A 115343-nucleotide genomic window follows, 5' to 3' on the forward strand; every position below is an offset into this window, starting at 1 on the left:
CGCACCGAAGACGGCAAGATCTATCAGCGCCCGTTCGGCGGCATGACCATGGATTACGGCAAGGGCCAGGCCCAGCGCACCTGCGCGGCCGCCGACCGGACCGGTCACGCCATGCTGCACACGATGTACGGCCAGGCCCTGCGCCACTCGGCCGAGTTCTTCATCGAATACTTCGCCATCGATCTGATCATGGACGATCAGAACGTCTGCCGCGGCGTCATTGCGCTCAAGCTCGACGACGGCACGCTGCATCGCTTCAAGGCGCAGACCGTCATTCTCGCCACCGGCGGCTATGGCCGCGCTTACGCCTCCTGCACTTCGGCGCATACCTGCACCGGTGACGGCGGCGGTATGGCGCTGCGGGCTGGTTTGCCGCTGCAGGACATGGAATTCGTTCAGTTCCATCCGACCGGCATTTACGGTTCGGGCTGTCTCGTCACCGAAGGCGCGCGCGGCGAAGGCGGTTATCTCGTCAATGCCGAAGGCGAGCGCTTCATGGAGCGCTACGCACCGTCGGCCAAGGACCTTGCTTCGCGCGACGTCGTTTCGCGCGCGATGACCATCGAAATCCGCGAAGGCCGCGGCGTCGGCAAGAAGAAGGATCACATCTTCCTTCATCTCGACCATCTCGATCCTAAGGTGTTGGCCGAACGTCTGCCAGGCATCTCCGACTCGGCACGCATTTTCGCCGGCGTCGATGTCACCAAGGAGCCGATCCCGATCGTCCCGACGGTGCACTACAATATGGGCGGCATCCCGACCAACTATCACGGCGAAGTCGTCACCAAGAAAGACGGCGACGACAATGCGGTGGTGCAGGGTCTGATGGCCGTGGGCGAAGCTGCCTGCGTGTCGGTGCACGGCGCCAACCGTCTCGGCTCCAACTCGCTGATCGATCTCGTGGTGTTCGGCCGTGCGGCCGCGCTGCGCTGCGCTGAGAAGCTGACGCCGAATGCCAAGCAGCCCGACCTGCCGAAGGACTCGGCCGACCGCGCGCTTGGTCGTCTCGATCACTACCGCTATGCGAAGGGTGGCACTTCGACCGCGAAGATCCGCGAGAACATGCAGCATGTGATGCAGACCAACTGCGCCGTGTTCCGCACTGGTGAAGTGCTGAACGAAGGCAAGGAGTTGATCCACAAGGTGTATGGCGGTATCGGCGATATCGCCGTGTCTGACCGGTCGCTGGTGTGGAATTCGGATCTCATCGAGACCCTCGAATTCGACAACCTGATCACTCAGGCCATCGTCACCATGGACTCGGCTGCGAACCGCACCGAGAGCCGCGGCGCGCATGCGCGCGAGGACTTCTCGGATCGCGACGACAAGAACTGGATGAAGCACACGCTGGCGTGGATCGATGGGGGCGGCAAGACCACCATCGATTATCGCCCGGTGCACGACTACACGATGACCAACGACGTTCAGTACATCGTGCCCAAAGCGCGCGTGTACTAATGATGACAGCGAAGGCTTGAGAGAATGGCTGAGTTCGCACTTCCGAAGAATTCCAAGATCACCGGCGGCAAGGAATGGCCGAAGCCGGCCGGCGCCACGCAGACGCGCGAATTCCGCGTCTATCGTTGGAATCCGGATGACGGCAAGAACCCGTCGGTCGACACCTATCACATCGACACCAACGACTGCGGTCCGATGGTTCTCGATGGTCTGATCTGGATCAAGAACAACATCGATCCGACGCTGACCTTCCGCCGCTCTTGCCGCGAAGGCGTCTGTGGCTCCTGCGCCATGAACATCGATGGCCAGAACACCTTGGCCTGCACCCGTGCGATGGACGAAGTCGACGACGGCGCCATCAAGGTCAATCCGCTGCCGCATCAGCCCGTCGTGAAGGACCTGGTGCCGGATCTCACCAACTTCTACGCCCAGTATGCGTCGATCGAGCCGTGGCTGAAGACCACCACGCCGACCCCGCAGAAGGAATGGAAGCAGAGCCATTCGGACCGCGAGAAGCTCGACGGCCTCTACGAATGCATCCTGTGCGCCTGCTGCTCGACCTCGTGCCCAAGCTATTGGTGGAACAGCGACCGCTTCCTCGGTCCGGCTGCCCTCCTTCAGGCCACCCGCTGGGTCAAGGATTCGCGCGACGAAGCCACCGGCGAGCGCCTCGACAATCTCGAAGATCCGTTCCGGCTCTATCGCTGCCACACCATCATGAACTGCGCCAAGGCGTGCCCGAAGGGTCTCAACCCCTCTGAAGCCATCGCCGAGCTGAAGATGAAGATGGTCGAGCGTCAGGTCTGACGTTTTAAAGGATCCGGGTTTGCCGATCAGGACACCGGTCTGCGCAAGCAGGCCGGTGTTCTTTTTGCTCACGATTTAAGCATACTGCCTCTTCGAACCCGATCCCTCGGAGCCGCGGCGCTATTTCTCGTTGAAAAGGGGACTCGCCAAGGTTGGCACGGGCTGTGCTAGCCTGTGCCTGATAATTGATCAGGGGGAGTTTTTCATGTTTCGTCAGCTGGGTTTGAGCGTCATGGCGGGTGCAGCGCTGTTGGCGTCTGCGCTATCCGCGAGCGCCGACACCGATGTCAAATTCGCGCTCGACTGGAAATTCGAAGGTCCGTCCGCGCCGTATTTCGTTGCGCTCGACAAAGGCTACTACAAGGCCGAAGGCCTCAACGTGACCATCGACTCCGGTCCAGGCTCGGTCGCCGGCATCGCGCGGGTTGCGGCGGGCACCTATCCGATCGGTTTCTTCGACATCAATTCGCTGGCGCGCTTCCGCGACCAGAATCCGGACAAGGACGTCAAGGGCGTCCTCATGGTCTACGACAAACCGCCCTTCTCCATTGTCAGTATTGCGAAGTCGGGCATCAATTCGCCCAAGGATCTCGAAGGCAAGATCCTCGGCGCGCCGGCGCCGGACGGTGCATTCGCGCAGTGGAAGGCCTTCGTCAAAGAGAACAAGATCGACGACAGCAAGGTGAAGATCGAGAATGTCGGCTTCCCGGTACGCGAGCCGATGCTCGCCGACGGCAAGGTCGATGCGATCACCGGCTTCTCGTTCTCGTCCTACTTCAACCTGATGTCCAAGGGCATCGCCGAGAAGGACATCAAGGTGATGCTGATGTCGGACTACGGCATCGTGCTTTATGGCAACGCCATCATGGTGAACCCCGAATTCGCAAAGGCCAATCCGAAACTCGTCGCTGGCTTCGTGCGCGCAACTGTCAAAGGCATCATCGACACCATCAAGGACCCCGACACGGCCATCAAGTCGGTGATGAAGCGTAACGAAACCGCCGACGAGAAGATCGAACTCGCCCGTCTCAAGATGTCGCTGAAGGACAACTTCGTGACACCGTGGGTGAAGGCCAATGGCGTCGGCGGCATCGACGAGAAGCGCATGACGGACGCTATCGATCAGATCGCCGTGACCTACGAGTTCAAGAATCCGAAACCGAAGGCGGGGGATCTGTTCACGTCGGAATATCTGCCCCCGGCCGACGCACGCAAGTTCTAAGCGCCACGACAGAAGGTCAGGTCGCCGCGCATGGAAGCGTTCGTAGATATCGACGGCGTCACGCTCAAATACCGTGGCGCCTCGGGTGACATTGTCGCGCTTCAGGATGCGACGCTCAAAGTCCAGCGCGGCGAATTCGCCGCGGTGGTCGGCCCCTCCGGCTGCGGCAAGTCCACCTTGATGCGGCTCGTCACGGGCCTGCACAAGCCAACGGCCGGCACTATCGCCATCGACGGCAAACAGGTGACGGGACCGGTCAAGATGGCCGGCATGGCGTTTCAAAACGCCAATATGCTGCCGTGGCGTAAGGTGATCGACAACGTCCTGCTGCCGCTCGAAATCGTTGAGCCGCATCGCTCGCAGTTTCGTTCCAAGAAAGTGGAGTTCCGCGCCAAGGCCGAGCAGCTTCTGGCTACTGTCGGTCTCGCCGGCTTCGGCGACCGCTATCCCTGGGAATTGTCCGGCGGCATGCAGCAGCGCGTGTCGCTGTGCCGCTCGCTGATCCACGAGCCGGCGCTGCTGATGCTCGACGAGCCCTTCGCCGCCCTCGACGCGTTCACGCGCGAGGAGCTGTGGTGCGTGCTGCGCGATCTCTGGCAGCGACTGGGCTTCACGGTGATTCTGGTGACGCACGATCTGCGCGAGGCGGCGTTCCTCGCCGACAATATCTACGTCATGAGCGCGCGCCCCGGTCACATCGTCCAGATCAAACCGGTGGATTTCCCGCGCCCGCGCGATCTGCAGGTGACCTATGAAAAGGATTTCGGCGACATTGTGATGGAGCTGCGCATGAAGATCGCACAGGTGCGCCAGTCATGAACCCGCGGACTCTTGAAAAGCTTTCGCCCTGGCTCTTCACCATTGCCATCTTCCTGGTCTGGGAGCTGGCCTGCATCGTCTTCAAGGTTAACACGTCGGTGCTGCAGCCGCCATCGGCCGCCTTTGCGGCGATGTTCAAACTCTGGCGTGTGTTTCTCTATCATTCCTGGGTCACGCTCTGGGTGACCATGGTCGGATTTGCCCTGGCTGTGGGCTTCGGCATCATTCTCGGTCTCGTCGTGGGGTGGTCGCGGGCGATCTATCGCGGGCTCTATCCGGTGATGATCGGCTTCAACACGATCCCGAAGGTCGCCATTGTCCCGCTGCTGATCCTGTGGTTCGGCATCGGCGAAGTGCCGGCAATCGTCACCGCCTTCCTGATTTCGTTCTTTCCGATCGTGGTCAATATCGCCACGGGTCTGGCGACAACCGAGCCGGAACTCGAGGACGTGTTGCGGGCCCTCGGCGCTGGCAAGCTCGACATTATGCTCAAGGTCGGCATTCCGCGTGCGCTGCCATATTTCTTTGGCTCGCTGAAGATTGCTATCACCCTGGCATTCGTCGGTACCGTCGTGTCGGAGACGCTCGGCGCCAATGCCGGGCTCGGCTACCTGATCGCGCTGGAGGGCGCCAGCTTCCGTATGGCGAATGTCTACGCCGCCTTGCTGCTGCTCGCCTTTGAAGGCGTGCTCATGTACGCGGTCTTCGCGGGGATCGAGCAGCATTTCACCAAATGGGCCTTCCGGTCGCAAATGAGCGCGGCCGGCTAACGCCACAGGACCTCCTCCCGGCTACGGCGGGTTCCCGCCCGCGGAGCGGTTGGTGAGACACCGCCCTTGCGCTAGACTGCAGGGAGTCGGGCAGGTGCTGTGAAGACCGAACACCAAAATTCGTTGAGAACGCTGCAATGGATGATGGCTGCATCGCTGGCCCTTCCGCTTGCACTGTTTCTGTTCGCGGCGGCGACGTCGTGGGTGTCGACGCGCGAGATCGCCGACCGCGAGATCGAGCGCGCGCTCGATGTGGCGCACGAACACGCTTTAAAGGTGTTCGAGACGATCGACCGCAGCCTGTCGGAAATGAACGAGATCGTACGCGGTAAATCCGACGACGAGCTGCGTGCGCAATCGGACCGGATGGCGGGCCGGCTGAAGCAGCTCACCGATGCGCTGCCGCAGTTGAAGTCGGTCTGGGTGTTCGACAATAAAGGCCGGGCGCTGGTCAACAGTCTGGATCTGACGCTGCCGGATCTCGATTTCTCTGATCGCGATTACTACAGGGTCCATATCGCAGGTGATGCCGGCACGTTTATCGGTCAATCATTGTTGCCGCGCCCGCCCTATCAGGGCGCGGCGTTCTTTGGTGTGAGCCGCAGGCGGGTCTCGGCCGATGGCAGCTTCACTGGTGTGGTGCAGGCCTCTGTCTTTCCGGAATATTTCGATCGTTTCTATGCGCGCATCGGCCACGATGCCGGGAGCTTCTTTGCGCTTGGTCTCACCGATGGTTCGATACTGGCACGATATCCGCAGCTCGATCGTGAGGTGCGTCTCGATCCCAAGGGGCCGGTGGGGCGCACCCTGTCGGCCCATCCTGCTGGAGGACTGGTCACGCTTGTCTCGCCCGGCGACAATGTCGAGCGCCGTATCGGCTATCAGCAGCTCGCCGGCTATCCGGTCTATGTCGCGGCAGGTCTTGAGACGTCAGCGATCCGTGCGCGCTGGCTGCGCACCATCAGCTATCATCTGATCTTCGGCGTTCCTGCGACGGCATTGCTGTTCCTGTTGCTGGCATTCGCGATCCGTCGCACCCGCCGGCTTAATTTCGAAGCGATGAAACGGCGTGAGGCCGAAGAAGCGCTGAAACATGGCCAGCGGCTCGAAGCACTCGGCCAGTTGACTGGCGGCGTCGCGCATGACTTCAACAATTTGCTGACCGTGATCCGCTCGTCAGTCGACTTGCTGCAACGGCCCGATCTCTCGCCGGATCGTCGTGCCCGCTACATTGCAGCGATCTCCGAAACAGTGAATCGCGCCGCCAAGCTGACAGCGCAATTGCTGGCCTTTGCGCGGCGCCAGACGCTGAAACCTGAAGTATTCGACGTCGGCCAATGCGTGCATTCGGTGAGCGAGATTATCGGCACGCTGACGGGGGCGCCCATCGAAATTAGGACGCATGTGCCCGATGAGGCGTTGTTTGTGGATGCCGATATCGGCCAGTTCGAAACCGCGTTGATCAACATCGCGGTTAACGCGCGCGATGCCATGGCGGGCGAGGGGCGGCTGACGATCGCCGTCAGCGCGGCAGAGCAAGTCCCTGTTGCGCTTGCCCTGAGGTCTGACGGCTATGTGGCGATCTCAGTATCCGACACTGGCAGCGGTATTCCTGCCGATCAGTTCGAGCACATCTTCGAGCCATTCTATACGACCAAGGAAGTCGGGCAGGGCACAGGCCTCGGACTTTCGCAGGTGTTCGGCTTTGCCAAACAATCCGGCGGTGAGGTCGTGGTCGCCAGCGAAGTCGGCAAGGGCAGCACTTTCACGCTTTATCTGCCGCGCGTCTCCGGCGACAGCATCGCGCCGGCGCTGTCGGCGAGCGAAGCACCCGTCGTCGATGGCCACGGCATGTCGGTGCTGGTGGTGGAGGACAATCGCGACGTCGGGACTTTTGCGACCGATGCGCTGAGCGAGCTTGGCTACACCACGGTGTTGCGGCCGAACGCTCAGGAAGCGCTCGTCGAACTCGCCCGTCATGCCACGCACTATGACGTCGTGTTCTCCGATGTCGTGATGCCTGGAATGACCGGCATCGAACTGGCGCAGGAGATTCGAAAACTCTATCCGGATCTGCCGGTGGTGCTGACCTCCGGCTACAGTCACGTGCTTGCGCAGAACGGTACCTTCGGGTTCGAGCTGCTGCATAAGCCCTATTCGATCGAGCAATTGTCGCGGGTGCTCACGAAGGCCGGCACCTGGCGCAAGGCTCAGCGCGAAGCCGTCTGAGTCGCCGGGAACCCTCGGGAACCTTTTGATTTCCTTGGCGTTATCGCGCCATGAGCAAACATTCCGTTAACGAAGTCAAACCCGCACCCGCATCCGACGCGAAGGGGCCGATTGTCGGGGTCGTCGATGAGGCCGGTAAGCATATCGAGCCGCCGCCGCCTGAAGTGGTCGAACCCGATCCGGACCTTACGCCGGAAGAGGCCGAGCAGGTGCGCAAGGATTATCTACTGACGCGGTTCTGGATCAGCGCGAGCGGCTTCTGGGGCAAGTCGGGCGACAGACTCGCTTGGATGTTCTCGGTCGGGCTGCTGCTGCTCATCGTCGCCAATGTGGCGTTTCAATACGGCATCAATGTCTGGAACCGCGCGATCTTCGACGCCATCGAGAAACGCGATGCGGCCAGCGTGTTTCATCTCACTGGCGTGTTCTTTCCGCTCGCCATCGGCAGCGTGTTGCTGGGTGTCGCGCAGGTCTATGGCCGCATGGGTATCCAGCGTCGCTGGCGCGCATGGCTGACCAATTCTGTGGTGTCGCGCTGGCTCACCAGCGGCCGCTATTATCAGCTCAATCTTGTCGGCGGCGATCACCAGAATCCCGAATATCGGATCGCCGAGGATCTGCGCATCGCGACCGATTCGCCCGTCGACTTCGTCTCTGGCGTCATCGCGGCATTTCTCTCCGCCACCACCTTCATCGTCGTGCTGTGGACCATCGGCGGCGCGCTGACGCTGACTGTGGGCGGCAGTCTCATCACCATTCCCGGCTTCCTTGTCATTGCCGCGATCATCTATGCGGCCATTGCGTCCGGCTCGATCATGGTGATCGGCCGGCGTTTCGTGCAGATCTCCGAAGACAAGAACCAAGCCGAGGCCGAGTATCGCTATGCGCTGACGCGCGTGCGCGAGAACGGCGAGAGCATCGCGCTGCTCGGCGGCGAGGAAGAAGAGCGCGACGGCATCGACAAGACCTTCGGCAATGTCCTCAGGCAATGGGCACGTCTCGCCGGACAGCATATGCGTACCACGTTGGTGTCGCAGGGCTCGAGCCTGATCGCGCCCGTCGTACCGCTGTTGCTGTGCGCGCCGAAGTTTCTCGACGGCAGCATGTCACTCGGTCAGGTGATGCAGGCGGCGTCTGCCTTCACCATCGTGCAAAGCGCATTCGGCTGGCTGGTCGACAACTATCCGCGCCTTGCCGACTGGAACGCCTGCGCGCGCCGCATCGCCTCGCTGATGATGTCGCTGGACGGCCTCGAACGCGCTGAACTCGGCGACGGTATCGGTCGTATCAAGCGCGGCGAAACGACGGATGAGACGATGCTGAGCCTGCATGATCTCTCCGTGACGCTCGACGACGGCACTGCCGTCGTCGGCGATACCGAAGTGAAGATCGAGCCTGGCGAACGTCTGCTTGTCGCGGGCGAGTCCGGCACCGGCAAAAGCACGCTGGTGCGTGCCATTGCGGGCCTGTGGCCATGGGGCGGCGGTAGCGTCAATTTCCATCCGGACCGGAGGCTCTTCATGTTGCCACAGAAGCCCTATGTGCCGTCAGGCACCTTGCGCCGCGCAGCCGCCTATCCCGCGGCGTCGGAAGACTGGACCGTCGAGCAGATCGGCGAGGCCCTCGACAAGGTCGGGCTCGGCCATCTCAAGGAGAAGATCGAGGAGGATGCGCCGTGGGACCAGACACTGTCCGGCGGCGAGAAGCAACGTCTCGCTTTCGCACGGCTCTTTTTGCACCGCCCTGATATCATTGTGCTGGACGAAGCGACCTCGGCGCTGGACGCGAAGAGCCAGGACAAGATGATGGAGCTGCTCACCAAGGAGCTGCCCAACGCCACGGTGGTATCTGTCGCGCATCGCGTCGAGCTTGAAGCCTTCCACAGCCGCAAGATCGTGCTGGAGCGCCGCAAGGGCGGCGCCAAGCTGGTCAGCGACATCGATCTCATCCCGCGCAAGGGTAAGCGCCGTCTGCTCGGCCGCTTCCTGCGCCAGCGCAAGCCGGCCAGGAGCGCGGCATGACACCAGGCGCTATGAGGTGCTTGCTGCGTGTTTCGACTTAGAAGAAGTTGATCTTCAGCGCCGGCGACAGGAAGATCGCAATATTGGCGAAGAGCCCGCCGGCATAGGCGGCTGAGCGCAGCGACGATTTATCCGCGATGTACAGCAGCGCGTGCGCAATCCGAAACGCGAGATAGAGCACGGCCAACACGCTCACGGTCGTCGCCGATGCGCCAAAGTTCAGCGCGGCGATGACCGAGACAGCGTAGAACGGAAAGCTCTCGAAGGCATTCTGGTGCGCAGCATAGGCGCGGCGTTTGGCACCTGAGAGGTTCTCGGCGCTGTCGCGCGGCGCGCTGTTATCGCGCGATCCCGCTTTGGCATAACCAATAATGATCAGCGGCAGCAGTGCAGCAATCAGAATGCTCCAATAGGCGAACGGCATCGAAATCCCCCAGGTCAAATAGTATGGCCAAACTGCGTCTTGATGGGCGGTTCCTGTTCCGCTGTCAAACCCGCCTTCATCCGGCCCGTTGTCGCGGAACATCGCATCGATCGCGCCGTTGTTAGTTCAACCCCAAGGGAGACAGATGATGGCCAATGACAATACCCGTGATATCGAACGTGCCTGGGAATTGATGAAGAAGATCGGCTTCGCCATGCTGGTGACGCATGATGGCGACAAGCTGCGAGCGCGCCCGATGGCTGCCTATGTGGATCGCGAAGCCGATGCGGTCTACTTCCTCAGCGATGCGCGTAGACACAAGGATGATGAGATCAAGCGCAATCCGAACGTGAATCTCTCTTTCGCAGATGCGAGCGATCAGAAATATGTCTCGGTGAGCGGCACTGCTGCCGTCTCGAACGATCGCGCCAAGATCAAGGAGCTGTTCACCACCTCCGCAAAAGCGTGGTGGGACAGCGCGGAAGATCCGAATATTAGTGTGCTGAAGTTCACGCCTGACGACGCCGAGTTCTGGGACTCGCCGGGCACTGTGATCAGCTATGTGAAGATGGCCGCTGCGGCTGTGACTGGTACGCGTCCGGACATCGGCACCAACCGTAAGGTCGCAATCTAGATGCCTAAAGACGATTCACCCGGCATCGATCCCGTCGAGGATCCGCCGATCAAGCCCGGTCAACCCTCCGAACCGCCGCAGGAGAGCCCGCCAGGCAATCCGCGGCCCGAGGTACCGCCGCCGGTGCGCGATCCCGGTGAGCCGTCGCGACCCGAAGAGTTACCTGGAGATGTGCCTGATGAGATGCCGGTGCCAAATCCTGATATCAATCCGGGTCAGCAGCCGCCTGCAGTGATGTAGTGAACTACAGATCGATGGCCTGAACGCGCAATGAACAAAGCGCGTTTGGGCCATTGTCGTGTCGAAAATAAAAACGAATTTGCATTTGCCTGTCGCCACATTCCGGCCCAATGCATATCAGTTGATCAATGTGCCGATTTGTTCGGCCGACAAAAAATCAGTTTGTTGAAGATCCTTATCCGGGGGCCCAAGGTCTATCATGACAAAACTTCGTCTCGTATTGCTGGCCACGACGACGCTCGGCGTTGCGCATATCGCAGCGACCGCTGCTTATGCGTCGAGTGTCGATGCGCCGATCGTGCTCGCGCAGGCCGCACCTGCTGCGCCTGAAGGTGAGCCCAAGGCTCCCCCGAAGGCACCACCCAAGGCTCCGCCAGCTGCTGCGCCTCCCGCCGCTGCGCCGCCAGCCGCACGCCCTGCGCCGCCGCCACCACCGCCGGCTCCTCCTGCTGCGCGTCCCGCGCCTCCGGCACCCCCTGCTGCGCCGCCGCCTGCGGCCGCACCTCCGCGCCCGACACCGCCGCCACCCCCACCACCTGCGGCCGCTCCGCCGCCGCGCCCAGCTCCGCCGCCGGCTCCCGTCGCGCCTCCGGCCCCGCGCGCCGCACCTCCAGCGCCCACCGCTGCGCCTGTAGCTCCGTCAGCGCCAACGCCGCCCGCTGCGCGTCCCGAACGTCGCGAGCCCGGCGAAGGACGTCCTGAGCGCCGTGAACCCGGTGCAACGCCGCCGGCCGGCGCACGTCCCGCGCCTGCAACGCCACCAGCCGCGGCGCCGGCAACACCGCCTGCCGCGCGTCCGGCACCTGCTGCTGCGCCGACACCGGCTCCAACACCGGCGACGCCGCCAGCGACTGCGACTCCCCCTGCGGCAACGCCTCCTGCAGCAGCACCGGCGCCGTCGGCAGCTCCGGCTGCGCCGGGCACACCGCCTGCTGCGGGTGCGCCTCCGTCTGGTCGCCCCGGTGGCCCTGATGGCCGTGGTCCTGACGGACGAGGTTCGGATGGCCGCCGTGGTCCTCCTGGTGGTCCGGGCGCAGGCGCGCCCGGTGCACCCGGTACGCCGCCCAACGCTGCTGCGCCCGGTGTCACGCCGAACGCTACGGCGCCCGCCGCTGCGCCGCCCGCGAGCACTGCTGCACCTCTCGTGGTCGCCCCCGGTGGCGGCAATATCAAGGTCGTGCAGCCGCCCGCACCGACCGTGACGGCACCGATCCCTCAAGCGCCGCCGCCCGCAGTAGCGCTGACGCCGATCGCACCGGGCGCTGCCCCCCAGGGGCCGCGCAACATGGGCGATTTCCGCGGCCAGCGCAGCGAGCGCCAGGAAGGCGGTCGCACGATCATCACCGAGCCTGGACGCATCATCGTGCAGGATCCGAGCGGTCAGTCGTTCATCCGCCACAACGAGGTCGATCGCTTCCGCTACGGCGCGCGTGACATCCGTACGGACCGGGTCGGCGGTGAGGACCGGACCATCGTGATTCGTCCCGACGGTTCGCAGATCATCACGGTGGTCGGCCGCGACGGTCAGCTGCTGCGACGTATCCGCAGGGACCGTGAGGGACGCGAGATCATCATCATCGATAACTCGTTCCGCGGTCCGCGTGGCCCCGGCGGTCCGGGTGGTCTCGGCTTCTATGTCGATCTGCCGCCGCCGATGATCCGGATTCCGCAGAACCGTTACATCGTCGACTACGATCAGGCCTCGCCCGATCTTGTCTACGATACGCTGATCGCGCCTCCGGTGGATCGCATCGAGCGCCGCTATACGCTCGATGAAATCCGCTACAGCCCGATGGTGCGCCAGCGCATGCCGTCGATCGATCTGGACTCGATCAACTTCGAGCTAGGCTCGTGGGATATCCCGCCGGATCAGGCCTCGAAGCTGCAAGTGATTGCAGATGGTCTCAACCGGGCGATCTCGCGCAATCCACGAGCGGTGTTCCTGATCGAGGGTCACACCGATGCGGTCGGCTCCGACGTCGACAATCTGTCGCTTTCGGATCGCCGCGCCCAGTCGGCGGCTGAATTGCTCACCCAGCAATTCCAGGTGCCGGCGGAAAACCTGACGTCGCAGGGTTATGGCGAGCAGTATCTGAAGATCCAGACCGACGGTCCGGAGCGCCAGAACCGCCGCGTCACGATCCGCAACATCACGCCGCTGTTGAACGGCGGTCAGGCGTCGCTACCCCCGCCGCCTCCAGGTACCGCGCCGCCGCGTCGCTGAGCGGTTTGATATGAAAGAAAATGGCCGGGAGCGATTCCGGCCATTTTTGTTTTTATAGTACGCTGCTGCCAATGGCTTCCCTCCCTCAAGCGGCATAGCCGCGCAGTGGGGAGGGGCGGCCGATAGGCCGGGATGGGGTGTCTCCGCAATTGAGAGCGCCGTGTGCTGCGCCAACCCACCCGTCACGATACTCGCTGGACGCTCGCATCGCGCCACCCTCCCCATTGCGCGGCTGAGCCGCTTGAGGGAGGGAAAGACGCTACTACTTCGCCGCCAATCCCAACGCATCCGCCATCACGCGAAACACTTCCGTATTGTCCATCGAACCCTTCACACGGTCGCTGCCGGGGCCGGTGGCGGTGAGGATTACGTCCTCGCCGGAATGCACGCTGGCGCCCATCATTGCCGGCAGGTTGCCGAGCCGCAGCATACTGCCCGGCGCATTCTTGTATTTCTCGTTGGCCTTGAAGGTACCGGGCTCGTCGCCCTTCTCGGTCGGATCGTTGGGGTTGTCGAGCTTCGGCCGCAGCGTCTCATAGTGGTCGGGCAGGCTGGCCGACATGATCGCGAGCCGCCGGCTGACATCGATGCGCGATGGATAGCCTTCGGCATCCGGTGCGGGATAGTTCGGGAAGCCGGCCTTCTCATAGACGCCAAGCCGTTCGCGCAGCGGCAGGTTTGACTCCTTGCTCATGTCGTCATTGACGGTGCCGACCAGGCTGTTGGGATGGCTGTGGTCGGAGACGACGAGGATGAGCGTGTCGTCGCCACGCTTGGCTGCCCAGTCGCGGGCGAGCTGCACGGCATTGTCGAGCATGATGACGTCATAGACGGCGCGGTCCATGTCGAGCAGGTGGGCGTATTTGTCGATCAAGCCGGACTCGACCATCAGGAAGAAGCCGTTGTCGTTACGCGACAGGATCTTGAGCGCGCCATGCACCTGCTCGGTCAAATCAGGCTGCTGCGGAAATTTCTTCACGCCGCCGCCGCCGAGAAACTTGCGGTCCAGCACGCCGTCCATATTGCCAGGCGTAAAAAGTCCAAGCAGCTTGCGCGTCTCCGACTTCTTGGCGAGGCCGTTCAGTTCGGGCGCCGTGGTCGCCACCGAATAACCGGCATCGCGGAAGCGTGCGACATAGTCGACGTCATCCTTGCGCTTCGATGTCGCGGCCGCCTGCGGCAGGAAATTCGCTGCGCCGCCGCCCATCAATACGTCCGGCCTGGCCGCAAGGAACTGCGCAACGATCTCGTCATAGGCCGCGCGGCGGCGGGTATGCGCGATCATCGCGGCGGGTGTCGCGTCCTCGACCTCGGTATTGGTGACAATGCCGATCGCCAGATCGAGCTTGCGCTTCGCGAGGCTGGTGATGGTTTCGACCTGCGGATCGTCGAACACATTCGCGGTGCGATCCGCATAGACGCCCATCGCATTGGTTGCGGTCTTGTGGCCGGTGGCATAAGCGCTGGCCGAATTGGCGGAGTCGGTGATGATGGAGTCGGAGCCCGCCGTTGCTACCATCGCCATATGCGGCATGTCGTCCATCGCGAGCTTGCCGCGGCTCTTGCCTTCGGTGATGCCCTTCGAAAGAATTCTGGCGCCGACGCGGTGCGCCAGCGACATACCGTCACCGATAAACAGGATCACGTTCTTCGCCTTGCGCGGGCCGGTGTCGTAGACGTTCCACATCACCGCGCGGCTGCGCACGCCGTCGCTGACTTCGATCTTGTAAGTCCCGGCTTTGTCGAGCGTTACGTCGCGCAGCAGCAGCGCGGACTGATCCTTGCCGTCTTCCTTCGCGATGTAGTCCGCGGTCTTGCCGAACGCCGCAGTCTGGTCGGCGCCGTTGATCGTCACCTTGATGTCGGCGGCCTGAATAAGTTCGGGAAACTCGACCTTGAAGTCGAATTTCGCGCCCGCAAGGATATCAGCGCGGTCGAGCGGATAGATCGTCTGCGCGCAGATTGGCGCGCTCATGAAAAAAGCCGCAAACGCGGCCAGCAACGACGTGTTTCTCATGGTGGACGTCCCGAGCGAGAGCCTGCGTGAGGCGATGTCCTTCCAATATAACGGCCGGATGACGTGACGACGACATCCGGCCGTTTGATCTTATAGTTCGAGCGTCTCCGCCGCGCCCTCAGTTCTTATCGTTGTCGAGCTTTGGAATGTTCGAGCCTTCGCCGGTGCTCAACAGGCCCGTCTTCGAATAGAGATCCAGCTTGGCGCGGGTATCGGTGATGTCGAGGTTGCGCATGGTGAGCTGGCCAATCCGGTCTGCGGGGGTAAACGGCGCATCCTCGACCTTCTCCATGCTCAGCCGCTCCGGCGCGTAGGTCAGGTTGGGGCTCTGGGTGTTCAGGATCGAGTAGTCATTGCCGCGGCGCAGTTCGAGCGTCACTTCGCCGGTGATCGCACGCGCGACCCAGCGCTGCGCCGTCTCGCGCAGCATCAAGGCCTGGGAATCGAACCAGCGTCCCTGATAAAGCAGCCGCCCGAGCCGCATGCCGCTGATGCGGTATTGCTCGATGGTGTCTTCGTTGTGGATACCGGTCACGAGGCGCTCATAGGCGATGTGGAGCAGCGCCATGCCGGGTGCTTCATAGATGCCGCGGCTCTTCGCCTCGATGATGCGGTTCTCGATCTGGTCACTCATGCCGAGGCCATGGCGGCCGCCGATGACATTGGCCTCGAGGAACAGCGCGACAGGATCGGTGAAGATCTGGCCGTTCAGCGCAACGGGCTGGCCATCCACAAACCGCACCACGACCTTCTCGGCCTTGACGGCGCAATCGTCGCGCCAGAACGGCACGCCCATGATCGGGTTGACGATCTTGATGCCGCTGTCGAGCTGTTCGAGATCCTTGGCCTCATGGGTGGCGCCGAGCAGATTGCTGTCGGTCGAATAGGCCTTTTCGGCTGACATCTTGTAGGCGAAGCCGTGGGCGGTCATGAAGGCCGACATTTCGGCGCGGCCGCCCAGTTCGTCGATGAATTGATCGTCGAGCCAGGGCTTGTAGATCTTCAGGTCCGGATTGGTCAGCAGGCCGTAGCGGTAGAACCGCTCGATATCGTTGCCCTTATAGGTCGAGCCATCGCCCCAGATATTGACGCCGTCTTCCTTCATGGCCGAGACCAGCATCGTGCCGGTGACGGCGCGCCCGAGCGGCGTGGTGTTGAAATAGGCGATGCCGCCGGTCGAGACATGGAAGGCACCGGCTTGAATCGCGGCTATGCCTTCATGGACGAGCTGGGCGCGGCAATCGACGAGGCGCGCCTTCTCGGCGCCGAACTCCATCGCCTTGCGCGGAATCTCGTCGTAGTCGGCTTCGTCAGGCTGGCCGAGATTGGCGGTGTAGGCGAAGACCTTGGCGCCCTTCTGCTTCATCCAGAGCAGCGCCGCTGACGTGTCGAGGCCGCCGGAGAAAGCTATGCCGACGTTTTTGCCCTTGGGCAGGCTCTTCAAGATCGTGGTCATGGAACGTCCAATCGGGGCAATTTCTGCGGCCAGCGATAGCCCGGCCGGGCAAAGCGCGTCAACGCGGCATCCGCTTGAGGCCGCTCAATCGTGGTGCTGCTCGGTGATCCGGTTGACGAAAGACGGCTTTGGCTGCCGCCCGATCATGCGCAGCCGCCAGCGATAGCCGGGCCAGGCGATCCTGGTCAGCCAGCGATCGATGTCCTCATCCGTCATCCGGGTCGAGGGCCAGCGGTAAATCCATCCGTGAATCAACCAGATAACCAAGAACGACACGAGGCCGGCGATGGTCACGTCGGTAAAGAAATGGCCGCCGAAAGCCATCCGCCAGCCCGAGGTGGCGATTCCGAACACCGTCGCTGCCACATAGGCGTAGGGCCGCACCGAGGGCGGCGCGAGCGCGGCCGGAGCATAGGTCCAGAACGCCGTGGCGCCCTCACCCGAGAAGAACGAGCAGTTGCGGCCGCATTGGCCGGTCGGATCCCACCACGCCTTGAACTGCCAGGGCCCGTTGAATTCCGTCACCATCACCGGCCGCGGCCGGCCCCAGAAGGTCTTGAAGGTCAGATTGGTCAGGACCCCGGCCGACATCAGCATGGTGAGGATCAGGAAGGCCATGGTGCGGCCCTTCACCAGCAGTGGCCGGTTCGGCCAGATCAGCTTCACGATCAGCGCGAGGATCGAGGGCGCGACAAAGGCCCATGCGATCCACATCGCCGCATCGCGGGCGAGCTGCGCATAGGGCAGCGACGTTGTCGGGAAACGCCTCGTCTCGGGGTCGTAGAACAGTGCCGCGAGCTTGAGGTCGAGTTCGGGCCAGACTCCGAAGATAATGGCAATGGCGGCAAACAGCCCAAGCGCGATGAGGAGTCCGGTCCGGTTCATGGCGGGCGGTTTAACCGAGGCAGGAGTTGAAGGAAAGGCAGTGCACTAGGGGCCGGCCGCGACATCGGGCTGCGGTGGCGTGCGCCGTGGCTGCCGCCATGCGCCGGCGTTGCGGCCGGCGATCACCCAGTAGATCAGCCCCGCGATGATGCCCGCGCCGGTCATGACTTCGAGATGGCGGCGGACGATGCCGTCGAAACTCATCGTGGCAGGGTCGTAGGGGATCAGGCCGAGATAGCAGGCGAGCCCGACCGCCGCGCCGCCGAGCGCATAGATGATGACGCTGCGAATATAGAAAGCCTCGGTAATAAGGACGACGAGCATCGCCGGAAGCAGCGCGAAGCCGCTGATGAAGATGAAGCCGAAGCCCAGCAGGACGTTGATCGTGTTAGGATCGATGACGCCGGTATCGAGCGCGGAGAGCTCCGGAAACAGGATCGAGAACACCACGATCGCGCCGCCGACGAGACAGGCGGCGCAGAAGCCGAGAAAGATGACGAACAGGCGGCCGATCAGCGCCATCGTCAGTCCGTCATCGCCATCGCGCGCAAAGCCTGACGCTCACGCGCCGACAGTTTCTCGGTCTCCGACTTCAACTGGCCGCAGGCAGCGAGAATGTCGCGGCCGCGCGGCGTGCGTACCGGCGAGGAATAGCCGGCATTGAAGATATATTCGGAGAACTTCTCGATCTGGTCCCAGTCGGAACATTCGTAGCGCGTGCCGGGCCACGGATTGAACGGGATCAGATTGATCTTGGCATGGATGCCCTTGAGCATCTTGACCAGCAGCTTGGCGTCCTCGAGCGAGTCGTTGACGCCTTTCAGCATCACATATTCGAAAGTGATGCGCCGTGCGTTGGACGCGCCGGGATAATCGCGGCAGGCCTGCATCAGCTGTTCGAGGGGATATTTCTTGTTGAGCGGCACCAGCTCGTTGCGCAGCTCATCGCGTACTGCATGCAGCGAGATCGCCAGCATGACGCCGATCTCGTCGCCGGTGCGCTTGATGTTCGGCACCACGCCGGAGGTCGACAAAGTGATACGCCGTCGCGAAATGCCGATACCTTCATTGTCCGACACGATCAGCAGCGCGTCGCGCACCGCATCGAAATTGTAGAGCGGCTCGCCCATGCCCATCATCACGATATTGGTGACGCGGCGGTTGCCGTCTGGCGTTTCCCTGTCGGCCCAGTCGTTGAGGCGGTCGCGGGCAACCATGATCTGGCCGACGATTTCGCCGGCCGTCAGGTTGCGCACCAGCCGCTGGGTACCGGTGTGGCAGAACGAGCAGTTCAGGGTGCAGCCGACCTGCGACGAGACGCAGAGCGTGCCGCGGTCGGTTTCGGGGATATAGACGCACTCGACCTCGTGGGCCTTCTCGCCGGCGGTACCTGAAGGCAGCCGCAGCAGCCATTTCCGGGTGCCGTCATTGGAGATCTGCTCGACCACGACCTCGGGCCGTGCCACCGTGAAATGCTTCTCGAGGTCTTCGCGCATGCCTTTGGAAATACTGGACATTTCGGCGAAGGTCTGGACGCCCCGGACATACATCCAGTGCCAGATCTGTTGCGTCCGCATCTTGCGCTGGGCCGGCGCCACGCCGATGGAACCGAGCTTTTCCGCGATTTCCGTGCGCGACAGGCCGATCAGGGACGGCTTGGCCAGCGGCACATAGGTCTCGGTGGCGATCTTCTCCAGCGGCATCTCGCCCGCGGGCAATGCGCGGGAAGCGTCGATGGCGGAGCCGGCCTCGGCTGAAACGGGGGTCATGGCGTTCGATCTATGATGTCGCGGGAAATCAGGCCTTAAACAGGCCGACCTCAAATAAGCTTTTCGCGCCCGAATGAAAAGGCGCGAAATGCGGCAATATTAACGGCGACAAGGATTTAGCCGGTGTTTGGCGGCAATTACCGCCGGCAATCCTGCGCCAGCCGGTCCAGCGCCTGGGCCAGGCCCTTCAGCGAAAACGTGTCGGTGGTCTCGGTGCCCTTGGCGGAGACGCCCTTCACGGTCACGTCGGCCGCCTTGCGCAGGGCTTCCACCATGCGCTCTTCTTCGGCGGCATTCTTGATCCAGAGCCCGTCGCCCTGCGTATACATCGCATAGCGCGCTCCGCCGACTTCCAGCGTGGACTCGGAGCCCGGCTTCAACTGATAGCCGATCATGATCGAGACTTCGTTGGTCACCTTCTCGGCCGGGCGGGTCGAGACGAAGGCGTAAGCGGGATCGCGCGGGCGGTTCGCCGGATTGGTCTTTGACGACGCCGGCTTGGCCAGAGCAAAGCAGACTTTCTTGCCGTTCGGTGTCGCGGTGTAGGCGCCCCACGAGCCGAACTGTCCGACCAGCGTGGGCTCGGCGCCACCCGCTGCAGCAGGCGCCGCGGCTGCTGGCTTTGCCGGTGTGGGCGCTGCCTTCGGTGCGGCGGCCTTGCCCTTCGATGCAGCGCTCTGCGCCTGCGCAAGATCGGAGATACCGACCATCGCTACACTCATCGACACAACTGTCAGGAATCGCCGCACGGACATCAAGTCTCGATCCTCTATCATTGTGACTGGAAGATGGCTCGCAACAAGACGGCTTTACCAAGACGATCTGGAATCGCTGACGTCACGATGTCTGCCATATCCGCAAATCGCTTTCTTGAAAAGGCAGACGCGACTCCCGCAAGGATAGCAGTCCTTGCCTTGCTGCGCGCTGACGGCGCAGGAGTCATCCTCAGTTTTCTGCTCAGTTTTTTGCACGCGCCGCACGCTGCGCTGCCCACTGCGCATCGCTCCACTGCAGCAGATCCTCTGCGCCAGATGCGCGCAGGTGTGCGCCCCCATCCTGCACCACCATCTCGCCATTGATATAGCCGGCCTGATCGGAAATCAGGAAGCTTGCGAGATTTGCGAGCTCGCTGTGTTCGCCGACGCGGCCGAGCGGGTTCTGCGCCGCAGGGCCGCTGTCGCGTCCCTCGGGCCGCAGCTGCCCGGTCGCGCCGGTGGTGGGGAACGGGCCGGGCGCGATCGCGACGGTGCGGATGCCTCTGGGTCCCCACTCCACCGCGAGCGACTTCGTCATTGCAAGGATTCCAGATTTGGCCATCGCCGATGGCACCGTGAAGGCGCGCCCGGTGATCGTGGATGTCGAGAGGATGCTCAGCACGACGCCCTTGTGGTGTCCTGTGATCCAGCGCCGTCCGGCTTCAAGGGTGCAATACATGGCGCCGTGCAGCGTCGGTGCGAGGATCGCATCGGCGGCGCGGGCAGAGAGGTGCTCGCTCTGTGCGATGAAGGTGGCCGCGGCATTGTTGACGAGGACGTCGAGTGGCCCGTCGCGCCAGATTGTCTCCATCATCGCCTCGACCGCCGCTGCGTCACGAATGTCGCAGGTGAAGGTGCTGACCTTGGCGCTGAGATCGGTACGCAGTTGTGCTGCAGTTTGTTCGAGCTGTTCAAGTCGGCGACCGCAGATGATGAGCTCGGCACCCAGCTCCGCAAAGCGGCGACTCATGGACGCACCGAGGCCGGAACCGCCGCCGGTGATCAGAATGCGCTTGTTGGCGAGCAGCGTTGTTTCGAACATGGGACGGTTCCTCGGTTGGCCGCGTGGCGGAATTACCTTTTCTCGAATCAGATTGTAGCGCGCCGTCAAATCCGGCATGACTCCCTTCAACTGTCTCAAGCCGAAGGTCAGATGATCAGATGAAAGCCATTCTCTGCTCGCAATTTTGCGAACCCGATGATCTCGTTCTCGCCGATATCGATGATCCCGTTGCCGGTGACGGTCAGGTCGTTATCGCCATCAAGGCGGCGGCGCTGAATTTCTTCGACATCCTGATGATCCAGGGCAAATACCAGATCAAGCCGCCGTTCCCGTTCTCGCCGGCTGCGGAAGTCGCTGGTGTGATCGAGAGCATCGGCAGCGGCGTGACCGGCCTCAAGGTTGGTGACCGTGTGGTCGCATCTGTGGGCCACAATGGCGCCCGTGAAAAGATCGCGGTGCCTGCGGCATCCGCCGTGAAGATTCCCGACAATCTCGATTTCGATCGCGCTGCCGGCGTGATCATCACTTACGGCACGGCGCTGCATGCGCTGGAAGACCGCGCCAGCCCGAAGCCCGGCGAGACGCTGGCCGTGCTCGGCGCCGCGGGCGGCACTGGGCTCGCGGCCTGCGAACTCGGCAAGCTGCTCGGCCTCAAGGTCATCGCCTGCGCGTCGTCGGACGAGAAGCTGGAATTCGCCAAGAAGCACGGCGCGGATATCGGCCTGAACTACGCGACCGAAGATTTGAAGGAAGGTCTGAAGAAGCTGACGGACGGCAAGGGTGTCGACATCATCTTCGATCCGGTGGGCGGCAAATATGCCGAAGCATCGCTGCGTGCCATCGCCTGGGAGGGCCGCTTCCTGGTGATCGGCTTCGCTGCCGGCGACATTCCGAAAATGCCGCTCAATCTCGCGCTGCTGAAAGGCTGCGACATCCGCGGCGTGTTCTGGGGTGCATGGGTACGGCAGAATCCGGAGAAGAACCGCGCCAATCTGGAAAAGCTGGTGAAGTGGACCGCCGAAGGGAAGATCTCATCCCATGTCGACAGGACTTTCCCGTTGGCCAAGACAGCCGATGCGTTGAAGGTACTGGCAGGCCGTCAGGCCATGGGCAAAGTGATCCTTCATCCATAAACTGAATGAGGCGGACGCGGATTACGCGTCCGTTTCACCCTTCGCCAATCCACGTGCGATGGCCGCTCTGGCGGCTTCGCGGTGGTCCGCGTTGATGTGGCTCGCCACCATGCGCAAGGCGGTGGCCAGCACCGCGGCATCATCAGTGAATCCCAGAACGGGCAGCATGTCCGGCACGAAATCGAAGGGCAGCACGAAATAGGCGATGGCGCCGAGCAGCGCCGCCTGGACATGGCGCGGTGTCTGCCGGTCGAAGGCGCAGTAGTAAGCCGCCAGCAAGTCTTCGGCGAAAGGCAGCTTGACCGCCAGTCGCTTGAGCTTGCGCCAGAACTGCTTGCGTACGCTTTCGCGGTCTTTGGCCAGTTCATCGGCTGGCTCGAAGCCCACGCTGTGGTCGGTTGCCATCGGCAATGTCCTCACCGCTGCAGTTTGCAGCCTTTCCGGTAAATGGTGATCCGGCTCCGGCGTCGCAACATTCAGCAGCGCTCAGGAGTGACCGAGTTGCCCGGCGATGGTATTCATGGCCCTGGCCAGATCGACGTCGCGCTTGGTGACGCCATCGGCGTCGTGGGTGGACAGTACTACCTCCACTGTCTTGTAAACATTGCGCCATTCCGGATGGTGGTCGCTCTTCTCGGCGACCAGAGCGACCCGCGCCATGAAACCGAAGGCCTCGTTGAAATCCTTGAACGTAAAGGTCCGCGCGATGGCATCGCGCCCGGAAACCTCGCTCCAGCCCGAGAGCTCCTTGAGCGCCGCCTTGCGGGCCTCGGCCGAGAGTCGTTCCACCATGCCAACCTCCTGCTTCACTTGAACTTTACTCTAACGCCCGGTGACACAGTTGGGATCCATGCCACAATAAGGCAGCAAATGCCGCGCATGCAGGAAAGTAACCAAGCCCGTCGGTAACCATGCTGCCGGTGGAACGGCGCGTCGACCCGAAACTTTGCTACATTGTCGCTCGAACCCATTTGGCGCAGATGAATTTGAAGCGATTGTTTTCCAGATCCATGGCAGACGGTCCCGATGTTATCGGGCCGATAGGGCCGCCGTCGCCGCGGTCGATCCGGCGCAAGATGACGCTGATCACGCTGGCCGGGACGTTGGCGATCGTCGCAGCCGTGGCAGGCGCTTACTACTTCGCCATGAAGCCGGTGCCGCTGCGGATCGCCGTCGGTCCGCCGAACAGCGATGACGTGAAGGTTGTGCAGGCGCTGGTGCAGTCGTTCTCGCGCGATCACTATACAGTTCGTTTGCGACCGATCCTCACCGAAGGTGCCACTGCCAGCGCCAAGGCGCTTGCTGATGGCAAGGCCGATCTCGCGATCATCCGCGGCGATCTGGAAGTGCCGAAGAATGCGCGCGCGGTCGCCACGCTGCGCAAGAACGTCGCTGTGATCTGGGTGCCGCCGGCCGCCAAGGGCAAGAAGTCCGGGCCGAAGATCACCAAATTCTCGCAGCTCGCCGGCCGCCGCGTCGGTGTGATCGGCAAGACGCAGGCCAACGTCAACCTGCTGAACATCATCCTGCGGCAATACGGCGTCGATCCTGCCAAGGTCACCATCGTGCAGTTCTCGACCACCGAGGTGGCCGAGGCGGTGAAGGACCAGAAGGTCGATGCGTTCATTGCGGCCGGTCCCGTGAACAGCAAGATCACCAATGATGCGATCCAGGCTTCGAGCCGCGATGGCACGCCGACTTTCCTCGCGATCGATTCCGCCGAAGCCATCGCGCAGAATTTCCCGATGTATGAATCATCGGAAATTCCTGCAGGCGCATTCGGCGGCGCGCCCGCGCGGCCGGACGATGATGTCAAGACCATCAGCTTCTCGCATCACATCGTGGCACGGCAGAGCCTGTCGGATGTGACCATCGCCGCCTTCACGCGGCAGCTGTTTGCGATCCGTCAGCAGATCATCAACGACTTCCCGCTGGCGGCGAAGATCGAGACGCCGGATACCGATAAGGATGCGGTGATCCCCGTGCATCCCGGCGCGGCCGCCTATGTGGATGGCGAAGAAAAGACCTTCCTCGATCGCTACAGCGACTACATCTGGTGGAGCCTGATGGGGCTCTCGGCGATGGGCTCGATCGGCGCCTGGTTCGCGAGCTATCTCAAGAAGGACGAGCGCAACGTGAATGTGTCGGAGCGCGATCGTCTGCTCGACATGATTGCCGCCGCGCGCAAGAGCGAGTCCCTCGAAGAGCTCGATACGATGCAGGCGGAGGCCGACGACATTCTGCGTCATACGCTGAATTGCTACGAGCACGGCGCCATCGAGGAAGGCACGCTGACAGCCTTCAACATTGCGCTCGAACAATTCCACAACGCCGTCGCCGACCGCAAGGCGCTGATCGGCATGATCCCGCCGGAGCCGATGAATCCGCCGGAGCAATTGCGTCAGTCGCCGCGGCCGCTGGCGGTCTAGAGTCTTTCGTTTTGACGCGTTTTCTTCACGCGAACCGGGACCACTTCGCTCGAAAACGCTTTAGCGCTTGAGATAGCGCCAGCCGATCACGATGCCGCTCGCCGAGACGATGGTGCCGAGAATCGACAGCAGCCACACCACGATGTCCCAGGCCGGGCGATACATCAGCAGCAACTGAAAATCGAAACTGTGCAGCGCGTTGAACAGCCAGCGATAGGTGCGCCGGCTTGAGTCGACGCGGCCGAGGATGTCGCCGGTGACCGGGCTGATGTGAAACCAGGTTTGCGCGTCGTCGTCGAATATCGCGCGGAGCACAGGCAATTCGCGGTCATTGTGATGCGCGTACCAATAAGCGTCGTATTCTCTGAGGCTTGGCCGGTTTTCGATCCGCGAATCCGGAAGCAGCTTTGCCGCGGCATTCCAGAGCCGGTCTTGCGGCAATCTTGCAATTTCGCCGCTTGTCGGATCGATCACCGTCCTTGTGCCGTCGCGCTTCGCGACGATCATCAGCGGCATGCCGTCGATCCATACGAAGCGCGCTTCGACCGCGGCCTTGTCCGCCGGTGCGCGAATGGCCGCAGCGATATCAGGCGCGTCGTGACCGGCATAGCGCTGCAATACCTCACGTGGCGTATTGCGGTCGGCAAAAACGCGGCCGGGATCGAGCGATAGCCAGCCCGAGAACATCCAGGTCAGCACGAACAGCCCGGCGATCAGTCCGGTGACGTGATGCCACGCCATCCAGCCGCGATAGGGCGTGATATTACCGCTCGCATAACGCCGCTTAAGGCGCACGCGCAGAATGCCGATCCAGATTCCGGTGACGCCAACGATCAGGCAGATGCCGGAGATCCACAATACGACGAGCCGCCACAGCGGACCGTCCTTGCGCAGCAAGGTCGGATAGATCCAGTGCGGGATCGAGCCGAGCCAGTTCCAGACGCGTTCGGTGCGGTTGGTATCGAGCGCGATCTCGCCGGAGCGCGAGGAGACGTAGAGTTTTGTGCCGGCGTCGTCGCCGAGGGTGATCAGATAAAATGGGCGTAGCGGATCGTAGCGTGCGGTGACACTCCATTGATCGCGATCGACGATCTCGTCGAGCTGAGGCGACTTGCTGGCGGGATGATGCCCGGCAACGGCAAGTGCCTGCTGTTCGTTGACCTCGGTGATGGTACGGCCATCGACGGCGGAGATCGCCTGTCGTTTGCCGTCCCAGCCGGTCAACCGATACACCGGCTCGTCGGCAACCATGTTCAATCGCAATTCGCGCGGATAGCGCGTGGCACCGGCAGCCTTCATCGCCTCGTCGGGAGAGAGCGCCACTTTCTCCCAGACGATGTCGGGCAATGCTGCCAGTCGCTCCTTGTCGGAGAGGCCGGGAAACGCGACATACATCATCACCACGCCCGAGATGAACCACATCGCGAAGAAGAGACAGGTGACGATACCGATCCAGCGGTGGCCGATATACAGCCACCGCCGGAGTGTGCGTGTCAGCTTGCGCGACAAGCTCAGAACTTCACATTGACGGCGAGCTGAGCCGTGCGCGGCATGCCGAGCATCCACTGATTGTCGCTGTAGCTCGACGTCGCATAGATCTTGTCGAACAGGTTGTAGACGCGCAGTGACACCGTGGTGTTGACGTCCGGCTTCCACTGCAGGCCCGCATTGACCAGTGTGTAGCTCGGCATCTCCAGCGTGTTTGCATTGTCTGCATACGTTTTGCCGACGATCTGGAAGCCGGCATTGGCCGACCAGTTCGCCGCAAAGGCCCAGGTTGCCCAGACGTTGGTGACGTTCTGCGGCACGTTGAACGGCACATTGCCGGCGTAGTTCACAGCGATGCCACCCACGTTCTGGATGAAATCGTCATATTTCGCGCGCACGAACGCGGTGTTGGCGTCGACGCGCCAGCCATAATCGAGCGAGACGCCGATCGAGGCTTCGATGCCACGCGAAGACTGCTGGCCCACCTGCACGACCCGTGTCAGTGTCGGGTCGGTTCGGTCCGGCGTCAGCAGGTTGTTCTTGACGATCTGATAGCCCGCCAGCGTCCACTCGCCACGGCCGCCCCAGAACGACTGCTTGACGCCGATCTCCACCTGTTTGCCGGTGGCCAGATCGAATTTGGCGTTGGCGTTGCTCGCCGTGATTAGGCCGCCCACAGGATCGGCTGCGACCGAATACTGGCCGTAAAAGGCCAGATCCTTGATCGGTGTGTAGACCACACCGGCGCGCCAACTGGTCGAAGAATAGTCCCGGCTGTAGCTGTTGGCGGCATTGCGAACGTCGGTCCGCTCGACGGTCGGTTGGTCCTGGCGAACGCCGGCGATCAAGGACAGTTGCTCGGTGACCGACAACCGGTTCTCGGCGAACACCGCGTACTGGTTGGTCACGCTGGAGAAGTCCGACGTAAGCGGATCGGGACTGAAGTACAGGCCAGGATTGAAATTGATGGCGTCGACCGACGACGATCCACCATAGGGCGAGTTGGTCGAGCGCTTGAAGTCGATGCGGTTGACGTCGAAGCCAGCGACGAATTCGTTGGCCATCCCGAGTACATGGCCCTTGAACGTGGCGTCGAAGCGGTCGCCGATCTGTTGCTGGTCGTGGAAGATTTCCAGATAGGTGCTGCGATCGATCAGGCCGGTGGCCGGATTGAACGCATAATTTTCGAGCTCTTTCCAGTGCCGCTTGCTGTACAGATAGTACAACGTGTTGCGGATCGAGATGCCGTCGGCCACTTGCCACTCGGTCTTCACCTGATTCCAGCTATCCTGCCAGCGGATGGTGCTGTCGCCTACATTGTAGTTCTTGAAGCGCAGCGCCGGATCGAACTGGCCGTTGATCAACGGCGTGCCGAAATAGCGCATCGGCTGGCGATCGCCGTAGTCGGTCGAGATCGTCCAGACCACGTCTTCGGTCTGCTTGACCTGCACGGCAGCATGCAGCGCTATGTTCGAGCTGTTGCCGCGGTCGACCCAGCCGTCCGACATGTTGCCGGTGGCGGTGATGCGATAGGCGACGTCCTTGTTGATCGGGCCGCCGCTGTCCACGGCGATGCGGCGTTCCATGTTGCTGTCGAGCGATATCTCGGCCTGATTGCGCGGAATCCATGATGGCATCTTCGAGATGATGTTGATCGCGCCGCCGACCGCGCCTTCGCCGAACATCACGGAGGCCGGACCGCGCAGCACCTCGATACGCTCGGTGGACCAGGTGTCGAACGGAAAGTTCACGGTGCCCGCGCCGACATAGAGCCGCGTGCCATCGAGCAGTATCTTCACCGAATCCGTGCCGGAGAAGCCGCGGGTGCTGTAGGCGACGCCGCCATTGCCGGGATCTCCGATGGCGGTGATGCCGGTGGCATTCTGCGTGACGGCATCGACGACGTTCTGTTGGCCGCGCTCGGCCATGGTTTCCGCCGAGATGACCTCGACGCTGGCCGGCGTCTGCAGGCGCGTGAGGCCGAGGCGGCTGCCGGTGGATGTAGTGCCTGTGAGGTTGAGCGTCGGCGCTGCGAAGACAGCGCCTGTCGGCGTGGCGACCGGTGCGCCGGTATTGGCGGCGACATTGCGCTGCTGCCGCGAGCGCGCAGCGCGCGATGCATTGCCGTTCGTGGCGCGGCGTGCGCGCTGAGGCGTCGCTGACGGCTGAACAACAACAGGATCGAGCGTCTGGCTCGACTGTGAGGTTTGCGACCAGCTTTCGCTCGGACACAAAAAGCAGGAGAGAGCAACAGAATAAAGAAAGGGAGTATGTCGCTTCAATGCGACGGGAGAAACGGAGGTCATGAACAGGACTCGCGGTTACGTGGCACGTCACCGCAAACCAAGTCGCCCCGCCGCTTTCAAACAGGCAGTGTGACTTCCACCAGGACACCCCGCCCAATGTGCTCGCGTGTGACCACGACTGGCGGCAGGTCTCCTGGCTCGCGGGTCAGTGCCTGTCGCCGCCTTCCCAGGTGAACACCCAGTGGCTCTTGGCGCAGGCTCGCCGCTTACAGTTGCGGGGGCAGCCGCGGAATCGGGGGATCCCCCTCACCGCATTCCCTTTTGATCCCCGAAGGGAACCGTCGCGTTCACGTTAAGGTGAAATTTCCAAATGTGTCAATCAAGCTGCCAGTCATTCGCAGCTTGCTTTGGCGGGTGTTGATATTGCGCATCACTTGTCATCGCAGCGTCAAGCGATCTGCCTAGAGCCACTGGTGCCAGAGCCAGGATCAGGAGTTCGCCATGGCGCTACATATTTCCCGTCGTCGCTTCCTCGCGCACTCAGCCGCAGCAGGCGCAAGCTTCCTGGCGATGCCTTACCTCAGCCGTGCGGCGGATCGTCCGCTCGTGTCGCATGGCGTGCAGTCCGGCGATGTCGGGACGAGCAGCGGCATGATCTGGTCGCGCGCGGATCGGCCGGCGCAGATGATGGTGGAGGTCGCCACTACCGAATCCTTCAGCAATGCGCGCATGTTGCCGGTTATCACGGCGCTGCCCGAGAGCGATTTCACGGCGAAGTTGCTGCTCGATAACCTGCCAGCCGGGCAGGACATCTTCTACCGTGTCAAATTCCGCGATCTCTCGCATACCGACATCGTCGGCGAGCCCGTGATCGGCCGCTTCCGCACCGCGCCGGCGGATCGCCGCGATGTGTCCTTTGTCTGGGGCGGCGATGTCGCAGGCCAAGGCTGGGGCATCAATGCCGAGGATGGCGGCATGGTCACCTATGCCACCATGCGCAAGCACAATCCGGATTTCCTGATCCATTCCGGCGACACGATCTATGCCGACGGCCCGATCCTGCCTGAAACGAAATTGCCGGATGGCACGATCTGGAAGAACACCATCACGGTGCCGGAGAAGGCGAAGGTCGCCGAGACGCTTGATGAATTCCGCGCCGCGCACAAATACAATCTGCTGGACGACAATGTCCGCGCCTTCAATGCGCAGGTGCCGATCTTCGGCCAGTGGGACGATCACGAGGTCACCAACAACTGGTCTTCATCGAAACAGTTACCGGCATCCTACAAGGAGCGCGACATCACGCTGCTGGCGGCGCGCGGTGCGCGTGCCTTTCACGAGATGTATCCGATCTCGGTCAATCCGAACGAGCCTGGCCGCGTCTATCGCACGCTCAATTACGGCCCGCATCTCGATGTCTTCATGCTGGACGAGCGCAGCTATCGCGGGCCCAACGGCCCGAACCTGCAGGAGAGCTATGGTCCCGATGCGTATTTCATCGGTCCGGAGCAGATGGCCTGGCTGAAGCACGCATTGATGGCCTCGAAGGCGACCTGGAAGGTCATCGCCTCGGATATGCCGATCGGCCTCGTCGTCTATGACAACGCTGCCGACAAAACCGGGTCTGAGGCCATCGCACAGGGCGACGGGCCAGTGCGGGGCCGCGAGCTGGAAATCGCCGACATCCTGCGCTTCATCAAATCGGCCGCTATCCGCAACACGGTCTGGCTGACCGCCGACGTGCATTACACGGCGGCGCATTACTACAATCCGGAAAAGGCGCAGTTTCAGGATTTCGAGCCGTTCTGGGAGTTCGTCTCCGGGCCGTTCCACGCCGGAACCTTCGGCCCGGCGGCGCTCGACAATACCTTCGGTCCCGAGGTCCGTTTCGTGAAGGCGCCGGGGCCCGATAAGCAGAATTTGCCCCCGTCGGCCGGCATGCAGTTCTTCGGTCACGTCAAAATCGACGGCCAAAGCGGCCAAATGACCGTTACCTTGCGGGATCGGGCCGATATGGCCCTTTGGGCCACGGTTCTGGACCCGAAATTGGGCTAACCATTTGGCAGATTCGCATTGTTTTTCGGCGATTTCCCCCTATATTGCGCCGCAACGCGTCCGAGTACCCGGCCCCTTCTGGCCGGGTTTGCTTTTGGAGGGATTGCCCCAGCGCGTTTTCAGACGAGGCAGTTATCGAACGCGCTCGAGCGCAAGGCATAAGCCTTTTGTTGTCGAGCATGTCTTGTTGAACCCGCTCAAGGGCACCCAGACCGTAACCAGAAGAAGACCTATGAACCTTCGCAACATTGCTATCATCGCCCACGTTGACCACGGCAAAACCACTCTCGTGGACAAGCTGCTGCAGCAGTCGGGCACGTATCGCGACAATCAGCGCGTCCAGGAACGCGCGATGGATTCGAACGACATCGAAAAAGAGCGCGGCATCACCATTCTCGCCAAGTGCACCTCGGTGCTGTGGGATGAAGTCCAGATCAACATCGTCGACACCCCGGGCCACGCCGACTTCGGCGGCGAAGTCGAACGCATCCTGTCGATGGTCGATGGCGTGATCGTGCTCGTCGACGCCGCTGAAGGCCCGATGCCGCAGACCAAGTTCGTGGTCGGCAAGGCGCTGAAGCTCGGCCTCAAGCCGATCGTCGCGATCAACAAGGTCGACCGTCAGGACGCCCGCATCACCGAAGTCGTCAACGAAGTGTTCGACCTGTTCGCAGCGCTCGACGCCACCGACGACCAGCTCGATTTCCCGATTCTGTACGGATCGGGCCGCAACGGCTGGATGGCCGACAGCCCGGACGCGTCGCATGATGTCGGCATGAAGCCGCTGTTCGATCTCGTCATCAAGCATGTCGCGCCGCCGGTGGTTGAAGAAGGTGCGTTCCGCATGCTCGGAACCATCCTGGAAGCCAACCCCTATCTCGGTCGCATCATCACCGGTCGCATCTCGGCCGGTTCGGTGAAGCCGAACCAGGCCGTCAAGGTGCTGTCGCGTGACGGCAAGGTCGTCGAAACCGGCCGTATCACCAAGATCCTGGCCTTCCGCGGTCTCGAGCGCCAGCCGGTGGAACTCGCCGAAGCTGGCGACATCGTTGCCATCGCCGGCCTGCCGAAGGGCACTGTCGCCGATACCTTCTGCGATCCGTCGGTTGAAATTCCGATCCAGGCGCAGCCGATCGATCCGCCGACCGTGTCGATGTCCTTCATCGTCAACAACTCGCCGCTCGCCGGCACCGAAGGCGACAAGGTCACCAGCCGCCTGATCCGCGACCGCCTGTTGCGCGAAGCCGAAGGCAATGTCGCGCTAAAGGTCGTCGAATCCGCCGATCGTGACGCGATGGAAGTGTCGGGCCGCGGCGAATTGCAGCTCGCGATCCTGATCGAGAACATGCGCCGCGAAGGCTTCGAACTGTCGGTGTCGCGTCCACGCGTGGTTCTTACCAAGGACGAAAACGGCAACACGCTGGAGCCGGTCGAGGAAGTCGTCATCGACGTCGATGAGGAATTCTCCGGCGTGGTCGTTCAGAAGATGAGCGAACGCAAGGCCGAGATGATCGAGATGCGTCCGTCGGGCGGCAACCGCCTGCGTCTGGTGTTCTACGCGCCGACCCGCGGCCTGATCGGCTATCAGGGCGAACTCATGACCGATACCAAGGGTACCGCGATCATGAACCGCCTGTTCCACGACTACCTGCCCTATAAGGGCGAGATCGCCGGCCGCCGTAATGGCGTGCTGATCTCCAACGACCAGGGTGAAGCGGTGGCCTATGCCATGTTCAAGCTGGAAGATCGCGGCCCGATGATGATCGAGCCGGGCTGGAAGGTCTACAAGGGCATGATCATCGGCGAGCACACCCGTGAGAACGATCTCGAACTCAACGTTCTCAAGGGCAAGCAGCTCTCCAACATCCGCACTACCTCGAAGGATGAAGCGGTGCGTTTGACGCCGCCGATCCGCATGACCCTCGAAAAGGCGCTGGCCTATATCGAGAGCGACGAGCTGGTCGAGATCACCCCGAAGTCAATCCGCCTGCGCAAGAAGCATCTCGATGCCAACGACCGCAAGCGCGCCGAAAAGACCAAGGAAGTGATCGCGTAAGCGAGAGCATTCTTTGACTGGTTACGAAATGCCCGGCGAAAGCCGGGCATTTTTGTTTGGTGCGATGCCTTCACTCCGCCCCTCATGGTGAGGAGGCGCGCAGCGCCGTCTCGAACCATGAGTTGGTGTCGCGCCGACGCTTGTGGCCATCCTTCGAGACGCCGCTGCGCGGCTCCTCAGGATGAGGGCAGAGTCAATTTGCCGGCGCTCCCACCTGCTTCAACGGATCCGCCTTCGCAAACGCCTCCATCGCCTCGCAGGTGGCGATGATGCGATTGATGGTTGGAATACCTGCAATATCGATCTTCAGCACCTTCATGGTTGCGGTGATGCTGAGCAGGCAGATGTCGGCGATGGTCACCTCGTCGCCATGACAGAAGCGGCCGGTGGCGGGCTCGCTGGCGAGGCGCTTTTCCACGGCGGCGAGGCCCGTGGTGAACCAGTGCACCAGCCAAGCGCGAACTGCGGCATCGTCGAAGCCGGCGGTGATGGCGAGATATTTGCGCACACGCGGCGTAATGAGCGGGTGGGTGTCGGCGGCCAGCATCGCGGCGATCGAGCGCACCCGTGCGCGGCCGTGTGGATCGCTCGGCAGCAGCGGCGGGGTCGGATGGATCTCGTCGAGGAATTCCAGGATCGCCAGCGACTGCGTCAGCGGCAGGTGGCCGGGCTCGATCAGGGCCGGAATCGCGCCGAGCGGATTGATCTTGAGGAACGCGTCGCCGCGCTGCTCGCCCTTGTCGAGGTCGATCACGCGCTCGTGCGCTTCCAATCCCTTCAGGTTGAGCGCCACGCGGACGCGATAGGTCGCGGACGTCCGCCAGAAGCCGTAGAGTTCGAAATCGTGTGGGGCTGTCATGCATCTTCTCCGAGGGCAGCGGTGGCTTGAATAATTCAAGCAAGCCTTTATCCCGTTGTCACCCGTTTCCCATCCGCTGTGAATACCGACGCGATGACCAGACTGCCTTCCGAAGTAGATGTCGCCATCATCGGAGCCGGCGCTGCCGGCCTCGGCGCCGCGCGTATGCTGGAAGGTTCCGGGCTCTCCGTGATCGTGCTGGAAGCGCGCGACCGGATCGGCGGCCGTGCCCATACGATCATGGCGGCCCCCGGCATTCCGTTCGATCTGGGCTGTGAATGGCTGCACTCCGCCGACAAGAATGACTTCGTCGACATCGCGAAAGAGCTCGGCTTCGCCGTCGACAAGTCGCGCCCGCCGTGGCGCGATCAGGCTTATGACGTCGCCTTCTCAAAGGCGAAGCGCGATGAGTTCTTCGCCGCGATCGACGCGTTCTATGAGCGCGCCGAGGAGGCCGCAGAAAACGAGATCGATGCGCCGGCGGCGACATGCCTCGAGCCCGGCAATCCATGGAATCCGATGATCGATGCGGTCTCGACCTATATCAACGGTTTCGAGCTCAAACACGTCTCGCTGCACGACATGGATGCCTATGAGGACACTGACATCAACTGGCGCCTGCCCGATGGCTATGGCGCGCTGATTGCGGCCTATGGCGCGCCGTGTCCGGTGGCGCTGAACACCGAAGTCACTGTTATCGATCATTCCAGTGCGCGCATCCGCATCGAGACGTCGCGCGGCACGCTCAGCGCGGCGAAAGTCATCGTCTGCGTGCCGACCAATCTCATCGCCAATGAAAATATCCGCTTCACGCCGCCGTTGCCCAGCAAGGTCGAGGCCGCCGTGGGCCTGCCGCTCGGCGCCGACAACAAGGTAATGCTGGCGCTCTCCGACGCGGAGAAGTGGCCGTCCGATATCGGGTTGCGCGGCGCCGCCCTGCGCACCGGTGTCGGCAGCTTTCATCTGCGCCCGTCCGGCCGCCCCTGCATCGCCGGCTTCTTCGGGGGCAGGTTCGCACGCGACCTGGAAGACGCCGGCCAGGGTGCACTCGCCGCGCAAAGCATCGACGAGATCGTGGCGCTGCTCGGCTCAGACATCCGCAGCAAGCTCACGCCGCTCGCGGAATCCCGCTGGGGACATGATCGCTTCGCGCAAGGCGCCTATTCGGCGGCAAAGCCCGGCCATGCCGATGCGCGCGCAGCGCTGGCTGCACCGGTGGATGGCAGACTGTTCTTTGCCGGCGAAGCGACGTCGCCGAATTTCTTCTCGACAGCGCATGGGGCAAGGGAGAGCGGGGAGCGGGCGGCGAGGGAAGTGATGGCCACAGGCAACCAGAGCAAAGCGTAGAAGCTCGCTTACTCCATCACCCTCGCCCTCATCGCCGCATCCGGCACGATACACGCCTCGGTCTTTCCGAAGATGCGATAGCGGTTCGTTGCGATCAGGCTGTAGACCGGATTGCGCAGCGCCTTCGGCACCGCGAACAGCACGCGCACCCATTGCCAGCCGGGCAGGGTCGACAGCACCGTCAGCGCCGCATCGGATCTGACATAAGCCACGCCGCCATGGATCACCGCATTGGTGTCGGGATCGGCGGGATCGATGCCGAAATGGCGGGCGAGGCGGCTGCCATAGTCGGACTGGATCGGGGTGAAGTGGAAGCGATGATCAGTGTCGCGTTTGGCGACGAACTGGATCCAGCGCGAGCAGAAGATACAGACGCCGTCATAGAGGATGACGTCGTCGTCGGGCCAGGGCTCGGTCACTGCGGTGTCCATTCCGGTTGCGCAGGTTTTCGCGTCATCGCTTCCTGGCCGTAATTGCCTTCAGCGCCTTGTCCAGCGCGGCACCATAGATGTCGTCACCGCCGTCGCTTTCCGCAAGCCAGTGGCCTTCGCTCCGGAAGTCCGGCAGCTCGTGGACATCGACCCTGGCGCCACCCTTGCGAAACGCATCCGCCAGCTGGCGTGACAAGTCCGGCGAAAAATAGCTGTCATTGCGCGCGACGAGCCAGATCACAGGCACGTGCGCTGTCTTGCCGAAGGTTGTGGCAGCGGCGATCAGGCGCTGCGGCGCGCAGACGTCATTCGGCCGGTCATTGGCATGGCCGCCGCGTCCGGGGGCAAAGGCAATGATCGCTCTGACGCCTTGCGGATTGGCGCCGGCCATGGCCAGTGCGCCCCAGCCGCCCGCGGAATGGCCGACGACGATCGTGCCGTCGCTGCGAATGAAGGGTTGTTTGCGAATGTCAGTCATCGCTGCGGCGATACTATCCGCCGTGGCGCGGCCGGCGCCGACATAGTCGGCATTGTCGCAGCCGCCCTGGTCTTCGAGATAACGCCCGCCGGTTAAGCCATGGCCGGGGCGCTCGGGCACCAGCACGGCGTAGCCACGCCCAACGAACCAGGAGGCCAGTGCGCGATATTCCGGTTGCGGCATCTGCGCGCGGCGCAGCGCATTCTGCGTGGTGGCATGCGCAATGACAGCGAGCGGGAACGGGCCATTGCCGGGTGGGCGGAATAGCACCGCGCGGGAACTGGTATTTGGATCGGGCGACGCTACCGACCAGACCTGCCGGCGATGCGGCGCTTCTTCCGGGGCCTGCGCGCCTGATGTCTGGGCTGCGGCAGTAGCGGCGCTTCCGAGCAATGCAGCCAGCAGGCAAAGCGCTTGGACGTGTTTCATGAGCGCTCAGGGACTTTCGTGCGGACGCAATGCCTGTCGAACTCTACACGCCGCGAATCACATCGGTGCAGTTGTGCACATCGATACGCGTGTGCAACTGCGACACGACTCGCGCGATACGTGCCAGCAGTGGAAAACATGGCGTTCGGCGCGCATTGGATGCAGCTCTGTCCTTTTTCGATACAACTCTTTCGGTAAACTGATGCTGAAAATCCACACGTTAACCGATAATTAACGATGGACCTTGAAGAGCGCCCGCCGACTTGCTTTGATCCCCTCCATGAGCACAACCCTGATCGAGGTTCGGCCGGCCAAAGCTGCGGATGCAGCCGCGGTGGCGTCCACCCATGACGAAGCCTGGCGCGCGGCCTATCAAGGTCTCATCCCGGGCCCCGAATTGGAAAAGCTGATCAACCGCCGCGGTCCCGGCTGGTGGGATTCCGCGATCCGCAAGGGCAGCCGCGTCAGCGTTTTGTGCTTCGGTGACAAGGTCGCTGGCTACGCCAATTACGGTCGCAACCGCGCCCGCAGCCTGCAGTTCGAAGGCGAGATCTACGAACTTTACCTGCGTCCGGAATTCCAGGGCCTCGGCTTCGGCCGCCGGCTGTTCGCCTCCGCCAAGCGCGACCTCGTGCAGAGCGGGCTGAAGAGCATGGTGATCTGGGCGCTGTCGGACAATGAGGGCGCCACGGAGTTCTACCGCGCTCTGGGTGGCCGCATGGTGGCCCGCTCCTCGGAGCGTTTCGGCGCAAAATCGCTCGATAAAGTGGCATTCGCCTGGACGAATTAAGCCATTAAGCCGGTTCATGATTTTCTGGTCTCGCAGGCGTTGAATCCGGGCTCCCGCTCGGCTACGCCTGTCGCAACCTGTCCTATGAAATCTGGAGTGTTTGATGCGTCTTGACGCAATCCCGCTCGGCGCCAAGGCGCCGCATGAAGTGAACGTCGTCATCGAGGTCCAGGTGGGCGGCGAGCCCATCAAATATGAGATGGACAAGGAATCCGGCGCCCTGTTCGTCGATCGCTTCCTCTACACCCCGATGCGTTACCCGGGCAATTACGGCTTCATCCCCCACACTCTGTCCGGCGACGGCGATCCCTGCGACGTGCTGATCGCCAACACCCGCGCCATCGTGCCGGGCGCCGTGATGAGCGTGCGTCCCGTCGGCGTGCTGTTGATGGAAGACGAAGGCGGCCTCGATGAGAAGATCATCGCCGTGCCGACCTCGAAGCTGACCCAGCGCTACGACAAGGTGAAGAACTACAGCGACCTGCCCGAAATCACGCTGCAGCAGATCCAGCACTTCTTCGAGCACTACAAGGATCTCGAGCCCGGCAAGTGGGTGAAGGTGGTGCGCTGGGGCGACGCCGCCGATGCGCAGCGCTTGATCCTCGAAGGGATCGAGCGCGCCAAATCTGCAAAAAAGTCGGCCGCCAAGACCAAGTAACAGAGACCGGCGTAGCAGAAGGGGACTTCCGATGCGCCGATGGATCCAACTGCTCCGAACGGCCGCGCTGATCGTCATCGCGGCCGTTTTGCTGCTCGCGGGCATCGTGCTCGTCAAGACATTCAGTGGAGGATCGCGGCAGCTTCAGGTGACCGCGGCGGCGAAAGCGCCGGTCAATGAGCAGGCGGCGGCAGAGCGACTTGCGGAAGCAATACGCTTCCCGACCATCTCCAATTTCCTCAATCCCGATCAGGCCGCCGAACCGCTGCGCGCGATGCAGGCGCATCTGGTGGCGAGCTTTCCGGCCTTCCATGCCGTGGCGAAGCGCGAACTCGTCGGCAACTACAGTCTGCTCTACACATGGGAAGGCAGCGATCCTGCCTTGAAGCCGATTGCGCTGCTGGCGCATCAGGATGTCGTGCCCGTCGCACCGGGCACCGAGAAAGACTGGCAGCAACCGCCGTTCAAGGGCGTCGTCGCCGATGGCTTCATCTGGGGCCGTGGCTCCTGGGACGACAAGGGTAATCTGTATTCAATCCTCGAGGCCGCCGAGGTGATGGCGAAGCAGGGTTTCCGCCCCAAGCGCACCATCTATTTCGCCTTCGGCCATGACGAGGAAGTCTCCGGCACCCGCGGCGCAAGGGCGATCGCGGCGCTGCTGACGTCGCGTGGCGTCAAGCTCGACTTCGTGCTCGATGAAGGCCTTTTGATCACCGAGGGCATTCTCAAGGGGCTCGACAAGCCGATGGCGCTGATCGGCGTCGCCGAGAAAGGCTATGCGACGCTGGTGCTGACCGCGCATGGCACGCCCGGTCACTCGTCGATGCCGCCGCGCGAGACTGCCATCGGCATGATGAGCGCGGCGCTGACGCAGCTCGAAAACAAGCGCCTGCCGATGCAGATCCGTGGCACCGTCGGCGAGATGTTCGACACCATCGCGCCGGAAATGAGCGGCTTCAACCGCGTGGTACTGTCCAATCTGTGGCTGTTCAAGCCGCTGTTGCTGCGCGAATTCGAGAAGAGCGGTCCGACCGAGGCAACGGTGCGCACGACCACGGCGCTGACGATCTTCAAGGCCGGCGAGCAGGACAATGTGCTGCCGGGCAATGCCGAGGCGACGGTGAATTTCCGGCTGTTGCCTGGCGACACCCAGGCTAGCGTCACCGAACATGTGCGCAGCGCGGTCAGCAACGACAGGATTTCGATTGCGCCATTCCCCGGCAATACCGATCCGCCCCCGGTGACCGGCACCGCGAGCTCGTCTTATCGCGCGCTCAATCAGACCATTCGCGAGATCTTCCCCGATGCGCTGGTGGCGCCTGGTCTGATGGTGGCGGCGACGGACTCCCGGCACTACACGGACGTCACCGACAACATCTTCCGCTTCTCGCCGGTGCGCGCGACGTCGGAAGACCTCAAGCGTTTTCACGGCACCAACGAACGGCTGAGCGTCGCGAATTACGCCGACATGATCCGGTTCTATCGACGGTTGATCGAGAATACGGCGAAGTAAGAGTTCTGCGTCGACCCCTCAGCCGTCATTGCGAGCACAGCGAAACAATCCAGAAAGCCAAGAACTGGATTGCTTCGTCGCAAGGCTCCTCGCGATGACGTGGATGGGCCGGAGCGAGCGCTTTAAACCGCCGGCGCTACGAGCTTGTGAATCGCACAGGCCGCGCGCAACGTATTCACCAGCAGACATGCCACGGTCATCTGGCCGACGCCGCCGGGGACCGGCGTGATCGCGCCGGCGGTCTTCAGCGCTTCCTGATAGGCCACGTCGCCGACGAGGCGCGTCTTGCCTTCAGCACCGGGCAGCCGATTGATGCCCACATCGATCACGGTCGCGCCGGGCTTGATCCAGTCGCCGCGCACCATTTCAGGGCGGCCCACTGCCGCATAGACCAGATCGGCCTGCGCGCAGAGCTTGGCGAGGTCGCGCGACTTCGAATGCGCGATGGTCACGGTGGCGTTTTCATTGAGCAGCAGTTGCACCAAGGGACGGCCGACCAGATTGGAGCGGCCGATCACGATGGCATTCATGCCTTCCAGAGATTTGTGCACGTTCTTGGTCAGGATGATGCAGCCGAGCGGCGTGCAGGGCGAGAGCGCGGGCATGCCACTGGCGAGACGGCCGGCATTGGTCGGGTGGAGGCCATCGACGTCCTTGGCGGGATCGATGGCATTGACGACGGCGTCGGTATCGAGACCCTTGGGCAGCGGCAGTTGCACGAGGATGCCGTGCACGGTCGGATCGGCATTCAGCTTCTGCACCAGCGCGATCAGATCGGCCTGTGCGACGTCAGCGGGCAGCTTGTGTTCGAAGGAGGCCATGCCGGCTTCCTGGGTCTGCTTGTGCTTGCTGCGCACATAGACCTCGCTGGCAGGATCGCTGCCGACCAGCACCACGGCGAGGCCGGGCGTCACGCCATGTTCGCTCTTCACGCGCGCCACTTCGGCAGCGACGCGGCCGCGCAATTCGGCGGCAATGATCTTTCCATCGATGATGCTGGCGGTCATGTGTCGGTCCTGTCGTCAGTGTCGTCGGGCGTTGCTGCAGTGATCTTGCGCAGCATCGCGCCCAGTTGCGTCGGGTCGCCGTCGACCGCGATCTGTTTCACGCGCGACGTGGTGCCGGACAGCACGCGCACATCGCGCTTGGGCACGCCGAGCTGCTTGGCAAGCAGTTCGGTCACGGCACGGTTCGCCTCGCCGCCCTCGGCGATGGCGCGAACCCGCACCTTCACTACCGAACGGCCATTGGCCATGGTCTCGATCCCGTCGATATCGTCCCGGCCACCCCGCGGCGTCACGCGAACGGCGAGGCTGACACCGTCAGTCGCGTAGCGCCAGGGATCTGCCACGAACCCGGCGGCCGATCAGAAGACGCTGGGATAGATGTAGTAGGTGATCACCCGCTGCAGGAACATGATGATCAGGATCAGGATGATCGGCGAGATATCGAGACCGCCGAGGCTCGGCAGCATCCTGCGGATCGGCGCCAGCACGGGCTCGGTGATCCGGAACAGGAATTCGGCGATCGCGGAGACGAACTGGTTGCGGGTGTTGACGACGTTGAAGGCGATCAGCCAGGACAGGATCGCCGAGGCGATCAGCAGCCAGACATAGAGATCGAGAATGATCAGCACGATATCGAGAACGGCGCGCATGGCGGGGATGGCTCGCGGGTTAGGTCGCGGATTCGACTGTCCGCTAAATATCGGTTCAGCCCCCCTCAAACAAGGGAAGTTCCGGGCGAAAAGTGCTGGAAAACCGCGCTTTTGCGACGTTCTTGACTTGCCGTTAACGGGGATTGTAAATGGCGCCGATTGCTGACCGGATCGCATGGGCGACCCGGTTCGTATCGGGGCCATAGCTCAGCTGGGAGAGCGCGTCGTTCGCAATGACGAGGTCGGCGGTTCGATCCCGCCTGGCTCCACCATCCTTCGCTTGCTTCGCAAGCTCCGGCTCGGCAAGCCACCCTCCCGACCATAAAAAGCGAAGCAAACGAAGGATGTCTCGCCGAAGCCCGTAGGGCGTAGGCAGACCGGCTTCATACCCGTCTCAACTGCAACCTTGCCACCGCCCCCGCGATGAAGCCGCGCGGAAAAAGCCGCAGCAGCAGCGGCACGATCTTGATGCCGAGGCCGGGGAAAACTGTGCGCTTGTTGGCCATCAAGCCCTGATAGCCCAGCAGGGCGACGTCAGCCGCCGAGACATTGAGGATCGCCGAATCGAGGCCCGGCGTGAATCCGGCGCGCGCCTGGAATTCCGACGGCACCGGCCCGGGGCACAATGCAGTCACGCGCACACCCTTGGAGCCGAGCTCCTGACGCAGTGCTTCGGTGAAGGACAGCACATAGGCCTTGCTGGCGTAGTACACGGCCATTCCGGGACCCGGCAAAAAACCCGCGATCGAGCTGAGATTGAGAATGCCGCCCTTGTTGCGGATCAGGCTCTCGGAAAAGCGCAGCGACAGATCCGTCAGTGCGCGCACATTGACCTCAAGCATGCCGAGTTGCCGATCGCGGTCCATGTCGATCGCGCGACCGAACATGCCGAAGCCGGCATTGTTCACGACGTACTCCACCTCGACATCGGCAGCAGCGAGGGCAGCCGCGATCTGGGCGCAGGCGTCGCGCTGTTCGAGATCGCAGGGAATGATGATGGGCGCAGCACCACCGGCAGCAGTGATTTCAGCTGCCAGTGCATTCAGACGCTCGGCACGGCGTGCCACCAGAGCGACGCGATGCTTGTTCGCAGCGAAGATGCGCGCGAACTCGGCGCCAATTCCGGCCGAGGCTCCGGTTATTAACGTCACGCGCTCAGTCACAATAAGGTACTCTTAAAATACGTGAGGACGATTTGCATGCATCTACAGGCGTAATAGGGATACCCGTGATGTGCAAGTCGGAATGACCACCGGAATACCGCAGGCCTTCAGTTCCCGAATGCGTAGCAGTGGCATGAATTATCGGGGACCGCGCATTAAACTTTGGTTATGCGTCGTAGTGCTGTCATTTTCCGGTCAGGCTGCGCCTGCTCAGACAGTCGTATCCGTTGTGGCTGTACCGCCCGCCACGCGTCGCTTGAGCTCCATCCGGTCACGTGATGAAACTGCGAGCAGGTCGGCTGCGCGCCAGACCACATTTTCCTCGAACTCACTGACGCGGCCGTCAGCATAGACCAGCTGCCACATCATCTCGACGAGACGGACACGACCGGGCTCGTCGACCACGCGCATAATGACGCTCGTAAAGTGATAGAGATCGACGGCCTCGCCTTCGACGAGGGTGGCAGCCGAGATGAGCCTGTCAGCCGTGCCGGGATCGAGCTCGAAACGCGACTCGATCAGGCTGTGCAACTTGGCTCTCTCGATAGCTGAGGGCTCACCGTCCAGCGAGATGACGTGAAGCATCAGCGCCGTGGCGGCAAGACGGAAGCCGGTATCGTCGAATGCCTGATTTTCGTGCGCATCGGGAGACACCACGTCGGCAATGAATTGGCGCAGTTTTTCCAGCATTATTCTTTGAACCAGATGATCGCGAGGCCCGCCATGCGGCGAAAGCGCTCGTGCTTTGTGGCGCGAAAATGGAACGCATGCAATGCGGCCGGGTTCCCGAAGCGCTGATGACAGTTAAGTAACAATTGAGACGATCGGCAGTTTACGGGATCTCGTGTCATGGAATCTCATAGACCACGATCTTGTCGGCGATGCCGCGCAAGGCTGCGTGCTTCTGGATCGGTGTGATTTCGGCCTTCCTCAGAATGGCTTCCACGGCCAGCGCCGATATCACCGGGCTGGTGACGTGGATCGCCTGCGAGGTTGACAGGCCCTGCACCCTGGCAGCGATATTGACGGTCTGGCCAAAGTAATCCTGCCGCTCGTTCAGCATCACAGCGAGGCAGGGTCCCTCATGGATACCGATCTTGACCACGAGGTCTTTGGTGCCGCGCTCCTCGTTCAGTCGCTCCATCGCGGCGCGCATGCGCAGACCCGCGGCCAGCGCCTGTTCGGGCCGCGTAAAGGTCGCCATGACGGCATCCCCGATGGTCTTCACGACGGCACCGGCTTCCGATGCAATGATCTCCAGCAGTGCGTGGAAATGCGCACGTACCAGATCGAAGGCTGCGAGATCGCCGACGCGCTCGTACAAGGCGGTCGAGCCCTTGAGGTCGGTGAACAGGAAAGTCAGCGAGGTAATCTTCAGTCGCTGATCGATATTAAGGTTGTCGGCCTTGTAGACATCGCGAAAGGTCTGGTTGGTGAGTATCCGCTTGGCCGTGAGGAACGGCTTGCGCTTGCCGATCAGGTGATGGAGGCCCTCGGCCGCGACAAATACCGATGGCAGCACGCGCACCTCGGTCTGGTTCTCGAGGGACAATCGCAACGGTCCGGGTTGCAGCGTTATGGTGCCGGTCGGTGTATGCTGCCGGTTGTAGATCAGCGACAAATGCTGTCGTTCCTTGGTCGGCTCGCCCTGCACGTCAATGAACTGCGCGGCATGGGTTACCGGCTCGAACACGATGACGAATTCCGACGGCAGGTGCAGCGACATCACCGCTTTTTCATGCGCCGGCAATTCCATTGCGTCCAGTGTCACTTCATCGGTGAGCGACGCGAACGATTCCTGATTGAGATCGACGCCTGAGCTCCAGAACACCTGCTTGAAGTATTCCCAGAGCGGCAGCGTATTGGGGTCGTGTGCAGCGATGTGCCTGACGCGCGGTGCGACCGTGAACGCCACCTCGACCTGCTCGTCAACCGACGCTTCATAGCCGCAGGCGCAGAGCCCGCAATGGTAGTCGTCATGGCGCAGCGATTTCAGCGTGCTGTGGGCGTCGAGGACGCCGCTGCAGCCCGGGCACAACACATTCCAGGTCAGGTCGAACAGGCCGAGGCGGGAGGCATGCAGGAAGCCGGAAATGACGCGCTCTTCGTTCAGGCCGCGGCGTGCCGCAAAATCCAGCACGTTGATACGATTGAGTTCGTGGTCCGCGCCGTCGCGGATCAGTTGTGCAATGGCATCGGCTACGGCCGGATCGGTCGCCTGGTTCAATGTCGCGAATAGTGCCTGAACATCACTCATGGCATCAGTTTAGGCCAAATAGTCGCTACGTCCAAGACAGGGCTTTGCCGCAGCGCTTCAACTTGTCGTTCCGCCTAAGTGCCATGAGCGCGCGCGGGGGCGGGGAAGACGTGAGGAGAGGGCGTGCTGAAATAACGTCAACGCCGCTCAATGCGGAACATTGGCGAGCGATCCGGTTGTGTCGTCACCACGCCGATAGGCATGACGGGTGCTTTATCCGGTAGCTCGACGCGGATTGCGCCGATGATTTTCGCCAGCGCTAATGTGGCCTCGACAAGCGCGAAATGCGCGCCGATGCAGACCCGGGCACCGACGCCGAAAGGCAGATAGGCGAAGCGGTCCGGCGGTGTCGCGCCGGGCATGAAACGGGACGGCATGAAGGCGTTGGGCTCGTGCCACAATTTCTCGTGCCGATGCAGTAGCCAGGGCGCGATCAGGATCACGTCCTTGCTGGCGACGGACTGGCCAGCCAGACGATCAGGGCCCGCGGCGGCGCGTGCGATCAGGAAGGCGGGCGGATAGAGCCGCATGGTCTCATCGATCACCGCGCGGGTGAACTTCAGATGCTCGATGTCGAATGTGCCGCTCGCGCTGGCGGCACGGGCTTCGGCCGCGACCTGCTCCTGGGTCGCCGGATCGAGCGTCAGCATATACAGCGCCCAGAACAGCGCCGTTGCCGTCGTCTCATGGCCGGCGAGGATCATCGTCGCCACCTGATCGCCGAGCTGCCCATCGGTGAAGGATGCGCCGGTTTCCGGATCGCGCGCGGCCACCATCAGGTCGAACAGATCGCGCGGCGCGTCGTCGTTCTTGCCGGCGGCGCGACGTGCGGTCATCAGCTCGCCGACGAATCTCGTCCAGCGTCTGCGGAAGAAGGCGCGCGAGATATCCTGCGGCGTCGGCCAGCCCAGCGGCAGCAGCAGATCGAGGAAATGCGGCCGTGCCAGGTTCATGCCGTATTCCATCACGAAGTCGCGCAGCTTCGCGCCATGCTCGGCCATGCCGAAGGAGAACATGGTGCGGCCTGCGATCTCCAGCGTCATCCGCTGCATGATCGCGCGCAGATCGACCGGCTTGCCCACGGCGCGATGCAGGTCGGCCAGCGTGTCATCGACCGCCGAGATCATGTGCGGCACCAAAGTCGTCACCGCGCGCGGCGTGAAAGCGGGCGCCAGGGTGCGGCGCTGGTGTTTCCAGGTGCGGCCTTCGGCGAGCAGCAGGCCCTCGCCGAGCATCGGCCGCAGCACGCGGAATGCAGCGGGCGTGCGGGTATAGTTCTCATAATTGTCCACCAGAACATGGCGGATCGCATCGGGGTCGTTGAGGATGAAGCTGGCATGGCCGAAGAAACGGCCGTTGATGATGTCATCTTCATAGGCGCGCTGGCCCCAGGTCTCGATAGCGCTGCGGCGCATCGCCGACATACGCCCCAGCGCACCCATGTTCTCGGGCGCACGTGGCGGGCTCGGCGGCACCAGGGGCGCTCGCGCAGCGGAGAAATCGTAGACCTCGGCAATGCTCACGATGGGCCTCGCAATTGATCCAGGGACCGGAGCGTCTCGTCATTATAGCAGGCGTCCATCCGCGCGCCATGGAGGCGTCGATGGAAAGCGCGGCCGCAACGCACGCATCGACCAATATTGCGGTCCAGCGGGCGCATCCCTCGGAACGATACTCACGCATGCACATTAGGGAGGCAGTGGCTCCATATCGGACCGGCCTGAGGATTTAAAATGATCGATACCGTTGTCGTCCAACCCAATGTAAGCGTCGACGAACCGCAAACCTCCGGCGTATCGTGGGCTGCGGTTGCAGCCGGTGCCGTGGTTTCGCTCGCACTGACGCTCGTCCTGATTGCCTTTGGCACAGGTCTCGGTCTGTCTGTCGTGTCTCCGTGGGCAAGTGCCGGCGCCTCCGCGACCACGTTCAAGATCACGACCGGTATCTACCTGATCGTCATCGCGATGATCTCGTCATCGCTCGGTGGTTATATTGCCGGCCGTCTGCGGTCGCGCTGGATCGGCGTGCATTCGGACGAAGTCTACTTTCGCGACACCGCGCATGGATTCCTGGCCTGGTCGTTCGCGACGGTTTTGGGAGCGATCCTGCTGGCATCTCCAGCAACCTCTTTGCTGAGCGGAGCCGCGTCGGGTGTTGCTGCCGGTGCAACCGCTGCTGCAGCCCAGTCAGGTCCGAGCGATGGCTACCTGGATTCGCTGCTGCGTCCGACGACGCCGTCGGCCGATGGCACCAGTGCGGAAGCGCGTGGTGAACTGTCACGTGTGATGGCTGCCAGTTTCCGTGGTGGAGAGCTCAAGCCTGCCGACCGCAGCTACGTCAACAAGGTTGTCGCCAGCCGCACCGGTCTGAGCGAGGCAGATGCCGACAAGCGCGTCACTGAAGTCATCAACGATGCGAAGACCGCGGTGGATGCCGCACGCAAGGCCGCGATGCAGCTCGCATTCTGGCTCACGGCGTCGCTGCTGATCGGCGCCTTCTCCGCCAGCCTTGCCGCGACGGAAGGTGGCGGGCTTCGTGACGGGACCTGGAAGAAGCGTCGTTAACCCCGATCAAAGGAGACAACCATGCCCATTCTTCTGTGGCTACTCGGAATCCCGCTTCCCCTCATCATCCTGGTACTGTTGCTGCGATAACAGAATAACGAAGGAGCCCCGCACATGGCGGGGCTCTTTACGATTTCGAACAATGCCTCATGCGATCTGACCGGAGACGCGCAGGGAAGTCAGCAAAGCGGTTATATAGAAAGCCAGACCGCTGAGGCGCGCGAGTTGACGTGATCTACTCGGTGAATTCCGCCACCGTGATCCGGTTTTCCGACGCCGGCCAGGCGCGCGCCACGATCCGCTCCTGATTGAACAGCGCTGCCACCGGACGTCCGATGTCCGTGGCCGGAAGGCGGATAGTCGAGAGCGAATCCGTGGGCACGCCGGCTTTCACGTCGGTCGGCTCCTTGCCGTCGAGCAGCACGACATCGCGCGGCAGTCCGAAATAGCCGCGGACGCGCGACATCGAGATCACGGCGCCGACAGTGGCGTCGGCGGGACCCAGTGTGCGACCGGGACGCAGATGCACGACGTCGGACGAGCGGGGGAATGGCGAGCGATAGGAATGCGTGATCGGCGCGCCGGCCGATGTCAGCACAATCTCAACAGGCCAGGTAGGGTCGACCTGAACCGGACCCCAGCAGCCATCGGCGGATGTGCGGGCCGAATGGAGCGCCGCCCCGATCCGTTCGCCGTTGTCAGGCGCGACGCGATACACCTCGACCAAGGCATCCGCGACTGGACGATTGGTGGGTACACCGCCGGGCGTGCCGGTGACAAGACCGCTGATTTTCACGTCAGCTTCCTGCACAATATCGATCCGCGCGGGTTCGCGGCCCGCGATGAATTTGTAGATCTCGCGGAAGGCGCGGGGGTGAAAGCCGGTTTCACGATGATCGATGGCGCCGAGGACGAGATTGGTGGCGCCGCGCAGCGCCGGACCATCGGCGGTGACGCCGGTGGCCACGCCCGGCTTGCCGAGCAGGCGACCGTCGGCCTGCGCATATTTGTCGATGCCATCGCTGCGGAGGGTGAGGAAGGCGGTACCTTCAGTCACCTCAGGGCCTTCGTCGGGATTGAGGCTCTTGAGGAACGGGCTGCGGCCATTGAATTCGCTGCCGGGACTATCGGTCCCGTCGAACACGCCGTGATTGGGGGTGCCGCATAGGACGGCGTGGCTGACATCGGCGCTGCCGCCATTCTTGATGTAATTGCGCACCGCATTGCCGCCGCGCGAATTGGCGACCAGCGCCACTTTCGCAGCACCAGTGCGCTTTTTCAGTTCCGCGATGGCTTCGCCAAGTTCGCGGCGCTGGTCTTCGGTGGAGGAGCGGCCCTGCTGCGCCACAGCATCGTCGGAACGCGCCAGCGGATCGGTGAAATTGAGCGCCATCAGCCGGTTGCGCGGGATGCCATTGGTTTCCATGCGCCAGATCTGCGTCATCCAGAGCGCCGCGTGGTCACCATTGCCGTGGACGAACAGGATCGGGGGAATGTCGGAACCTGCAGTCGTGCCGGGGCCAGTCTGTGCTGCGGCCTCGAAACGGAGCGCATGGGCAGCCAGCGGCAGCATCGCTGCGCCCGTGAGTATGGTCCGTCGCGACAGCGCCATGGCTGGTCTCCCTCTATCTGCGCACATCCGACGCCTGCCACTGTGATAGCGGAGCAGGCACTGGACAGACAACGCGTTTCGCAGGCATCACCTTGATACACCATGCGGGGAATCAGGCCCCGCATGGCTCTGCAGTCGCTATCTGCAGCAGACGACGGGACGATGATGGCCGAAGCAGCGAAACCAGTGGTTCTTCCCTCCGACGGCATTGCCGCCCCGCTGCGGTTTGCGGTGTTCCGGCGGATCTGGCTCGCCAGCCTGCTGTCCAATCTGGGCCTGATGATCCAGAGCGTGGGCGCTGCCTGGGCCATGACGCAGATGACCGCGTCGGCCGACAAGGTGGCGCTGGTGCAGACCGCCTTGATGCTGCCGATCATGCTGATCTCGATGCCGGCGGGCGCCGTGGCCGACATGTATGACCGCCGTGTCGTGTCGCTGGCTTCGCTGGTGCTGTCGCTGGTCGGCGCCTGCGTACTGACCATGCTGGACTGGACCGGTCACATCACGCCGAACATCCTGCTCGCCTTCTGCTTCATCATCGGCAGCGGCATGGCGCTGTTCGGACCGGCCTGGCAATCCTCGGTCGGCGAGCAGGTGCCGCCGGAGGTACTGCCATCCGCCGTGGCGCTGAACGGCATCAGTTACAATATCGCGCGCAGTTTCGGCCCGGCGATCGGCGGCATCGTGGTCGCCACCGCCGGTGCCGTCGCAGCCTTCGCGGCCAATGCGGTGCTCTACATCCCGTTGCTGGTGGTGCTGTTCCTGTGGCGTCGCAAGGTCGATGTGTCGCGGCTGCCGCGTGAGCGGCTGAGCCGGGCCATCGTGTCCGGCGTGCGTTACATTGCTAATTCGCCGTCGATCAAGATCGTGCTGACGCGCACGCTGATCACCGGCATCTGCGGTGGTTCGGTCTCGGCGCTGATGCCGCTGGTTGCGCGCGACCTGCTGCATGGCGGCGCGCAGACCTACGGAATCATGCTCGGCGCCTTCGGTATGGGTGCGGTGATCGGCGCAATGAATATTGGGCATGTCCGCAAGCATCTGAGCGGCGAAAGTTCGATCCGGGCCTGTGCGCTGATCATGGGCGTCGCGATTGCCGTCGTCGCGGTCAGCAGCGAGCCGGCAATCACGGCGGCGGCGCTGGTGGTGGCCGGCTCGGTCTGGATGCTGGCGGTCGCGCTGTTCAATATCGGCGTACAGCTCTCGGCGCCGCGCTGGGTTGCCGGACGTTCGCTCGCCGCCTTTCAGGCTGCGATTGCCGGCGGCATTGCCATTGGCAGTTGGGGCTGGGGTCATCTCACAGACATGGTCGGCGTCGAAGCGGCATTGCTGGTGTCCGGCGGAGCGATGTTTCTCTCGCCGCTGTTTGGCCTGTTCCTACGGATGCCGCCGACCGGCGCGCGCGACGAGGATGCCGAGACGCTGGCCGATCCTGAAGTGCAACTCCAATTGACGGCGCGCAGTGGCCCGCTGGTGGTGGAGATCGAATATCGCGTGGATCAAGAGAATGCGCGCGCATTCCACGGCGTGATGCAGGACGTGCAGCTCTCGCGCCAGCGCAACGGCGCCTATGGGTGGTCCATCGCGCGCGATATCGCTGATCCCGAATTGTGGACCGAACGCTACCACTGCCCGACCTGGCTCGATTTCCTGCGCCAGCGTAATCGTTCGACGCAGTCCGAGCGCGCTTTGTATCAGCGCGCGGCGGACTATCATCTGGGGCCGGATCCGGTTCGCGTGCGTCGCATGCTGGAGCGGCCGTTCGGTTCGGTGCGCTGGAAGGACGATACGCCCGATCGCGCAGCGACCGAGGTGCTTCCTGTCGCGACGCCGGCCGGCAGCAGCGGTTAGAGCTTCTTAATCTTGACGCGTTTTCCTGACGCGAACCGGTGCTCACTTCGCTCGAAAACGCTAGTCGCGCTATTGATTATTCTCGGCGAGAACTTTCGCGCAGGCCTTGCTGAGCTTCGAACGGTTTTCCTTGAGGCAGCTGAGCACGACCATGTCACCATCGTTCATCTTGGCGCGGCAGAAGCGCGAGACGTCGCGTGAGCAGGCCGACTGATTGGCTGATGTGTTACCGCCCTGCGCGAAAGCGGACGTTGCGATCAGCAGGAACGGGATGATCAAAAGTCGGGTCATGAAATGGGCCTCCCTAAAAATTGGCTATCTGATTCTATGGCGCGCAACGAAGTACGCGGGAATGGCGCAATGATGGCGAGCGTCCGGGGCCAAGTTTACGGATTGCGCGTTATGTCATTCAGGCGAGCGTCGCTGCTTAACTTCGTGATCCCGAAATCACGAGATCGTCGCGATGGATCATTTCGGCGCGGCCGCTGATCCCAAGAATAATCATCACGTCCGGAGATGAGCGGCCTTTGATCTTCTCAGCATTGTCTGCGTCATAAGCCACGAGGCCGCGGCCGATTTCGTGCGTGTCCGGTCCGCGCACGATAACGGCGTCGCCGCGTGCGAAGTCACCTTCCACCTTGATGACGCCGGCAGGCAGCAGACTCTTGCCGGCACGGAGTGCGGCGACAGCACCTGCATCAATAGTCAGCGTGCCTTTCGGTTCCAGCGATCCCGCAATCCAGCGTTTGCGCGCAGTGACGGGATTTGCAGGAGTCAGGAACCAGGTACACAGGCCGCCATCGGCGATCTTCTGCAGTGGATGCTCGACCTTGCCGGACGCGATGATCATATGCGTGCCCGCGGTGGTCGCGATCTTGGCAGCTTCGATCTTGGTGTACATGCCGCCGCGCGACAATTCGCTCTCGGCAGCGCCCGCCATGCCTTCGATCTCGGCAGTGACGCTGTCGACGATGGGAATCAGCTTCGCATCGGGATTGGCGCCGGGTGGTGCAGTGTAGAGCCCGTCGATATCCGACAGCAGCACCAGCAGATCGGCGGATGCCATGGTCGCGACGCGCGCCGCGAGGCGATCATTGTCGCCATAGCGGATCTCGTTGGTCGCCACAGTGTCGTTCTCGTTGATGACCGGCACCGCGCGCCATTCCAGCAGTTTGCCGATGGTCGAGCGCGCATTGAGGTAACGACGACGTTCCTCGGTGTCCTGCAGCGTCACGAGAATCTGTCCGGCACCGATGCCGTGATGGCCCAGTACTTCCGACCAGATGCGCGCCAGCGCGATCTGCCCGACGGCAGCGGCGGCCTGGCTCTCTTCCAGTTTCAGCGGACCGCGCGGAAGCTTGAGGCGGCTGCGGCCGAGCGCGATCGAGCCTGATGAGACCACGAGGACGTCGCGACCGTCCGCATGCAGCTTGGCGATATCGGCGGCCAACGCCGCAAGCCATTTGGCCCTGACTTCGCCGGCCGCGGAATCGATCAGCAGCGACGAGCCAACCTTGACGACGATACGGCGAAAGTTCTTCAGCTCGGGGCGCGACATGATGTGGGCTTTGGCAGGACGTGTGATGCTTGGACGGACGTCAGAGGCAGATCAGCTCGTCGCCGGCGCCCATGGCGCAGACTGCGCTGCGCTCTTGGCCTTGTCCGACACCGGCGCTTCGCCGATCACCGCGACCAGCGCCCGCAAAGCTTCCGGCACGCCTTCGCCCGTCGCGCCTGAGATCAGCAGCGGCGTTTGCTTCGCAGCGCGCTTTAGCCGGTCCCTCTGCTTCTTCAGCTCGTCCGGCTCGACCGCATCGATCTTGTTGAGCGCGACGATCTCGACCTTGTTGGCGAGGTCGCCCTCATAGGCATCGAGTTCGGCGCGGACGGTCTTGTAGGCCTTGCCCGCATGTTCGCAGGTCGCATCGATCAGATGCAGCAAAACACGGCAACGCTCGACATGGCCGAGGAAGCGATCGCCGAGGCCGGCGCCCTCATGAGCGCCTTCGATCAGACCGGGAATGTCGGCCAGCACAAATTCGCGCGCGTCGACATCGACGACGCCGAGCTGCGGATGCAGTGTGGTGAACGGATAGTCCGCGATCTTCGGCCGTGCAGCGCTGACCTTGGACAGGAAAGTGGACTTGCCGGCATTGGGCAATCCGACGAGGCCCGCATCCGCGATCAGTTTCAGCCGCAGCCAGATCCAGCGCTCTTCGCCGGGCTGACCGGGATTGGCATTGCGCGGGGCGCGATTGGTAGATGACTTGAAATGCGCATTGCCGAAGCCGCCATTGCCGCCTTCGGCCAGCACATAGGTCTCGCCGAGCTTGGTGAAGTCGTGGATTAGCGTCTCGCGATCCTCATCGATGATCTGCGTGCCGACCGGAACTTTGAGCGTGATCGGCTTGCCATTGGCGCCATGGCGGTCCTTGCCCATGCCATTGGTGCCGCGCGGCGCCTTGAAGTGCTGCTGGTAGCGATAGTCGATCAGCGTGTTGAGGCCGTCGACCACTTCGATGATGACATCGCCGCCGCGGCCGCCATTGCCGCCGGAGGGACCGCCGAATTCGATATACTTCTCGCGGCGAAAGGCCACGCAGCCGTTTCCGCCGTCGCCGGAGCGAATGTAAACCTTGGCTTCATCGAGGAATTTCATAGCGTATCCGTATCGCAGGGGGGTGGTCGCGGCAACCACTTCGTCGCTGGAGCATCGTGAAAAGCCCTTATTTTGGGGCCTTGCTGCGCATCAGGTGACGTCCTAAACGACTCATCTTGCCGTTAACCAAGCGTGCGCATTCCGCGACTTTCCTACAGGCTCATATAGGCATGTTTGCGACCATTTCGACCGCAGCCGACAATCGTGCCGCCCGACTGGCCGGTATCGGCCTGATGCTCCTGGGCATCAGCATGTTCTCCTGCGGCGATGCGATCGGCAAATTCCTCGTCGGCACCTATTCGGTCGGGCAATTGATGCTGCTGCGGGCCTGCGCGGCGCTGGCGCTGCTGGCGCCGTCGATCTGGCGGCATCGTGCGGACTTCCTGCAGCTCGATCGGCCGGGTCTGCAGCTCATTCGCGTGGTGCTGTCGACACTGGAAGTCGCGGCGTTCTTCTGGGCGGCGGCCTATCTGCCGCTGGCGGATGTCATCACCTATTATTTGGCCTGTCCGATCTTCGTCACCGCGGGCTCCGCGATCTTTCTCCGCGAATCTGTCGGCTGGCGGCGCTGGAGCGCGATCTTCGTCGGCTTCTGCGGTGTACTGATCGCGCTGCAGCCCTCGGCGCAGACGGTGACATGGCCGGCGCTGATCGCGCTCGGCGGCAGCCTGTCCTTCGCCGCGCTGATGCTCATCACCCGCTCGCTGCGTTCCGCGCCGGACGTCGTGCTCGCGACGACCCAGTTTATCGGCACGTTTACTTTCGGCGCCGTATTCACGGCGTTCGGATGGGTGACGCCCGATCTGCGCGATCTCGGCCTGTTCTTTCTGGCGGGCGTTGTCTCGGTCTGCGCGCTGCTCTGCGTCAATCGCTCGCTGAAGCTGGCGCCGGCGAGCACTGTGGTGCCGTATCAGTATTCGATGATCATCTGGGCGGTGATCTTCGGCTATCTCGTGTTCGGCGAATTGCCGTCGTGGGCCACGCTGATCGGTGCGGCGGTCATCATCGCAGCAGGGCTCTATATCTTCCTGCGCGAGCAGCAGCTCGGAAAGATCGCCGACGAAGTACCGCCAGCGGTGTGAACTTCTTTTCCCTCTCCCGCCTAGCGAAGCTTCGCTTCGCGCGGGGGAGAGGGAAAGTAAGAGTCGTTCACCGTCGCGTCGACGTTCCCCAGTTCTTCAGCGAACTCCACACGCCCCTTGTCAGCTTGAAGCAGTCGACCGGTGTTGACGAGCCGATCGCTTCGAAGCGGTGCAGTTGAACACCACTCCACTGGAAGCCGCACTTCTCCAGGATGTTGCGCGACGACGGATTGGCGACGCGCGCACCCGAGATCAGGTGATCGATATCGAATTCGTCGAATGCGTAATCGATCGCGGCACGTGCGGCCTCGGTCGCAAAACCCTGGCCCCAGTGATCGACGCCGAGCCAGTAGCCGAGCTCCGGCGATTCGGCTTCGCGCCAGTCGATTCCGACCATGCCGATGGGACGACGATCGAGTTCGATCAGGAACACGCTGTCGCTTGCCGTGCCGCTCAGCGAATTGACGAAATCGACTGCGTGATCCTGCTGATACGGGAAGGGCAGGCGACGCGTCATCTCGGCGATGCGGCGATCATTGGCGAGAAGCGCGATGGCTTTTACGTCCGCGAGTGTCGGCTTGCGCAAGGCCAGCCGTTCGGTCTCGAGGACGCAGCCTCTGGTTTCTCTCAACGTCGGGGTCGGAATATCCTGCAACATCTCGGGCTCCTGTGTGCGCCCCGAAGCGACGCACCAAACGAAAAGGGGAGGCCGGTTTCCCGCCTCCCCTGGAGCCCAGTTTTGGCGCTCCGCCGGTTCAACAGGACCCGGCGGACTCCAATGTGTCCACCGTTTATTCGGCCGCGGCTTCAGTAATCGGGAGTACCGATACGAAAGTGCGGCCGTTCGATTTGGCGCGAAACTCCACGTGGCCTTCGACCTTGGCGAACAGGGTATGGTCTGTGCCCATGCCGACATTAAGGCCGGGGTGCCAGGTCGTGCCGCGCTGACGCGCAATGATGTTGCCGGGAATCACGCGTTCGCCGCCGAACGCCTTCACGCCGAGGCGCTTGCCAGCCGAATCGCGGCCGTTGCGCGATGAACCGCCTGCTTTTTTATGAGCCATAGCCCGTCTCCGATCTCGATAAGTTCTAGATCAATTCCTTGAAGGAATTGTCTCACAGATTCTCAACTTTTCGCAGCGGCTTATTCCGCGGCGGGCTTTTTCTTCGCAGCCGGCTTCTTGGCTGCAGCAGGCTTCGCGGCGGCTGCCTTCGGAGCAGCGGCCTTCTTCGCCGGCGCCTTCTTGGCAGGAGCTTCGTCGCCATCAACCGGAGCGGCCACGACCGGCTTTTCGCGCTTCGGGCGAGGTCCGATCGTCGGCGCCTTGCCGTCGGCCAGGATCTCGGTGATGCGGATCATCGTGAGTTCGTCACGGTAGCCACGCTTGCGCTTCGAATTCTTGCGGCGGCGCTTCTTGAAAGAGATGACCTTGGGGCCGCGCTTGTGGTCGAGCACTTCGGCCGCAACCGACGCTCCAGCCACCAAAGGCAGGCCGAGCACAGGCGTATCACCGCCCAGTACGAGAACTTCACCAAGCTGCACGATCGTTCCGACATCGCCGGCGATCTTGCCAATCTCGAGCACATCATCCGGAACGACGCGGTATTGCCGGCCGCCGGTTTTGATGACTGCGAACATCGTTATATTCCTTCGTGTTCGATCCCATCCTCGGATCAGATCCGGGACGGCTTCTTGTTCAGTCGATAAGGGTTCACCGCGACTTCCAGGAAGTCGCGCATCTTTGCGTTTTTGGTCGACGTTGCGACCCCACGCAAAAACAATCGGCGCCAAGCAAAGCTTGCGCCGAAGCGTGCTTTATAGAGGGTGAAGGCGGAGAGTCAAGGAAAGACGGGCGAAAAGCGAGCCAAAAACAGAGTCTTGGCGGATGAGTCGGTGCCTGCGATGGAGCGTACCATTTAACCTGCCGCCCCGTTTTTCGGACGCCTGCCTTCAGTCGTCATGCCCGGGCAGCGCGAAGCGAGCTTCGCTAGATGACCCGGGCATCCATCTTCGGACGGAATGGCGGAAAGGTGGATAGTCGGGTCAGGCCCGGCCATGACGGAGTTTTGTTCTCCAAATCAGAGGCTTAGCCTCTCGGTCGCCCTCACGACGCCAGGTTGCGCATTTCCTTGATCAGGTCGGACTTGCCCTCGAAGCCGATGCCCGGGAGTTCCGGCATGGTGATGTGACCATCCACCACCTTCACGCCGTCCGGGAACCCGCCATAGGGCTGGAACAGGTCCGGATAGGACTCATTGCCGCCGAGGCCGAGACCGGCCGCGATGTTCAGCGACATCTGGTGGCCGCCATGGGGGATGCAGCGGCGCCAGGACCAGCCGTAAGACTTCAGCATGTCGAGCGTGCGGAGATATTCGACGAGGCCGTAAGACAGCGCGCAGTCGAACTGCAGCCAGTCGCGGTCCGAGCGCATGCCACCATAGCGGATCAGGTTGCGCGCGTCCTGCATCGAGAACAGGTTCTCGCCGGTGGCCATCGGACCGGGATAATGCTCGGCGAGCTTTGCCTGCAGCTCGTAATCGAGCGGATCGCCGGCTTCCTCGTACCAGAACAGGTCGTATTCGCGCAGTGCCTTGGCATAGGCGACGGCCGTGTCGAGATCGAAGCGGCCATTGGCGTCGACAGCGAGTTTAGCCCCTGCCGGAAGCAGTTTCAGCACATGCTCGATGCGCTTGCAGTCGTCGGCCAGCGGCGCGCCGCCGATCTTCATCTTCACGACATTGTAGCCGCGATCGAGATAGCCCTTCATTTCCGAGGCGAGGCCTTCAAGACCCTTGCCGGGATAGTAGTAGCCGCCAGCGGCATAGACGAAGACCTTCGGGTCGGCCGTGGTGCCGTAGCGCTCGGCCAGCAAACGAAACAGCGGCTTGCCCGCGATCTTGGCGACCGCATCCCACACCGCCATGTCGATGGTGCCGATCGCGACCGAGCGCTCGCCATGGCCGCCCGGCTTCTCGTTGGTGAACATGGTGGCCCACACCTTGTGCGGGTCGATATTGTCGCCTGACGCGTCGATCAGGCTGTCGGGTTTGGCTTCCAGGATGCGCGGCGCGAAGCGTTCGCGGATCAGGCCGCCCTGGCCGTAACGGCCGTTGGAATTGAAGCCGTAACCGATCACCGGCTTGCCGTCGCGGATCACGTCGGTGACCACGGCAACCAGGCTCAGCGTCATTTTACTGAAGTCGATGAAGGCGTTAGCGATAGGGGAGGCAATCGGGGCGGTACGCTCCCGGATGTCGACGATGCGCATGAGGCGCTCCTGCGGCTGGGGTGAGACGGGCTTGCGGAGAGGCATACGCCTCTCTTAGCCATCTCTGAAATGGTCATTTTTCATCTGAGCAGTTCCGAGGTAAGATGGCTGGTGCCATCCCGGACGTCCCATGCAAAGCTTCGATCCAATTTCACTCCGCCTGTTCATCGCTGTCTGCGAGGAGCGCAATATCGCCAATGCCGCCAAGCGCGAGGCCATCGTGCCCTCCGCAGTGAGCAAGCGCATCAGCCAGATGGAGCAGGAGGCCGGCGTGCAGTTACTCGAACGCGGTCGCCGGGGGGTCACGGTGACGGCGGCCGGTGAAGCGCTGTGTCGCTATGCACGGGAGTCGTTGCAATTGCTCGACCGGATGCAGGCTGAGCTCGGTGCCTTTGCCGATGGCGTGCAGGGGCATGTACGGGTGTTCGCCTCGAAGTCGGCGGTGGCGCAGGTGCTGCCGGAAGATATCAGCCTGTTTGCGAAGCGCTATCGCGACGTGCGCGTCAGTCTGGAAGAGCGCGAGATCTGGGAAGTCGTGCGCGGCGTCGAGGAAGGGCGCGCCGATATCGGCGTGTGCTGGGATGCCGTCGATCTGCGCGGTCTTAGGACGTTTCCCTATCACCGCGATCATCTCGCTGTGGTGGTGCATCCCGATCATCCGCTAGCGGAGCGCAAATCGGTGTCCTTCGAGGACACGATCGACTTCGAGCACGTCGACATTGTCGCGCGTAGTATCATGCAGACGACGCAGCGAAGCGTGGCAGCTGCGGCCGGCAAGCAGATGCGCTACCGCATTCAGGTTTCCACCGTGGATGCCGCCTATCGCATCGTCGCGGCGCAACTGGCCGTCGCCATCATTCCGCAGGAAGAAGCCTCCACCATCCAGCAGACATTGGGGCTGAAGGTCATCCCGCTCAGCAATGACTGGGCGAGGCGGCAATTCGTTGTCGCCGTGCGCGACAAGGGCCTCAGTCGACCGGCGCAATTGCTGCTTGAAAGCCTGAAGGAGAGCGCGAGCGAATGAGGATGCGCCACAGAGCAGTGTCGTGCACGATCTTGAAGACGGATCGCGCAGGCGGTGTCGCGGAGCTCGCCCACTTGACCGGGGATTGCGCCGGTTAGCGACTCACACGGGCATCGGCGACGGCACGCTGAAACAGCGCAGTCATCGCTTCCGAGATGCCCTGGGTCGGGCTGACTTCAAAATAGAAGCCCGGCGAAGCGCAGCTCTGCATATTGCTGGCGATCTGGCTGTTGGGCGAAGGTCCGTAAGGGCCAGCGTTGAACGGTGCGATCCAGCTATTGTACCAGGCGTTGGTCGGAAGTGCGAGGTAGGTCGTGTAGAGCACGGCAATCTTGATGCCGCGATTCTTCAGCGTGGTGCAAAGCGCCGGATTGATCGGCGACTGGCATCGTCCGTTCGTGGTCGCTTTCAGACAACCGCCGGGATTGTACTCATCGGCCACGCCATCGGATACGAAGAAGAGATATTTGAGCGGTGCACCGGCCGTACCGGCTCCGGGGGCACTGATGGCAGTGTTGATCGCCGGGAATATGGCACTGTAGCCAGTGTCCTGATCATTGTTGTCGTTCTGGCCGTTCACCGTCATCAAGTCGATGTTTCCGGCCGCCGTCTTCGCACTCGAGAGGCTGGACGACAATGTGAACAAGGCTCTCAAACCGGACGTCGAGGCGGCCGCGCCGAAGTCGTAGATCGCCATGCGGAACTGGTTGGAATAGGTCTGCGTACTGGCCGCGGTATCCATCAACTTCTGGGTGGCCGTACGCAGCACGTCGATGCGCGTGATCACGCCAAGTGTCTTGGCGAGTTTGTAGTAGTTGTTGGTATTGTTGAGGTCGTGGCACGCAAAGGCGCAGCTGTCCGACGTGTTCTTGACCATCAGAGCCACGTCGGTCGGTGTTGCGCCGACGCCCATGGATGGCGAATTGTCGAGCAGCAGGTAGAAATCGATGTAATTCGGCATCGTCGCCGTCGCGACAGAACTGCCGGTGACGGTCATCTTGGAAAAGCCCATGACGGATGTAAGACTGGTCGGCACATCCGCCGAGAATTGCATGGTGGCCGTCACCACGCCGTTGGCGCGATTGACCGTCGCTGTCGTGCTGGTCAGCGTGAAGCCGGTCCTGCCTGATGTGTTGCCCTTGAAAATATTGATTGCGTCGACGTCGCCCCCGGGGACGGCGCCGTCCGCTGCCATCGAACCTGCGGTAATGAATGCAGCAGACTTCTGCACGATGGAGCCGACGCTCGCAGTATCAAGGGCGGCTTGCAGTTGAGATCTGATCTGTAGTGCACGCGTATAGTCGACCGCGGCGCCAACCATGGAAATAAGGGGGATGCATGTGATCGCGAATATGATCGCGACATTGCCGCGCCGGTCGCGGCGAAAACGATCGGTTAGCCTGAGGAATGATAGCCCGAGGAATGACTTCAGCATGAATACGCGCCCGTATGAATGCGGAGATAATTACCTGAGCTGATAAATTTACTGTTAGGTCGATCGCAGAAAGGTAGTGGCTTGGGTCGCTGCCCTGTTGGTTAGTTAAGGATGTTCTACCTGTATCGTTGAAATCGGCTCGCGCGACCGACGCAAAAGGTGAGCGGTACGATCATCCCGGCGGAGCAATGAAACAAACCGGCCCCCGGAGCATTGTCATGCGGTTCTAGTCTGGCAGGGGCAATATGGCTGAAGACACAATGACGACCGTAGGCATCGGCAATCACGGTGCCAAGCGGCTGCCGTCCGTTGATGTGGACACGTTCAACATCGAGCTGAAGGACGACAACGGCTTTCTCGGTGACCGCGCCAGCAAGGGCGCTTTTCAGCGCATACTGGATGATCTCAGAAAGCCATTGAAGAAAAACGGCGACGACCCGCTCGGCAAAAAGGCTGCCAACGAGATCAGTAAATCCAGCCTCGACGAAATCCTGCTTGGCGACGATGTGGCCGCGGCTGCGCTCGTCCATGGTGCGATCGAAGAATTCGCGCGGGAGCTGGCTTATGTCACGCAGCGCTTCTTCAAGACGAAGGCCTGGGCAGATACGGAATGCATCGTGGTCGGCGGCGGTTTCCGCCAGAGCCGTGTCGGGGAACTTGTTATTGCGCGCACGGACATCATTCTCAAGGCCGAGGATCTCAAGGTTGCGTTGGTGCCGATCCGGTTTCATCCAGATGAAGCCGGCCTGATCGGTTGCCTGCATCTGGCGCCGTCATGGATTTTCGAAGGTTACGACAGCATTCTTGCGGTCGACATCGGCGGCTCCAACATCCGTTGTGGCGTGGTCGAAACCGCATGGAAGAAATCGAAGGATCTCTCCAAGGCCGCGGTATGGAAGTCCGATCTCTGGAAACATGCCGATGATGAGCCGACGCGTGAAGGCGCCGTCAAGCGGTTAGTGAAGATGCTGAAGGATCTGATCTCCGCCGCCGACAATGAAGGCCTCAAGCTGGCGCCGTTCATTGGCATCTCGTGCCCGGGGGTGATCAACGAAGACGGCACCATCGCGAAGGGAGCGCAGAATCTTCCGGGTAACTGGGAAAGCAGCAAGTTCAACCTGCCGGCCTTGCTCGCCGAAGGCATTCCCACAATCGGGGATCACGATACTGCGGTGCTCATGCACAATGACGGCGTTGTCCAAGGCCTCAGTGAAGTCCCTTTCATGCAGGACTTCGAACGATGGGGCGTGCTGACGATCGGAACGGGGCTGGGCAATGCTCGCTTCACCAACCGCAAGAAAGAAACAAAGAAAGACAAGGCCAAGGACGATAAGAAAGAGAAGGATTGAGTTACGCTCGTCATTCCGGGGTGCGTAGCCTGCAAGCGATACGCGAACCCGGAATCTCGATATGGCTGAGCGCGTCCGGATTCCCCGCCACTCCAATTGGAGTGGCTGAGGTTCGCGTGCGCAAGGATGCGCTCGCGCCCCGGAATGATAGTTTAGTTGCTCCATTAATCCTTCAGCTTCTCGCGTTCGACGCGCAGATCGTCCTGCGACAGCGGCAGAAATCCCGTCTCGCTGTCAACGAAGCGCGCGATGATCGCCTGGCCTTCGTCCGACAGCGCCATCGTCAGATAGTCCTTGATGAAGGACTCGATCGGCCTCTTCGGCGGATGGGCGATGTAGAGCGTGATCGCGGGGGTTAGCGGATAGGCGCCGTTTGCGACGCCGGCCTTGTCCGGCGCCGCGAACGGCTTGCCGGTCTCCGTGGCTAGCGGAACGATGCGCACAGCGTTCGACGGTTGCTTCGGTTCAAGCCAGTCGACGATGGCAATGCCGTAGGGATCCTGCGCCACGGCCAGCAGCACGGCGGCATCGTCCGCTAGCGGCTCGTAATGTCCCGCAAACGACATGCCGCCGAGACGGGCGAGTCGCAGGCTGGTCGAGAAGTCGCCGTCATCGCGCTGGCCGTAGAGATGGATGCGCCGGGTGCCCCATGCGCCGGTCACGCCGAGCTGGCTCCAGGTATTGATGTCGCCGCCGGGCGAGCCCGAGGTGAACAGGCCAGCGAGCTGCGCCATCGTCAGGCCCTGCAGCGGATTGGCGCTATTCACATAGACCGCAGGCGGCGTCTTGCCGCCGACGCGTGGGCCATGGCCGGCATAGCCGATCCTGATGCTGAGCGGATCGTGCTTGTTGATGGCCTTGAACGCTCGCACATCGGGACGCATCGCTTCGCCGACGACGAAACCGATTGCCGTTGCACCGGCCGCTAGTGCGGGCAGCGCCGTCGCGGAGCCCTTCAGTACGGGCGCGAACTTGAAGCCGGGATGGCTCTCCGCGAATTTCGCGTTCAGCGCGTCGATCACCGGCGCCAGCGCATCATCGCCGTGCAGCGCGATGCGGCCGTCCGGCAACAGATAGCTGGCATCCTTGGGAGCGGTGACCGGCTGTGGTTTGATGTTCTGCGCTTGGGCGTCTGAGAGGCCGATCAGCAGGGCGAGGAGAGAGAGCGTGTTTTTCATTGGTCGAGCTTTGCGCGTTCGATGGCCGCGTCGGCGGCATTGAGCGGGATGTAGCCATTGGCCTGTGCAGCGAAGATGTCCTGGCCCTCTTTCGAGAGCAGCAGTTTCAGATAGTCGGCAGCGACCGGGTCGATCTTGCCGTCCGCTTCGCGGCGCGCGTAGAAATACAGGTGGCGGCTATAGGGATATTTATTGGCTTGGATCTCTGTCGGCGTGCCCTTGATGAAAGGACCTTCCGGCGTCTCGGCGACTGCGACCTGCTTGATCCTGTCGGTCTCGCGCCCAATCGCGGCGACGGTGATGCCACCGGGCTCGCTCTCCAGCCGCTTCAGCAATTCGTCGGTCGAGGAATATTCCTCATAGCGGGTGCTGTAGGGCTTGCCGTCGAGCCGGTTGGCCAGCATCCACGTGCCGAAGCCGCTATATTGCGGCGTGCCGAGCGGATGGATCAGGCGCTTGGTCCAGTCGCCCTTGAGGCCGAGCTGGCCCCAACGCGAGAAGTCGCCGGCGGCATTGCCGATGGTGAGGATCTGCGCGACCTGCGTGGTGGTCAGCTGCGTGATCGGGTTATCGCGATGGACGTAAACCGCCAGCGAGGTGGCAAGATGCTGTGAGGTATCGTTGGCGGCATGCGCGACCCTGATCTCGATCGGTTCCGCGCCGAACGCGCTCTTGAAGCCGGCGGCTTCCAGCAGCTTGATCGGACGTCCCATCGATCCGACCAGGATGCGATTATAGGTCAGGTTGGGAATCGCGGTTTCCGCGCCGGCGGAGACGTCGACCAGCTTCGCGCCGGGATGGGTCTTCGCATACAGCGCGTTGGCGCGTTCCACGACGAATTTGGCGTGCACGGCACCGCCGATCCGGATCGCCCCGTCTGATGTCAGATAGGCTGTGCCGGCCACAGGCTTGGCGTTGCCCGGTGCATAAGAGGGAATTGCGGGATCTACCGCGAAAGATTCGGCTGCGGCCGGTGCGGCAACAGCAAGGGGCACCAGCAGGGCCAGTGACGCCGCGCAGGCGCGGGCAGTGAGAAGCATGGTTGTGACCTCGCTCGAGGGTGAAGCCATCGTGCCCTATGGCGATCACGGCTTGGGCGCAACGAACGAGGAGGTGCGGGAGCGGCTCGGCGCGGCTCGCGCAGGCTGACGGTCTCGCCGAAATCGTAATGAAATTGGTGACTTATATGCGGAGCCGACAAGAGGTGCGTCTCGCGACGGGTATTTTACTATCGCTCTAGTTACCCGGATCGCGCGAGCCCTCTGTCCCCGGCGACTTGGCCGGGCATCGGCAAAGATCGCGGGAAATTCCCGCTCGCCCGGCTTGTCTGCCGAGTCATCCTCGCCTAGAACACCGCCAACCACCTGCGGGCGACCGCGGGTCTTGGCGCCTTGGAGAGGTGGCAGAGTGGTTGATTGTACCGCACTCGAAATGCGGCATGGGTGCAAGCCCATCGGGGGTTCGAATCCCCCCCTCTCCGCCAGCCAGACTAAAATCGCAACGAAATCAATAAGATATTGAAAGAGATAGGCTTTTTCCGCCCGATTGGTACACACGGGTGGTACACATGGCTCAATCTATGTCTTGTGCGCCTCGCGATGCCGTTATTGAGCGTCAAGCTTACGAAACATCACGAGCGCATCAACATATTCGTCAGTCGGAAGCCGAAAAGCCTCAGGCAGCCGTCCGACGATCTCAAAACCAAGCGTAGTCCAGAGTCTCACCGCACGCACATTGCTGCTCACGACGCAGTTGAATTGCATGGCGCGAAATCCGGAGCTTCTGGCATAGTCGAGCGAGTGTAGGCACATATTGCGGGCCACGCCGCCGCCTTGCGCGCTCGCCAGCGTCATGTAGCCGCAATTGGCCACGTGGCTGCCACCACCGTCCTGGTTGGCACGGAGATAATAGGATCCCACGATCTGACCTTGGCGCACGGCAACGAAGGTTCGTTTATCCGGACCGTGCCAGTAGGACAAAGCATCGTCCCTCGTCATCAGGGGGTCCAGGGCGTAGGTCGTGCCTGCACGGATGGTTGGCTCGATGACCGACCAGATGTCTGTCCGGTCTGCCGGCTCAGCCGGGCGAATGATCAGGTCGTCGGAGTGCATCACCATAAAAAGTACCGCCTAAGCCGGACTGAATATACGCCGACCTTCGCCGGCATCCTGTCCGTGGGATTGCCCGATTATTCTGCGGCGTTCCTCGGACGGGTTGGTATTGAAGGCGGCCTTGAACGCCTTGCTGAGATGCGAGCCGTCGACGAAGCCGGTTTCGGCGGCGATTGCGGCCAGCGATAGGTCGGTCTTCAACATCCACCGTGCATGTTTCAGGCGCAGCCGCAGATATGTCGCCTGCGGCGACTGTCCAGTTTCCTCTTTGAAAAGGCGCTCCAGTTGCCGCGTGCTCAGACTGACCTTGCCGGCCAGTCGCGCGACAGACAGCGGCGCTGATAGGTTCTGCTCCATCATTAGCAGCGCGCGCGAGATCCGTCCGTCGGTCTCGGCAAATTCGGTCGGCGGCGCCGATTGAGCCGAAGATCCGGGTTTCATGCGATCGATCAACATGATGTGGAGCGCCTTCTGCGCGCTCGACAGGCCCATGCGTTGTTCCACGATATGGGCGGCGAGGTAGGCAACGCCCATGCCGCCCGAACACGTGATGCGGTTGCCGTCGATGACGAAGAGCTGGTCGGCCACCGGGAGTGTCTCGCCGAATTCCTCCAGGAAATCGCGATAGTGGTACCAGCTGATGCAGCACTTTTTCTGGTTGAGAAGGCCTAGACGCCACAGCACGAAACTGCCGGTGCAGACGCCGATCAGATCGACCTTGGTGTTCGCAGCCTCCAGCAGATAGCGCTTGATCTTGTCATCGATCTGCGGGCCCTGATGCAGCAGGCCGCCCACGACGACGACATAATCGAGCTCGCGCGGATCGAGGAACCGGGAATTCGGATACATCAGCAGACCGCAACTCGAACGGATCGGCTCGTCGGTGTCGGCCATGATGTGCCACTGGCAGCGGATCGGCCGACTGTTGTCGCCTTCGTCGGCGGCGAGACGCAGCACGTCCACGAAGCTGGCCAATGCAGTCAGCGTGAAATTCTTGGTCAGAATGAAGCCAACGCGCAGCGGACGGACCTTTGGTTGCATCACCCCTGCCTTCGCATTCACCATATGGTCGAATGGCAATCCGGGTGATCGCCGCGAGACGATGCTCCAAAACGGACCCATGTCGCATCATTACATACCTCCAGCGCGCCGGGGCAGGCATTTGCGACGGACTGATCCTAAAAATACATTGCCGCGCGCGCAAGGGCGGCGAAGCGTCTCGCTTGGCGCGCGACGTTGGGGCGTCGGCTGGGAACCGGAAGCCCAGGTCGGCCGGTTCGGCGCAGGAGGGTCAGCCGGCGGACGGCGGCTCTTCTGGCGTCGCGAACTGCGCTTCGCGGCCGATCGCAGCAAGAAATGCGTCGAGTGCGCCGACCGACAGCGATGTCGTGCGGCTGTTGATGATGGGGTGGCAATTGATGCGCTCCGCCGATCGTAAGCGCGCATCGATGACGGGAGTGACCGCCTGATTGGCATCGTTGTAGAGCGCCAGAATCGAGACCGATCCCGGTTCGATCCCAAGCAATTCCTTCAGGGCTTCCGCGCTTCCAAATGACAGCCCGCCCTTGGCGCCGATCGTCTTTGCCAGCGACTTCAGGTGAACGGTCGCGGCTTCGTCGGTGACGAACAGGAAGAACCGTTTCTTGCCGTCGCGGAGGAACAGGTTCTTGGTGTGAATGCCGGGAATGTCGCCGCGCAGCGCACGCGACTCTTCCACCGTATGCACGGGCGGGTGTTCGAACGTCTCCACCACGATCGACTTGTCTTTGAGGTACTGAAGAATCTCGTCGCTGCGTTCGATGCTCATCCTGCGTGTCCTTGATCGTCGAGGGCGGGACTGCGTGCGCCCGGGGCATGCCGTCCTGTCTACATGGCAGCGATCCGTGTCGCATGGATACGTCGCGAATTCGAGACCCTGGCGAGCGAAGCCGGGCGGCTTGTCGCAAATCTACGTGTTTCGTGTCGGGGCTTTGCAAACCTGCGGCGTTCCGATGTCGCTCTGATCCAACATGATTGGCGGGCTGATGCTGGCCGCGAAGCGGCAGCGAGTTGTAGGCTCTGTCCAATCACAACGTGGACAGCCATGCAGAAATTTTCAGCGCTTTCATTACTACGGGCAGGGCTGACCGGTCATGCCGGCTGGCAGCGACAGTGGCGTTCGCCTGAACCGAAGCCGGGCTATGACGTCATCATCGTCGGTGGTGGTGGCCACGGGCTTGCAACGGCTTACTACCTGGCTAGCCGCTACGGCGTCAAAAACGTTGCCGTTCTCGAAAAGGGCTGGATCGGCGGTGGCAATACTGGCCGGAACACCACGATCATTCGTTCGAACTATCTGTTCGACGAAAGCGCCGGGATCTACGAGCACGCCCTCAAACTGTGGGAAGGGCTGTCGCAGGAACTGAACTACAATGTCATGTACTCACCACGCGGCGTCTTGATGTTGGCGCACAACATTCACGATGTGCAGAGCTTCAAGCGACATGTGCATGCCAACCGTCTCAATGGCATCGACAATGAATGGCTGTCGCCGGCGGAATGCAAAGAATTCTGTCCGCCACTGAATGTCGGTGGGTCTATGCGCTATCCGATCCTCGGCGGCGCGCTGCAGCGCCGCGGCGGCACGGCGCGCCACGACGCTGTGGCCTGGGGCTATGCCCGCGCTGCCGACGCGCTCGGCGTGGATATTATCGAGAATTGCGAGGTCACCGGCATCCGCCGCGCGCCGACCGGCGAGGTGGTCGGCGTCGATACGACGCGCGGCAGCATCAATGCGAAGCGCATCGGCGTCGTCGCGGCCGGCAATACCAGCACGGTGATGAACATGGCCGGCGTGCGTCTGCCGCTGGAAAGCTTCCCGCTGCAGGCGCTGGTCAGCGAGCCGGTCAAGCCGATCTTCCCCTGCGTGGTGATGTCGAACACGATCCACGCCTATATCTCGCAGTCGGACAAAGGCGAGATGGTGATCGGTGCGGGAACGGACGTCTACACGTCCTATACGCAGCGTGGCGGCCTGCATATCGTCAATCATACGCTGGATGCGATCTGCGAACTGGTGCCGGCGTTCCGGCGCCTGCGCATGCTGCGCAACTGGGGCGGCATCGTCGATGTCACGCCGGATCGCTCGCCGATCGTGGCGAAGACGCCGGTATCCGGGCTGTACGTCAATTGCGGCTGGGGCACCGGCGGCTTCAAGGCGACACCGGGATCGGGCGAGGTGTTCGCTAGCACGATCGCCAAGGATGAGCCGAACAAGATCAACGCGCCGTTCACCATCGAGCGATTCCGCGATGGCGCCGTGATCGACGAAGCGGCTGCGGCCGCCGTGGCGCATTGATAGCGGGGAAAACGAGATGCTCTTGATCAATTGCCCCTATTGCGGGCCGCGCCCGGAGGCCGAATTTGCCAATGGCGGGCAGGCGCATATCACCCGCCCGGCCGACCCGATGAGCCTCACTGACGACGAGTGGGCCGCCTACCTCTATATGCGCGACAATACCAAGGGGCTGCATCACGAGCGTTGGCGGCACGCCAATGGCTGCGGCCGTTTCTTCAATGCCAGTCGCGACACGACCACGGACGTCATCAAGCGCACCTATCGCATGGGCGAGCGCCCCGAAGCCGAACATCAGGGTGCCAAGCCATGACGGGTACGTATCGCGTGCGGCGCGGCGACGTCGCTGAAAGCCGCAACGCAGTTCATTTCACGTTCGACGGAAAGTCGTATCAGGGTCTGGCCGGCGACACGCTCGCCTCCGCGTTGATCGCCAATGGCGTGCATTTGGTCGGGCGTTCGTTCAAGTATCATCGGCCGCGCGGCTTCGTCTCCGCCGGCTCGGAAGAGCCGAATGCGCTGGTCGGTGTCGGCGCGGCCCAGTCGCGCTATACGCCGAACCTGCTCGCGACCCAGGTCGAGATCTATGACGGGCTGGTGGCCGAAAGCCAGAATCGCTGGCCGTCGCTCGAGACTGATGCCGGCTTCCTCAACGAATATTTCTCGGCCTTCCTGCCGGCGGGCTTCTACTACAAGACCTTCATGTGGCCGCGCACGGCCTGGAAGAAGCTCTATGAGCCGGTAATCCGGCGGATGGCGGGTCTCGGCAGAGCGCCAGCCGAGCCGGATGCCGATCGCTATACGCAGGTGTTTGCGCATTGCGACGTGCTGATCGTCGGCGCCGGACCTGCGGGTCTTGCCGCAGCGCTCGAAGCCAGCAACAGCGATGCCACCGTGATCCTGTGCGACGAGCAGGCAGAGATGGGCGGCTCGCTGCTGTCCGATCGTTCGGCATCGATCGACGGCATGCAGGCCGCCGAATGGACGCGCGCGGCGCTCGATGAATTGCGTAAGCGCCCCAATGTGAAGCTGATGTCGCGTACGACGGCGTTTGGCTGGTACCCGCACAATTTTGTCGGTCTCAACGAGCGCGTCACCGACCATCTCAGCAATCCCGCGACGAACCAGCCGCGTGAGCGGCTCTGGCAGGTCAGGGCAAAGGAAGTCGTGCTGGCGGCCGGCGCAATCGAGCGGCCGCTCGTCTTCACCGACAATGACCGGCCGGGCATCATGCTGGCCGATGCTGCCCGGACCTATGTGAATCGGTACGGCGTGGTGCCGGGCAAGCAGGTGGTCGTGTTCACCGCCTGCGACAGCGCCTATCGCGCGGCTCTGGACCTCAAGGCAGCCGGCGCCAGGATCCAGGTGATCGTGGATCTGCGCAAGAGCGCGTCGGGCCATTGGGTCGACAAGGCACGCGCCGAAGGCATCAAGGTTCGCTCCGACAGCATCGTTCGCGGCACGTCGGGCTGGCTGCGGGTAAAGTCGGCGCAGATCTCCAACGCGCAAGGCGGCGATGCCGAGATGGTGGCTTGCGATCTTATCCTGATGTCCGGCGGGTTCACGCCGTCGGTGCATCTGTTCTCGCAGAGCCGCGGCAAGCTCAGCTACAGCGAAGAGCTGCGGGCCTATGTGCCTGGCGAGTCTGTCGAGCGTGAGCGGTCGGTCGGGGCGTGCAAGGGACTGTTCGCGCTCGAAAGCGTCATCGAAAGCGGCGCCAAGGGTGGTCGGGACGCTGCGGCCAAGGCCGGCTTCTCCCCGCGCGGCGAGCGCAGCTATACGGTCTCCACGCAGTCGGTGGGTGCCGATGGGTTCATCGGCTCCGTGATGACCGATCATCAGGCGGAAAAGCGGGCCTGGGTCGATTTCCAGAACGACGTAACGGCCAAGGATGTCCGGCTCGCGACCCGCGAAGGGTTTCGGTCGATCGAGCACGTCAAGCGCTATACGACCACCGGCATGGCCACCGACCAGGGCAAGCTGTCCAACATGAACGCCCTTGGTGTCGTGTCGAAGCAGATCGATGTCGCGGTGCCGAAGGTCGGCCTGACCACGTTCCGGCCGCCTTATACGCCGACGACCTTCGGATCCTTTGCCGGCCAATCGCGTGGTGATCTGTTCGATCCCGTGCGCAAGACCAGCATCCATCCATGGGCCGAAGCCCAGGGCGCACAGTTCGAGGATGTCGGCGTCTGGAAGCGCGCCTGGTATTTCCCGCAGGTAGGCGAAGATATGCATGCCGCCGTCGCGCGCGAATGCAAGGCGACGCGCGAGTCGGTCGGCATCTTCGATGCCTCAACGCTTGGCAAGATTGAGATCGTCGGCAAGGACGCTGCCGAATTCATGAATCGCATGTACACCAATGCCTGGACCAAGCTGGAGCCCGGTCGGCTGCGCTATGGCGTGATGCTGCGCGAAGACGGCTTCATCATGGATGACGGCGTCGTCGGCCGCATGGCGACGGATCGTTTCCACGTTACCACGACGACCGGCGGCGCGGCCCGCGTGCTGTCCATGATGGAGGACTACCTCCAGACCGAATGGCCGGATCTCGAAGTGTGGCTCACCTCGACCACCGAGCAGTGGTCGGTCATTGCCTTGCAGGGACCGAATGCGCGCAAGGTGCTCGAGCCGTTGGTCGAGGGCGTCGATCTGTCGGCCGATGCCATGCCGCATATGAGCGTCCGCGAAGGACGTATCTGCGGCGTGCCGACGCGGCTGTTCCGCGTGTCGTTCACCGGCGAACTGGGCTTCGAGGTCAACGTTCCCGCCGGCTATGGCCGGGCGGTCTGGGAAGCGATTTTCGCGGCGGGCAAGCCCTACGGGATCACGCCCTACGGCACCGAGACCATGCATGTGCTGCGCGCGGAGAAGGGCTATATCATTGTCGGTCAGGAAACCGACGGCACGGTGACGCCCGATGACGCCGGCCTCGGCTGGGCTGTCGGCAAGGCGAAGCGGGATTTCGTCGGCAAGCGCTCGCTGTCGCGGCCGGCGCTGGTCAGGGAAGACCGCAAGCAACTGGTCGGGTTGCTGACGACGGACCCCAAGGTGGTCCTCGAAGAGGGCGCCCAGATCGTGCTCGATCCCGCGCATCCCATTCCGGTGCCGATGATTGGACATGTCACCTCCTCCTACTGGAGCGCGACGCTGAACCGTTCGATCGCGCTGGCACTCGTTCGCGGCGGTCGCTCGCGGATGGGTGAGGAGCTCTCGATCCCGATGCCGGATGGCGTGATCAAGGCGAAAGTCGTCGACTCGATATTGTTCGATCCGAAGGGGGAACGTTTGAATGCTTAGTCCTGCGATCATGCGTTCGAACGCGTTGTCCCCAATGCAGTCATCCGGCACCACTGCTGCGTTCGCCACGACGCTCTCGATTCTTCCCGATGCGGCGAAGCTGGTGTTTCGCGGCAAGACCGAGGCGATCGAGGCTGCCGGGGCGCATTTTGGCGTCAAGCCGAGCCTTGAGGCCTGCCGCTTCGCGGCTGTCGGCAGCCGGTCTGTCTATTGGCTGGGGCCGGACGAATGGCTGTTCCAGGCGGTGAACGAGGATCCGATCGAGGTATTTGGCGGGATGTCGGCAGCGCTGCAAGCGCAGGCCTGTTCGCTGGTGGATGTCAGCCATCGTTCGGATGGCATCGCGGTTGCAGGTCCAACGGCGGCGCTGGTGCTGAACCATGGCTGCCCGCTGGATCTGTCCCTCAAGGCGTTCCCGGTCGGGATGTGCACGCGCACGGTGCTGGGCAAGGCATCACTTCTGCTGTCACGTTCTGAAGAGCACGTGTTCCATGTGGATGTATGGCGTTCGTTTGCGCCCTATGTCTGGCAATTCCTCGACGAAGCGCGAAGCCTGTCCTAGCAGCCCCGCTGCGCCCTGGAGACCGCGCGATGATTGGAACGTTCGATCTCTTCAAGATAGGCATCGGGCCGTCGTCATCGCATACGATGGGACCGATGAAGGCTGCGGCGCTGTTTGCCAGCCAGCTTGCGGAGCGCGGCCTGCTGAAGGATCTCGCGCGCGTGAAGGTCGAGCTGTTCGGCTCGCTGGCCTGGACCGGTCGCGGTCATGGCACCGACAAGGCGGTCGTTCTCGGTCTTGCCGGCAAGTTTCAGGAAACGATCGATCCGGAAGAGGCGGAGACGCTGGTCGATGGTGCCCGCGCGGCGGGCACGCTGCGGATTGCCGAGCGGCGCAACGTTCCGTTCGATTTCGCCAATGACATCATCTTCGACGGCGTGACCGAGCCGCCAAACCATCCGAATACGCTGGCGCTCTCCGCTTTTGGGGAGGACGGTAATATCCTTCACGGCGAGCGCTGGTGCTCCGTCGGCGGCGGCTTTGTCGTTCCGGAAGCGCAGGTGGGCGTCGTCGGCATTGTCGAGGACGTTCCCGTCCCGCATCCTTTCAGGTCAGGCAAACAGTTGCTCGAGATCGGTGCGAAAACCGGTCTGTCGATTGCGCAGATTGTCATGGCCAACGAGATGTCGTCGCTCCCGGCGGACGAGATCGAGCAGCGGCTCGATCGCATTATCCAGGTGATGATGGACTGCATCGATCGCGGCATGACCAAAGAGGGGCAGCTGCCGGGCGGGCTGAACGTCAAGCGCCGCGCGCCCTCACTGCATCGGCGCCTTGTCGCCGCTGCAAGTTCGAACAGCCGCGCCCAGCATGAGGTGATGGATTGGGTCAGTCTGTATGCGATTGCGGTCAATGAGGAGAATGCGGCCGGCAGCAAGGTGGTGACGGCACCGACCAACGGCGCGGCGGGCATCATCCCGGCCACGCTTCGCTATTTCCGCGACCATTGCCGCGAGGCGTCACCTGAAAACATGCGCGTGTTCCTGCTGACTGCTGCCGCCATCGGCGCGCTGTTCAAAATGAATGCGTCGATTTCCGGCGCGGAGGTCGGCTGCCAGGGCGAGGTCGGCTCGGCCTGTTCGATGGCGGCGGCGGGGCTCGCGGCGGTGCTCGGCGGCACCAATGAGCAGATCGAGAACGCTGCCGAGATCGGCATGGAGCATCACCTTGGCATGACCTGCGATCCGATCGGCGGGTTGGTGCAGGTGCCATGCATCGAGCGCAACGCCTTTGGTGCCGTGAAGGCGATCAATGCGGCGTCGCTCGCGTTGCAGGGCGACGGCACCCATGTAGTGCCGCTCGACAAGGTGATCGCGACGATGCGCGAGACCGGGCGCGACATGCAATCGAAATACAAGGAGACCTCACTGGGAGGTCTCGCTGTCAATCTGGCAGAATGTTGAGGGAAGACCATGACCCAAGCCGAACGCGAGGCATTCTTCACGACCGATCTCGCCCAAGCAGACCCAACCATCTCGTCGTCGCTTGCCGGAGAACTCGGCAGGCAGCGTGACGAGATCGAACTGATCGCGTCCGAGAACATCGTATCGCGTGCAGTGCTGCAGGCGCAGGGCTCGGTGCTGACCAACAAATATGCCGAAGGCTATCCCGGCCGGCGCTACTATGGCGGCTGTCGCTTCGCCGACGAAGTCGAGGAGGTTGCGATCGAGCGCGCCAAGACGCTGTTCGGCTGCAGCTATGCCAATGTGCAGCCGAATTCCGGGAGCCAGGCCAACCAAGCAGTGTTCATGGCGCTGATGAAGCCCGGCGACACCTTCATGGGCCTCGATCTTGCGGCAGGCGGTCATCTCACCCATGGCGCCAAGCCGAACATGTCGGGCAAGTGGTTCAACGTCGTCAGCTATGGCGTTCGTCGCGACGACTGCACCATCGACATGGAGCAGCTCGAGAAACTGGCAGTGGAGCACAAGCCGAAGGTGATCGTCGCCGGCGGCTCGGCCTATTCGCGGTTCTGGGATTTTGCCGCGTTCCGCCGCATCGCGGATGCGGTCGGAGCCTATCTGTTCGTCGATATGGCGCATTTCGCTGGTCTCGTCGCCGGCGGCGCTCATCCGTCGCCGTTCCCGCATGCGCATGTGGTGACCTCGACCACCCACAAGACGCTACGCGGACCGCGCGGCGGATTGATCCTGACCAATGACGAGGACATCGCCAAGAAGATCAATTCGGCGATTTTTCCGGGACTGCAGGGCGGGCCGCTGATGCATGTCATCGCCGCCAAGGCCGTGTCGTTCGGCGAAGCGCTGCAACCCTCGTTCCGTCAATATGCGGCTGACGTCGTCGCCAATGCGCGCGCGTTGGCGGACACGCTCTCAAAGGCCGGCTATCCGATCGTCACCGGCGGCACCGACAATCACCTGATGCTGGTCGATGTCCGGCCAAAGAACCTGAACGGCAAGCTCGCCGAGGCGGCGCTCGGGCGGGCGAACATCACCTGCAACAAGAACGGTATCCCGTTCGATCCGGAGAAGCCGACCATCACCTCGGGCATCCGGCTCGGCTCGCCGGCCGCGACGTCGCGCGGTTTTGGCGTCGGTGAATTCGAAGAAGTCGGCAAGCTCATTGCCACCGTCCTGGATGCGAATTCCGGCGCGCCAGACCAGGGAGCGCCGGAGGTCGAGGCAAAAGCACGTGGCCGCGTCGCCGAGCTGGTTGCGTCGTTCCCGATCTATCGGTCCTGATCAGGCCGCTTGATGGAGCGTGTCGGAGAGGGGCAGGCGGACGGGATATTCATCCAGGGGCTGAATGTTCACGCGCGCCACGGCCTGCTGGATCACGAGGCGCAACTAGGGCAGCGCTTTGTGATCGATATCGATCTGCAGGTCGATCTCTCCGATGCGGCCAGTTCGGACGATATAGGACAGACGATCGACTATGCGTCGGTCGTCGCCACCGCGACTGAGGCATTTCTGGCCTCGCGCCATGTGCTGTTGGAGCGGGCCGCGGCAGCCATCGCCGACGGCATTCTCGATGTCCATATGCGCGCCAGCGCCGTGCGCGTCACCGTCCACAAGCCGCAGGCGCCAATCACAGCGATCTTAGAAGAAGTCGGCATAGAGCTGACGCGATACCGCGCCGACAGGCATCGTCAGATCGCGTGATGCAGGGCGTCCGCCGTCCCGCTGCGCGGCAGCCACACCAACATGTTTCACCCTATAGCGATCGCAGCCGCACGATCGATCCACCATTGAGACAAGCAAGATGATGAAGAAGAACTGGATCCTCACCTTCTATTGCCAGGATCGTCCGCGCATCGTGTCGACCGTCGCGACGGCGATTTCCGATGTCGACAGCAACATCCTGGAAAGCGCGCAATTCTGGGACCGGACGACCAACCGCCTGTTCATGCGCATTGCTTTCGAGACGCCGGATTCGATCAGCCGGAAGACTCTGGAATCGGTGCTCAATCCGGTGTTGTCGCGGTTTGAGATGAGCGCGGTTCTGGTCGATGCCGCGTCGCGTCCCCGGCTGATCATCATGGTCTCCAAGTCGGACCGTTGTCTCGAGCAGCTGCTTTATCAGGTTAAAGTCGACTGGCTGAAAGCCGAGGTCGTCGCGATCGTGTCAAACCACCGCGACTGCGAAGCGATCGCCGAGAAGGCGGGGATCCCGTATTACCACTGGCACGTCAGCAACGAGACCAAGCCGGAGCAGGAGCGGCAACTCTATGAGCTGTATCTGAAGGAAGGCGCCGATCTGGTCATTCTTGCACGTTACATGCAGATCCTGTCGAACGACCTGTCGAGCAAGCTCTATGGTCATGTCATCAACATCCACCACTCCTTCCTGCCGAGCTTCAAGGGCGCGCGGCCCTATCACCAGGCCCACGACAGGGGCGTCAAGATCATCGGCGCTACCGCGCATTACGCGACGCCGGATCTCGACGAGGGCCCGATCATCGAACAGGAGACCGAACGGGTGACGCATGCGTCGTCCTCGGACGATCTCGTCGCCGTTGGGCGCGACATCGAGTCGCGAGTTCTGGCGCGGGCCGTGCGGCTTCATCTCGAGCGTCGTGTCCTTTTGAATGGACGCAAGACGGTGGTGTTCTAGCGCCCGCAATGCGACGACGAATGATGCTGCGAATGCTCGTTTGAAAAGCATGGGCAGGCCAAGATTTAATCTTCGCGATGAATTTTGCAGCGCAGCGGAAATCACTGTGTTTGCTACGCAAAATCGTCTCGACGAGCGGTCGGCGCGCCAATCAAGAACAGGCAGTCGATATTCGGTAGTTATGACGCAATTCTACAAGCAACAGCGCGCGTGCATCCTATCTGCCGTATTCGCGGACCACTAGCGTTGCAGGCTGGATCAACCTGGAAGGATCAGCGATGGGGACGATTAGCAAGCGTGGTTTGGCCGCATTGGCCGTTGCGAGTGTGTTGCCACTGGCCTTTGGTAGCTTCAGCGCGGCCTTCGCCAAGGACAAGGTGAAGATCGCCTTCGTGGGTCCGCTGACCGGCGCTATTTCGCCTCACGGTATTGGCGGACGCAACTCGGCCGAACTGGCCGTGAAGCTGATGAATGCCGAGCCCAACACCAAATATGAGTACGAGCTCGTCGTGCTTGACGACGAATGCAAGCCCAACGTGGGCGTGCAGGTCGTCACCAAGATCGCGTCCGATCGTTCGATCATTGCCGCGATCCCGCATTACTGTTCCGCTACCGCGATTGCCACCGTCGATATCTTCAATCGCTTCAAGATGCCGATGGTCGTGTGGGCGGCAGTGCTGCCCGAAATTACCTATGCCAAGAAATATCCGGAAGTGCATCGCGTCAGCGGCATCCTGATCGGCCAGAACCGCATTGGCGCACAGTTCATGAAGGCGCGCGGCTACAAGAAGTTCGTGTCCTTCGCCGATTCCACGGACTACGGCAAGTCGATGAACAAGTACTTCACCCAGTTCACGCTCGAGAACGGTAATGAGATCCTGGGCAGCTTCTCGGTCCCGCCGGATCAGCAGGATCTGTCGGCTGAGCTGACCAAGATCAAGGAGCTCAATCCGGAGGTCATTTATTTCGGTGGCCTGACGCCGCTTGGTGCGCGCCTTCGCACGCAGATGGCCAAGTTCGGCATCAACGCGCAGTTGGAGGGCAATTCCGGCATCATGGGCGACGCGTTCGTTAACGCCGCTGGTCCGGAGCTCGCCGAAGGCACGCTGACCTTCTTCGACAGCCCGCCGCTGTCCAAGATGCCGGGCGGCAAGATGTTTGCGGATGCCTACAAGGCCGCCGGCTATTCCGAACCGCCGGAAGCTTACGGACCGTTCGCCTATGTCGCCACCCGTCTGGTCATGGAGACCATCGAGAAGGTCGGGCCGGATCGCGCCAAGGTCACCGCCGACCTTGGCGATGTGAAGGACCGTCCGTCCATCGTCGGTCCGGTCACCTTCGACGACCATGGCCAGAACATCACGCCGCTGACCACGAGTTATATCGTCCAGGACGGCAAGTGGGTGGTCTGGGAAGAAAGCGAATACGTGTCCGGCAAGCGCAAGCTCAAGAACCTGCCGTAAGCGCGGATCGTCGGGACATCCCATGGGTATGATCGGTCAACACCTGCTGAACGGCTTGATGCAAGGAACGATCTATGGCCTCGTTGCCATGGGGTTCACCATCTTCTTCGGCGTCATGAACGTGATCAAGTTCTCGCATGGGGACGTGCTCACGCTCGGCGCCTTCGGAGGCCTCGTCGCCGTCTGGGCGGCGAATGCGCTGGGACTGTCGGTGCCTCTGCAGTTCATTGTCGCGCTGTGCGTGGCAATGGCACTGACCGCGGTGGTCGGCGCCGGCATCTCGCATTTCCTCATCATGCCGCTGCGCAATGCGCCGCCGCTTAATATGCTGCTGATGACGATGATGGTCGGTACGGCCATCCGTGAAGCCATCCGGCTGTTCTTTCCGAACGGCACCAATCCGCAGCGCTTTCCGGAACTGCTGCCGGCCGGTGGTTTCAATATCGGTCCGTCGTTCTTTCGCACCGACGCGATTATTCTGATCATTGCCGGCGCCGCCTCGATCGGCGCCGTTTACTGGATTATCAACCACTCCAAATTCGGCCTCGCGATGCGGGCGGTGGCCGAAGATACCGAAACGGCACGTGTGATGGGGATCAATTTCGGTCGCATCATCCCGCTGACCTTTGCATTGGGCTCCATCACCGCAGGCTTCGCCGGCATGATCTATGCGCTGTATTACAGCGAGATCAATTACAGCATGGGCCTGCTGCTGGCCGTGATCGGCTTCACGGCTGCGATCGTGGGCGGTCTCGGCAATATCTGGGGCGCGATCATCGGCGGCTATCTGTTCGCGGGGCTGCAGACTTTCGTCGTCGCCGCGATGCCGTCGATGAGCGACTACAAGAACGTGTTTGCTTTCGTGCTGATCATCGTCCTCATCACCTGGCGGCCGACCGGGCTTCTCGCCGAGCGCGGGAGCGAGCGGGTATGACGCCGACCTCTCGGATGCTTGTACGGGTGCCGGTGTGGCCGCTGTTTGTTGCTGTGGCCTTCGCTGCAGTGGCGCTCACTGCGCTGGTCCTGATCGAAAACCAGAAATTGCTCGGTGCCGCATTGGCGATTACGGCTGCGGTCTGCTTCTGCGCCGCTCGGTTCGGAGGCGTCGCCGCGATGGAAGTCGCCGCTTCGGAAAATCCCTGGCTGCTGCGTGGCCTGATCATGGTGGCCTCGCTCGCTGTCATCTTCGTGCTGCGCGACGACAATTTCGGCCTGCTGATGCTGGCAACGGTGCTGATCTACGCGACGATCTGCCTCGGCCTCACTGTGCAGATGGGGTATGCTGGCCTGACCAACTTTGCAGCCGCAGCTTTCGCCGGCACCGGCGGATATACCGCAGCGATGCTGGGACAGCAGGGCGGTCTGCCCGATGGGTTGGTTTTGGTCTGCGGCGGCTTGGTCGCGGTCTTCATCGGCTCGCTGCTCATCCTCCCGGTGCTGCGCACCCGCGGACATTACGGCGCGCTGACGACCATGGCGTTCGGCGTGATGTTCAACGTCTTTCTCGACGCGAATGACTTCTTTGGCGGTCCGCAGGGCCTGAAGCTTCCCGGCATCAATCTGTTCGGCTGGGACTTCACCAATGACATCCACATCTTCGGCCTCGTGCTGTCGTCCTATGTGAACTACGTGATCCTGACCGGCATTCTGACGGCGCTGGCGATGATCTTTGTCGGACTGCTGGACCGCTCATGGGTCGGTGTCTGGTTCGATGTGGTGCGCCTCGACGAGACCGCAGCATCCGTTTTCGGACTAAAGATAGCTTACTGGAAAGTGCTAGCATTCACGATCGGCAACTTCCTGGCCGGCCTGATGGGGGCGGTCTATGCGAAAATGACGGGGTTCATAGCGCCGGCGAATTTCACATTCGGCGACTCGCTGGTGATGGTGTCCATCGTGATCCTGGGCGGCATCGGCAATCGTTGGGGCGTTCTGCCAGCGGCGCTGATCGTCGTCCTGCTGCCCGAGAAGCTTCAATTCATCCAGGAATACCGGCTCATCTTCTACGCCGTCCTGGTCATCGCGATTCTGACCAAGCGCCCGGACGGCTTCGTGGCGCGCCGGGTCCGAAAACTGCATACGGAGGCAAGCGCATGACGAGCTTGTCCAACGACGTGCTGCTCGAGAGCCGCGGCTTGACGGTCCGTTTCGGCGGCCTGTTCGCACTTAATGAGCTGAGCATCGACGTCCGCAATGGCGAAGTGCTCGGACTGATCGGGCCGAACGGCTCCGGTAAGACCACGTTCCTCAATGTGATCAGCGGCGTCTATTCCGCAAGTGCAGGCAAGATCTTGCTGGGTGACATCGACATCACCCGCGAGAAGGCTCACAACATCTCGTCTTATGGCCTGTCGCGCACGTTCCAGCGATCGCGCCTGTGCCTGTCGCTATCGGTGTTCGACAATATTGCGCTGGGTGCGCAGCGAACGCTGAACAATGGCCTTTGGCACAATATCGTGCAGCGGAAATCATTCGCCGCGGAAGCGCAGAAAATCGCGGATGAAGCCCGCGAGCTGCTGCATGTCTTCAATCCCGCGCTGCCGAACAAGCTGTTCGATCCGGCGATCTCGCTCGGCATGATCGATCGGCGCAGGGTTGAGATCTGCCGCGCATTGATCGGCAAGCCAAAGCTTGTGCTGCTCGATGAACCGTCTGCCGGCATGACCCATGACGAGACGGATCAGGTGGTGGATGAAATTCTCGGCATCCGCAAATCGCTCGGCGGGCTCACGATCATCATTGTTGAGCACGAGATGGGCTTGATCGAACGCGTCACCGATCGCTGTGTCGTGCTGAACTACGGCAAGAAGATCTGCGAAGGCAAATTCCGTGATGTCGCGGCTGATCCTGTGGTCCGCGAAGCCTATCTGGGGCAAGCATGAGCGGTCATCTCACAGTCGAGAACATCTTCACCGCCTATGATCGGGCCGACGTGCTGTCCGGCATTTCCATCGACGTGCAGCCGGGCAAGATCACCTGTATCCTCGGTTCCAATGGTGCCGGCAAGTCGACGCTGATCCGCTCAATCCTGCGACTGACGCCGCCGCGCGCCGGCTCGATCGCTTTCGAAGGCAAGACGCTCGATCAGATGGCGACCCACGAGATCGTCGGTCTCGGGATTGCCTGCATTCCCGAAGGGCGCCGGATCTTCGCGAAGATGACGGTCGAAGAAAATCTTCGGGTCGGCGCCTATCTCGTCAATGCGGAGAAGACGGTCAAAGCGCGCCTTGGCAAGGTGTATGAGGTGTTCCCGCGCCTGAAAGAGCGCGCCAAGCAGCTTGCCGGCACCATGTCCGGCGGCGAGCAGGCGATGGTGTCGATCGGCCGCGGAATGATGACGGATCCCAAGCTTTTGATCATCGACGAGCCATCGCTGGGCCTGTCTCCGCTGTTCGTGCAGGAGAACTTCAACATCGTCCGCCGGCTCAACGAAACCGGTGTGACGGTCCTCTTGGTCGAGCAGAACGTCAACCAGACCCTCGCGATCGCCCATTACGGCTATGTGCTGTCGCAAGGCAAGATCATCGTCCAGGGCGACTCCGAGATGCTGGCAAAGAACGAGGAAGTCCAAAGCGCCTACTTCGGTGGAGCGCACTGATCAGAAAGAACGTCGCGCTAGCTGATATGGCTGCCGCATCACAACGAAAAGTCAGACTATCATCTGAAAGGAAACGTCATGTCCTCAACCATCCATGAAAGCGCCATCGTCGTCGATGGATTGATCATCTCGGATTTCGGGCGTCCGGTCTTCGAGGACATGCGCAAGGGCGGATTGACCGCCGCCAACTGCACCTGCTGCGTCTGGGAAGGCTTCGAAGCCACCATGCGCAATGTGGTCAAGTGGAAGCGCTGGTTCGCAGACAACGACGACATTCTCAAGCAAGTTTACACGACCGCTGACATCCTGAAGGCCAAGGAGGAAGGCAAGACCGGCATCATCCTGGGCTGGCAGAACGTCACTGGTATCGAGGATCAGATCGGCTATCTCGGCCTGTTCAAGGAGCTCGGCGTCGGCATCATCCAGATGGCCTATAACACGCAGAATCTGGTCGGCACCGGCTGCTACGAGTCCAAGGACGGTGGCCTGTCCGACTTCGGTCGCGAGGTCGTTGCCGAGATGAACCGCCTCGGCATCCTCTGCGACCTGTCGCATGTCGGATCGAAGACCAGCGAAGATGTCATCCTCGCCTCCAAGCAGCCGGTTGCTTATTCGCACTGCCTGCCAGCCGGCTTGAAGGAGCATCCGCGCAACAAGTCCGACGAGCAACTGCGCTTCATTGTCGATCACGGCGGCTTTGTGGGCGTCACCATGTTCCCGCCTTTCCTGAAGCGCGGTCCGGCATCGACTGTGGACGATTATGTCGAGGCAATAGAATACGTCATCGATATCTGCGGCGAGAACAGCGTCGGCATCGGCACCGACTTCACGCAGGGCTATGGCCAGGAATTCTTCGACTGGATCACCCATGACAAGGGATATGGCCGCCGCCTCACCAATTTCGGCGACGTCATCAATCCCGAAGGCATCAAGACCATCGGCGAATGGCCGAACCTTACCGCCGCCATGGAGAAGCGCGGCTGGAAGGCCTCACGCATCGAGGCCGTCATTGGCAATAACTGGGTTAATCTCCTGAAGACCGTCTGGGGAGCCTGAGATGGGGAAGCCGCAGGTTGATATCAATGTTGACGACCAGACCGGGCGCTGGTCGGTCGACGCGACCAATATGATTCTGGTGCCGCAGCATTTCTATATGAACAACCACTTCGCCATCGAGGCGGCGGTGGGAGCGGCGGAGCTGGAGCGCATTCTGCGGCCGGCCGGCCATCGCTCGGCCTATTACTGGTGCGAGAAGGAAGCCGAATTCCACGGCATGTCCGGCATCGATGTGTTCCGTCACTATATGCGCCGCATCACGCAGCGCGGATGGGGCCAATTTGATGTACTCGACGTGTCGCCGGAAGCAGGGACGGCGACAGTGCGCTTGCGAAATTCGGCAATGGTTGATGGCGAGCGCCGCAACAGCGGTCGCAAGGTGTGTTACATGTTTGCGTCTTGGCTCGAGGGCTCGCTCGAATATGTTGCCGCAAGTGCCGGTCGTGAGGTCAGGCTGCGGGCGCAGGAGGTCTATTGCGAGGCTGAAGGCGCTCACGATCATTGTCTGTTCAAGGTCGAGCCGGCTTAATTTGAGCCGGCGAAATCCGTCTGCGACGGTATTGAGACGCGCCTAGCCTGGCTAGCGCAATCAGATCGGCCAAGCATTCAGAAAGTTGCAGTAGACGAGAGGCCTCCGGCAGCGGTGCCACCGCCTCGTTAGGTGCTGCCGCATTTTGGCTCACCGTGAGTTATCGCGCGAATGATCGTGGGTCTGTGCTGCCAAGGGGCGGCTTGCCGTACGAGTATTCCGTGTAGAACCATGATTGGAATCTAACATTTCATGGTGGGCCTCGTAGTGCGTCCACGCAACGACCGCGAGGGCTCCGCCCTATGGGATTGTCCCGTCTCGGTGCAATCGGTCGATACAAGCGCGTTCGATAGGCTTCTCCGAGATTGTCTTGGAAATATCGTCGAGTACCTTCGAAGCCGATCGTGTCCCGGCTGACCCGAGCTTTGGTGGCCGCGGGTTACCTCGATTACGAACCCGTCGGTGGCAAATATCAGTTCCGTCCGCGCGTTCTGATGCCGGTTTTTTCGCTACTGAGTAATATGAGAGTTCTGCCCGTTGTCCACGAGCAGTTACAGCGGTTGGCGACCGCGAGCGGCTGCACTGTATCGCTCGCATGGCCGGACGCGCCGAAGATGATCTATCTAGACTGCTGTCTGGGAGAGGTCGTGCCGTATTATTTCAGCGTCGGCTCGGCTATCGACATGGCAAGGACGGCGACAGGCCCAAGCCTATCTTGCTTCGCTCCTGATGGCGGCAACAAGTTCGGCGGTGGTCACGATCTCATGCACCTACGTCGGCGCATCGATATGCACGGCTGCATGCATCGATATAGTTTCCGAAGCATGGCAGAGGGATGCAAGTCAGGCCGCGGAGAAGCGTTCGGAACGCCGCGTGGTGGCCGATCGTTCAATACCGATGACTTACAGACAAGACCGTGGTTTCTTCCCGGTCTATCCTGCGTGGTGGCTTCGTGGCCCGGCCAGTGGACACTGTCCCAGCGCGTCGAGCAGGCCCGAGATCTTCTGATGAAGACCGATATGCCGTTGGCCGATGTTACACAGGCTTGTGGCTTTGCGGATCAAAGCCACTTCACTCGCATCTTTTCTGCTGCGACCGGATTGCCGCGGGGCTTGGCGCCGCGCGACTGGCAATGCAGGTTCCCCAGCGATTTGCTGAAGAAGGCCTACTGATGTCGGCAGGGTAGTAAAGCGCACATCAGGGTCCTTTCGGCCTCCGCGCTGGCGGCAAGGTGAATGTCGCCGATCAGGATTGTGCGCCAATCAGCGCCCGTATCAGCGTGGAAGTGGCACACGGGTCGGCAGTGCGACTGCAGACGCTCAATCACAATGAACCGACAGAGCCCGATCCTCAAGAAAGCCCCCACGTTCGTTGTGGGATATGGCAAGCGCCGCAAGCACTGTCCGGTTGTTGATTTCAAGCTTCTGATAGATGTGATGGAGATGTTGCTTGATGGTGCCATCAGCAATATTCAGCCGGCGCCCAATTTCCTTGTTCGACAACCCTTCAGAGACCAGGCGCATGATCTGACGCTCGCGCTCTGTCAGCACCGCCAGAACACTCTCCGTGATCGCGATACTCTTTTGCTCGGAAGGCATAACGTGATTGACCGCGGGAAGCGGCAATAGCCTTTGGCCAGCCGCGATCTCCTGCAAGGACTGCACCAGGGGTTCGAGCGGCATGTCCTTCAGGATGACACCGTAGGCGCCAGCAGCGGCCGATAAAGCCAGTTGGCGATCTTCAACGACAGCGGTGAAAAAGACGACCCGCGTTGAAAGCCCCTCGGAGTTGGCGATGGCAACGATTTCCAGCCCGGTCAGGCCCGGCATTTCGATGTCTATAATGGCGATGTCCGGCGTTAAATTTCGAATCGCTTCGATACAGCTCGGGCCAGTGCTGCAGCACGCGACAATCTTGAAGCCGTTTTGCGCTTCAAGCACGCTCGTCAAACCTTGCAGAACCACAGGATGGCGGTCTGCGATCACGACACTGGTGCAACGCATGGGCGGTCCTCAGCCTAGCCCCCCAAAACTTAAACTCCACGCGACCCCGGATATTCCCTTCTTAGCCTAATTTTCTGGAGGCTCAAATTCGTTACGCTACATCGCAACGCAACAAAGAAAACACGTAACAACTTTGGGTGGACGTATCTGAAACTGTCACTCAAGGATAGATGCCCCGTATGACGAAGCACGCACTCCCTCTGCGAAGTCTGCGGTGATTCCCCCGTTTACTATTATGAACGACATCCCTCAGTACCGGCCCATCGCCTATAACTAAAGGTATATAGGGAGATCGAGAATTCGCATCTAACATTCATAAAATCGTCGCAAACGAGAAGGGAGGCGTCTTCAATTCGACGACGAAATGCTTCTAAAAAGACAGAGTTTCTTGCCGACTGAAAATATTCCAATGCCAAAATTTCTGCCGAAGAAGCGGGGCTTAACCGCCGACAGATCACCAAGAATGAGCTGAATTTCAATCGCTCAGTTTTTTTTAATCAGTTGCGTATGGTTGGGAGGGTCGCGATGCGGAGGCAACAATCTTTTTTTACAATTCTCGTTGGGAAAAATACTTTACTCAGAGAAGGTCTTGCCAGGATTTTACGCTCAGCAAATTTTCGTATCCTAGCCTCAGTATCAAGCGTGGATGATTTGCTCCCGGGTCAACCGCAAGCACACCAGCCTCTGCTTCTTATTGCTCACACCGGCGATGATTTTGACGCCGCGATTGAACAAATCGAACTTTTCAGGGACTACCATCCGGGCGGGCGCATTGCGATCGTGGCCGATCATTATCGAATGGACGAACTGGCTTCTGCGTTTCGGGCAGGTGCCAACGGCTACTTTGTCAACGTCATGACCTGCGATGTATTCATAAAGTCCATCGAACTGATAATGATGGGTGAAACGATCTTTCCTCCGGCATTTCTATCATCTGTTCTTGCTCCCGAAGGCAGTCACCCAGGCGAGACGGGGTCGCGCGACCAAAACAAGACGCAGGCGATTCTTATCGCTACAGAAGATATGACCACGCCGCAGCTTTCTCCGCGGGAAAAATCAATTTTGCACTGCTTGATTGAAGGTGCCTCCAACAAAAGCATCGCGCGGACGATCCATATCGCCGAAGCAACTGTAAAAGTCCACGTCAAGGCGATCCTTCGCAAGCTCCGTGTCCAGAATCGGACACAGGCAGCGATTTGGGGGATGAACAACGGATCACTGGCAGAACCGGCAAACAGCAACTCTCCGCCTTTAGCAGGCGATTCGAACGGTCGGCTTTCAAATCCCGTTGCGATGATCTCCGAGATCAAGAAAAACGAGACGCCAGTGCCACTGGGTGTGATCAACCACGAGCCAAATCATATTGAGGTCTCGCGCATCGATGGTCTGATCCGTAAGGGCATCAACGGAAAGATCTGCGGCGCGGCACGAATCGGCAAATAGTCAGCGATTGTTGGCGTAGGCGAGCAAGTCGCGCCGACCGGTGATTGTCGGAGCGTGGCGCTCGCGCCGGTGAGCGATCGAACATGGATACGTGAGGCGCTGACGATCGCGCGTGTTCTTGCGACGCGATTCAATAAATCATTCCACCGATCTTCGGCGACGGTTAGTGCGATGTCGCTCGCGCGCGTGACGGATGTCGGGCGTCAGTTTCTAACAGGCTTGCTGAAAGGCCGGCTCGTTGCGCTATCGTCTTCATTCCAAGCGCGGCGATGTCAATCGTGCCTCGCGATGTCGCGCGCCAGCGATGCAGCGGAAGTCCGGTCCGGTCTGTCCCGTCCGATCATGCGCCACTGCGAGCTGCAGTATTGCCACTCCAATACATGTGGTCGCGTGCAATCCAACTATCATTCCGACATCTCATGCAAACGCACGAAGACGCGTGGATAGTCAGCGTCTAGTTTTCTCGTCAATGGCATTCCGGTTCGGCCATCAGCGCCAGGTCGGGCTGTCGCGTTGATATGATGAACGATTGCGCGCTTCAGTAACACAGGAGGATAATATGAAGGCTGTCATCCAATGCGGCGGAAAGGGAATGCGCTTGCGTCCGCATACATCCATCTTGCCGAAACCGCTTATGCCGATCGGATCGCGGCCCGTACTCGAGCTCCTGCTCAAATGGCTCAGGCGAAATGGGATCAGAGAAGTCTTCATCACGACTGGATATCTGGGCCACCTTATTCGCAGCGTTTGCGGCGACGGCAATCAGTGGAACATGCAGATCGTTTACACGCAGGAAGTGGAGCCGCTTGGAACGATGGGCCCGCTGTCACTTTTGCGAGAACAACTCGACACGCCGTTTCTGGTCCTCAACGGCGACGTGCTCACGGACCTGAATCTCAGTCAGTTCGTGAGCTGTCATCGCCGACACCAAGGTCCCCTCACCATCGCCACCGCCACACGTCCTACCAAGATGGACTTTGGCGTGATCGACGAGACGGGCGGTTGCGTCACCGGATTCCGCGAGAAGCCCGAACTGTCGCATCTGGTGAGTATGGGCATCTACTGCATGGATCCCTCGGTGCTGGACCGCATTCCGTCAGGTGTTCCATTCGGCTTCGACGATCTGATGGCCCAGATGCTGGAAGAGGAAATACCCGTGAACGTATTCAAGCACAACGGCATGTGGCTCGACATCGGGCGGGTGGACGACTTCCTCAAGGCTCAGGATATTGCATGGGACGAGCAGTCGCCCCCGGCATTCGTGGCAACCGTCGCGGCCTGACTAAGACGCTGCATGTCACGGCTGCTGCTCGTGCAATCTCAAACGTATCGCCGAATCCGGGATTGGAGATGAACACATGCTATTGGTATCAGAGCCAGTCCTGGGTCCGGACGAGCAAACAGCCCTAGCCTCTGTCATCGAGAGCGGCTGGGTTACGATGGGAGACCGGGTCCGGGAATTCGAACAAGCGTTCGCTCATCTTCATGAGGCCGAGGATTCGATCGCCGTCGGCTCGTGCACGGCAGCCCTCCACCTTATCCTGCACGCGCTCGGCATTGGGCCGGGCGACGAAGTTCTCGTTCCATCGCTGACCTTCGTCGCCACGGCCAATAGCGTTCTCTATGTGGGAGCGCGCCCCGTCTTCGTCGATATCGACTCGGCCGAGATTCCGTTGATGTCGCTGGATGATGCTGAAGCAAAATGCACATCGAGAACAAAAGCGATTATTCTCGTCCATTTCGCCGGTTACCTCGCGCATCGCGACACTTGGCAGTCTTTCGCTCGTCGCAAGGGCCTGCTCCTGATCGAGGATGCAGCTCATGCGCCCGGACTGCCCGCAGTGGGGACCTATGGCGAGGCGGCAGCATTCAGCTTTTACGGCAACAAGAACATGACGACCGCCGAGGGCGGCGCCATTATCGCCCGCAGCCGCGCTTTGAGGGAAACCATCAAGCGAGCACGGTCTCATGGCATGACAAGCAGCACGCGACAGCGCCTCACTAGTCGTCGTCCCGATTACGATGTTACGATCCTCGGATTCAACTATCGTATGGACGATTTGCGCGCTGCCGTTGGCCTTGCCCAACTCAAGAAACTTCCGGAATGGAATGACACCAGGCGACGCCTGTCACTGTGCTATCGTCAGTTGATGGCGGAGCATTGCCCAGCGGTGATGATACCCTTCGCGAATCCTTGGCCATCGGCGCACCATCTGATGCCGGTCGTCCTGCCGACGGAAACCGATCGGCAGCCTGTGATCGATCGGCTACGCAAGCGCGGCATACAGACTACGATTCACTATCCCGCCGTCCACCACCTGACATTCTATAGAGAACTCTATCCCGATACATTCTTGCCGCGCACCGAGGAATTTGCCCAACGGGAGCTCACGCTGCCGCTGCACCCCCGGATGAACCCGGCCGACGTGGAACAGGTAGTGAATTCCCTTGCAGCCGCACTTGGCACAGAGTTTCCATTAGGGGCAATCGCTTAGCCATGCGCGGGGCGGCGAACCAGCTCCTGGCGTCAACTCCTGCTACGCAGGTGGGCTTGCGGCGCGCCCTTGATATTCTGTTTGCTGGTGCTGCGACAGCCACTCTCGCTCCTCTCTTCCTGATCGTAGCACTTGCTATCTGGATCGAAGGCGGAAGGCCGATTCTGTTCTCGCAACTTCGTCTCGGGCAAAATGGACGACCATTCCGCATGTACAAATTTCGCAAGTTCAGGCCGGATTGCGACCGGCATGGATGTCCGCTCACAATGGAGGGAGACGGCCGCCTGACTAGGATTGGCCGCATCCTTGCCGCGAGCAAGCTGGACGAGTTACCGCAACTCTGGAACGTTTTGCGCGGCGACATGGCGCTCGTGGGACCGCGGCCTGAATCGCTCGCATTCTTCGACTGCTTTCACGGTGGCTTCGAGAAGCTTCTCGACCACAAGCCCGGTCTTGTTGGTCCGTGCCAGGTCATGTTTCGACATGAAAGCAAGCTCTATCCCGCTGACGTCGCGGCTGTGGATTTCTATCGACAAGTTCTGTTCCCGACCAAGGCGAAAATCGATCTCGCTTATTTCCCGCGCCGAACACTGGCTTCTGATCTCGGCTGGATTGTTCGTGCGGCCTGGGCAATCGCGGTGGGATCGTGGACCGAATACACGCGGAAGAATCAATCGAAAGAATCTAAACAACAAACCGGACATTGACGGCCATGAATTACCTTGGTGCCAGAATTCTCGTCACGGGAGCCGACGGTTTCATTGGCTCGCACCTGACCGAAGCGCTTGTTTCGGCAGGGGCCAACGTTACCGCTCTTGCCCAGTACAATTCCTTCGATAGCCATGGTTGGCTGGACGACCTTCCGGATTCGACCCGAAAGAAAGTCAACCTGGTTCGCGGCGACATCCGCGATGCGGCTTTCGTCGGTCGTCTCGTACCCGGCCACGAAATCGTCTTTCATCTCGCGGCACTGATCGCGATCCCCTATTCCTACGTCGCTGCGCAATCCTATGTCGAAACAAACGTGCTCGGCACCTTGAATGTGCTCGAGGCCGCGCGGCAGTGCGGCACCGAGCGGGTCATTCACACGTCGACCAGCGAGGTCTACGGCACAGCCATAACAATGCCGATCGATGAAACTCATCCGCTGCAGGGACAATCGCCGTATTCCGCTTCCAAAATAGCCGCGGACATGATGGCAGGGGCTTTTGCGAAATCGTTCGGCGTACCAGTCGTCATCCTCAGGCCATTCAATACGTTTGGGCCACGACAGAGCGAAAGGGCGATCATCGCTGCCATCATACGGCAAGCGCTAGATCCTTCCTGCCCCGCGATCATGATCGGAGATGCAACAACCGTACGTGACCTTACATTCGTTGCAGATACCGCGGCCGCGTTCATGGCTGCCGGACTGGCCGAGGGCATCGAATACGGCCAGCCATATAACGCAGGTAGTCAGCGGGCGATCATGATCCGCGACCTGATTGATGTCATCGTCGATCTTACTTCCAGCGAAAAGCCTGTGCTTCAGGATGAGAAGCGTCTGCGACCGACAAATTCGGAAGTGCGAGCGTTGCTCGCTGATTGCACCCGCTTCGTCCATGCAACGGGATGGTCACCGCAGGTCACGCTGCGGGAAGGGTTGGAGCGGACAGTTGACTGGTGGCGTCATCGCCTTTCGGGAAAGCAAGTCCGGCGGCAGAGGGATTTCATCACATGATGGCCCGGCTGGGTTATGCCCGAGCTCTCCTGTGCTGTGGCGCCCTTGTCTTGCTCGCTTCCTCAAGACCCGCCTCAACGGAATCGCTCGCAAACGCCCAATTCCTCCCGGCGCCCGCCATGGATTTGCCTGGCTATCTCGCGCCAGTCGTCGATGCGTCCCTCGGTACGACCTTGGTTCGTGTGACCACGCCTGACAGTCCGATGGGAAACGGCATGGTTTGCAAGCGTTCCTATTGCACCCATCGCTATTCGAGTGCGCAGGCGTGGAACGCCGACCAGAGCCTGCTTTTGATTGTCAACGGATGCAATGGCCTGTGCTTTCTTGATGGGCGCACCTACGCTCCACTGTTCCGGCGACAGCGCGGGGGTGAATGCGAATGGCATCCGCAAGATCCAGAGCTCATGATTTGTGTCGCCGGGCGTCGCATTTCGCGATGGGCGCCGCGAAGCAACGCCGAAGATGTAATTCTTGAGGCGGAAGTATATCGGGAGCTTCAATTCGGCCCGTACAAGGGCAATCCCTCATGGGACGGCAACCGTATCGTGGTGCGCGCCATCGGCCAGCAGGGCACGCTTGTCGCATTTGCGATGGATCTTTCGGATCGCCGGAAATTTCCTGATATTGAGCTGGCGCGAATTCCCGGCAAAAACAGCTATTGCGGAATCTCGCCGCTGGGCAAGTACATATTCTGCCAGCAGTCTCTCATTGACTTCACGGATCAAGCATTTGTCTTCAGCATTGAGGGTGATCTCCTGCAGAGCTGGACAGAGCATCACCGGCCCGGCCACGGCGACATGACCGTCGATGCCGGCGGTGATGAAGTTTATGTCGGCATCAGTAAGTCGGCGCCTGACAAGTATCAGGTCATCAAACGGAGACTCCAAGACGGACAGGTCACGGCGCTCGCTCCCTATGGAGAAGCTCAGCATGCATCGATGCGAGCGATACGCCGTCCCGGCTGGGTCTTCATGAGTTATGCCGGCGCCGCGCTCGCTCCCGCCGGCGGCAAGAAAGTGGCACCGTTCGCTCAGGAAGTTATCGCACTTAAAATCGATGGCAGTGGCGAGTTCCGACGTATCGCGCATACGCGCAATGCTCCGTATGACTATTGGAGCGAAACGCATGGCTCACCTTCTCCTGATGGATCGCAAGTCATCTGGTCGAGCAACTGGGGGCAACGAGGCGGGCCGGTATTTGATTTTGTTTCCCGCATCGACTGGGCTGATCGAGACAGCGGAAACGACTTAGGGCAAGGAGATCGTCATGAAGGGCAACAGGCGCAGTAAGACTTTCAGCTATGTCCCCATCAGCGTCTGGGCAGGGATCATTGTCTTGGCAGGCAGCGACGGTTGCCTTGGAGCTCAATACAGCCTCGCGCCTGGCGATACTGTCGAGGTATCGGTCGGTGGAGCGCCTGAACAGCGCAATAGAGCTCAGATCCAGATTGACGGCACCATTGCTCTTCCCGGGGTCGGTACGGTGCCGGTTGCAGGTCTGACCCCGTCGGAACTTCAGACTCGCATGGAGGCGCTGCTGCAGTCCAGGATTCTGCGTCAGCGCTCACCGGATGGGCGAGAGCAGGCGCTCGTCATCAAGCCTGGGGACGTGATCGCGAGCGTCGTGGAATATCGACCGATCTACGTCACAGGCGACGTTCTCACGCCCGGACAGCTGGTGTATCGCGCGTCCATGACTGTACGCCAAGCCGTTGCAGTCGCCGGTGGCTTTAGCCTGTTGCGTTCTCGCGGTCAGGTCGGTGCTATCGATCCGGCGGATCTGTTGCGCGATTACCAATCTTTGTCGACCGAGTACATCAAAGAGTATATCCACGTGATCCGCACCAATGCGGAACTCCAGGGCAATGACAGCTTCGATCAGAAGATACCCAGCGAAGTATCTTTGCCGGTCTCCGTCATCGAGTCGCTCATGCAATCCGAGTCGGCGTCGCTAAAGACCGCGCAAATCGACTATCGTAAGGAACGAAGCTTTCTGGAGGATGCAGTCAAACAATCGGAGGCTCAGCTCGTAACCCTCAGGAAGCAGCAGGACGGTGAGGAAAAGGGTGTTCAGGCCGATGAGGATGAGCTGGATCGGGTAGCCAAGTTGTTTGGTGCAGGATCCTTGCCAAGCCCCCGTGTTACGGAAAGCCGACGCGCTCTTCTGTTGTCGTCGACAAGGCGTCTTCAGACGATGGTCGAAGTCATGCGGCTGCAACGTCAGCGCGACGACTTCGTGCGCCAGATCGAGCGGGTCGCCAATCTACGAACCATCAATCTGTTGCGCGAGTTGAAGGATTCAACCGTTCGCATGGCGGACTTGCGGGTTAAATTGCAGGCGTTGAGTCAAAAATTGCAGCCTGTCGGCGGTGCGGGAGCACTACCTGTCGGAACCAGCGATCTCCGAGCAGAGGTAACGATCGCACGAAAGGTCGGCCAGCAGTGGAACAGGATCGTCGCATCAGTTGATTTCGATGTAGAGCCGGGAGATGTGGTCGAAGTTGCGCTGCGCCCTTCGGGAGTAGCCAGCGCATCTAACTGAGCCATTGGCACAAGCGGGGGTACCCACAAAGTATACCGCGCTTACGACCTCTGGCCGGACGCCTGCACAAAACTGCGCGCTGAGGCGCGCATCGCTTTTCCAACCGACATTTCCTCCATGTCATTCAGACCGCTAGGGGCCCCATGAATAGTAGACTGCCTCAGCCAAATGTGCAGTCGGGTTACCCCAATTTGAACATTTACATGGCTCGTCGAAATTGGAATGCTTTCCCTCCGATCAATCCTTGTCATTCGATTGAAGTAGTAGCGAAGGGAATGACGACATGTTGAATTTGAACCAGAGTGCCACATTGCCCGGCGCAATTGCATCGCTTCATCCCTGCAGGGAATCCATCTTCAACATTTCGAATCGTGCTCCCGCTATCCGGCCAGACGCTGACCCAGGCAAGAAGCCCGACCTTGGCGAGCAACGTGACGTCCTACACGCGGTTTTGGCGCGTATTGGCTGCGGGCAAGTTCTGCTCAAGCGTGGCTGTGTGCTTGACGTGAGTGCAATCGGACGTGCGATATTGGAACGCGAATGCAACCTCACCACCAGCCCTGAAACGCTCTACAGCGCCGTCAAGCAGCTGGTGAACCGCGCGGGAGCCCAAATTCCCGTTGGCTCGACATCATGGCTCGCGACTTCCTTCAAGGAGGGCGTCACCAGCCTTGTAAGCCAGATGGTCAATGTTTGGACGGATGAAACCAGCACCATCATTCTGCTCGATCTCGACGCTCATCCGGAGCCGACGCCCCAAGCGCTCCGGTGTTTGTTCGGCTTCACAGCCGCGGAAACCCAGCTTGCAGTCGAATTGGCGCGCGGCCATAATTTGCTTGATATTGCTCGCGCCCGACGGCTGAGCCGGACGACGATCCGCTCACACCTGGCCTCCCTGTTCGTCAAGACACAGACACGGCGGCAGGCGGAGCTGGTTGCATTACTCGGGCGTGTCGCCGTCCTGCCTTCTCCCGGTAATTGAGTCTGACGATAGGCACCCAGGCGAGCCTCCTTGTTCATCCGGGCACAAACACAGCGGCAAGTGAAACGGGTCGCCGACAGGCCTGCTTTGCTCCGACGTTTGAACTGATTCTGGATCTGACGACACGACGCTTCAGCTTGCATGCATGATGCCAAACGCGCTTCGGAGTAATCCTCTTGGTGTCGATGTCTCAATTCTTCAGGATCGCCGAATACTTCCGACGCGGCCGTCATTCGAACGAATGAAGACACTTTGTGATCGCCTCGTAAGCTCACATCGTCCGCTCATACGCGAGGACATCGAAATTCATCTGTAGCCGATTCTCCGGATCGACTGAGCTGCATTCCGATTGCGACCGAAAGGATTAGCATGACGTTGCATGTGCTTTGTGTGGGAGGCGAGGATCATGCTCTGCGGATTCCATTTCTGGCAGCTTTGCGCAGTCGTGGCTTTCGGGTGAGCGCTGCCGGTACTGGCGCTGCACTCCCGTTCTCAAATAGCGGCATCGAGTATCATCGCTATGACTTCAATAGATTCGGCGCACGGGTTGCTGACCGCCTAGCTGTCGGCCAGCTCTCACAGCTTGTGCGTGGCATTCGACCGGACGTTGTTCAAACGTTCGATACCAAACCAAATCTGCTTGCTCCTCTTGCGGTGAGAGGCGCAATCCCCATTGTGCGCACCATCAACGGAATGGGTTGGGTATTCTCCTCCGCACAGCTGAAAGCTCTTGCATTCAGGCCAGCTTACCTAGCTCTGCAGCGGTTGGCCGCCTGCTGGACCTCGGCAACGGTATTTCAAAACAAGGAGGATGGCGACTTTTTCCGCCGCTATCGTCTGCTTGGCAACAGCCCCGCTGTACTGATCGGAAGTTCGGGAATCGATGTCGATGCTTTCGACACAGCGCGGGCCCAGGCGCCGTCCACCGCAAAACTTCGTACAGAGCTCGGACTCGGTGACGACGAAGTCGTCATGACTGTGAGCCGACTGACCGTACAAAAGGGCATACCCACGCTTCTGGATGCGGCGGCGATTGTCCGCGAAGTACGGCCCGGCGTTCGTTTCCTGCTTGTCGGTCCAAGGGAGAGCGAAGGTCCTTTTGCCGTGGATCAGGCTTTGATTGATCGATATGCACCACACGTAATCGCTCTCGGTGCGCGATCCGACGTTCCTGCGCTTCTCGGAATCGCGAATGTCTTTGCCTTCCCGACGGAGTATCGGGAAGGAATCCCCCGTGTTCTGCTGGAAGCAGGATTGGCGGGTGTGCCTATTGTCGCCACGCGTATGCCAGGCTGCGGCGATGTTGTGGTGGAGAACTGCAATGGCCATTTGGTGCCGCCCCGGGACCCGCGTGCGCTCGCCGCAGCCATTCTCGATCTTCTCCAAGATCCTGCCCGCGCAAAGAGCATGGGACAGCGCTCGATCGCGCTCGTGCGCCGTGAGTTCGACCTGAACGTCGTGGCTGACCGCTACGCCGATCTTTACAGGAAGCTGATTTTCACCGGGAGGCGAAGCGAAGATCCGGCTGCTTTGTCTCGCGACGTCCATGAAGATCGAAGGGTTAGCCGGCACAGCGGGAAATCATCATGATCGCCAATGCGCTTCTTTCTTTTGGCATCGTGCTTACGACAGCTTCACAGCTGCGCCTTCCCGGAATTCCGCTGGGTGTTGGCGAGGTCTGTCTTGTCCTGTGGCTAGCCTTCGTCTCATTGCGAGTCATCGTTACCGGCCAGATTTACAACGCGACAGCTTTGCTCCGAATCGGTGCGTTTTGGGCCTGTCTTGCACTCGCCCTGAGTATAGGGACATGCGTGGCCTATCTGAGCCAGGAGCTGGACCTTCCTACGATGTTGCACGACACCTTCGCGTATCTGTTGGTGGCAGCTTTGACCTGCCTCATCGTCGCAACGATGGAAGCCGACGCTGCCCTACGTCAAACCCAATGGTTCCTGCTCGCTTTCTGGAACATCGCACTGGTCCTTCAGATCGCTGCGGGCTGGTCCATCATCAGCCTGCCGTCGGTCGATCCATGGTATTGGGATCGATTTCGAGGCTGGGCGGAGAATCCCAATCAGATCGCTCTCTATTGCGCCGTTTTGACGCCGCTGTCTCTCAGCCTTGCCCTATCGGCCAAAGGGTTTGGCCGCATAGCGGGATCATTCAGTTGCCTGCTAACCTTCGCCGTCGGGCGCCTGACCAAAAGCGATACATTTCTTGTTGCGATGGTGATTGCCACCGCGATCTTTTCTTTGCTGCGTTTGCGCAGTTGGCTGACCTCGCCACAGCACAGACTAAATTTCCGGTCGGTGGTCGCGGTTCTGGTCATCGCCGCCGCCGTCCCTCTGGCGCTCGCATTAGCACCGTATGCCGTTGCGACCGCCGATGAGTTTGAAGGTCTGGCAATCAGTCTGGCCAAGGACCGTGGCGGCGAGGCAACGAAGCGCACCGCGTCCCTGCGACTGCAACTCTGGGAAGATGCACTCCGTCGAGGGCTGGAAACCGGATCGCTCGGGCTGGGGCCAGGCCCGCATCTCGAGAAGCCGAACGTCGCCAATAACAAGGCGCTTCCAACTCCTTTCGAAGCCCATAGCACACTGCTGGATATATTTACGCAAGGTGGCCTGCTCGCTGTGATTGCCGTTTGCGGCCTCTTCGCAGGCACGTTCATGCTCATGTTCCGCGCGAAGCTCGATGCCCTGGCAGCATTGTTCGCTGCGCTGGCCATTTTCAGCATCAGCCATTTCATCTTGCGTCATCCCATCGTGTGGTTCGCGTTTGCTCTCAGCCTGATCCTCGGATCGGCGCGCCCGCCGTCGCCGCACACGCGTATCGGAAGCTAGATCATGTGTGGAATCGCCGGAATTCTTCAGATGCCAAAAGCTTCCCGATCCGCCGATCTGGATGCGATCGGCCGAATGACGAATCGTTTGCACCATCGCGGACCCGATGCCCACGGTTCGTGGTGCGATCGTGACGCCGGGATTGCATTCGGGCATCGCCGGCTCTCCATCGTTGACCTCACCGACACGGGGCGACAACCGATGCTTTCCGTGAGCGGCCGATTCGTCATCACATTCAATGGTGAGATCTACAATCATCCGTCGTTGCGACAGGAGCTTCAACGCCTCGGCCAGAACTTCATCGGCAGCAGCGATACCGAGGTCTTGCTCGCGATGATCGAGAGATGGGGATTCGAGGCTGCCCTGGCGCGCTGCAACGGCATGTTCGCAATCGGCCTCTGGGATCGGCAGACCCGTACGCTCCATCTGGCCCGCGATCGAATGGGAAAGAAGCCCCTATACGTCGCCAGAACGAGAAATGCCGTGGTCTTTGCTTCAGAGTTGAAGGCGATCGACGCGTTCCCCGATTTCCATCCGGAGATCAATCCGCGCGGGGTCGCTGAATTTCTCGCTCGCGGCTGGCTACCGGATGAACATTGTATATGGAAAGATGTCTTCAAACTTCCGCCCGGCAACATTCTATCTTTCGGCGCCGATGAACTTCTGGCATCTCGGGATGCTGCAGCGCTTCGGGCAAAGGCGCGCACTTGGTGGTCGCTGACCGACATCGCAAAGCACGGCCGAAGAAACCCCGTTTCCGCGAACGATGGCGAGCTCGTGTCGCATCTTGATGGCCTACTTCGCGAGGCTGTCGGTGAGCGCATGGTTGCCGACGTGCCAATCGGGCTGTTTCTGTCCGGTGGCATCGACAGTTCAACTGTCGTCGCCCTGATGCAATCCCAATCCGCCCGGCCCGTCCGCACGTTCACTATCGGTTTCGGCGAGCCCGCCTTCGACGAAGCGGCCAGTGCCGCGGCCGTGGCTCGTCACCTCGGCACGGACCACACGGAGCTACGTCTCACTCCCTCGCAGGCCATGGATGTCATTCCCGAACTGCCCCGTATTTGGGACGAGCCGTTCGCCGACGAATCGCAGATTCCGACACTGCTGCTATCTCGCCTCGCCCGCCGGGATGTAACTGTTGTCCTCTCCGGTGACGGCGGAGACGAATGTTTTGCTGGATATTCCAGGCATCTTTTAACCGCCCGTCTAGCTCCCCTCTTTAACTCCAATCGAGCACTTCGGCGAACGGCGGCAATGGGTGTGTCATTGCTCGCCCGCGGTTTGCGGGAAGACATCGCTGACGCGTTACCTCTTCCTGGCCGCCTGCGACGGATGATCGGAAGCGACCGGGTTAACCGCCTTGCGCAACTGTTTGCAGGCAATGACGCCGACGACATGTACCGGAAAGTTATGCGGCTTTCCGAGCTGCAATTGACCCCGGAGCAGGTAACCGATTCGGCTAAGGTGCCGCCGCTGAACGATCTTCTATCCGACTTCATTGTACGGGACATGATCGGTTATCTCCCCGGCGACATTCTGGTGAAGCTCGATCGCGCCAGCATGGCGACAGGCCTGGAAGCGCGCTGTCCAATTCTCGACCATCGCGTCGTGGAATTCTCCTGGCGGCTGCCGAACACGGCCAAGGTGCGCGACGGACAGGGCAAGTGGATCTTGCGGCAGGTTCTCAGCCGTTACTTGCCGCGCCACTTGATAGATCGACCCAAGCAGGGCTTCGACGTGCCTGTTGGCGCCTGGTTGAAAGGCCCCCTGCGCTCATGGGCTGCAGACCTGCTCTCCGAATCACGCCTTAACCGCCAGAATTTGCTGGACGTACAACGAGTCCAGAGCTGCTGGCAGGATCATCTGAGTGGCAATCGCGATCACTCGCGAATGCTATGGGCCGTCCTGATGTTGCAATCATGGCTAGGAATGATGGTTGAACAGAGTACGTCCCGATCGACAGATACCCTCGAGCCCGCACAGTAGAGGAGCGAGCTATGGAAGCGTTAGTAGGAAGACGTATTCGATCCCTGCAGGCTCTTTCGCCGGATATGGCAGAGGACGAACTTGGGCGGCGCCTGACGGAACAATCCCTGGCTTCAAATGACGGTCTCCAGTCTTTGAATCGCGTGCTGGATAGCGTGCGGAAGTACAGGCGGCTTGTCGTCAGGATGATTGTCGTCGGCGCCTTGCTAGCTGGAGTAGCCGGCCTTCTTATGTCTCCTTCTTATCTGGCGACGGCACAACTTGCTGTTGACGTCCGACAGTCCGGCGCAGTCGATGCCTTGAATGCCGGTGGCGCATCCGCAGCACCTACACCGGCCGCCGAGGAATCCACCATCGACACACATGTCACGGTGCTGCTTTCCGACGCCTATCTGCGGAGACTCCTTCCAACGCTCCGCGCTCTCGAAGATGCGAGGCACGGTGCTGAAACGGGGTCACGAACGTGGATGCAAAGCTTGCGCACGCTCTTTGGTCGTACATGGTCAGCAACCAAGGAGCTGCTACTTGGCAAGAACCACGAGCCCGATGACGGGTCGGCTCTCGCTGCTCTAAAGCGCAGCTTGAAGGTTGGTCAGGAGCGGCGCTCCAGAATCATCGCCGTTACTTCTATGGCCGCCAATCCGCAACGAGCGGCGGAAATCGCCAATACGGTGGCACAATCGTATGTCGACGAGGTCGCGCGTCAGAAGCAAAGCGATGTGGAGTATGCTTTGAGCTCCCTTGCGACACAATCATCCAAAGTTCAGCGTGACCTTGCAAAGGCGGAGGAGGAACTAAAAGCCTCCCGTCTTGGCCAGCCCTCTCCCTCACGGGACGCCGCGCTGGAGTGGCAGGTCACCACGCTGGCGCAACAGTTTGAAACGCTTCTGCGGCGGCGGCAGGAGCTCACCGCAAAAGGTCTGACCGCGCAATCAGACGTCAGTATTCTCGCCACGGCCACACCGCCAGAACGACCGACCTCATTACACCCGCTACTTATGATTCCTCCTGCGGCAATTATCTTCGCTCTGCTGGCTTGTGTTCTCGCAGTCGTATTGAATCACTTCGATCGGACCCTGCACACGGAAGCCGACGCCGCTGAAGCTCTGCGTATTCCATGCGCCGGACTGATACCTTCGATTCCACTGGAGCCAGGCAAGCAGCCGCATTATGTTTTGGAGGAGCCTGCGAGCCACTATGCCAGAGCAATCCGCTCCATTCTGGTATCCATACTGGCCTCCGACCCGGCAACCCCACGATCGCAGCGTGTTGTCCTCGTCAGCTCCAGCATCGGTGGGGAAGGCAAGACCACACTTGCATGGAGCCTTGGTCTTTACGCTGCCCGGCTCGGGTGGCGCACTCTACTCCTTGACTTTGGCCAATTCACTCGTCGACCGAGTGGCGAGAGCGCCAACTTACTCAGTGTACTGGCGTATGGCCGTCCACTTGCAGACGCGATCGAACATATCCATGAGTCCGGAATTGACTACCTGCCCGCCACATCGTTTGGGGGACATCGGCTTCGGATTCTCGCCGACCCCAAGATTCCTTCGTTGCTCCGACAGCTGAGCGACACCTATGATTTCGTGATCATCGACGGACCTTCGCTGCTGGAAGCCCCGGAAGCAAGACTTCTGGCGAGTTGGGCTGACCACGTTTTGCTCGCCATTCACTCTGGAAGCACCGATCGTGAGGCGGCGCAGACCGCGCTGCATCAACTTGTTCGGACAGAACATCTCAACCCTGCCCAGAACACGAGATTCTCGTCGGTCTTAACTCGTGTCGAGCCGCTACAGCAGGACCAGTTCGGTGAGCGCGCACAGCAGCTGGTCAAGAGGACTTGGGGCGCACTCTGCCGGCGGTCGAAGAGAGCAATCACGTGGCGAACGTGGCGCGGAGTCGCAATCGAGCTGAAACGCTCCCGATCACCCAAACTGACCCCCCGCAATTGGTTGAGAAGCGATTGAGGGCAGCATGATTATCGAGACCTTCGGTCCACCAGGCGCTGGCAAAACAACCTTTAGTCGGGCACTCGCTCAACGCCTGCGTGACCGCGGGTATGAGGTCGACCTCGTACTTACGTTGCCGCATCTATCCAATCATCTTCTGAACTTTGGTGGATTTCTTCCAGCGCTGCAGCGCGTCACTCTCGCGATCTTCGCCACCATCGCAATCTTGTGCCGTCCTATCGCAAATGCCCGAGGGTTGCGTCTAGCGAAAGACCTGCTCCGACTAATGCCACCCAATAATCCCGTTTGGAGGATCAGGCTTAGCCAATACGTCGTCCGATTCTCCTGCGTGTGGAGAGATTCGCACAAGTCAGATCGCATCGTCTTGTTCGACCAGGGCTTTGTGCAGATCGTTTGCACCTTAGCCCTGTTTAGCCGAGCAGACGAGAAGACGATCGCTCGTGCAATCGGCATGAGGACACAATCCGATCTGCTGATCCGGTTTGATGCTCCGAAGGAGCTGTTGGAAAAGCGCCTCCATGAGCGAGTACACCAAAAAACCTACATGGAGAAATGGTTCGAGCCTGACGTAGCGACCTTTCTCAAGGCAAAGCCGATTACTGACTACGTTGGCTCATTACTCGCGGCCGAGCATCAACGGGTGATCTGCATCAACTCGCTTGATCCCGGCCTGATGTCCAGGGCTCTCGACCGTATCGAAGAAGAGGTCTCGAGTAAGTTCAGGCCCAATGGAGCGGTCAGCTCGTCACCCGACCCAGGGGAGGAAAGTTTTGAACCTTATGCCGAGAAGTTCACGCTACCCCTGCCGACGCCCGAGACAATCGGAGCTTTCACAGCTCCGGCTCAACCCGAGCTCGCTCGGCGCATGGCCAGCGCAAGCCTGTGGGCATTCGTCATCTATGTTGGCGGCGCCGGGCTGACGTGCGTGGCTCAACTTGTCATTGCCCGTACGATAGGAGCGACGAGTTACGGTATCTATTCATACGTTTTGGCTTGGACGACCCTTCTCTCCTACATCGCGGGACTCGGGTTCAACACGGTTCTGCTGCGATATGTGCCGGCCTATAGCGCGACCGGAAAGTGGCCATTGGCGCGCGGAGTTATTCAATTTGCATTCGGACGATCATTGTTGGTTGGGATGTTGGTTGCGATCTGCGGAGTCGCCACCGCACTATTCCTGTCGGAGACGCTTCATAGGGAGCTGACTATCAGTCTGGCGGTTGGCATGGCGACCGTCCCATTGGTCGCGCTTTACGTTCTCGGTTCCGCTACGGTACGCGCGCTGGGTGGCGTCATTTCGGCAATTGCGCCCGAACGCTTCGTTCGGGATGGCCTTATGGTTGTGCTGCTTCTGCTTGCCGTGGCACTCAACGTCACGCCAATTGATGCGACAACGGTTTTGATCGCTTTGATGGCAAGCTCTGCCGTCACAGCAGCCATCGTCGGACTGAGCATGCGGAAGCTTTGGCCGCCACAATTACGCTCGGCGGTGCCGGCTTATGCACCTCGCGACTGGTGGCATCTCGCCTGTCCTGTCATGATCTTGATTGGAGTTGAGGTTCTCATGAGCCGCGCCGGCGTGATTATCCTCGGCTGGACCGGCGATGCCCACGAGGCCGGCATCTTCGCACTGGGGTTGAATTTAGCTCTCTTTCTTGTTCTGCCTCGGATGGCAGTAGGGACTTTCTTTTCGCCGAACGTCTCGAAGCTTCACGCGCATCGGAATGAGGCAGCGCTTCAGAGTCTGTTTGCTCGAGCAACTGTCCTGTCGCTGGCTGGAACAGTCGTGCTGGCACTTCCACTTTTGTTGCTGACGGTACCGCTACTCCGCTTTTTTGGCGAGGAATTCGTTGCAACAGCTCCGGTCGCCCAAATTCTCGTCGTCGGACAGATATTTGCTGCTGCTACTGGTCCGCAGCAAAATCTTCTGACTATGACAGGGCATGAGCGGGCAGCAGCCGCAATCACGGCGATCGGAGCCGCCATGAACGTTGTCGCCTGTGCGATCGGCATTGCTTTCTTTGGAGTGATGGGTGCCGCCGTTGCGACGGCCGTGACGAATGTAGCCTGGAACATGGCAATGGCGATCTACATCTACAAACGCGTGAACATGACGGCCGGCCTGCTCTTTGCCTTTGTAGAGTTTCGTCGGCCCGCCGCCGCTGAATAGCCCGGTAATTGGATAGAGGCCGGAAAATTGGTGCAGCCCTATCATTCACTCGAAGGACGTCAATAGCGGACGTGTGGCCTACGATCTCCATCCCGCAACGGTGAGTACCGTCATGCAACTTCAGAGATTTCCCGATGGATCCTTGGCGAAACGCGCGAAGACGTTCGTTGGCGGGCGCGCACTTTCCGGAGATTCAAGCGAGCCTGCACAAGCCCTCTGGATGAAACCTCCCGAATTGCCCCTCGACCTGGGCGGGCCTGTCGATCGCCCGTTCAATCGTATGGGCGTCGAATTTGCCGGCGTGCCCGCGATCACGCATCTGGATGCGGTGGCAAAGAGATTTCCGAACAACGTAGCGATCAGCGATGACACCCGCCAAATCACATATTCGGATTTTCTGATCAGAGTTTTGACGCTGGCCCAGGCGATTGCAGCGGTGGCTCCCGAGGGGCGGGCCGTCGGCCTGTTGTTGCGCCACTCGATCTGGCATCCGATCGCCATGCTTGCATGTATGGCCGCAGGGCGCCCCCTGGTGCCGCTCAATCCGCGCGATCCGGACCAGCGACTTGCCCACATCGTTGCAAATGCACAGATTTCTGTACTGATCGGCCAGGGCGACAGTAGCTCAACCAAATGGATCGACGAAGACGGCCTGCGTTGGATCGATATTACGCACGCGAACGAACTTTTCGATGACGCCCCATCGCTTGAGCCAGTCTCGGTGGATGCACCTGCCCTTGTGCTCTACACCTCGGGTAGCACCGGACAGCCAAAGGGTGTTGTGAATAGCCAGCGCAGCTTGCTCCAGCGCGTCCAGCAATATGCGGATGCATGCCACATAGACGCTACTGACGTCTTCATGCCTCTGAGCGGCCCTACGACCATTGCGGGCACCAGAGAGATGCTCACGGCCTTGCTGACCGGCGCAAGATTGCATATGGCGGATGTCGAGGCCCTTGGCCTTCGCGGCGTGTTGCGTCAGATCCGATCACAACAGATAACGATCACCTACATCGTTCCCGCTCTTCTGCGCGCAGTGATTACCGCGAGCGAAACCGGTGATTTCGAGTCGCTCCGGGTTGTCCGTATCGGCGGCGAGAAGGTGCTGTGGACGGATGTCGCGCTCGTCCGAAAGGTCGTGAAGCCCTCCTGCTTCATTCAGATCAGCTATTCGTCGACCGAAACCACCGGCACGCAGTGGTTTCTTCCCGACGACTGCAAGGAAAGTGATTTCAGCATACCCCCGGTTGGTTATTTGCTTCCCGGAATGTCGTTTGCCGTCGTCGACGACAACGGGGTGCCTGTGCCCACCGGCGAGGTCGGAGAGCTGATCATCAAGAGCATGCATGTGCTGCTTGGTTACTGGGAGAACGGTCAGGTGCTTCCTGCATTACCCGACCCGGATGACGACCGTTGCCGCATCTTCCCGACAGGCGACCTTGTTACTGTCGATCCGCGCGGATTGATGCAGATGCTGGGACGAAAGGGGCGTCAGCTCAAAATCAATGGACGGCGTGTCGAACCGGCTGAACTCGAGGTCGTCGTACGCAGAATTACCTATGTGAGCGACGCCGTCGCCATCGTCACCGATTCAAGCGAGCTGGTTATTTTTGCATCGCCAGGTGTCGAGGCCAAAGCAACATTCACGGCTGACGTTAGGGACGTTATCAGGCAGACGCTTCCGACCGCATTGCATCCCACCAGACTGCATGAAATCGCGGAACTTCCGCGCCTCGCCGGCGGAAAGATAGACGTCGCGAAACTCAAGGTGCTGGATACCGAGAGCCGAAGAGGTCCAGCCCCACCTCAGCCCCCAGGGGCGGGTGAAGTGAAGCAAGCCGAAAAAATAGTGGCGCAGGTATGGACGCGGATCCTAGGTACGGCCGACGTTGCCAGCCGCTGGGACGAGGCAGGTGGCGATTCCCTCAAGCTTCTGCGATGCGTGATGGAGCTGGAAGAGCTGGTCGGCCAAGAGCTCAACATGGAAGCTTTCACGGTGGACATGAGCGCAGCCGATATGATTCAGATCGTCGCTGCAGGTGGCCGATCGCAGCGGCAACAAGCCGCCGGGGAATTCCTGCCTCATCTGGTGATGTTGCCAGGCTCGATAGGTTACGGTCCGAGTCTGGCGGCGTTCGGGGCGCAGCTGAGCAAGACGGCTCATGTGATCCCGATCCGCTACCCGGATCTGACGTCTGCCCTGACCGGATGCGGCTCGGTCGACCACATGGCGACATCGGCTCTAGAGCAGATCAACGCCGTTCATCCCCGCGGCGATATACGTCTGATCGGCTATTCGCTGGGTGGCGGCGTCGCATTTGAAGTGGCAGCCCGGCTGATTGCGGAAGGCCGGTCAGTGAAATTTCTGGGCATTCTGGATACGAATATCGGCCCCCGCAGGAGTGACTATCGGGAGACCCTGTCACGTACGCTGCAGCGAGTTAGATCACACCGGGTTACGATGTACCGAATGCTGTGTCGCGCTATCGCAAAATGCGTTGCTCGACTCCACTGGGAGGTAAAGTTCTGTCGAATTCTCGATGCGAGGATCTGGACGCGCTTGGCCGGCACCCGCTTCATGCTCAAGTTGGAGCTTGAGGAGATTCTCCGGATGCAGGAATTCGGCCGCTGGGTGGCGAGTGCCAAATCTCGCTTGCCAATTACCGGAACGCTATTCCTTTGCAACCGGCGAGGGTCACCAGCACACCTCGGATGGGACTCTCTGTTTGCAAAACTGGAGGTAATTCCGATTGCTGGCGGCCATCTCGATCTCGTGATCGACCCGCATCTGACCGTCAACCGACCGGTCATCGAACGAGCGATCAAGTCGTCCTGTTCCTGATCTTCGACCAACAGATCCAACAGCTTGGAACGAGGCGATGCAGATCGCAGAGGCCCCTCTGGATCAAGGTCGCAAGTAGCTCCAGCCTCGCTCTTGCAGCTCCATGATCCGTACCACTCCGGATTTGGTGACCTTGGCCTGCGGGATGAGAGGAATATCTTTCGCCTCAGCTTTTGCCATGTTCTCGCGGGTGTTCCCGCATGCTGAAAAGGTCAGCTGTGGCATGGTTTCGCTCATGGATTTGATGCGCGCTTTGACGGGAGAAGTGTCATCTCGCAGCATATGCAGTCCGGGTCCAAAAACGACCACTTCGATCCCAACCTTTTGACCGATCTCGCTGTAGTGCTGAGCTACATTGCTGACATTATTGAGAGCGAGATTGATTGTCGCGGGGTCATTAACGTCAACCTGTACAACGAGCCGATGGGGCTGCATTCGGATGGCGGCAGTGGTTACCTTGGCGTTGGCGTTCATTTTGGCAGAAGTCTTGGCAGGCGTATTGATTTCTACAGCGCCGCTGGTTTGGGTGCTCAGCATCAAGATACTCCCAACGGCGGCCATGCTGGCGAAGACGACGAGTGATCTGTTCATGTTGTTTCCTTGAGTGTGCTGGGAGTGCGGGCTCAAGTGTGCGCGATAGCGTAGTCGCGCGCGAACAGGCGGGTCAAGAATGGTTCAGACAATGCAGGCGTGATCTACTTAATTGCCGCGATTGGTGCGCCTACCTCGTTGTGACTACTTCCATTGCTACATCGACAAACGGCCGATGAAGGCTGTGTCATCAAAATGGACACACATAAAAGCTCACCTGAGTTGTCACGATGTGGTCACAGGCAGTTGAGGTAGCATCGCATTGGCTACCGCGATCCAAAGCTGTTGAGGGCTCCCGCGCAACAAGCAGAACCGCTGCGCGTGCCTCGTCTGCAGTAGGAGCTTGCATTCTGTGGGTCCTCATTGGGGCTGCGGAGGATGGGCTATGCGGTGAAAGCCAATTCCGCGCGCAGGCCTCCGAATCTTCTCAAACACGGGAGCGGAACAGGGCTGAAGCCCTTGCACCTGTGCTTGTCGCGCCCCCCCGAGCAGAACTCAATGCGGCCCAGTCGACGGCTGAAGCGACCAGCACCACGTTAAGACAGGCGCTTGATCAAGAGCGAGCTAGGGCAGACGCCCTTGCGGGTGAACTTGCGACCCTCCGGGCGGAACTCGAGACGGCGCGGGTGGCAGGTAAGGAATCTGCCCAGGCCATCGAGGTAGGGATCAGGCAAACGCAAGCGCTCGAACACGAGCGAGACAAAACAATCGACCTTATGCGTGAGCTTGCCTTCCTTCGGACGGAACTCGACGCGGCGCGGATCGTGATTTCGAAAGCTGTGCAAGCCACCGAGGCAGAGATCAAGCAAGAGCAGGCGCTCGAACAGCAGGAGCGGTGGAAGGCAGACGCGCCCACCCATGACCTTGCTTCCCTTCGGGCGGAACTCGATACGGTGCGGATCGCAGCTTCGGACGCCGCAAAAGCCACCGCGGCAGAGATCGAGCAAAAGCAGGCGCTCGAACAGCAGCTCAAACAGCAGCAAGACGGGACGGAAGCCCTCATGCGTGAATTGTTCTCTCTCCGGACCGAACTCGACGCGGCGCGTGCCGCGACGCCGGAGGCTGCGCGGATCGTCGAGGCTGCGAAGGTCGAACAAGAGCGCGTATCTGCAAAGGAGCGCAGCCGGACCGAGGCAGTCGCCCGCGAGCTCTCCTCGGCGCGTCAGCAGATCGAGGAGCATGCCAGCCGTCTCGCGGCGGCACACGCTGAGGTGCTTCGGGTGACGGAGGCCAGCAACACCACGGCAGCAGAGCAGAAGCGAGCTCTTGCCAGCGAGCGCGAGCGTGCTGACGCACTTGTGCAGGAGCTTGCTCTTGTTAAGAACCAACTGGAGGCTCGAAACCAGCAGCTTGCTGCCGTGAGTGTTTCTCAGACTCTCGCTTCGCGCCAACCCGCCCCTACTGGTCGGAACGAAGGCGCGGTGGAGCCCCGTGCGAAGACGACCGAGGGAAAGAGCGCCTTGCCGCAGTGGGCTTCCACTCAGGCCGTCGCTTCATATGCGGAACGATCGTCCGTGTTGGAAACGCCACCGCAAGCACGGTCGACCGCTCGCGAAGCCGTGCCAAGTGTGGAGCCGAAAGTCCCCGTGGCATCAGAGGCAACCGTGCTGGCGAGTGTCGCTCCCTATTCTGTGGCGGACGAACAGAGACTGCTTGTTCGGGCGAACGCATTGCTCCGGCAAGCTGACATCAGCGGGGCGCGCCCATTGCTTGAACACGCTCTTGGACATGGTAGCGCGCGAGCCGCCTTTATGCTCGCGGAGACCTACGACGCCCGCGTGCTGAAATCGTGGAGCGCACGTGGAGTCCTCGGTGATTCCAGAAAGGCACTCGAACTGTATGAAAAGGCACAGGCGGGCGGCATTGAGGATGCGAAGGCGAGGATTGAGTCGCTGAAATAGCAGCCAGCTCGTGACGCGTAGATGGTCATTCCGAGAATGGAGACTCGCATGTCGCTCATCAAGTTCTCATTTGCTATGGCATTAGCGGCGTTCGGGCTGCAACTGGCTGCCAATGCCCAATCTCTCCCGACGCGCGAGACGCAGGCTATGGCGGCGGTGAAAAGGACCGAAACGGCCGCGAAAGAGCGCATCAATGCATGGACTGTCGGCCTCGCCGGCGGGCTCATTGAAGGGGCTCCGCTTCGTCTCGCGGCAGAGATCGCTCGCGTCGTAAACGAGGAGGATAAGCTTCACGTCCTCCCGATCGTGACGCGCGGAGCAACGGAAAACGTCAATTCGCTGCTGTATCTTAGAGGCGTTGATGCGGCGATCATCAACACGGATGCTCTTGAGGAATATAAAGCTCAAGTTCCGTCTATCGAACGGCGTATCGTTTACGTTCTGAACCTCTTTCCGTCCGAACTGCACATATTCGTCCGCCCGGAGATCCGGTCGCTCGAAGAACTCAAGGGAAAAAAGGTCAATTTCAATACGCAAGGTACGGCAGCCGCCTATTCCGGTCCGCTGATCTTCAGTCGGCTGGGACTAAACGTGGAAAAGATGTTCATTCCGCACCAGGTCGCATTGGAGCAAATGAAGCGCGGAGAAATCGCGGCCGTTGTGTTTGTGACGTCAAAGCCCGTCGACGCCTTTCTGAAGGGACGCTGGGATCCCGGATTTAAGTTCCTCTCCGTCGAATACGGCGCCAAATTTGAGGACTACTATCTTCCATCGTCTATCGATGCGGCGGACTATCCGAATCTCGTGCCGAAAGGTGAGCGGATAGCGACGATTGCAGTCCCCACCATTCTTGCGGCCTATAACTGGCCACAACAGTCTGACCGATACCGGCGCGTGGCGCGCCTTGTCGATCACCTGTTTGGTCGCTTCGACCGGTTGCAGTCCCCTGGTTTCGATCCGAAATGGAAGGAGGTCAATCTGCGGGCCAGCGTGCCGAGCCTCGGCCGGTTTAAGCCGGCGCAGGAATGGCTTGATCTTCCGCAAGCCGTAACAGCGGGACGGTCCCCATGAAGGACACGGGTACTCTCGGTCTGGCTGTGCTCTTGGTTATGAGCCAGACTGTGTGTGCTCAAACCGGTGGCGCCATAGATCGCCTGAAGACCTGCTCACAGTTTGAAGGCATGGAGCGCTTGAAGTGCGTCGATGAGCTGTTGGGGGAGATGACCGAAACCCACGCTACCACGCCGTCTCCAAGTCCGAACTGGATCATCAGCGAGACCACCTCTCCGGTGGATTATCAGCCGCAGATTGAGGCGCTGATGACAGCGCGCACAGCATCGCAAAATGCTGCCTCCGCGCTCGCCATCCATTGTCGCGCCCATCGCACGGAGTTGATAATTTCCACAAAGGGGTCCTGGAAGCAGGTCCCGGATGGTGAGGTGAAGGTCGCGCACCGGATCAACGAAGAGCCGGCTGTTGAACAGCGCTGGAGAGCCATAGAAGTGGGGAAAAGTCTTGCCTTTCCAGGCGACGTCGTCCGCTTGCTCCGTTCAATGCCGGATGGTAGCCAGCTTCTCGTTAAAGTCCACGTTGGGAAAGGTCCGGCATATGAAAGTACGTTTCAATTGGTCGGCTTGAATGCCATCCGACGCAAGATGGCGACGGCATGCAACTGGCCCGCGCCCTGACCGACGCGCGTACGAGTGCAGGACAACGCGACCAGTTCGCTCGCCTCCGTTGCGAAGATACCAGCCCGACATATCTGTCGCCTTGCGGCATGCGCAATTGCCTTCGCGCCCGCTCGTCCATTCAATGCTCCAACATCTTCAATGTCTTGGCATTGCGGCAACGACGGTTGTGCTGAACTGAACCAAGCCGCCGGCGAGGCTTCGGCAAGTCGCGGCGCCGGCTGGTCCCCTAGTCCTCCCGCATGCCACGCCGTATCGCATCGGTCATCGGTTGCATGAGATAGGCAAGAACGGTGCGTTCACCAGTCGCGATCAGGACGTCGGCCATCATGCCGGGCTTGAGCTTCTCGCGAATTTTGTCGGGAAATTTCGTCACTTGCACTGAAACTTTGACTTCGTAGTAAGGCTGGTGCGTGGCTTCGTCGCGAAGCGCATCGGCTGCCACCGAGAGAACCTCACCGATGGCGATCGGCGTCGAGCGAGCCTTGAACGAGGGAAGCCGCACTTCCGTGGGCATGCCGATTTGTACGTGATTGACATCGAGAGAGGATATTTTCGCGGCAACCACGAGGACGTCGTTGTCCGGTACGATTTCCATCAAGACGTCGCCCGGCTTGATCACCGCGCCGACCGTATGGACTTTCAGATTGACGATACGTCCGGAGCGAGATGCGCGAACATCCATCCGACCGAGAACGTCTGCGGCCATGCGCAGCTTCTCGCGCGCGTCAGCGAGCTGAGCGCGGGTGTCGGCAAGCTTACCGGTGGCTTCCTCCAGAACTTTCTGCCCGACCTGATTGATCTGTAACCGTGCTTCGTCGATGATCCGTCCGAAGCGCGCGATGTCGGCGTCGTATGAACCAATTCGGCCCTCAAGGTCGGATTTGGAACGCTCCAGAGTCGCAATCCGCGCGAACGGAACAATCCCCTGGTCGGCGAGCGGCTTGAGCTTGGTATATTCCTGCGCCATGCTGTCGAACTGCGCGCGTGCAGCCTTGCTTTGCGCAGCGTTTCCCTGGATCTGGCGCTGCGCCTGTCCGACCTTCTCTTCAAGGATCGAAACCTCGATCTTTCGCGCGACGCGGCGTTCCTCGAACCGCCGCTTCTGGTCGCCCATGGCACGCTGCGCAGAGGGATCGGAGGCCTTCTGCGTCAGTTCGGATGGAAACGTGATCGTATCGGCCCCATCGGCTTCCGCAAGCAGGCGCGCCTCTTCCGCGATTGCCGAATACACGGCCGAACGCGCGATCTCCTCCCGTGCCCGGTCCTGAGTTGGATCGAGCCGCAACAGCACCTGTCCCTGTTCGACATGCGCGTCGCCCCTCACCATCAGGCTTTGGACGATGCCGCCTTCCAGGTGCTGTACGGACTTACGGTCGCTCTCGACGACGATCGAGCCCGCAGCCACGACGGCACCGTCGATGGAGGCCAGGCCAGCCCAACCACCAAACACAACGAAGGTCAGGAACACGATGCCAAAGCCGCGTCTCGCCGGAGTGCGCCAATCGCCCGATGGGTCGCCATTTGCGTTCCCGGCGTCGCGATTCCGGAATATCGACAGCCATACCTTTGATAGCCAGATCAGCAACCGCGCCTTGATCTCCATAAATCGTTGCAAGACATCAGGCCTGCGAAACGCGTGGCCGCCATCGCTCAAACGTCTGAGGAGTCGCGCCAGTTCGTCCTGAGCAGCAATCTCTGCTCGCAATTTTGGAATCTTCATCATTGCCTCGTGACATGGACAGGCCGAGCCGAACTTGGGAACGGCGCGTGGCGCGAGGCCCCATCAACTCGGTGGCTTTCTGTTGCGATCCGCGGTTCGCGGCGCATGGGCGCAACGGTCTCACCAAGAAGCAAGGGAAGAAGCTCTTCGCGCGTACCCGCGCGCCCGATGCGTCCGTCATGCATGAAAACAATCTTGTCGACCAATGAAAGGAGATTTGGTCTGTGATTGATGATCACGATCGTCACACGCTGCTTACGGAGCATTTGGATGGCGTCAGCCAGAGCACGATCGCCGTCACCATCCAGATTGGCGTTCGGTTCATCGAGCACGACAAAGACGGGCCTGCCAAAAAGTGCGCGGGCCAACCCGATGCGTTGTCGCTGGCCGCCGGAAAGACCCGCCCCGTTTTCCCCGATGACAGTGTCGTAGCCCTGCGGCAGCCGCTGGATCATGGCATGCGCCGAAGCCAGCTGCGCCGCCTCGACAACCTGTTCATCCAACGCGCCGTCACGAAAGCGAGCGATGTTGTCGCGGACGGTCCCGGCGAATAATTCAACATCCTGCGGCAAGTAACCGAAACTTTGTCCAAGGAAACTGGCCTCGAAATGCCGGATGTCATTTCCATCGACACGTACGCAACCCTGTGCGGCTGGCCAGGCTCCAACCAGCGCGCGCGCTAAGGAAGATTTGCCGGAACCGGACGCACCGACGATCGCAACAACTTCGCCAGGTGACAGCCGGAAACTGACATCGGAAATCGCCGCCAACTGCGATCCCGGTACCATAACGGTCAAAGCCTCGACGGAGATGTTGCCGACCGGGGGCGGCAATCGCGTCGGTTGTCTTTCCGTCGCCCGCGTCCGCAGAGCCTCGTCGAGGCGGGAAAAAGACGTCCGCGCCGACACGAACGCTCTCCATTGCGCGACAGCCGCCTCTACCGGTGCGAGCGCGCGCCCCATGATCAAGGAGGCAGCGAAGAGAACGCCTCCCGAGATCTCCTGATGAATTGCCAGGTAAGCCCCGACGCCCATAATCGCCACCTGAATCGCCATCCGCAGAAATTTCGAGATTGCGAGCAGCGTTCCGCCGCGTTCTCCGGCCTTGGCGCTTTCAACGAGCGCCTGTCCATGCGTGGCGCCCCAGGCGGCGCGTATGGCAGGCCCCATTCCGAGACCACGGATCGCTTCCGCGTTACGAAGCGAGGACGTCAATCGGTCCAGAGCGTGGAGATTCTTGAACGAAGCCGCCATCAGCGGCGCTTTGGTGGCGCGCTCATTGAGAAAGGCGAGCGCAAGGATGACCAGCGCGCCTGTCAGAGCAACCATGCCGATCGACGGATGAAGCAGAAAACACATGCCGAGAAAAATCGGAGTCCAGGGTGCGTCCATCAGAGACGTGATCACGCCGCCGGATAGAACGTCGCGCAATGTGTCGACGTCGCGCAACAGCTGAACATGATGCGAGCTTCCTGTGCGCACTGCCTGCGCGAGAGCCGTTTCGAAAGCTTCTCCTGACAGCAAATGGTCGAAGCGAATTCCGGTTTGCACGAGAACACGGCTGCGAAAGTGCTCGAGTGCTGCGTAACTGATGAAAAGCGCGAGCGCGATCAGCGAAAGCAGCAACAGCGTCATCGCGTTTCGGCTCGTCAGCACGCGATCGTAGATCTGCATCGTATAAAGCGGCGAAACGAACACCAGGAGATTTATGAAGATAGACAGCCCGCCAGCGGCAAGCAGGCCTGGACGTATCTGGCGGAAAGCGTCCGCAAGCGTGGGCGGTCTTGCTGAAGTATACATGTGTGCATCCAGGCCGCCCGGATCGGACGGCGCTAACGTTAGAGAAGCCATATGCGAAGAAGCGAGCGCGAATTGGCTCGTACGCAACACATCCCGCACTGCGCGAGACGGCATTCCTCTCGCGACCATACTGGCCGCGATGATCCCCAAATGGGGGGCCATGAAGGCCCCCCAAGTCGCTTTCATATGCGCGGATCACCGCGCATATGTCGTTCTTTGTCGCAGACTCAGTTCTGCGGGTTTACCAGTGCCACGAATGGTGATCCACGTGATGGTTGTTGTGGAGGCTGGCGAGATCCAGATGCGGCGCCAGAGTTGCGTCGGTGACGTCGCTCGAAGCCGTATCCGTTGCAGCCGTCGCTGCTGCGGTTGCAGCGGGCGAAGCGGATGCGTGCTGATGATGACCACCCCAGAAAGATTTGTTCCCATCCGTGAGATGAGAGAAGTCCAGCCTGTGATGGTGGTTGTGCCCGGAGTTGCCGACGTCGGTGGCCGGAGCCGTCGTCGTCGGCTCGGTGGTCGTAGGCGCAGTCGAGGTGTCGACAACGCTGCTGGAAGCGGTATCCGCTGCAGCGCTCACGGACGCGGTTGCCGCGGATCCGTGGTGATGGTGTCCACCTCCGGATGATGTGCTTCCATCGGTCAGCTGGGAGAAGTCCAGCTTGTGATGGTGGTTATGCCCGGAGTGGCCGGCGTTGGTGGTCGGCGCCGTCGTCGTTGGCTCGGTGGTTGTGGGCGCAGTCGAGGTGTCGACCGACGCTGTGTCGGTAACGCTGCTGGAAGCGGTATCCGTTGCAGTGCTCACGGACGCGTTTGCCGCGGATCCGTGGTGATGGTGTCCACCTCCGGAACCGGACGATGTGCTTCCATCTGTCGACTGGGAGGAGTCAGCCTTGTGATGGTGGTTGTGCCCGGAGCCGCTGGTATCGGTGGTCGGCGCCGTCGTCGTTGGCTGAGAGGCCGTGGGCGTCGTCGAAGAATCGCTCGAAGACGTCGTATCCGTCGAGGTGCCGCTATGCGACGTATCGACCGGCGTCGTCGGGTTGCTGCTCGACGTGTCAACCGGAGTCGTGCTTCCAGTCGACGTCGAATCCGTCGTCGTGCTCGTATTGTGCTGCAGGAATACGTTCTGGAGCGCTTGCGAGTTTTCCAGCGCCACGTCTCCGTTCTGTGATCCCCAGGCGTAGGCGTAGTCGAAAGCCGGATTGGGAACGACAGATGCCCAATGGTCGAGCATTTGCTGTTCCTGCGCGGCGGTCGGCATCACATAGTGACCACCCTGATCGGTGACCCAGTTACCGCCGCCGAATGTCTGAAATACCGGGACGATGCTGGCCTCCGGAATTCCAGCGGCTTTGGCGGCAGCGACAGCCTTGTCAATCATGCTGTAGTCGACTGTCGAGCTATCCGACCGCACCGGATACGGATCGATTCCGAAGAGGTCGATATGGGTGTTCTCCGGGGTGTACGTATTCGCGAAGCTGGGATTATCCGAAGATCCCATGTTCATCATGGTGATGAACGTCTTCGCACCCGGAACGTTGGCGTGAATCCAATCGGACTCAGCCTTCAGGTTTGCAGCGGTCACGAGGGTATTCCACTGCCCCGTGGGATCTGGCTCGTCCTTAAGGAAGAAACCGTAGACGTTGGGATTACCGATGTAAGGTTTCACAGCGTCGATGAAGCTCTGGGTGACGCCGTCACCCTGATCGAGCCAGACGAGGCCCTTCACGCCTGCCGGCAAAGCGTTCACTTGCTCCACCGACGAAACGTCGGCAAGATTGAAGCCTGCTTGAGCTGGGGTGAAGTTACCTTGTGCGTCGATGTTGTCGCCTGATGCGTAGTGTAATGTTGCCAATACCGTTCCCCTGTATTGTAGTACGTTGACGAGGCCCCCAAGAATCTTCGTAAAAGTAAATGCAGGTATGTAACTACAGTTCTGCGTTAGCTTTGATCGAAGCGCCCATGGATTAACGTTTGTTTACGTTTGAGGCGGGAGTTTGTCGCAGCACCGGACGAAACAGTGAGTTTATTGTGCTAAAACTTGGAGGCTGGTATCAGAGAAGTGTTAGCACGGTGCGTAACGATTCAATCTGTTCGCAGCGGTACTTTTCGATAGTCCCGATGCGGTGAAGGAACTACACAAGCGCGCATAAGTATCGCTGATGATACTCGGTGACGCGCGTTTCGCTTTCCTCTGCTGCAGTTGCACTCGTGACGACGACAGCAAGCTTCTCTCCGACCTCGGGTGCCCATTTCGGGCGTCGCACTTCGGAAAGCCGTAATGTCGGTGTGGCGCGATCTCACTCTTTCGACGCAAAATGCGTGCGCCGGTGCCGGGGCACATCAATGCCGCGGCAGAACCTGGCTCCGTAGCTGCACTTCATGCGCTCGAGCAGCTTGATCAATCTGCCGGCGTGGCTGTGCTACAAACGTCATGATACCGATTGTACAAGCTCAGGCATCAGCTGTTTTGAGCCATCGAGAAACACCCTCACTGCGTCGTTGACGATGTCGTCCAGTCGCTCCGGTGTGGGCGTGTCGTAGACGAAACGCCGGATGGCCATATAGAAGATGCGGCCGTGCAAGCCCCAGAACATTTCGACTTCGCGCTCCGACAGCGGGACCTGATCGCTTGAAGGCAGCTTCAATTCGTGACGAAGCTCGCGGCAGGCGGGCTCGATGATTTGTTCGCGGACAATCTGAAGATAGCGCTTGGTGATGTCGAACGATTTCATTCCGGAGAACACGAAGATTCTCACCCAGTTGTATTCGAAGACCTGCTCGACATATTCCAGATAGAAGCGCGACAGCCGTGCCTGCAGCGATAGCGTGCGATCCTGGATCAGGCCGGCCCAGGACGGTGACCAGCGG

Annotated in this window: 98 protein-coding genes, 2 tRNA genes and 1 riboswitch (2 of these 101 only partly in view); of the genes, 58 read left to right on the top strand and 42 right to left on the bottom strand. The window is 60.9% G+C overall.

The features are described 5' to 3' along the window. The 7 genes from sdhA to BLW80_RS11065 form a co-directional block, all read left to right on the top strand. Window positions 1-1458, top strand: partial view of a succinate dehydrogenase flavoprotein subunit gene (gene sdhA / locus BLW80_RS11035; RefSeq protein WP_089266499.1) — the 3' portion only. The gene continues 381 nt to the left of window position 1, outside the view; 1458 of the gene's 1839 nt are visible here — the last part of the coding sequence; its start codon lies off the left edge, out of view; the stop codon is at window positions 1456-1458. A 24-nt stretch (window positions 1459-1482) separates the two neighbouring features. Further along, window positions 1483-2265 carry a succinate dehydrogenase iron-sulfur subunit gene (locus BLW80_RS11040; RefSeq protein WP_068737894.1) on the top strand — a complete coding sequence of 261 codons (783 nt, stop codon included), beginning with the start codon at window positions 1483-1485 and terminating at the stop codon, window positions 2263-2265. 205 nt (window positions 2266-2470) lie between these two features. Further along, complete coding sequence (locus tag BLW80_RS11045; RefSeq protein ID WP_231078540.1) at window positions 2471-3487, top strand: ABC transporter substrate-binding protein; 1017 nt, start codon at window positions 2471-2473, stop codon at window positions 3485-3487. 30 nt (window positions 3488-3517) lie between these two features. Then, complete coding sequence (locus tag BLW80_RS11050; RefSeq protein ID WP_089266501.1) at window positions 3518-4306, top strand: ABC transporter ATP-binding protein; 789 nt, start codon at window positions 3518-3520, stop codon at window positions 4304-4306. Then, the gene (locus BLW80_RS11055) at window positions 4303-5076 is read left to right on the top strand and encodes an ABC transporter permease (RefSeq protein ID WP_093757930.1); all 774 of its coding nucleotides are present in this window, start codon (window positions 4303-4305) and stop codon (window positions 5074-5076) included. The genes BLW80_RS11050 and BLW80_RS11055 overlap by 4 nt, the downstream gene beginning before the upstream one ends. Window positions 5077-5175: 99 nt before the next feature. Next, complete coding sequence (locus tag BLW80_RS11060) at window positions 5176-7305, top strand: hybrid sensor histidine kinase/response regulator family protein (protein WP_093757931.1); 2130 nt, start codon at window positions 5176-5178, stop codon at window positions 7303-7305. 50 nt (window positions 7306-7355) lie between these two features. Further along, a complete protein-coding gene (locus tag BLW80_RS11065) occupies window positions 7356-9326 on the top strand; it encodes an ABC transporter ATP-binding protein/permease (protein WP_093757932.1) in 1971 nt (656 codons plus the stop codon). Between the two features lie 37 nt (window positions 9327-9363). On the opposite strand, the gene BLW80_RS11070 is transcribed toward BLW80_RS11065, so the two are convergent. Then, window positions 9364-9852 carry an MAPEG family protein gene (locus BLW80_RS11070; RefSeq protein WP_349633096.1) on the bottom strand — a complete coding sequence of 163 codons (489 nt, stop codon included), beginning with the start codon at window positions 9850-9852 and terminating at the stop codon, window positions 9364-9366. 46 nt (window positions 9853-9898) lie between these two features. Between BLW80_RS11070 and BLW80_RS11075 the strand changes: the two genes are divergently transcribed. From BLW80_RS11075 to BLW80_RS11085, 3 genes are all read left to right on the top strand, one after another. Next, window positions 9899-10384, top strand: a complete 486-nt coding sequence (locus BLW80_RS11075) for a pyridoxamine 5'-phosphate oxidase family protein (protein WP_093758221.1) — start codon at window positions 9899-9901, stop codon at window positions 10382-10384. Continuing rightward, window positions 10385-10624 (top strand): hypothetical protein, encoded by a 240-nt coding sequence (locus BLW80_RS11080; protein WP_089266509.1) that lies wholly within the window; start codon window positions 10385-10387, stop codon window positions 10622-10624. A 199-nt stretch (window positions 10625-10823) separates the two neighbouring features. Beyond that, window positions 10824-12848 carry an OmpA family protein gene (locus BLW80_RS11085; RefSeq protein WP_093757934.1) on the top strand — a complete coding sequence of 675 codons (2025 nt, stop codon included), beginning with the start codon at window positions 10824-10826 and terminating at the stop codon, window positions 12846-12848. Between the two features lie 262 nt (window positions 12849-13110). Here BLW80_RS11085 and BLW80_RS11090 read toward each other — a convergent pair whose 3' ends face one another. The 7 genes from BLW80_RS11090 to BLW80_RS11120 form a co-directional block, all read right to left on the bottom strand. After that, window positions 13111-14865: an alkaline phosphatase gene (locus BLW80_RS11090; RefSeq protein ID WP_093757935.1), complete on the bottom strand. Its 1755-nt coding sequence runs from the start codon at window positions 14863-14865 to the stop codon at window positions 13111-13113. Between the two features lie 118 nt (window positions 14866-14983). Further along, window positions 14984-16321 (bottom strand): argininosuccinate synthase, encoded by a 1338-nt coding sequence (gene argG / locus BLW80_RS11095; RefSeq protein WP_093757936.1) that lies wholly within the window; start codon window positions 16319-16321, stop codon window positions 14984-14986. A gap of 84 nt (window positions 16322-16405) precedes the next feature. Beyond that, the gene (locus BLW80_RS11100; RefSeq protein WP_093757937.1) at window positions 16406-17206 is read right to left on the bottom strand and encodes a phosphatase PAP2 family protein; all 801 of its coding nucleotides are present in this window, start codon (window positions 17204-17206) and stop codon (window positions 16406-16408) included. Window positions 17207-17251: 45 nt separating this feature from the next. After that, entirely contained in the window at window positions 17252-17728 is a 477-nt protein-coding gene (locus BLW80_RS11105) for a hypothetical protein (protein ID WP_093757938.1), read from the bottom strand. 2 nt (window positions 17729-17730) lie between these two features. Continuing rightward, window positions 17731-18909: a dual-specificity RNA methyltransferase RlmN gene (rlmN, locus tag BLW80_RS11110; RefSeq protein ID WP_089266898.1), complete on the bottom strand. Its 1179-nt coding sequence runs from the start codon at window positions 18907-18909 to the stop codon at window positions 17731-17733. Window positions 18910-19112: 203 nt separating this feature from the next. Beyond that, complete coding sequence (locus BLW80_RS11115; protein ID WP_170849636.1) at window positions 19113-19730, bottom strand: invasion associated locus B family protein; 618 nt, start codon at window positions 19728-19730, stop codon at window positions 19113-19115. A gap of 202 nt (window positions 19731-19932) precedes the next feature. After that, entirely contained in the window at window positions 19933-20772 is an 840-nt protein-coding gene (locus tag BLW80_RS11120; protein ID WP_093757939.1) for an SDR family oxidoreductase, read from the bottom strand. Window positions 20773-20891: 119 nt separating this feature from the next. On the opposite strand from BLW80_RS11120, the gene BLW80_RS11125 reads away from it, so the two are divergent. After that, window positions 20892-21866, top strand: coding sequence for an NADPH:quinone oxidoreductase family protein (locus BLW80_RS11125; RefSeq protein WP_093757940.1), 975 nt, complete (start codon window positions 20892-20894; stop codon window positions 21864-21866). 21 nt (window positions 21867-21887) lie between these two features. On the opposite strand, the gene BLW80_RS11130 is transcribed toward BLW80_RS11125, so the two are convergent. Beyond that, window positions 21888-22271 (bottom strand): YkvA family protein, encoded by a 384-nt coding sequence (locus BLW80_RS11130; protein ID WP_093757941.1) that lies wholly within the window; start codon window positions 22269-22271, stop codon window positions 21888-21890. 81 nt (window positions 22272-22352) lie between these two features. Further along, window positions 22353-22676 carry a 4a-hydroxytetrahydrobiopterin dehydratase gene (locus tag BLW80_RS11135; protein WP_256461208.1) on the bottom strand — a complete coding sequence of 108 codons (324 nt, stop codon included), beginning with the start codon at window positions 22674-22676 and terminating at the stop codon, window positions 22353-22355. 200 nt (window positions 22677-22876) lie between these two features. Here BLW80_RS11135 and BLW80_RS11140 point away from each other — a divergent pair, with 200 nt between their 5' ends. After that, entirely contained in the window at window positions 22877-24295 is a 1419-nt protein-coding gene (locus tag BLW80_RS11140) for a TAXI family TRAP transporter solute-binding subunit (protein ID WP_093757942.1), read from the top strand. Between the two features lie 60 nt (window positions 24296-24355). Here the strand turns inward: BLW80_RS11140 and BLW80_RS11145 are convergent, their stop codons facing one another. Both BLW80_RS11145 and BLW80_RS11150 read right to left on the bottom strand, forming a co-directional pair. Further along, window positions 24356-25804: a PepSY-associated transmembrane domain-containing protein gene (locus tag BLW80_RS11145; protein WP_093757943.1), complete on the bottom strand. Its 1449-nt coding sequence runs from the start codon at window positions 25802-25804 to the stop codon at window positions 24356-24358. Between the two features lie 2 nt (window positions 25805-25806). Continuing rightward, a complete protein-coding gene (locus BLW80_RS11150; RefSeq protein WP_093757944.1) occupies window positions 25807-28089 on the bottom strand; it encodes a TonB-dependent receptor in 2283 nt (760 codons plus the stop codon). Between the two features lie 106 nt (window positions 28090-28195). Beyond that, a riboswitch (cobalamin riboswitch) is annotated at window positions 28196-28385 on the bottom strand. A 145-nt stretch (window positions 28386-28530) separates the two neighbouring features. Here BLW80_RS11150 and BLW80_RS11155 point away from each other — a divergent pair. Both BLW80_RS11155 and typA read left to right on the top strand, forming a co-directional pair. Beyond that, window positions 28531-30084 carry an alkaline phosphatase D family protein gene (locus BLW80_RS11155; protein ID WP_093757945.1) on the top strand — a complete coding sequence of 518 codons (1554 nt, stop codon included), beginning with the start codon at window positions 28531-28533 and terminating at the stop codon, window positions 30082-30084. A 232-nt stretch (window positions 30085-30316) separates the two neighbouring features. After that, a complete protein-coding gene (gene typA / locus BLW80_RS11160) occupies window positions 30317-32140 on the top strand; it encodes a translational GTPase TypA (RefSeq protein ID WP_089266528.1) in 1824 nt (607 codons plus the stop codon). Window positions 32141-32333: 193 nt separating this feature from the next. On the opposite strand, the gene maiA is transcribed toward typA, so the two are convergent. Next, the gene (maiA, locus tag BLW80_RS11165; protein ID WP_093757946.1) at window positions 32334-32999 is read right to left on the bottom strand and encodes a maleylacetoacetate isomerase; all 666 of its coding nucleotides are present in this window, start codon (window positions 32997-32999) and stop codon (window positions 32334-32336) included. Window positions 33000-33092: 93 nt separating this feature from the next. On the opposite strand from maiA, the gene BLW80_RS11170 reads away from it, so the two are divergent. Next, entirely contained in the window at window positions 33093-34346 is a 1254-nt protein-coding gene (locus BLW80_RS11170; RefSeq protein WP_093758223.1) for a flavin monoamine oxidase family protein, read from the top strand. Window positions 34347-34354: 8 nt separating this feature from the next. Here BLW80_RS11170 and BLW80_RS11175 read toward each other — a convergent pair whose 3' ends face one another. Then, window positions 34355-34765 (bottom strand): thiol-disulfide oxidoreductase DCC family protein, encoded by a 411-nt coding sequence (locus tag BLW80_RS11175; RefSeq protein WP_244528098.1) that lies wholly within the window; start codon window positions 34763-34765, stop codon window positions 34355-34357. Window positions 34766-34799: 34 nt separating this feature from the next. After that, window positions 34800-35684: an alpha/beta hydrolase family protein gene (locus tag BLW80_RS11180; RefSeq protein WP_093757948.1), complete on the bottom strand. Its 885-nt coding sequence runs from the start codon at window positions 35682-35684 to the stop codon at window positions 34800-34802. 280 nt (window positions 35685-35964) lie between these two features. On the opposite strand from BLW80_RS11180, the gene BLW80_RS11185 reads away from it, so the two are divergent. The 3 genes from BLW80_RS11185 to BLW80_RS11195 all read left to right on the top strand — a co-directional run bounded on the left by BLW80_RS11185 (window position 35965) and on the right by BLW80_RS11195 (window position 38645). Further along, a complete protein-coding gene (locus tag BLW80_RS11185; RefSeq protein ID WP_068737851.1) occupies window positions 35965-36474 on the top strand; it encodes a GNAT family N-acetyltransferase in 510 nt (169 codons plus the stop codon). 103 nt (window positions 36475-36577) lie between these two features. Continuing rightward, a complete protein-coding gene (gene ppa, locus BLW80_RS11190; RefSeq protein WP_093757949.1) occupies window positions 36578-37132 on the top strand; it encodes an inorganic diphosphatase in 555 nt (184 codons plus the stop codon). Between the two features lie 31 nt (window positions 37133-37163). Next, the gene (locus BLW80_RS11195; RefSeq protein WP_093757950.1) at window positions 37164-38645 is read left to right on the top strand and encodes a M20 family peptidase; all 1482 of its coding nucleotides are present in this window, start codon (window positions 37164-37166) and stop codon (window positions 38643-38645) included. A gap of 122 nt (window positions 38646-38767) precedes the next feature. Here BLW80_RS11195 and folD read toward each other — a convergent pair whose 3' ends face one another. From folD to BLW80_RS11210, 3 genes are read right to left on the bottom strand one after another with little or no spacing between them, the layout of a single operon-like run. Next, on the bottom strand, window positions 38768-39652 hold the full coding sequence (folD, locus tag BLW80_RS11200) for a bifunctional methylenetetrahydrofolate dehydrogenase/methenyltetrahydrofolate cyclohydrolase FolD (RefSeq protein ID WP_093757951.1): 885 nt from the start codon (window positions 39650-39652) through the stop codon (window positions 38768-38770). After that, window positions 39649-39996, bottom strand: a complete 348-nt coding sequence (locus BLW80_RS11205) for a DUF167 domain-containing protein (RefSeq protein WP_093757952.1) — start codon at window positions 39994-39996, stop codon at window positions 39649-39651. The genes folD and BLW80_RS11205 overlap by 4 nt, the downstream gene beginning before the upstream one ends. 15 nt (window positions 39997-40011) lie before the next feature. Further along, window positions 40012-40302: a YggT family protein gene (locus BLW80_RS11210; RefSeq protein ID WP_068737841.1), complete on the bottom strand. Its 291-nt coding sequence runs from the start codon at window positions 40300-40302 to the stop codon at window positions 40012-40014. 196 nt (window positions 40303-40498) lie between these two features. On the opposite strand from BLW80_RS11210, the gene BLW80_RS11215 reads away from it, so the two are divergent. Continuing rightward, window positions 40499-40574 (top strand) — tRNA-Ala (locus BLW80_RS11215). A gap of 111 nt (window positions 40575-40685) precedes the next feature. Here the strand turns inward: BLW80_RS11215 and BLW80_RS11220 are convergent. From BLW80_RS11220 to BLW80_RS11235, 4 genes are all read right to left on the bottom strand, one after another. After that, window positions 40686-41465 carry an SDR family NAD(P)-dependent oxidoreductase gene (locus BLW80_RS11220; protein ID WP_089266539.1) on the bottom strand — a complete coding sequence of 260 codons (780 nt, stop codon included), beginning with the start codon at window positions 41463-41465 and terminating at the stop codon, window positions 40686-40688. Window positions 41466-41675: 210 nt separating this feature from the next. Then, window positions 41676-42155 (bottom strand): tellurite resistance TerB family protein, encoded by a 480-nt coding sequence (locus BLW80_RS11225; protein ID WP_093757953.1) that lies wholly within the window; start codon window positions 42153-42155, stop codon window positions 41676-41678. A 157-nt stretch (window positions 42156-42312) separates the two neighbouring features. Beyond that, on the bottom strand, window positions 42313-43722 hold the full coding sequence (locus BLW80_RS11230; protein ID WP_089266543.1) for an adenylate/guanylate cyclase domain-containing protein: 1410 nt from the start codon (window positions 43720-43722) through the stop codon (window positions 42313-42315). Between the two features lie 137 nt (window positions 43723-43859). After that, window positions 43860-45245: a cytochrome P450 gene (locus tag BLW80_RS11235; RefSeq protein WP_093757954.1), complete on the bottom strand. Its 1386-nt coding sequence runs from the start codon at window positions 45243-45245 to the stop codon at window positions 43860-43862. A 210-nt stretch (window positions 45246-45455) separates the two neighbouring features. Here BLW80_RS11235 and BLW80_RS11240 point away from each other — a divergent pair, with 210 nt between their 5' ends. Further along, complete coding sequence (locus BLW80_RS11240; RefSeq protein WP_093757955.1) at window positions 45456-46286, top strand: hypothetical protein; 831 nt, start codon at window positions 45456-45458, stop codon at window positions 46284-46286. Between the two features lie 235 nt (window positions 46287-46521). Here the strand turns inward: BLW80_RS11240 and BLW80_RS11245 are convergent, their stop codons facing one another. Next, window positions 46522-47898, bottom strand: a complete 1377-nt coding sequence (locus tag BLW80_RS11245) for a hydrolase (protein WP_093757956.1) — start codon at window positions 47896-47898, stop codon at window positions 46522-46524. A 165-nt stretch (window positions 47899-48063) separates the two neighbouring features. Here BLW80_RS11245 and BLW80_RS11250 point away from each other — a divergent pair, with 165 nt between their 5' ends. Further along, entirely contained in the window at window positions 48064-49749 is a 1686-nt protein-coding gene (locus BLW80_RS11250; protein ID WP_093758224.1) for an MFS transporter, read from the top strand. A 69-nt stretch (window positions 49750-49818) separates the two neighbouring features. Here the strand turns inward: BLW80_RS11250 and BLW80_RS11255 are convergent, their stop codons facing one another. The 3 genes from BLW80_RS11255 to obgE form a co-directional block, all read right to left on the bottom strand. Then, window positions 49819-50040, bottom strand: a complete 222-nt coding sequence (locus BLW80_RS11255) for a cysteine rich repeat-containing protein (protein ID WP_068737829.1) — start codon at window positions 50038-50040, stop codon at window positions 49819-49821. A gap of 136 nt (window positions 50041-50176) precedes the next feature. After that, the gene (gene proB / locus BLW80_RS11260; protein WP_092140564.1) at window positions 50177-51307 is read right to left on the bottom strand and encodes a glutamate 5-kinase; all 1131 of its coding nucleotides are present in this window, start codon (window positions 51305-51307) and stop codon (window positions 50177-50179) included. Window positions 51308-51358: 51 nt separating this feature from the next. After that, the gene (gene obgE / locus BLW80_RS11265) at window positions 51359-52408 is read right to left on the bottom strand and encodes a GTPase ObgE (protein WP_093757957.1); all 1050 of its coding nucleotides are present in this window, start codon (window positions 52406-52408) and stop codon (window positions 51359-51361) included. 164 nt (window positions 52409-52572) lie between these two features. On the opposite strand from obgE, the gene BLW80_RS11270 reads away from it, so the two are divergent. Then, window positions 52573-53490 carry a DMT family transporter gene (locus BLW80_RS11270; RefSeq protein WP_093758225.1) on the top strand — a complete coding sequence of 306 codons (918 nt, stop codon included), beginning with the start codon at window positions 52573-52575 and terminating at the stop codon, window positions 53488-53490. 67 nt (window positions 53491-53557) lie between these two features. Here the strand turns inward: BLW80_RS11270 and BLW80_RS11275 are convergent, their stop codons facing one another. The 4 genes from BLW80_RS11275 to BLW80_RS11290 all read right to left on the bottom strand — a co-directional run bounded on the left by BLW80_RS11275 (window position 53558) and on the right by BLW80_RS11290 (window position 56759). Continuing rightward, complete coding sequence (locus BLW80_RS11275) at window positions 53558-54148, bottom strand: GNAT family N-acetyltransferase (RefSeq protein WP_089266554.1); 591 nt, start codon at window positions 54146-54148, stop codon at window positions 53558-53560. A 133-nt stretch (window positions 54149-54281) separates the two neighbouring features. Further along, the gene (rpmA, locus tag BLW80_RS11280) at window positions 54282-54554 is read right to left on the bottom strand and encodes a 50S ribosomal protein L27 (protein ID WP_068737821.1); all 273 of its coding nucleotides are present in this window, start codon (window positions 54552-54554) and stop codon (window positions 54282-54284) included. Between the two features lie 80 nt (window positions 54555-54634). Continuing rightward, window positions 54635-55129 (bottom strand): 50S ribosomal protein L21, encoded by a 495-nt coding sequence (gene rplU, locus BLW80_RS11285; RefSeq protein WP_068737819.1) that lies wholly within the window; start codon window positions 55127-55129, stop codon window positions 54635-54637. A gap of 466 nt (window positions 55130-55595) precedes the next feature. Further along, complete coding sequence (locus BLW80_RS11290; RefSeq protein WP_093758226.1) at window positions 55596-56759, bottom strand: mandelate racemase/muconate lactonizing enzyme family protein; 1164 nt, start codon at window positions 56757-56759, stop codon at window positions 55596-55598. A 130-nt stretch (window positions 56760-56889) separates the two neighbouring features. On the opposite strand from BLW80_RS11290, the gene BLW80_RS11295 reads away from it, so the two are divergent. Next, window positions 56890-57783 carry a LysR family transcriptional regulator gene (locus BLW80_RS11295; protein WP_093757958.1) on the top strand — a complete coding sequence of 298 codons (894 nt, stop codon included), beginning with the start codon at window positions 56890-56892 and terminating at the stop codon, window positions 57781-57783. Between the two features lie 94 nt (window positions 57784-57877). Here the strand turns inward: BLW80_RS11295 and BLW80_RS11300 are convergent, their stop codons facing one another. Then, window positions 57878-59218, bottom strand: coding sequence for a TadE/TadG family type IV pilus assembly protein (locus tag BLW80_RS11300; RefSeq protein WP_093757959.1), 1341 nt, complete (start codon window positions 59216-59218; stop codon window positions 57878-57880). Window positions 59219-59463: 245 nt separating this feature from the next. Between BLW80_RS11300 and BLW80_RS11305 the strand changes: the two genes are divergently transcribed. Continuing rightward, window positions 59464-60567 carry an ROK family protein gene (locus BLW80_RS11305; protein WP_093757960.1) on the top strand — a complete coding sequence of 368 codons (1104 nt, stop codon included), beginning with the start codon at window positions 59464-59466 and terminating at the stop codon, window positions 60565-60567. 164 nt (window positions 60568-60731) lie between these two features. Here BLW80_RS11305 and BLW80_RS11310 read toward each other — a convergent pair whose 3' ends face one another. Beyond that, window positions 60732-61745: a PstS family phosphate ABC transporter substrate-binding protein gene (locus BLW80_RS11310; RefSeq protein WP_093757961.1), complete on the bottom strand. Its 1014-nt coding sequence runs from the start codon at window positions 61743-61745 to the stop codon at window positions 60732-60734. After that, window positions 61742-62785 (bottom strand): PstS family phosphate ABC transporter substrate-binding protein, encoded by a 1044-nt coding sequence (locus tag BLW80_RS11315; RefSeq protein WP_093757962.1) that lies wholly within the window; start codon window positions 62783-62785, stop codon window positions 61742-61744. The genes BLW80_RS11310 and BLW80_RS11315 overlap by 4 nt, the downstream gene beginning before the upstream one ends. Before the next feature lie 353 nt (window positions 62786-63138). Here BLW80_RS11315 and BLW80_RS11320 point away from each other — a divergent pair. Then, window positions 63139-63228 (top strand) — tRNA-Ser (locus BLW80_RS11320). Between the two features lie 121 nt (window positions 63229-63349). On the opposite strand, the gene BLW80_RS11325 is transcribed toward BLW80_RS11320, so the two are convergent. The 3 genes from BLW80_RS11325 to BLW80_RS11335 form a co-directional block, all read right to left on the bottom strand. Continuing rightward, the gene (locus tag BLW80_RS11325; protein ID WP_093758227.1) at window positions 63350-63841 is read right to left on the bottom strand and encodes a GNAT family N-acetyltransferase; all 492 of its coding nucleotides are present in this window, start codon (window positions 63839-63841) and stop codon (window positions 63350-63352) included. A 33-nt stretch (window positions 63842-63874) separates the two neighbouring features. Beyond that, window positions 63875-64978 carry a GlxA family transcriptional regulator gene (locus tag BLW80_RS11330; protein WP_089266567.1) on the bottom strand — a complete coding sequence of 368 codons (1104 nt, stop codon included), beginning with the start codon at window positions 64976-64978 and terminating at the stop codon, window positions 63875-63877. Between the two features lie 169 nt (window positions 64979-65147). Then, window positions 65148-65663, bottom strand: coding sequence for a prolyl-tRNA synthetase associated domain-containing protein (locus tag BLW80_RS11335; protein ID WP_093757963.1), 516 nt, complete (start codon window positions 65661-65663; stop codon window positions 65148-65150). 276 nt (window positions 65664-65939) lie between these two features. Here BLW80_RS11335 and BLW80_RS11340 point away from each other — a divergent pair, with 276 nt between their 5' ends. The 16 genes from BLW80_RS11340 to BLW80_RS11415 all read left to right on the top strand — a co-directional run bounded on the left by BLW80_RS11340 (window position 65940) and on the right by BLW80_RS11415 (window position 82944). Then, entirely contained in the window at window positions 65940-67193 is a 1254-nt protein-coding gene (locus tag BLW80_RS11340) for a sarcosine oxidase subunit beta family protein (protein ID WP_093757964.1), read from the top strand. Window positions 67194-67209: 16 nt separating this feature from the next. Then, a complete protein-coding gene (locus BLW80_RS11345) occupies window positions 67210-67503 on the top strand; it encodes a sarcosine oxidase subunit delta (RefSeq protein WP_093757965.1) in 294 nt (97 codons plus the stop codon). Continuing rightward, window positions 67500-70490 carry a sarcosine oxidase subunit alpha gene (locus BLW80_RS11350; RefSeq protein ID WP_093757966.1) on the top strand — a complete coding sequence of 997 codons (2991 nt, stop codon included), beginning with the start codon at window positions 67500-67502 and terminating at the stop codon, window positions 70488-70490. Before BLW80_RS11345 ends, BLW80_RS11350 begins: the two co-directional genes overlap by 4 nt. After that, on the top strand, window positions 70483-71052 hold the full coding sequence (locus BLW80_RS11355) for a sarcosine oxidase subunit gamma (protein ID WP_093757967.1): 570 nt from the start codon (window positions 70483-70485) through the stop codon (window positions 71050-71052). Before BLW80_RS11350 ends, BLW80_RS11355 begins: the two co-directional genes overlap by 8 nt. Window positions 71053-71081: 29 nt before the next feature. Further along, window positions 71082-72455, top strand: a complete 1374-nt coding sequence (locus BLW80_RS11360) for an L-serine ammonia-lyase (protein WP_093757968.1) — start codon at window positions 71082-71084, stop codon at window positions 72453-72455. 9 nt (window positions 72456-72464) lie between these two features. Beyond that, window positions 72465-73754, top strand: coding sequence for a serine hydroxymethyltransferase (glyA, locus tag BLW80_RS11365; protein ID WP_093757969.1), 1290 nt, complete (start codon window positions 72465-72467; stop codon window positions 73752-73754). A gap of 12 nt (window positions 73755-73766) precedes the next feature. Next, entirely contained in the window at window positions 73767-74174 is a 408-nt protein-coding gene (gene folB, locus BLW80_RS11370) for a dihydroneopterin aldolase (RefSeq protein ID WP_093757970.1), read from the top strand. Window positions 74175-74274: 100 nt separating this feature from the next. Continuing rightward, the gene (gene purU, locus BLW80_RS11375; protein WP_170849637.1) at window positions 74275-75126 is read left to right on the top strand and encodes a formyltetrahydrofolate deformylase; all 852 of its coding nucleotides are present in this window, start codon (window positions 74275-74277) and stop codon (window positions 75124-75126) included. A gap of 278 nt (window positions 75127-75404) precedes the next feature. Beyond that, window positions 75405-76589, top strand: a complete 1185-nt coding sequence (locus tag BLW80_RS11380) for a branched-chain amino acid ABC transporter substrate-binding protein (protein WP_093757971.1) — start codon at window positions 75405-75407, stop codon at window positions 76587-76589. A 22-nt stretch (window positions 76590-76611) separates the two neighbouring features. Next, the gene (locus tag BLW80_RS11385) at window positions 76612-77523 is read left to right on the top strand and encodes a branched-chain amino acid ABC transporter permease (protein WP_068737795.1); all 912 of its coding nucleotides are present in this window, start codon (window positions 76612-76614) and stop codon (window positions 77521-77523) included. Beyond that, window positions 77520-78686, top strand: coding sequence for a branched-chain amino acid ABC transporter permease (locus tag BLW80_RS11390; protein WP_210185317.1), 1167 nt, complete (start codon window positions 77520-77522; stop codon window positions 78684-78686). Before BLW80_RS11385 ends, BLW80_RS11390 begins: the two co-directional genes overlap by 4 nt. Then, window positions 78683-79471 carry an ABC transporter ATP-binding protein gene (locus BLW80_RS11395; protein WP_093757972.1) on the top strand — a complete coding sequence of 263 codons (789 nt, stop codon included), beginning with the start codon at window positions 78683-78685 and terminating at the stop codon, window positions 79469-79471. The genes BLW80_RS11390 and BLW80_RS11395 overlap by 4 nt, the downstream gene beginning before the upstream one ends. Continuing rightward, window positions 79468-80187 (top strand): ABC transporter ATP-binding protein, encoded by a 720-nt coding sequence (locus tag BLW80_RS11400; RefSeq protein ID WP_089266582.1) that lies wholly within the window; start codon window positions 79468-79470, stop codon window positions 80185-80187. The genes BLW80_RS11395 and BLW80_RS11400 overlap by 4 nt, the downstream gene beginning before the upstream one ends. A gap of 78 nt (window positions 80188-80265) precedes the next feature. Then, window positions 80266-81243 carry a dipeptidase gene (locus BLW80_RS11405; RefSeq protein WP_093757973.1) on the top strand — a complete coding sequence of 326 codons (978 nt, stop codon included), beginning with the start codon at window positions 80266-80268 and terminating at the stop codon, window positions 81241-81243. A gap of 1 nt (window position 81244) precedes the next feature. Next, window positions 81245-81772 carry a 4-vinyl reductase gene (locus BLW80_RS11410; protein WP_093757974.1) on the top strand — a complete coding sequence of 176 codons (528 nt, stop codon included), beginning with the start codon at window positions 81245-81247 and terminating at the stop codon, window positions 81770-81772. Between the two features lie 404 nt (window positions 81773-82176). Next, complete coding sequence (locus BLW80_RS11415) at window positions 82177-82944, top strand: helix-turn-helix domain-containing protein (protein WP_244528100.1); 768 nt, start codon at window positions 82177-82179, stop codon at window positions 82942-82944. 147 nt (window positions 82945-83091) lie between these two features. Here the strand turns inward: BLW80_RS11415 and BLW80_RS11420 are convergent, their stop codons facing one another. Then, window positions 83092-83775 carry a LuxR C-terminal-related transcriptional regulator gene (locus BLW80_RS11420; RefSeq protein WP_093757975.1) on the bottom strand — a complete coding sequence of 228 codons (684 nt, stop codon included), beginning with the start codon at window positions 83773-83775 and terminating at the stop codon, window positions 83092-83094. Window positions 83776-84417: 642 nt separating this feature from the next. Here BLW80_RS11420 and BLW80_RS11425 point away from each other — a divergent pair. The 14 genes from BLW80_RS11425 (at window position 84418) to BLW80_RS11490 (ending at window position 104767) form a co-directional block, all read left to right on the top strand. Then, window positions 84418-85218: a LuxR C-terminal-related transcriptional regulator gene (locus BLW80_RS11425; RefSeq protein WP_244528102.1), complete on the top strand. Its 801-nt coding sequence runs from the start codon at window positions 84418-84420 to the stop codon at window positions 85216-85218. A gap of 559 nt (window positions 85219-85777) precedes the next feature. Beyond that, window positions 85778-86500, top strand: a complete 723-nt coding sequence (locus BLW80_RS11430) for a sugar phosphate nucleotidyltransferase (protein WP_089266608.1) — start codon at window positions 85778-85780, stop codon at window positions 86498-86500. Window positions 86501-86576: 76 nt separating this feature from the next. Further along, a complete protein-coding gene (locus BLW80_RS11435) occupies window positions 86577-87713 on the top strand; it encodes a DegT/DnrJ/EryC1/StrS family aminotransferase (protein ID WP_093757976.1) in 1137 nt (378 codons plus the stop codon). A gap of 2 nt (window positions 87714-87715) precedes the next feature. Beyond that, window positions 87716-88420 carry a sugar transferase gene (locus BLW80_RS11440; protein WP_093757977.1) on the top strand — a complete coding sequence of 235 codons (705 nt, stop codon included), beginning with the start codon at window positions 87716-87718 and terminating at the stop codon, window positions 88418-88420. Window positions 88421-88425: 5 nt separating this feature from the next. Beyond that, window positions 88426-89433, top strand: a complete 1008-nt coding sequence (locus BLW80_RS11445; protein ID WP_089266613.1) for an SDR family NAD(P)-dependent oxidoreductase — start codon at window positions 88426-88428, stop codon at window positions 89431-89433. Window positions 89434-89552: 119 nt separating this feature from the next. Next, a complete protein-coding gene (locus tag BLW80_RS11450) occupies window positions 89553-90722 on the top strand; it encodes a hypothetical protein (protein WP_244528104.1) in 1170 nt (389 codons plus the stop codon). Then, window positions 90700-91974, top strand: coding sequence for a polysaccharide biosynthesis/export family protein (locus BLW80_RS11455; protein WP_093757978.1), 1275 nt, complete (start codon window positions 90700-90702; stop codon window positions 91972-91974). Before BLW80_RS11450 ends, BLW80_RS11455 begins: the two co-directional genes overlap by 23 nt. A gap of 283 nt (window positions 91975-92257) precedes the next feature. Beyond that, window positions 92258-92956 carry a helix-turn-helix transcriptional regulator gene (locus tag BLW80_RS11460; RefSeq protein ID WP_093757979.1) on the top strand — a complete coding sequence of 233 codons (699 nt, stop codon included), beginning with the start codon at window positions 92258-92260 and terminating at the stop codon, window positions 92954-92956. A 369-nt stretch (window positions 92957-93325) separates the two neighbouring features. Next, a complete protein-coding gene (locus BLW80_RS11465) occupies window positions 93326-94546 on the top strand; it encodes a glycosyltransferase (RefSeq protein ID WP_093757980.1) in 1221 nt (406 codons plus the stop codon). Then, window positions 94543-95796: an O-antigen ligase family protein gene (locus tag BLW80_RS11470; protein WP_093757981.1), complete on the top strand. Its 1254-nt coding sequence runs from the start codon at window positions 94543-94545 to the stop codon at window positions 95794-95796. Before BLW80_RS11465 ends, BLW80_RS11470 begins: the two co-directional genes overlap by 4 nt. 3 nt (window positions 95797-95799) lie before the next feature. Continuing rightward, window positions 95800-97785 (top strand): asparagine synthase (glutamine-hydrolyzing), encoded by a 1986-nt coding sequence (asnB, locus tag BLW80_RS11475; protein WP_093757982.1) that lies wholly within the window; start codon window positions 95800-95802, stop codon window positions 97783-97785. Window positions 97786-97796: 11 nt separating this feature from the next. Then, window positions 97797-99752, top strand: coding sequence for an AAA family ATPase (locus BLW80_RS11480; RefSeq protein ID WP_093757983.1), 1956 nt, complete (start codon window positions 97797-97799; stop codon window positions 99750-99752). A 7-nt stretch (window positions 99753-99759) separates the two neighbouring features. Next, on the top strand, window positions 99760-101925 hold the full coding sequence (locus BLW80_RS11485) for an oligosaccharide flippase family protein (RefSeq protein ID WP_093757984.1): 2166 nt from the start codon (window positions 99760-99762) through the stop codon (window positions 101923-101925). Between the two features lie 112 nt (window positions 101926-102037). Further along, the gene (locus BLW80_RS11490; protein WP_244528106.1) at window positions 102038-104767 is read left to right on the top strand and encodes a non-ribosomal peptide synthetase; all 2730 of its coding nucleotides are present in this window, start codon (window positions 102038-102040) and stop codon (window positions 104765-104767) included. 63 nt (window positions 104768-104830) lie between these two features. Here BLW80_RS11490 and BLW80_RS11495 read toward each other — a convergent pair whose 3' ends face one another. Beyond that, window positions 104831-105358 carry a DsrE family protein gene (locus BLW80_RS11495; protein ID WP_093757985.1) on the bottom strand — a complete coding sequence of 176 codons (528 nt, stop codon included), beginning with the start codon at window positions 105356-105358 and terminating at the stop codon, window positions 104831-104833. Window positions 105359-105984: 626 nt separating this feature from the next. Here BLW80_RS11495 and BLW80_RS11500 point away from each other — a divergent pair. Genes BLW80_RS11500 through BLW80_RS11510 form a run of 3 tightly spaced genes read left to right on the top strand, consistent with a single transcriptional unit; the run spans window position 105985 to window position 108947 of the window. Further along, window positions 105985-107259 (top strand): coiled-coil domain-containing protein, encoded by a 1275-nt coding sequence (locus tag BLW80_RS11500; RefSeq protein WP_139285808.1) that lies wholly within the window; start codon window positions 105985-105987, stop codon window positions 107257-107259. A gap of 48 nt (window positions 107260-107307) precedes the next feature. Beyond that, window positions 107308-108330 carry a TAXI family TRAP transporter solute-binding subunit gene (locus tag BLW80_RS11505; RefSeq protein ID WP_093758233.1) on the top strand — a complete coding sequence of 341 codons (1023 nt, stop codon included), beginning with the start codon at window positions 107308-107310 and terminating at the stop codon, window positions 108328-108330. Then, on the top strand, window positions 108327-108947 hold the full coding sequence (locus BLW80_RS11510; RefSeq protein WP_093757987.1) for a type VI secretion system-associated protein TagO: 621 nt from the start codon (window positions 108327-108329) through the stop codon (window positions 108945-108947). The genes BLW80_RS11505 and BLW80_RS11510 overlap by 4 nt, the downstream gene beginning before the upstream one ends. A gap of 229 nt (window positions 108948-109176) precedes the next feature. On the opposite strand, the gene BLW80_RS11515 is transcribed toward BLW80_RS11510, so the two are convergent. The 4 genes from BLW80_RS11515 to BLW80_RS11530 form a co-directional block, all read right to left on the bottom strand. Next, complete coding sequence (locus BLW80_RS11515) at window positions 109177-110565, bottom strand: HlyD family type I secretion periplasmic adaptor subunit (protein ID WP_244528108.1); 1389 nt, start codon at window positions 110563-110565, stop codon at window positions 109177-109179. Window positions 110566-110669: 104 nt separating this feature from the next. After that, window positions 110670-112469: a type I secretion system permease/ATPase gene (locus tag BLW80_RS11520; RefSeq protein ID WP_093757988.1), complete on the bottom strand. Its 1800-nt coding sequence runs from the start codon at window positions 112467-112469 to the stop codon at window positions 110670-110672. Between the two features lie 241 nt (window positions 112470-112710). Next, a complete protein-coding gene (locus BLW80_RS30600; RefSeq protein ID WP_210185318.1) occupies window positions 112711-114327 on the bottom strand; it encodes a calcium-binding protein in 1617 nt (538 codons plus the stop codon). 577 nt (window positions 114328-114904) lie between these two features. Further along, window positions 114905-115343, bottom strand: the 3' portion of a protein-coding gene (locus tag BLW80_RS11530) for a TetR/AcrR family transcriptional regulator (RefSeq protein ID WP_244528110.1). The gene runs 233 nt beyond the window's last position; the window shows 439 of its 672 coding nt (coding positions 234-672); its start codon lies off the right edge, out of view; the stop codon is at window positions 114905-114907.

Origin of the sequence: Tardiphaga sp. OK245, from assembly GCF_900108575.1 — a bacterium.
GTDB lineage: Bacteria > Pseudomonadota > Alphaproteobacteria > Rhizobiales > Xanthobacteraceae > Tardiphaga > Tardiphaga robiniae.

Coding starts and splice junctions, on each gene's coding strand:
- BLW80_RS11485 (WP_093757984.1), top strand. CDS start 99,760: ATGATTATCGAGACCTTCGGTCCACCAGGCGCTGGCAAAACAACCTTT.
- ppa (WP_093757949.1), top strand. CDS start 36,578: ATGCGTCTTGACGCAATCCCGCTCGGCGCCAAGGCGCCGCATGAAGTG.
- BLW80_RS11085 (WP_093757934.1), top strand. CDS start 10,824: ATGACAAAACTTCGTCTCGTATTGCTGGCCACGACGACGCTCGGCGTT.
- BLW80_RS11045 (WP_231078540.1), top strand. CDS start 2,471: ATGTTTCGTCAGCTGGGTTTGAGCGTCATGGCGGGTGCAGCGCTGTTG.
- obgE (WP_093757957.1), bottom strand. CDS start 52,408: ATGAAATTCCTCGATGAAGCCAAGGTTTACATTCGCTCCGGCGACGGC.
- BLW80_RS11290 (WP_093758226.1), bottom strand. CDS start 56,759: ATGCGCATCGTCGACATCCGGGAGCGTACCGCCCCGATTGCCTCCCCT.
- BLW80_RS11295 (WP_093757958.1), top strand. CDS start 56,890: ATGCAAAGCTTCGATCCAATTTCACTCCGCCTGTTCATCGCTGTCTGC.
- BLW80_RS11100 (WP_093757937.1), bottom strand. CDS start 17,206: ATGAACCGGACCGGACTCCTCATCGCGCTTGGGCTGTTTGCCGCCATT.
- BLW80_RS11505 (WP_093758233.1), top strand. CDS start 107,308: ATGTCGCTCATCAAGTTCTCATTTGCTATGGCATTAGCGGCGTTCGGG.
- BLW80_RS11510 (WP_093757987.1), top strand. CDS start 108,327: ATGAAGGACACGGGTACTCTCGGTCTGGCTGTGCTCTTGGTTATGAGC.
- BLW80_RS11355 (WP_093757967.1), top strand. CDS start 70,483: ATGCTTAGTCCTGCGATCATGCGTTCGAACGCGTTGTCCCCAATGCAG.
- BLW80_RS11390 (WP_210185317.1), top strand. CDS start 77,520: ATGACGCCGACCTCTCGGATGCTTGTACGGGTGCCGGTGTGGCCGCTG.
- BLW80_RS11250 (WP_093758224.1), top strand. CDS start 48,064: ATGGCCGAAGCAGCGAAACCAGTGGTTCTTCCCTCCGACGGCATTGCC.
- BLW80_RS11400 (WP_089266582.1), top strand. CDS start 79,468: ATGAGCGGTCATCTCACAGTCGAGAACATCTTCACCGCCTATGATCGG.
- BLW80_RS11065 (WP_093757932.1), top strand. CDS start 7,356: ATGAGCAAACATTCCGTTAACGAAGTCAAACCCGCACCCGCATCCGAC.
- BLW80_RS11315 (WP_093757962.1), bottom strand. CDS start 62,785: ATGCTTCTCACTGCCCGCGCCTGCGCGGCGTCACTGGCCCTGCTGGTG.
- BLW80_RS11305 (WP_093757960.1), top strand. CDS start 59,464: ATGGCTGAAGACACAATGACGACCGTAGGCATCGGCAATCACGGTGCC.
- BLW80_RS11335 (WP_093757963.1), bottom strand. CDS start 65,663: ATGAGCATCGAACGCAGCGACGAGATTCTTCAGTACCTCAAAGACAAG.
- BLW80_RS11180 (WP_093757948.1), bottom strand. CDS start 35,684: ATGAAACACGTCCAAGCGCTTTGCCTGCTGGCTGCATTGCTCGGAAGC.
- BLW80_RS11395 (WP_093757972.1), top strand. CDS start 78,683: ATGACGAGCTTGTCCAACGACGTGCTGCTCGAGAGCCGCGGCTTGACG.
- BLW80_RS11240 (WP_093757955.1), top strand. CDS start 45,456: ATGATCGATACCGTTGTCGTCCAACCCAATGTAAGCGTCGACGAACCG.
- BLW80_RS11480 (WP_093757983.1), top strand. CDS start 97,797: ATGGAAGCGTTAGTAGGAAGACGTATTCGATCCCTGCAGGCTCTTTCG.
- BLW80_RS11275 (WP_089266554.1), bottom strand. CDS start 54,148: ATGTTGCAGGATATTCCGACCCCGACGTTGAGAGAAACCAGAGGCTGC.
- asnB (WP_093757982.1), top strand. CDS start 95,800: ATGTGTGGAATCGCCGGAATTCTTCAGATGCCAAAAGCTTCCCGATCC.
- BLW80_RS11345 (WP_093757965.1), top strand. CDS start 67,210: ATGCTCTTGATCAATTGCCCCTATTGCGGGCCGCGCCCGGAGGCCGAA.
- BLW80_RS11090 (WP_093757935.1), bottom strand. CDS start 14,865: ATGAGAAACACGTCGTTGCTGGCCGCGTTTGCGGCTTTTTTCATGAGC.
- rplU (WP_068737819.1), bottom strand. CDS start 55,129: ATGTTCGCAGTCATCAAAACCGGCGGCCGGCAATACCGCGTCGTTCCG.
- BLW80_RS11405 (WP_093757973.1), top strand. CDS start 80,266: ATGTCCTCAACCATCCATGAAAGCGCCATCGTCGTCGATGGATTGATC.
- BLW80_RS11210 (WP_068737841.1), bottom strand. CDS start 40,302: ATGCGCGCCGTTCTCGATATCGTGCTGATCATTCTCGATCTCTATGTC.
- BLW80_RS11385 (WP_068737795.1), top strand. CDS start 76,612: ATGGGTATGATCGGTCAACACCTGCTGAACGGCTTGATGCAAGGAACG.
- rlmN (WP_089266898.1), bottom strand. CDS start 18,909: ATGCCGCTGGAGAAGATCGCCACCGAGACCTATGTGCCGCTGGCCAAG.
- BLW80_RS11520 (WP_093757988.1), bottom strand. CDS start 112,469: ATGTATACTTCAGCAAGACCGCCCACGCTTGCGGACGCTTTCCGCCAG.
- BLW80_RS11130 (WP_093757941.1), bottom strand. CDS start 22,271: ATGGCAACCGACCACAGCGTGGGCTTCGAGCCAGCCGATGAACTGGCC.
- BLW80_RS11340 (WP_093757964.1), top strand. CDS start 65,940: ATGCAGAAATTTTCAGCGCTTTCATTACTACGGGCAGGGCTGACCGGT.
- BLW80_RS11125 (WP_093757940.1), top strand. CDS start 20,892: ATGAAAGCCATTCTCTGCTCGCAATTTTGCGAACCCGATGATCTCGTT.
- argG (WP_093757936.1), bottom strand. CDS start 16,321: ATGACCACGATCTTGAAGAGCCTGCCCAAGGGCAAAAACGTCGGCATA.
- BLW80_RS11150 (WP_093757944.1), bottom strand. CDS start 28,089: ATGACCTCCGTTTCTCCCGTCGCATTGAAGCGACATACTCCCTTTCTT.
- folD (WP_093757951.1), bottom strand. CDS start 39,652: ATGACCGCCAGCATCATCGATGGAAAGATCATTGCCGCCGAATTGCGC.
- BLW80_RS11420 (WP_093757975.1), bottom strand. CDS start 83,775: ATGCGTTGCACCAGTGTCGTGATCGCAGACCGCCATCCTGTGGTTCTG.
- BLW80_RS11440 (WP_093757977.1), top strand. CDS start 87,716: ATGCGCGGGGCGGCGAACCAGCTCCTGGCGTCAACTCCTGCTACGCAG.
- BLW80_RS11170 (WP_093758223.1), top strand. CDS start 33,093: ATGACCAGACTGCCTTCCGAAGTAGATGTCGCCATCATCGGAGCCGGC.
- BLW80_RS11300 (WP_093757959.1), bottom strand. CDS start 59,218: ATGCTGAAGTCATTCCTCGGGCTATCATTCCTCAGGCTAACCGATCGT.
- BLW80_RS11245 (WP_093757956.1), bottom strand. CDS start 47,898: ATGGCGCTGTCGCGACGGACCATACTCACGGGCGCAGCGATGCTGCCG.
- BLW80_RS11040 (WP_068737894.1), top strand. CDS start 1,483: ATGGCTGAGTTCGCACTTCCGAAGAATTCCAAGATCACCGGCGGCAAG.
- BLW80_RS11465 (WP_093757980.1), top strand. CDS start 93,326: ATGACGTTGCATGTGCTTTGTGTGGGAGGCGAGGATCATGCTCTGCGG.
- rpmA (WP_068737821.1), bottom strand. CDS start 54,554: ATGGCTCATAAAAAAGCAGGCGGTTCATCGCGCAACGGCCGCGATTCG.
- BLW80_RS11360 (WP_093757968.1), top strand. CDS start 71,082: ATGATTGGAACGTTCGATCTCTTCAAGATAGGCATCGGGCCGTCGTCA.
- BLW80_RS11330 (WP_089266567.1), bottom strand. CDS start 64,978: ATGGGTCCGTTTTGGAGCATCGTCTCGCGGCGATCACCCGGATTGCCA.
- folB (WP_093757970.1), top strand. CDS start 73,767: ATGGAGCGTGTCGGAGAGGGGCAGGCGGACGGGATATTCATCCAGGGG.
- purU (WP_170849637.1), top strand. CDS start 74,275: ATGATGAAGAAGAACTGGATCCTCACCTTCTATTGCCAGGATCGTCCG.
- BLW80_RS11105 (WP_093757938.1), bottom strand. CDS start 17,728: ATGGCGCTGATCGGCCGCCTGTTCGTCATCTTTCTCGGCTTCTGCGCC.
- BLW80_RS11410 (WP_093757974.1), top strand. CDS start 81,245: ATGGGGAAGCCGCAGGTTGATATCAATGTTGACGACCAGACCGGGCGC.
- BLW80_RS11120 (WP_093757939.1), bottom strand. CDS start 20,772: ATGTTCGAAACAACGCTGCTCGCCAACAAGCGCATTCTGATCACCGGC.
- BLW80_RS11470 (WP_093757981.1), top strand. CDS start 94,543: ATGATCGCCAATGCGCTTCTTTCTTTTGGCATCGTGCTTACGACAGCT.
- BLW80_RS11185 (WP_068737851.1), top strand. CDS start 35,965: ATGAGCACAACCCTGATCGAGGTTCGGCCGGCCAAAGCTGCGGATGCA.
- BLW80_RS11070 (WP_349633096.1), bottom strand. CDS start 9,852: ATGTTCCGCGACAACGGGCCGGATGAAGGCGGGTTTGACAGCGGAACA.
- BLW80_RS11445 (WP_089266613.1), top strand. CDS start 88,426: ATGAATTACCTTGGTGCCAGAATTCTCGTCACGGGAGCCGACGGTTTC.
- BLW80_RS11050 (WP_089266501.1), top strand. CDS start 3,518: ATGGAAGCGTTCGTAGATATCGACGGCGTCACGCTCAAATACCGTGGC.
- BLW80_RS11080 (WP_089266509.1), top strand. CDS start 10,385: ATGCCTAAAGACGATTCACCCGGCATCGATCCCGTCGAGGATCCGCCG.
- BLW80_RS11075 (WP_093758221.1), top strand. CDS start 9,899: ATGGCCAATGACAATACCCGTGATATCGAACGTGCCTGGGAATTGATG.
- BLW80_RS11230 (WP_089266543.1), bottom strand. CDS start 43,722: ATGAGTGATGTTCAGGCACTATTCGCGACATTGAACCAGGCGACCGAT.
- glyA (WP_093757969.1), top strand. CDS start 72,465: ATGACCCAAGCCGAACGCGAGGCATTCTTCACGACCGATCTCGCCCAA.
- typA (WP_089266528.1), top strand. CDS start 30,317: ATGAACCTTCGCAACATTGCTATCATCGCCCACGTTGACCACGGCAAA.
- BLW80_RS11115 (WP_170849636.1), bottom strand. CDS start 19,730: ATGTCCGTGCGGCGATTCCTGACAGTTGTGTCGATGAGTGTAGCGATG.
- BLW80_RS11495 (WP_093757985.1), bottom strand. CDS start 105,358: ATGAACAGATCACTCGTCGTCTTCGCCAGCATGGCCGCCGTTGGGAGT.
- BLW80_RS11455 (WP_093757978.1), top strand. CDS start 90,700: ATGAAGGGCAACAGGCGCAGTAAGACTTTCAGCTATGTCCCCATCAGC.
- BLW80_RS11140 (WP_093757942.1), top strand. CDS start 22,877: ATGGCAGACGGTCCCGATGTTATCGGGCCGATAGGGCCGCCGTCGCCG.
- BLW80_RS11225 (WP_093757953.1), bottom strand. CDS start 42,155: ATGCTGGAAAAACTGCGCCAATTCATTGCCGACGTGGTGTCTCCCGAT.
- BLW80_RS11255 (WP_068737829.1), bottom strand. CDS start 50,040: ATGACCCGACTTTTGATCATCCCGTTCCTGCTGATCGCAACGTCCGCT.
- BLW80_RS11430 (WP_089266608.1), top strand. CDS start 85,778: ATGAAGGCTGTCATCCAATGCGGCGGAAAGGGAATGCGCTTGCGTCCG.
- BLW80_RS11490 (WP_244528106.1), top strand. CDS start 102,038: ATGCAACTTCAGAGATTTCCCGATGGATCCTTGGCGAAACGCGCGAAG.
- BLW80_RS11195 (WP_093757950.1), top strand. CDS start 37,164: ATGCGCCGATGGATCCAACTGCTCCGAACGGCCGCGCTGATCGTCATC.
- BLW80_RS11460 (WP_093757979.1), top strand. CDS start 92,258: ATGTTGAATTTGAACCAGAGTGCCACATTGCCCGGCGCAATTGCATCG.
- BLW80_RS11450 (WP_244528104.1), top strand. CDS start 89,553: ATGGATTTGCCTGGCTATCTCGCGCCAGTCGTCGATGCGTCCCTCGGT.
- BLW80_RS11380 (WP_093757971.1), top strand. CDS start 75,405: ATGGGGACGATTAGCAAGCGTGGTTTGGCCGCATTGGCCGTTGCGAGT.
- BLW80_RS11155 (WP_093757945.1), top strand. CDS start 28,531: ATGGCGCTACATATTTCCCGTCGTCGCTTCCTCGCGCACTCAGCCGCA.
- BLW80_RS11310 (WP_093757961.1), bottom strand. CDS start 61,745: ATGAAAAACACGCTCTCTCTCCTCGCCCTGCTGATCGGCCTCTCAGAC.
- maiA (WP_093757946.1), bottom strand. CDS start 32,999: ATGACAGCCCCACACGATTTCGAACTCTACGGCTTCTGGCGGACGTCC.
- BLW80_RS11435 (WP_093757976.1), top strand. CDS start 86,577: ATGCTATTGGTATCAGAGCCAGTCCTGGGTCCGGACGAGCAAACAGCC.
- BLW80_RS11055 (WP_093757930.1), top strand. CDS start 4,303: ATGAACCCGCGGACTCTTGAAAAGCTTTCGCCCTGGCTCTTCACCATT.
- proB (WP_092140564.1), bottom strand. CDS start 51,307: ATGTCGCGCCCCGAGCTGAAGAACTTTCGCCGTATCGTCGTCAAGGTT.
- BLW80_RS11350 (WP_093757966.1), top strand. CDS start 67,500: ATGACGGGTACGTATCGCGTGCGGCGCGGCGACGTCGCTGAAAGCCGC.